Here is a 113941-nt window from a genome sequence, read left to right on the forward strand (position 1 = left end):
GTGCCGGCGTTCGCCTTCACGTGCGACACCAGGTCCTGGAACGTCGCGGGCTCGAAGTTCTGGCGGGCGACGACGGTCATCGGCACCTCGGTCACCAGCCCGACCGTCGCGAAGTCCTCCAGCGGCTGATAATCCAGGTTCTTGTAGAGGGCGGGCGCCGTCGACATGCCGATGTGGTGCATCAGCACGGTGTGGCCGTCCGGCTGGGCCCGCGCGACGTCGCCCGCGCCGACCGTGCCGCCCGCGCCTTCGGCGTTGCGGACGACGACCTTGCCGCCCAGCGCCTTCGCCATCGGGTCGGCGATCATCCGGGTGACGGTGTCGGTTGGGCCGCCGGCGCTGAACGGCACGACGATGGTGATGTTCTGCTCCGGATAGCCGCCGCCGGACGTGCCGTCGTTGCCGGAGCAGGCGGCGACGAGCGACACGGCCCCGATCGCGGCGATCATTCTGCTGAGGGTTCTCATCTCGCGGCCTCCCCGACAGCGCGTTGATCTTCATCGATGCATTCGCCGCTTCAGTGTCGGCCGTGGAGCGCCGGAAGGAAAGGTCACATGCCGAGGCGGGCGGTGACCCAGTCGTGGAACGCCCCGATGTGATGCTCGGAGGGCACCAGGACGCCGCCACGGGCGTACGCGCGGGAGCTCATCGCCGGCTGGCACCGCTCGCAGGCGTCGAAGTCCTGCACGTTGACGCGGTGGAACAGCTCCACCGAGCGGGACACGTCCCGGCCCGAGGCGACCACCTCGTTCGAGTAGAGCCAGTCGCACTCGACGATCGTGCGGTCCACCGCGACCGGGTACATCCGGTGCAGGATGATGTGGTCGGGCACCAGGTTGACGAAGACCTGCGGCTTGATGGTGATCGCGTAGTACCGCCGGTCCTGGTCCTCGGTCACGCCGGGCAGTTTGCCGAGACCCTCGCCGCCGTCGACGGTGAAGCCCTGGATTCCCGCGCCGAACTCCGCGCCGTGGCCCACGTAGTACTGGGCGGCGTACCCGTCGGCGAACTCCGGCAGGACCTCCACCAGTTCGGGGTGGATCGTGGCGCAGTGGTAGCACTCCATGAAGTTCTCGACGATCAGCTTCCAGTTCGCCTTTACGTCGTAGGTGATGCGCCTGCCGACCTGGAGGGTGTCGATCTCGTAGGAGTCGATCGCGGCGAGGGCGCCGAGCCGCTCGGTGACGGCGGCCATGACGTCGTCGCCGAACGACGGCGGCTCGTCGGCCAGGCACACCCAGGCGTAGCCGAGCCACTCCCGCAGGTGGACGCTGACCAGGCCGTACTCGACGCGGTCGACGTCGGGCATCCTGGTCAGGTTGGGCGCGGCGATCAGCTTGCCGTCCAGGCCGTACGTCCAGGCGTGGTACGGGCACCGGAAGGCGCGCTTGACCTCGCCGCTGTCGGCGGTGCAGAGCTTCGCACCCCGGTGGCGGCAGATGTTCAGGAAGGCTCGCAGCACGCCGTCGCGGCCGCGGACGACCAGGACGCTCTCCCGGCCGACCTGCACCGACGTGAAGCCGCCGGGATGGGGCAGGTCAGAGGCTCGCGCCGCGCAGAACCACATGGTCTCGAAGATCCGCGACTGTTCCCGCGCGAAGATCGTGGGGTCGGTGTAGTAGTGGCCGGGCAGGGTCGGAATCAAGCTTGCGGGCACAGCCACCCCTCACGAGCGGATTCGTTCCATCTTCGGGTCGAACAGCGGTTCGGCCGCGACGGTCGCCGGCAGCCGCTCGCCGAAGTACTCGACGGTCACCGGCGTGCCCGGCACGGACAGCGAAGCGGGCAGCCAGGCGTAGGCGACGGTGCGGCCGATCGTGTAGCCGTAGGCGGCGCTGGTGACGTAGCCGGCCGGGACGCCGTCGGCGAACACCGGCTCCTTGCCGAGGACCACGGCGGCGGGGTCGTCCAGGGTGAGGCAGGTGAGCCGCCGCGAGGGCTCCTTCGACGCAGCAAGGGCGGCGCGGCCGATGAAGTCGCCCTTGTCCATGCGTACGGCGAAGCCGAGCCCCGCCGAGGCCGGGTCGTGCTCGGTCGTCATGTCGGCGCCCCAGGCCCGGTAGCCCTTCTCCAGCCGGAGGCTGTTGAAGGCGCTGCGCCCGGCGGCGATGATCCCGTGTTCCCGGCCGGCCTCCCAGAGGATGTCCCACAGCTTGAGCCCGAGGTCGGCCGAGGTGTAGATCTCCCAGCCGAGTTCGCCGACGTAGGACAGCCGCATCGCGGTGACCGGCACCTCGCCGAGGTAGGCCTTCTTCGCCCGGAAGTACCTCATCCCGGCGTTCGAGAAGTCCGACCTGGTCAGCGGCTGCAGAACGTCCCGGGCGAGCGGTCCCCACAGGCCGATGCAGCAGGTGCCGCCGGTGATGTCACGCACTCCGACGGAGCCGGGCAGGTGCCGGCGCATCCAGTCCTCGTCGAGCGGGCCGTTCGCGCCGACCTGGAAGACCTGCTCACCGAGGCGGGCGACGGTCAGGTCGCTGCGGATGCCGCCGTCGAAACCGAGCATCAGCGTGTACGTGACCGAGCCGACCGGCTTGTCCAGGTCGTTGGTGGTGAGGCGCTGCAGGAAGTCGAGCGCGCCGGGGCCGCTGACCTCCAGCCGCTTGAGGGGGGTCATGTCGTACATCGCGACACGCTGCCGGGTGATCGTGGCCTCGGCGGCGGCGATCGGCGACCAGTAGCGGGCCGACCACTCGTCACGGGCCGGCGCCTCCGCGGGGGCGTTGGACTCGTACCAGTGCGGCCGCTCCCACCCGGCACCCTCCAGGAAGACCGCGCCCAGTTCGCATTGCCGCTGATGGAAGGGGCTGGTACGCAGCGGGCGCGGACGTTCCATCGGCTGCAACGGGTGCACGATGTCGTACACCTCGATGAAGTTCTGTCTTCCTCGTTCCTCGATGTAGCCGGGCGCCAGTTGCACCTGCTCGAACCGGTGCAGGTCGGCCTCGTGCAGGTCGATGCGGGGCTGCCCGTCGACCAGCCACTCGGCGAGGGCGCGGGCGACGCCGGCGGAGTGGGTCACCCAGACGGCCTCGGCGACCCAGAACCCGGCGAGGTCGTGGTGCTCGCCGATGAGGGGGCCGCCGTCGGGCGTGAAGGAGAAGACGCCGTTGATGCCCTCCTCCACCTCGGCGCCGGCCAGGTCCGGCAGCAGGGCGACACTCTCCCGCCAGGCGGGCGCGAAGTCGCCGGGGGTGAAGGGCAGGACGCTGGGCATCCCCTCGGTGGGAAGGGAGTCCAGGGCGACCGGCATCGGGCGGTGCCCGTAATAGCCGATGCCGAGGCGGTCGCCGTGCTCGCGGTAGTAGAGATCCTGGTCCTGGTGGCGCAGGATGGGCCTGCGCGCCTCCAGGACCAGGTCGTTCAGGCCGGCCATCGCGGGCACCGGGCCGGTCCGGGCGTACTGGTGGGCCAGCGGCAGCAGCGGCACGGTCAGGCCGACCATCTCGCCGATCCTCGGGCCCCAGAAACCGGCGGCGCACACCACGACGTCGGCGGGGATGAAACCCTGATCGGTCTCGACGCCGGTGACCCGGCCGCCCTTGCGGCCGATGCCGACCACGGTGTGCTCGCCGAGGAAGCGGGCGCCGCGCTCGATGGCGCGGCGGGCCTGCGTCTCGACGGCACGTGTCGCCTGGGCCAGTCCGTCGGTGGGGACGTGGAAGCCGCCGAGGAGCCGCCCGGGGTCGAGCAGCGGATGATGAAGGGCGCACTCCTGGGGGCTGAGCAGGGAGCTGCGCACTCCCCACGAGGTGGCCAGGCCGTGCTTGCGTTCGAGGTCGTGCCAGCGGGCCCCGGTGGTGGCCACCTCCAGACCGCCGACCTGCAGGAAACAGCCCAGGGCGCTGAGTTTGCGCACGGTGTAGGCGGCCAGCTCGGTCATGGTCTTCGAGGGGTTGGTCTGGAAGACCAGGCCGGGAGCGTGCGAGCTGGAGCCGCCGGGGAGGAAGAGCCGGCCCTGGTCGACCACGGTGACGTCGGTCCAGCCGCGCTCGGTCAGCTCGTCCGCGAGGGCGCTGCCGACGACGCCCGCGCCGATGACGACCACCCGGGGGGACTTGGTCATGAGGCTCCTTGCGTTTCACGTAGCGCAACGCCGCCTGGATTACGCAACAGCTTCAACGACTGGCCGAGCCCCGTCAAGATGCGCTGATTTCCACGAAGTGAAGCCTTCTAGGAGACGTGACCCATCCGGCTGCTCACCTCGTCGGCCGCCAGGATCACCAGCTTGGCGACCTCGGGGAACGACGCCCGGTCCATCCGATAGGCCGGGCCCGACACGCTCAGGGCGGCCACCACCGAGCCGTCGGCGCCCCGGATCGGCGCGGCGACGGCGTTGAGACCGACCTCGTACTCCTCCGCGGTGCAGGCCCATCCCGCCACGACGGCTCGGTCCAGTTCGGCGGTCAGCTCGGCCTCGCCGGTGAGGGTGGCCGCGGTGAAACGCTCCAGCGGCCGCAGGTCGCCGAGGACGGCGGCCCGCACCTGTGCCGGAGCGAAGGCCAACAGGATCTTGCCGCTGGAGGTGGCGTGCAGCGGGGTCTGCCGGCCGACCCAGTCGTGGCTGGCGATGGAGGCGGCGCCACGGCTCTGGGTGACGTTGACGGCACGGTCGCTGTCACGGATCGCGATGTTGACCGTCTCGCCCAGCTCGGCGGCGAGCCGTTCGCAGGCCGCGAGACCCTCCCGGCTCACGTCGAGCTGCGCGGCGACCGCCCCGGCCAGGCGCACCACGCCGAGGCCGAGCCGATAGGAGCCGCGGTCCTGCGTCTGCTCGACGAATCCACGGCTCTCCAGCGCGGCGAGCAGCCGGAACGCGGTGGATTTGTGCACCCCGAGCTCCTTGCCGATCTCGGTGACGCCGGCGCCCCGGCGACGGGCCAGGATCTCCAGGATGCTCAGCGCCCGGTCGACGGACTGCACGAGAGGTGGGCCCGCCTCGCGTTCGTTGCTCATAGCGCAACGATAGGTCAGGGATTTCCGGGAGGTTGCAAGACGTGACCGCTCACTGACGGACTCTTGACTATCGATCAACGCCCCGGGCAGTCTGTTGCGGATCTTACGAACTGTTTCGTTTTGCACAACGAATGGCGGGTATCCGCGTGCAGAAAGTCGCGATTGTCGGGGCCTCCCTGGCAGGCCTCGCCGCCGCGCGCGCCCTTCGCCGACAGTCCTTCGCCGGCGAGATCATCGCCATCGGCGCCGAGCGGCACCAGCCGTACGACCGCCCACCGCTCTCGAAGGAATTCCTGACCGGCGCCTACACCGAAGCGGATCTCGCCCTCGGCCACGACGACGATCTCGGGGTCGTCTGGCGGCTGGGCGTCGCGGCGACCCGCCTGGACCCGCGCGGCGGCAGCGTCCATCTCGCCGACGGCGAGGAGATCCGGGCCGACGGGGTGGTCATCGCCACCGGGGCGAGGGCTCGCCCGGTGGAGCATGCCGGGGTGCACACCCTGCGCACGCTGGACGACGCGATCGCCCTGCGCGACGACCTGCGACGGGGCGGCCGGCTGGTGGTCATCGGCGCCGGCTTCATCGGCGCGGAGGTGGCTTCCAGCGCCCGGTCGCTCGGCCTCGACGTCACCGTCGTGGAGTCGCTCCCCACCCCGCTCGCCGGCCCGCTCGGCCCCGAGATGGGTGCGGTCTGCGCCGCGCTGCACGGCGACCACGGCGTACGGCTGCTGACCGGAGTACCCGTGACCACCGTGACCGGTTCAGATCACGTCGAGGCGGTCGAACTCGCCGACGGCACCCGGTTGCCGGCCGACGTGGTGGTCGCCGGGATCGGCGCCGTGCCCAACGTGGAGTGGCTGGCCGGCTCCGGGCTGGAGATCTCCGGCGGGGTGGTGACCGACGCGAACGGCGCGACCGGCCTGCCCGCGGTCGTCGCGACCGGCGACTGCGCGTCCCGCGACGGCGTCCGCTCCGAGCACTGGACCCACGCCGTGGAGCATCCCGCGACCGCTGTGGCGACGCTGCTCGGCACCGGCGCCGGGCGGCCGCCCAAAGCGCCGTATTTCTGGTCCGACCAGTACGGCGTGCGGATCCAGTTCGCCGGCCGGCGCGAGCCGGGCGACACCGTCCGGATCGTCGAGGGCGACCCGGAGCAGCGCAGTTTCCTGGCCGTCTACGAGCGCGGCGGCCTGACGACCGCCGTGCTCGGCATGAGCCGGCCGAAATCGTTCACCCGGTGGCGGCGCCAGCTGCGCGCCGCGCCTCAGGAGGCTTGATGTTGCGGCCGGTCTGCCCGCTCAGCGCGATACCCTCCGGCGAGGCGTACCGGTGGGACACCGACCCGCCCGTGGCGATCTTCCACACCGAGGACGGCGAGATCTTCGCCATCGACGACACCTGCACCCACCAGGACGCCTCACTCGCCGACGGCTGGCTGGAGGGCTGCGAGGTGGAGTGCCCGTTGCACGCCTCCCGTTTCGACCTGCGGACCGGCCGGGCCGACGCTCCCCCGGCGAAGAAGCCGGTCCGCACCCACCGGGTCGAGGTGACCGGCGGCGTCGTGCACGTCGAACTCTCCGAGGACCCCGCCGATCTCCCACCCGGAGCCAAGCCATGACCCAGTACGACTTCGTGATCGTCGGCGGCGGTTCGGCGGGATCCGCGCTCGCCAACCGGTTGTCGGCCGACCCGGCCACCAAGGTCCTGGTGCTGGAGGCGGGCCGCCCCGACTACCCGTGGGACGTCTTCATCCACATGCCGGCGGCGTTGACGTTCCCGATCGGCAGCCGTTTCTACGACTGGAAGTACGAGTCGGAGCCCGAGCCGCACATGTTCGGCCGGCGCATCTACCACGCCCGCGGCAAGGTCCTCGGCGGCTCCAGCAGCATCAACGGCATGATCTTCCAGCGCGGCAACCCCCTCGACTACGAGCGGTGGGCCGCCGACCCCGGCATGGAGCAGTGGGACTACGCGCACTGCCTGCCGTACTTCAACAAGATGGAGTCGTGCCTGGCCGCCGACCCGGACGACCCGTTCCGGGGTCACGACGGGCCGCTGACGCTGGAACGCGGACCGGGCACCAACCCGCTCTTCCAGGCCATGCTGAAGGCGAGCGAGCAGGCCGGCTATCCGCCCACCGACGACGTCAACGGCCACCGACAGGAGGGTTTCGCCCTCTTCGACCGCAACATCCGCCGGGGCCGGCGTCTCTCCGCGGCACGCGCCTACCTGCACCCGGTGAAGACGAGACCCAATCTGACGGTACGGACCAGAGCACTCGTCACCAGGGTCCTCTTCCACGGCGAGCGGGCCGTCGGCGTCGAGTACTCGACCAGCAGGGGCGGTGCTCCCCGGCGGGTCTACGCGGGTGAGGTGGTCCTCTGCGGCGGGGCGATCAACACTCCCCAGGTGCTGCAGCTCTCCGGGGTGGGCAACGCCGCCGAGCTCGCCGCCCTTGGCATCGACCCGGTCCACGATCTGCCCGGCGTGGGCGAGAACCTGCAGGACCATCTGGAGGTGTACGTCCAGTACGCCTGCACCCAGCCGGTGTCGATGCAGCCGTACCTGAAGTGGCGGCACCGGCCGTGGATCGGCGCCCAGTGGCTGTTCCTGCGCAGCGGGCCGGCCGCGACCAACCACTTCGAGGCCGGCGGTTTCGTCCGCAGCAACGACACCGTCGCGTACCCGAACCTGATGTTCCACTTCCTGCCGATCGCGGTCCGCTACGACGGCTCCTCCCCGGCCGGCGGCCACGGGTACCAGGTGCACGTCGGCCCGATGTACTCCGACGCCCGCGGCAGCGTGAAGATCGTCAGCCGGGATCCGCGGGAGCATCCGGCTCTGCGTTTCAACTACCTCTCCACCGAGCAGGACCGCCGTGAGTGGGTCGAGGCCGTCCGGGTCGCGCGCACCATCCTCAACCAGGCGGCGCTGGACCCCTACAACGGCGGGGAGACGTCGCCCGGGGCCTCGGTGGAGACCGACGAGGAGATCCTGGACTGGGTGCGGCGGGAGGGCGAGACGGCGCTGCACCCCTCCTGCACGGCCCGGATGGGCGTCGACCCGATGGCGGTGGTCGACCCGGGCAGCATGCGGGTGCACGGCTTGGAAGGGCTGCGGGTCGTCGACGCCTCGGTCATGCCGTACGTCACCAACGGCAACATCTACGCCCCCGTGATGATGGTCGCCGAGAAGGCCGCCGACCTGATCCTCGGCAACACCCCCCTCGCGCCGGTCTCGGTCCCGTTCTACCGGCAGGGCAGCCGGTGAGCGAGCCCCGTTCGTTCCCCGGCCTCCGGGAGATCCGCTGCCCGGCGGACGGCAGCCTGGTCGCCACGGTGACCGACGCGAGCCGCGCCGACACGCTCGCGGCGATCGCCGTCGCCCGGCAGGCGTTCGACGACGGCCCGTGGCCCCGCACCCCCGCGGTCGAGCGGGGTGCGCTGCTGCACCGCGTCGCCGGCCTGATCGCCCGCGACCGCGCGGACCTGGCCCGCGCGGAATCGCTCGACACCGGCAAACGCCTGGTGGAGAGCGAGTACGACATGGACGACGTCGCCGCCTGCTTCCGCTACTACGCGGGCATCGCGGCCACCGACGCGGGCCGGGTCATCGACACCGGCCGCCCGGACGCCGTCAGCCGGATCGTGCACGAGCCCGTCGGCGTGTGCGGGCTGATCACCCCGTGGAACTACCCGCTGCTCCAGACGTCGTGGAAGGTCGCGCCGGCGTTGGCCGCCGGCAACACGTTCGTGCTGAAGCCCAGCGAGCTGACCCCGTCGACGGCGATGCTACTGATGCGGCTGCTGGCCGAGGCCGGGCTGCCGGAGGGTGTCGCCAACCTGGTGCTCGGCGCCGGGGCCGAGGTGGGCGCGCCGCTGGCCGAGGATCCCCGCGTCGACCTGGTCTCCTTCACCGGCAGTCTGCGGACCGGGCGGTCGCTGATGGCCGCGGCCGCCGCAGGCGTGAAACGGGTGGCGCTGGAGCTGGGTGGCAAGAACCCGAACGTGATCTTCGCCGACGCCGACTTCGCGACCGCGGTCGACTTCGCCCTGACCGCGGTCTTCCTGCACTCCGGGCAGGTGTGCTCGGCCGGGGCCCGGCTCATCGTCGAGGAGTCGCTGCACGACCGGTTCGTCGACGCGGTCGTCGAGCGGGCGTCCCGGATCCGGCTGGGCGGGCCCTTCGACCCGGAGGCGGAGACCGGGCCGCTGATCTCCGCGGAGCACCGGGCCAAGGTGGAGGACTACGTCGCCGCGGGTGTGGCGGAGGGCGCGGTGCTGCGCTGCGGCGGGCGCCGGCCGGACGACCCCGCCCTGGCGGACGGCTTCTACTACCTGCCGACCGTCCTGGACGGGTGCCGTGCGGGCATGACCGTGGTGCGGGACGAGTCGTTCGGGCCGGTGCTCACGGTGGAGACGTTCACCGGCGAGGACGAGGCGGTGCGGATCGCCAACGACACCGAGTACGGGCTGGCCGGGGCGGTCTGGACCGGGGACGCCGGGAAGGCGCAACGGGTCGCGGGGCGGCTGCGGCACGGCACCATCTGGATCAACGACTACCACCCGTACGTGCCGCAGGCGGAGTGGGGCGGCTTCAAACAGTCCGGCATCGGCCGTGAGCTGGGCCCCAGCGGCCTGGACGAGTACCGCGAGACCAAGCACATCTGGCAGAACATCGACCCCCGCCCGCAGCACTGGTTCCGTCCCTAGATCGTGTCCGTCACACCGGCATTGGAGTCGTCAGCGATGACAGGCGAGGCAGTCATCTCGGTCCGGGACCTGTGGAAGGTGTTCGGGCACAAGCCGGAGCGGGTTCCGCGCTCGGCCGAGCTGTCCGCGCTCTCCCGGCGCGAGCTGCTCGACCGCACCGGCTGCACGGCCGCCGTGCGGGAGGTGTCGTTCGACGTCGCGCCCGGCGAGGTCTTCGTGGTCATGGGGTTGTCCGGCTCCGGCAAGTCCACCCTGGTGCGCTGCCTCACCCGGCTGATCGAGCCGACCTCCGGCGAGGTGGTGTTCGAGGGCGAGGACATCCTGGCGGCCGGGCCCAAACGGCTGCGGGAGCTGCGGCGGCGCAAGTTCTCGATGGTCTTCCAGCACTTCGGGCTGCTGCCGTTCCGGCAGGTCGTCGACAACGTCTCGTACGGCCTGGAGATCCGTGGCGCCGGGCGCGCCGAGCGGACCCGCCGGGCCATGGAGGTCATCGACCTGGTCGGCCTGGACGGGTACGAGCACAGCTACCCCGACCAGCTCTCCGGCGGCATGCAGCAGCGGGTCGGGCTGGCCCGCGCCCTGGCCGGCGATCCCGACGTGCTCTTCTTCGACGAGCCGTTCTCGGCCCTGGACCCGCTGATCCGGCGCGACATGCAGCACGAGGTCATCCGCCTGCACCGCGAGGTCGGCAAGACGATGGTCTTCATCACGCACGACCTGTCCGAGGCGCTGAAACTCGGCGACCGGATCCTGATCATGCGCGACGGCAAGCCGGTCCAGTGCGGCACCGGTGACGAGCTGGTCGGCGCGCCGGCCGACGACTACGTGCGCGACTTCGTCCGGGACGTGCCGCGGGCCAACGTGCTCACCCTGCGCTGGATCATGCGGCAGCCCCGCCCGGACGACGTCATGGACGGTCCCGAACTCGGCCCCGACGTGATCGTCCGCGACGCCGCCCGGGCGGTGCTGGCCGCCGGCAAGCCGGTCAAGGTGGTCAAGGACTCCGAACTGCTCGGCGTCGTCACGGACGCGGAGATCCTGGGCGTCGTCACGGAAGCCGGCGCCTGATGGCCGCTCCTTCCCGCCCCCGACGCCGGCCGGGCAGGCCGGTGCTGGTGGCGGCGGTGCTGCTGCTCTGGGTCGCCGTCTGGATTCCGGCGCACGGCGTGCACACGCTCGGGCTCTCGCCCGCCGACCTGACCCCGCTGCACCGGTGGCTGAACGACGTCAACGACACGATCGGCGCCAACCGGAACAGCAGCCCGGTGTTCCTCTATTTCTTCAACGAGATCCGGGCCGCCGTCGACGCCCTGGTCACCTTCATCCAGGACCTGATCTCCCAGCCGTCGTTCGGCCGCCCGGTGCCGGTGCTGGGCTGGCTGGGCGTGGTGGCCGTGGTCGCGTACGTCTCCTGGGCCGTCGCCAACGCGAAGGTGGCGCTGCTGGCCGCGGGCGGGTTCGTGTTCTTCGGGTTGCAGGGTCTGTGGCAGGAGAGCATGGACACGCTCGCGCTCACCCTCGCGGCCGTGGCGATCTCGCTGCTGATCGGTATCCCGCTGGGCGTCTGGGCCGGGCTGTCCGACCGGTTCCACCGGCTGATCACTCCGGTGCTGGACTTCATGCAGACCATGCCGACCTTCGTCTACCTGGCGCCGTTGACGCTGCTGTTCCTGATCGGCCCGGCCTCGGCGACGATCGCGACCCTGATCTACGCCGTGCCGCCGGCGATCCGCCTCACCGCGCACGGCATCCGCTCGGTGCCGCGGCCGGCGGTCGAGGCGACCGAGTCGCTCGGGGCCACCGGCCGGCAGACGCTGACGAAAGTGCTGCTGCCGCTGTCGAAGCGGACCATCGTGCTGGGCGTCAACCAGACCATCATGGCGGCCCTGTCGATGGTCACCATCGCGGCCCTCATCGACGCCCCCGGCCTGGGCAAGACGGTCATCAAGGCGTTGCAGACCCTGGACGTGGGCACGGCGTTCAACGCCGGCCTCGCGATCGTCGTGATGGCCATCGTGCTCGACCGGGTCACCACCGCGGCCAGTGAGCGGGCGCGGCCGTCCGGTCCCGTCCCGCGCTTCCGGCGGCCGCTGGCGGGCGGGCTCGGCGTCGTCACCGCGGTCTGCTGCTACCTGTCCTACACCTACGTCTGGGCGGCCGAGTTCCCGGACGGGCCGGGCCTCGGCGGCGCCCTCTCCCGGGGCGCCGACTCGGTCACCGCCTGGGCCCAGGCCGAGCTGTCCACGGTCACCGAAGGGATCAAGGATCTCATCACCTACGGCCTGCTGAACCCGTTCCAGGCCCTGCTCGTCGAGTCGCCGTGGTGGCTGGTGGGCGCGGTGGCCCTCGCGCTCGCCGGGGTGCTCGGTGGTGTGCGCGCCGCGGTCGTCACCGCCGTCTGCGTCGGCCTGCTGATCGGCACGGGGCTGTGGCAGGACAGCATGACCACGCTGGCCATGACGATCGTCGCGACGATGCTGGTGATGGTGCTCGGGGTGGTCGTCGGGGTGTGGATGGGCCGCAACCGCTACGCCGACCGGATCATCCGCCCGGTGCTCGACGCCGGCCAGACGATGCCGGCGTTCGTCTATCTGGTGCCGTTCCTGGCGCTCTTCTCGGCCACCCGGTTCACCGCGATCGTGGCGGCGGTGGTCTTCGCCGCGCCGGTCGCCATCAAGATCGTCGCCGACGGGGTGCGCGGCGTCTCCGCCACCACGGTCGAGGCCGCGACCGCCGCCGGTTCCAGCACCTGGCAGTTGATCACCAAGGTCCAGCTTCCCATGGCGGGCGCGTCCCTGGCGCTCGCGGCGAACCAGGGCCTCATCTACGTGCTGTCCATGGTCGTGGTCGGCGGCCTGGTCGGAGCCGGCGCGCTCGGCTACGACGTGGTCGCCGGTTTCTCCCAGGGCCAGCTCTACGGCAAGGGCCTCGCGGCCGGGGCGGCGATCGTGCTGCTCGGCATCATGCTCGACCGCATCGCCCGGACATCGTCCCCCTCGAAAACCACGGAAGGTAACTGAGCATGAGACTGAAACGACTGGCGGCGACCGCCACCATCACGGCGCTCGCCCTCACCGGCTGCGGCGGGGAGAAGATCGGCGCGACGCCGGCCCCGGGCGCGTCGGCCGGCACGGCCGCCTGCGGCGCTTTCAACCTGGCCGTCAACCCGTGGGTCGGCTACGAGGCCACCGCCGCCGTCATCGCGCACGTCGCGGAGAAGGACCTCGGCTGCAAGGTGACCAAGAAGGATCTCAAGGAGGAGATCGCCTGGCAGGGCTTCGGCACCGGCGAGGTGGACGCGATCGTCGAGAACTGGGGCCACGACGACCTCAAGAAGAAGTACATCGAGGAGCAGAAGACCGCCGTGGCCGCCGGGTCGACCGGCAACAAAGGCGTCATCGGCTGGTACGTGCCGCCGTGGATGGCCGCCCAGTACCCGGACATCACCGACTACAAGAACCTGAACAAGTACGCGTCGATGTTCAAGACCTCGGAGTCCGGGGACAAGGGTCAGCTCCTCGACGGCGACCCGTCGTTCGTCACCAACGACGAGGCCCTCGTGAAGAACCTGAACCTCGACTACAAGGTCGTCTACGCCGGCAGCGAGACCGCGCTGATCACGGCGTTCCGGCAGGCCGAGGCGAAGAAGACCGCGCTCATCGGCTACTTCTACGAGCCGCAGTGGTTCCTGGCCGAACTCAAGCTGGTCAAGGTCAACCTGCCGCCGTACACCCCGGGCTGTGACGCCGACCCGGCGAAGATCGCCTGCGACTACCCGGAGTACGACCTCGACAAGATCGTCAGCAAGAAGTTCGCCGACGCGGGCGGCCCGGCGTACAAGCTGGTCAAGAACTTCACCTGGACCAACGACGACCAGAACACGGTCGCCAAGTACATCGCCGAGGACAAGATGTCCGCCGCGGACGCCGCCAAGAAGTGGGCCGAGGCGAACCCCGCCAAGGTCAAGGCATGGCTGGGCTGATGCCCGCGCCCGCGCCCGGCGGTGACCTTCCCGAGCACCCCGACCGGCTGTGGCGCACACCCGAGCCCAAGGCCGCCTACGACGTCGTCATCGTCGGAGGCGGCGGGCACGGGCTGGCCACCGCCTACTACCTGGCGAAGAACCACGGCATCACCAACGTGGCGGTGCTGGAGCGGGGCTGGCTCGCGGGCGGCAACATGGCGCGCAACACGACGATCATCCGCTCGAACTACCTGTGGGACGAGAGCGCCGGCATCTACGAGCACGCCCTGAAGCTGTGGGAGGGGCTGGAGGAGGAACTGGACTACCCGATCCTGTTCAGCCAGCGGGGCGTGCTCAATCTGGCGCACAGCCTCCAGGACGTCCGCGACAGCGTGCGCCGGGTGCACGCCAACCGGCTCAACGGGGTCGACGCCGAGTGGCTCGATCCGGGGCAGGTTCGCGAGGTGTGCCCGATCGTCAACATCTCACCGGACGTGCGTTACCCGGTGCACGGCGCGACCTACCAGCCGCGCGCGGGCATCGCCAAGCACGACTACGTGGCCTGGGGTTACGCGCGTGCCGCGGACGCCCTCGGCGTGGACCTCATCCAGCACTGCGAGGTGACCGGCCTGCGGATCAGCGGCGGGCGGGTCACCGGGGTGCACACCACCCGGGGCGCCATCGGTGCCGGCCGGGTCGCGCTCAGCGCGGCCGGCCACACCTCGGTGGTGGCGGCGATGGCCGGCATCGACCTGCCGCTGCAGAGCCACCCGCTGCAGGCGCTCGTCTCCGAGCTGCTGGAACCGGTCCACCCGACGGTCGTCATGTCGAACGCCGTGCACGTCTACGTCAGCCAGGCGCACAAGGGCGAACTGGTGATGGGCGCCGGCATCGACACCTGGAACGGGTACGGCCAGCGCGGCGCGTTCCACATCATCGAACGGCAGATGTCCGCGGCACTGGAGCTGTTCCCGGTCTTCGCCCGCGCCCACGTGCTGCGCACCTGGGGCGGCATCGTGGACGTCACCCCCGACGCCTCCCCGATCGTCGGGCTCTCCGGAGTGGACGGGCTCTACCTCAACTGCGGGTGGGGCACCGGCGGGTTCAAGGCCACCCCCGGCGTGGGCTGGTGTTACGCGCACACGATCGCGCACGGCGAGCCCCATCCGCTGAACGCCCCGTTCAGCCTGGAGCGCTTCGTCACCGGCGCGCTCGTCGACGAACACGGCGCCGCCGCCGTCGCCCACTGAGCACCCGCCGACACCATGCAGTAGCCGACACAGAGCACCAGCCGACACCGTGCAGTAGTCCACACAGTGCGAGGAACCGCGATGATGCTCATCCCCTGCCCCTGGTGCGGGCCACGCGACGAGTCCGAGTTCCACTACGGCGGGCAGGCCGGCGTGGCGTACCCGGACGACCCCGGCGCGCTCACCGACGCCGAGTGGGCGAGGTACCTGTTCTTCCGTGACAACCCCAAGGGCCCGTTCCGGGAGCGGTGGAGCCACACCGCCGGCTGCCGCCGCTGGTTCAGCCTGGTCCGCGACACCGTGACGAACGAGATCGTGGCATGAGCGGGGCATTCCGGACCGCGCGGGGCGGGCTCGTCGACCGCGACCGTCCGCTGCGGTTCCGGTTCGACGGTGTGGAGTACGAGGGTCTTCAGGGCGACACCCTGGCCTCGGCGCTGCTGGCCAACGGCGTCCACCACGTCGCGTCCAGCATCCGGCTGGGCCGGCCACGGGGCGTCTTCGCCGCCGGGGTGGAGGAGCCGAACGCCCTGGTCCAGATCGAGGAGCCGTTCCCCGAGCCGATGCTGCCGGCCACCACCGTCGAGCTCTATGACGGTCTCGTCGCCCGGGGCCTGCGCGGCCGGGGCCGGCTCGCCGACCGCCCCGACCCGGCCCGCTACGACGCGACGCACGCGCACTGCGACGTCCTCGTCGTCGGCGCCGGGCCAGCCGGGCTGGCCGCGGCCGCCGTGGCCGCCTCCTCGGGGGCCCGGGTCATCGTCGTCGACGACCAGCCCCGCCCGGGCGGCAGCCTCCTCGGCGCCGCCGAACACCTCGACTGGGTGGCGTCGGTCGCCGGCGGCCTGCGGGCCGCGCCCGAGGTGCGGCTGCTGACCCGGACCACCGCCTTCGGCTACTACGACGACAACCACGTCGTCGCGGTCGAACGCCGCACCAACCATCTCGGTGCGCAGGCGCCCGCGCACCGGTCGCGGGAGCGCGTCTGGCGCATCCGCGCCCGGCACGTCGTGCTCGCCACCGGCGCGCACGAGCGCTCCCTCGCCTTCGCCGACAACGACCGGCCCGGCGTCATGCTCGCCGGGGCCGCGCAGACTTATCTGCGCCGGTACGGGGTGCGCCCCGGCCGCCGCGCCGTGGTGCTGACCACCAACGACAGCGCCTACGCCGTGGCGCGGGACCTGCACGCCGCGGGTGTCGAGATCGCGGCCGTCGCCGACCTGCGCGACTCCCCCGGCGCCGGCCGGGCGCCGCACGGAGCGGAGCTGCTGCCCGGCTGGGCCGTGGCCGGTGTGACCGGCGCGGACCGGATCTCCGCGGTGACGCTGCGCCGCCTCGCCGGCGGGGCCTTCACCGGCCCGGAGCTGCGACTGGACGCCGACCTGCTCCTGGTCTCCGGCGGCTGGAACCCGGTGGGCGCGCTGTACGGCCAGGCCGGTGGCCGGCTCGCGTACGACGACGGCCTGGGCGCCTTCCGGCCGGACGGCGGCTGCCGGCAGGCGCTGGAGGTCGCGGGTTCGGTCGCGGGCACGTACACGCTGAAAGGTTGTCTCGCCGAGGGCGCGGCGGCGGGCGCGCGCGCCGCGGAGGCCACCGGGTTCCGGCCCGGCGAACCGGATCTGCCGGAGACCGCCGACCCGGAGGTGACGCCGGGCGTCGCGGTCTGGACGCTGCCCGGCGACCCCGCCACGTCCCTGGTGGACCTGCAACGGGACGTGACCGTCGCCGACATCGCGCGGGCCACCGGCACGGGCATGCGCTCGGCCGAGCACGTGAAGCGCTACACCACCGCGGGCACCGCGCACGACCAGGGCCGGACCTCCGGCACGCTGACCAGCGGCATCGTCGCGGAGATGCTCGGCGTGAACGTCGGCGACCTGGGCACCACGACGTTCCGCCCGCCGTACGCCCCGGTCAGTTTCGCCGCTCTCGCCGGCCGCGACCGTGGCATGCGCTTCGACCCGGTGCGGGTGACCGCCCTGCACGCCTGGCACGTGGCGGCCGGGGCACTGTTCGAGAACGTCGGCCAGTGGAAACGTCCCTGGTACTACCCCCGCGACGGCGAGGACATGGCCGCCGCCGTGCTGCGCGAGTGCCGCGCGGCCCGGGAGGGCGTGGCGATGATGGACGCCTCGACCCTCGGCAAGATCGACGTGCGGGGCGCGGACGCGGCGGTGTTCCTGGACCGCCTCTACACGAACATGATCAGCACGCTGAAGCCCGGCGCGATCCGGTACGGCGTGATGTGCCGGCCGGACGGGATGGTCCTCGACGACGGGACCGTCATCCGCCTGGCCGAGGACCGGTTCCTGGTGACCACGACGACCGGCAACGCCGCCGTGATCCTGGACTGGATGGAGGAGTGGCTGCAGACCGAGTGGCCGCAGTTGCGGGTGTACTGCACGTCGGTGACCGAGCAGTGGGCCACGGTCGCGCTGGTCGGGCCGGAGTCCCGGGAGGTGCTCGCGAGCCTCGCCCCCGGCCTCGACGTCAGCCGGGACGGGTTCGGGTTCATGACGTGGCGGGACACCACGGTCGCCGGCCTCGACGCCCGGGTCTGCCGGATCAGCTTCTCCGGCGAGCTGGCCTACGAGATCAACGTGAGCTGGTGGGACGCGCTCGCGCTCTGGGAGGCTCTGGCCGAGCGGGGGATCACGCCCTACGGGACGCAGACCATGCACGTGCTCCGCGCCGAGAAGGGTTACCCGATCATCGGGCAGGACACCGACGGCACGGTCACCCCGCACGATCTGGGTCTGGGCTGGGCGGTCTCGCGGACGAAGGCCGACTTCATCGGCAAGCGATCGTTCACGCGTACGGACACCGCGCGCACCGATCGCAAACAGCTGGTCGGGCTGCTTCCCGACGGCGGGGAACTCCTGCCCGAGGGCGCGCACCTGGTGGCGGCCGCCGAGCCCCCGCTGACGGCCCTCGGCCACGTGACCTCGTCCTATCACAGCGCGGCGCTGGGGCGTACCTTCGCGCTGGCCCTGATCGAGGGGGGCCGGGATCTGGTCGGGCGGACGGTCTGGGCCACCCTCGACGACGGCTTGGCGCCGGTGACGATCACCGGCGCCGTACTCTACGACCCGGAAGGGGCGCGGCGAGATGGCTGACCGGAACTTCCGGCATTCCCCGCTGGAGGGGTTCTCCTCCGGCGGCGCGGTCGCCATGTCCGAGGTGCCGTTCCTCGCCCAGATCAACCTGCGGCTGGACCCGGCGGGCCCGGCCGCCGCCGCGGTCGGCAAGGATCTCGGCGTCGCGCTGCCCCGGCGCGGGGGTACGAGCGCCACCTCCGGCGACGTGAGCGTTCTCTGGCTGGGCCCGGACGAGTGGCTGGTGGTCGGGCCACCCGGCGCCGAGACGCGATTGACGGCGTTGCTGGAATCGGCCGCCGGCGCCGCGCACGCATCCGTCGTGGACGTCTCCGCGCAGCGCACCGCGGTGGCTCTGCGCGGTCCCCGCGTCCGGGAGTTGCTGGCGCTCGGCTGCTCACTCGACCTCCACCCGCGCGTGTTCGGGGTGGGCGACTGCGCGCAGACCATGCTGGCGCACGCGCCGGTGGTGGTGTGGCGCCGTGAATCGGAGTTCTGGATTCTGGTGCGCGCGTCCTTCGCCGGTCATCTGGCCGCCTGGCTGGAGGACGCCGGCATCGAATTCACGGTGCGTGACTGAGAGCGCTCCCATATCGCTTTCGGTGACTGGACCAATGCGCAATGAAGTTGCACCAACGTAAATTTCGGTCCTGAGTGTTGACCATCCAGGGCGAAGAGAAGATCCTGTTGCGGCGATCACGGAAGATCAGCTCCATTTCCCCGTGAGCGCTATTTCGCGCTGCGCCCCCCTTGCTTCATTAAGAAACTTATCGGTTTCACCGTGGTGAATCGACTTTTGTGCCGGCCTGGACCCCCGCCAAGCCGGCAGTCGACAAAGGAGCTGATCGCTTGTCCGTCCATGCTGAGGGCGCCGAGCAGTCCGAGCCGGGCGGCGAGACGACGCCGGCCCCCAGCGCCCGCACCGGCGACGGACGTGCCCGGCCCCACAGGACCGGCGGCACCATCCGCCGGCGGGTCATCCGCACCCTGGCCCTGCCGGTCGTGACCACCCTCGTACTGCTCACCATCGTGGCGGTCGGCGAGGTCGAGAACTACCGCTCGGCCGCCGCCACGACCCGCGCCGTCACCATCGACCTCGCCGTCCAGGAACTGATCCAGGACCTGCAGACCGAACGTGGACTGACCGCCGGACTGCTCGGCGGCAACGACGGTTTCCGCGCCGAGCTCCTCCCGGCCCGCGACCAGGTCAACCTGCGACGCGAAGCGGTGGAACGTCTGGCCGCCGACGGCGGCGAGGTCGAGGACCGGGTCGCCGCCGCGGTGCGGCAACTGGACGGCCTGGCCGGCGTCCGGGCCGGCACCGACACCGGATCCGGTGAGCGTGCGGCCACCTTCGCCTTCTACACCGCGCGGATCGCCGATCTGGGCAACCTCGACTTCGACCTGGACGGCACCGGCGACGAGGAGCTGCGCCGCGGCGCCGCGGTCCTGGAGGCGCTCGGCGACGTGAAGGAGGCCGCCTCGCAGGAACGGGCGTTCCTCAACGGCGTCTTCTCCGCCGGCGGCTTCAAACAGGGCGAGTTCCTCCAGTTCGTCACCATGCGGTCCACCAAGGACGCGGCCCTGGCCGCCTTCGACCGCTACGCCAACAGCACCGAGCGGGCGGCCAAGGAATACACCCTGGACACCGGCGCGGCGCGCGAGGCGGGCTACTTCGAGCAGGTCGCCCTGCAGTCCGGCGACGGCAAATATCTCCAGGTCAACCCGCAGTCGTGGTGGTCCGCGCTGACCACGGTGCTGGACGACACCCTGCAGCTGGAACTCCACGTCGGCTCGGTCATCACGGCCCGCGCCGCGACCCTGGAGGACCGGGCCTCGATCCGGATGGCCGTGCTGCTCAGCGCCGTGCTGCTCTGCCTGGCCGGCTCCGTCTGGCTCGCCACGGTCGCGTCGCGCTCGGTCGCCCGGCCGCTGGCGGTGCTGGCCTCCGAAGCCAACCAGCTGGCGAGCCTCCAGCTGCCCGAGGCGGTGCAGCGGGCGTCGGCCGGCGACAGCACCGCCCCGCCGCCACCGGTGCTCGTGCCCCGCGGCGCCAGCATCGAGGTGCGGCTGGTGGCCGACGCCTTCGACCGGGTGCAGGCGACGGCGTACTCGCTGGCCACCGAGCAGGCGGTGCTCCGGCGCACCACCGCCGAGTCGCTGGCCAACCTCGGCCGCCGCAACCAGAACCTCCTGCGCCGCCAGCTCGGCTTCATCACCAAGCTGGAGCGCGAGGAGTCCAACCCGACCGGCCTCGCGAACCTCTTCGAGCTCGACCATCTCGCCACCCGCATGCGACGGAACGCGGAGAGCCTGCTGGTCCTGGTCGGCGCGGCGAGCCCGCGGCAGCTCTCCGAGCCGCTGCAGGTCTCCGACGTGATCCGGGCCGCCGTCAGCGAGGTCGAGGAGTACCGCCGGGTCACCCTGCGCCGGGTCGACGACGCGCTGGTGACCGGTTCCACGGTCAGCGGCATCGCACACATGCTGGCCGAGCTGATCGAGAACGGCCTGGCCTTCTCCCCGCCGGACATGGATGTGGAGATCCACGGCCGGCGGATCGGCGGCGCCTATCTCATCGCGATCAGCGACCAGGGCATCGGCATGTCGCCGGCCGAGATGGCGCGGGCCAACGAGCGCCTGCGCGGCGAAGGCGACTTCATCACCGCGCCGGCCCGCTTCCTCGGTCACTACGTGGTCGGCCGGCTGGCCCAGCAGATGAACATCGAGGTGCAGCTCACGCCCTCGCCGGTGACCGGCGTGACAGCCCGGATCACGCTGCCCGCCGAGATCCTGGCCGACCAGCAGAAGGTCGGCGGGGCGCCCCGCCCCGGCGGCCCGGCCGCCCGGCAGGTCACCGCGACGATCGAACCCGTGGCACCGCTGCGGTTGCCGCCGGCTGAGGTCGGCCCCGCCGCCCGGCCCGCCCAGCCCGCGCCGGCCGGGGTCGTCACCGCCGACCGGCCGCTGCACTCCACCGCGATCGAATACGTGGTGGTGCAGCAGGACGGCGCGACGGCCACGAACATCTTCGCCGCCCCCGACGACACGGCGGCCACCGCCGTCTTCGCCGCCCCCGACGACACGGCCGCCACCGTCGTCTTCGCGGCCCCCGACGACGGCGTGACCCGGACCGCGAACGGCCTGCGCAAGCGAACCCCCCGCGCGCAGCGCGGCCGGCCACGGGCGGCCGAGCCGGCCCCGGCGCCGGTGGAGAGGCCGGCCCCGGTCAGCGATTCACCCGAGGCCGTGCGGGACCGGCTCAACGCGCTGCGCAGCGGCATACAGCGCGGCAGTTCCGAAACAGCGGGGTCGTCGTGACCGGAATCCCCAAATGGCCCCTTGGCAGCAACCTGGAAAGAAGAATGATGAGCGTTGACACGTCGGCGGATCGGCACCAGTTCAACTGGCTGCTCGGGAACTTCGTTCACCAGACGGACGGCGTACGCGATGCCGTGGCGGTGTCCTCCGACGGGTTGCTGATCGCGAGTTCGGACGGGCTGCAGCGGGCCGAGGCGGACCAGCTGGCCGCCATCGTCTCCAGCCTGGCCAGCCTGGCCCGCAGCGCGTCGCGCCGGTACGACTTCGACGGCCTCAAGCTCATCATGATCGAGATGCACCGGGGCTTCCTGCTGGTCTCGGTCATCACGGGCGGCAGCGTCCTCGGCGTGGTGGCCGGCAGCGAGTGCGATCTCGGGCTGGTCGGCTACGAGATCTCGCTTCTCGCCGAGCGTTTCGGTGGCCTGCTCACTCCGGCCCTGATCGCAGAGTCCCGGCAACACCTGCCGCGATGACCAGCCCGTCGTGGGACGCCTCATCTGCATCGGTTCCGTACGCCGGCTCCCACCGGCCGGCCTCCGGGCTGCGTCCCTCCGAGATGGACGAGGATCCGGTGATCCGCCCGTTCATGCTCACCGGTGGGCGCACCCAGCCGCTGCACGACGGGCTACGGATCGAGACGCTGCTGCGGGCGGCTCCGGCCGCGCTGTCGGCGCCGCTGCGCTTCGAGTCCCGGCGCATCGTCGAGCTCGCGCAGGCCCCGATGTCGGTCGCGGACCTGTCGGTGGCGCTGCGCGCGCCGCTGGGCGTGGTCCGCGTCATCGTGGCCGACCTGATCACTCAGGGCTACCTCGCCGTGGAAGAACAGCCCGAGGAGCTCTCCACCAGTTTGATCGAAAGGATCAGGGACCGTGTTCGGGCGCTCTAGGGAGCCGTCGACAGCGCCCATCGCTGTCAAGATCGTCATCAGCGGCGGTTTCGGCGTCGGCAAGACCACCTTCGTCGGAGCCATCTCCGAGATCGAACCACTGGTCACCGAGGCCGAGATGACCGAGAGGTCGATCGGCATCGACGACACCTCCGCGGTGTCCGGCAAGACCACCACCACCGTCGCCCTCGACTTCGGCCGGATCACTCTCGACGACGCTCTGCTGCTCTACCTGTTCGGCACCCCCGGACAGGACCGGTTCGCCTTCCTCTGGGACGACCTGGTCACCGGCGCGCTGGGCTCGATCGTGCTGGTCGACACGCGGCGGATCGAGGACTCCTTCCCCGCGATCGACTACTTCGAGGAGCACGAGATCCCGTTCATCATCGGCATCAACCGGTTCACCGGCGCCCAGCGGTTCTCCCTGGCGGAGGTGCGTGACGCGCTGGGCATCGGGGACGCCGTACCACTGGTGGAATGCGACGCGAGGAACCGCGAGTCGGTCAAGAGCGTCCTGGTGGCGCTCACCGAGGATGTGCTCGCCAAGCGGGCGAACCGCGAGCGGGCGGGGTCGACGTGGTGAGGCGCGGACTCCCCCGGCGGCTCGCCGCGCTGAGCCTCACCGTGCTGGGTCTGGCGGCTCTGACCGGATGCTCCGGCGCCGCGGCGATCACCCCGCCGCCCGGCGTGCCCGCCCCGCGCGACTGCGGCACCGTGAACATCGCGGTCAACCCCTGGTCCGGGTACACCGCCAACGTCGCCGTCGTGGGACATCTGCTCAAGTCGGAGCTCGGCTGCAACGTGGTGACCAGCGAGCTGAGCGAGACCGCCTCGTGGGCCGGCCTCGACGACGGCACCATCGACGTGATCCTGGAGAACTGGGGCCACGACGACCTGAAGAAGAAGTACATCGACGGAAAGAAGGTCGCCGTCGAACTCGGCCTCACCGGCAACAAGGGCGTCATCGGCTGGTACGTGCCGCCGTGGATGGCCAAGACCTACCCGGACATCACCGACTGGACCAAGCTCAACGGGTACGCCGATCTCTTCAAGACGGCGGGCTCCGGCGACAAGGGGCAGTTCCTCGCCGGTGACCCGTCGTTCGTCACCAACGACGCCACCCTGATCAAGAACCTCAAGCTCGACTACACCGTGGTCTACGCCGGCAGCGAGGACAAGCTGATCGCAGCGTTCCGCAAGGCACAGGCGAACCGGACCCCGCTGCTCGGCTACTTCTACGAGCCGCAGTGGCTGCTGTCGGACGTCAAGCTGGTGCGCATCCCGCTGCCGAACTACACACCCGGCTGCGACGCCGACAAGGACGCGGTGGCCTGCGATTACCAGCCGTACGACCTCGACAAGATCGGACGCAAGCGGTTCGTCGACTCGGGCAACCCGGCCGCCACGTTCATCAAGAACTGGACGTGGAGCAACGCCGACCAGAACGAGGTCGCCAAGGACATGACCCAGAACGGCATGTCCGCTGAGCAGGCCGCCCGGAAATGGGTCGACGCGAACCGCACCACCTGGGAGAAGTGGCTGCGCTAGACGTCGTCCGGCTCGGCCCGCGGTGCCGGCGGCGGGGTGTCGCCACCGGCGCCGTCACCGGGCGGTGAGGCGGAGCAGCAGGACCTCGCCCGAGCGTGCCGCCGGGTAGCCGCCGTACTTCTTGTCGAAGAGGGCGAGCACCTCGGCGGGCCCCAGCTCCTGCCGGCCGTTGAGGCGGATCACGTCGAAGTGGCGGGTCTGCTGCCCGGAGCGGCGGGGCGGCCAGACGGCGAGGGCGCCGAACGCGGCCGTGCCGGCCGGCTGCTCGCCCTGGTCGTGCAGCACCTGCTCGGCGAGCTGGTTGGCGAGATGACCCGTGCCGTCGATGTAGATCCCGTCGGCGGCGCTGACATAGGGCACCGGCACCGCCTGCAGGCGTTTCCCGCCGCGGGCGAGGGTCACCGTGAGCCGCCAGTACCGGTCCAGGGTGCGGATGTGGTCGCCGTGGTCCCACAACTCGCTGAACCGCCGGTCCACGAACTGGCCCCACGGGCTGGCCATGTCGACCTCGAGCTGCGGAACGTCGAACGACACCTTGCCGATCGGGAAGAACGAGATGAGCGCACGCCCGTCCCACTGGTAGAGCTGAATGGACGGCGACGCGTCGTACACGCAGACCTTCAGCCGGGATCTCATGTCGGGGCCGTCGAGCTGCTCCCGGAAGGCGTGCAGGTTGCGCAGGTTGTCCATGATCTGCGCGGTCACATCGATCTGCCGGCGCTCCAGTTCCTCGGCACGCTGCTGGGCGGCGGCGGAGTTCGGGTCGAGCAGCAGGACCCGGATGGTGGCGCCCTGCTCCAGGGCCTCCCGCATCGCGCTGAACGTGCGGGCCCGGGTACGGCCGTCCAGCAGGATCGTCCAGGTGTCCAGGATGCGGATGTTGCGGTCGGTCTCCCGCATCCGGTCGATGAAGGTGGCCTGGTCGAAACGTTCGTGCTCCTGCACCCGTGCCTTGCGGGCCTCGTCGAAGATCGGATCGAAGATCACGTAGGAGACGGCGGCGAGGACCAGGCTGGACCCCAGGTTGAGCAGCAGATCGCTGGTGAAGCCCCGCACCGACCAGGCCACGACCAGCATGCCCACCGAGATGGCGAGCAGCAGACCGCCGATGATCAAGGTGCGGGCGCGCCAACGTGGACGACGACCGAGGCGCCATCGGAACAACCGCCCACCCCCCTGGCGAACAATCATGATCGCCGATTGAAGCAGAGCCCCGCAAGGCGGCGCCCGCGGAACGCATCGGCGCCGGTCAAGCGCGATCCGTGCCAAACGGGTGTCAGCCCTGCGACAGAGAAGTCAGTCAATCTCCACCGAGAGTGAGGATGACGCCAGGGCGGCCCGGGCGCGGCCGCCGAGAAGGAGATGATCGAGATGGCGTTACAGCCATGGCCGAACGTCAGCCGCGGCGACAAGGCGCACCCGGTGCCGAGCCTGCAGTACCACCTACGGGCTCGCGGGCACACCGTGGTCGTGGACGGCGACTTCGGGCCCCAGACGGAGGCCGCGGTACGGGCGTTCCAGAACGACAAGCACCTCGCCGTGGACGGCATCGTCGGCCCGCAGACCTGGCAGGCGCTGGTGACCACCGTGCGCCGTGGCGACCAGGGTGACGCGGTGCGGTCGGTGCAGGAGGAGTTCCAGTTCCGCAACGAGTCCGGCGACCCGGACAACGCCCCGCTCGTGGACGGCGACTTCGGTCCCAAGACCGAGAGAGCGGTCCGGAACTGGCAGCAGTTCCTGCAGGACCACGACGAGCCGGCCATGCTCGTCGACGGCATCGTCGGCCGGATGACATGGCAGTCGCTGATCAGCGGCATGTATGCCGGCTGATCCACGCCGACGTCAGTGCCATGTTCCGTCGTCGCGGACTCGGTGCGTGCGCCGGCCGAGGACGAGAGTCTCCAGCGCCTCCACGTACGAGTCCGCGACGAACCACTCCCCCGCCTGGTCGAGGTCGAAGACCCGGCCCCGCTCGTCGATCGCGAGAACAGACTCGCGACCGACCCGGCCGAGTGGGTAGAGCCGTGCCCCGATGACCTGGCTGAACTCATGAAGCAGGTCGGCGGTGTGCGCGGCGATCTCGGATTCGATCCGGAAGAAGCGGATGCGCTGCTCGAGGCCGGGACCCCGGCGTGTCATGACCAGTGAGCCGGTCTGCCCGAACGCCTCGAACACTGCCGGGAACTCCCGGTGACGGAACTCCCGGCCCTTGATCTTGTTGACGTCCTCCACCATGGGCTCGGCCATCCCCACGTTGATCCGGTACGGATTCCGTGGCCGCCAGCCGCCGTTGAGCAGCTCCGAGGCCAGAACGTCGGAGAACCGGGACGGGTCGGGGTTGGGCTTCTGCGGCGCCGCATTGGGGTAGAGCACTCCGGTCTCCCCCCAGGGCAGGAGCGCCAACCGAGTGAGGACGTAGACGCAGGTCTCACACGGGTCGCTCGGTTCACCGGCGAGCGGGTCACCCGGCGATTGGATCTGGAACGTCTCGAAGGGCGACTCGCTCAGGATCTGCTGAGCTTCGTCCAGCGTCAGCGGAGGAAGCCCTCGCAGGCCTCGTCTGCGGTCCACGTCGTGCAGCGCGTCGGAGCAGGCGATCAGCTCGGCATGCCGCTCGCAACCACGCACGGTCTCCTGCGGCGTCTGCTCGGCCAGCCGCTCCAGCACCAGCGGGTGGTGGTTGAGTTTCTGGTCACCCTTCGCGCCGCGGGCTATGTAGACCCGGCCCTCGACGGTGGCATGAGCGGCCACGCTCGGGGCGACCTTGCGCCGGGCCTCCCGGCGCAACTGAAGTTCGGGATCGGCGGTCTTCGGAGGGTCGACGACCTCCCCCCGCTTCTCGTGGTACTGCCGTCGCAGGGTCTCGAACGGCCAGTTCGGCCACGTCGACACCCGCCCGGTCTCCCGGTCGATCACCCGCACGCCGGTGCCCAGCTCGGACGGCGAGAACAGCCGTCGCACCGTGGCGGTCCGCACGGCGAATCCGAGATCGAACTCCTCGATGGTGGCCCGGTGCTCCCGGCCCTTGGCCAGGGACTCGGCACGCGCCCAGGCCGCCGTGATCGCTTCGGCGTCGGTACGGGTGATCATTGGTTCCTCCTGCCGAGGGTGGGCGTCACCAGGTGCCGTCGTCGCGGATCCGGGCGGCCGGAAGGCCCGTGATCAGCGCGACCAGCGCCTGGTCGAGGGTCTCGGCGATGAACCACTCACCGCCCTGGTCCAGGGAGAAGACGCGGCCCCGCTCGTCGATCGCGAGCACCGCCTCGGTGAACCCCTCCCGGCCCAGCGGGAACATCCGCGCGCCGACGACGGCGCCGAGCTCGTGCAGCGGGTCGGCCAGGTGCATCAGTCCGCCGCTGCCGAGCTGGAACCAGCGCACACGCTGGGCGGCGCCCGGCCCGTTGCGGCTCGGCGTGACCTCGTAGAACTCTGCGAACGCGGCCTCCGCCGCCGGGAACCGCCGCACCGCGAACTCCCCGCCCCGGCTGAGCTCGATCCGCTCCACCGCGCCCGCGCCCCACCGTGCCCGCCGCTCCCGGTCGCTGCCCCAGCCCGCGGCGGCGAGTTCCCACGCCACCTCCGCGGGGAAACGGCCGGGCTGCGGGTCCGTTCCGGAGGACACCCGCTGAACCTTCGGGTGGGCCAGGTCGCGGTCCGTGACGGCCGCGAGATCGAGGAGTACGCCGGAGCAGGTGACGCAGGGCGTGGCCGGCCGGCCGGCGAGCGGGTCACCGCTCTCCCTGATGTGAAAGGTCTCGAACCGGCCCTGGGCCAGGAGGACCCGTGCCTGCTCATCGGTGATCGGAGCGTCGCGCGCCTTGTCGGCCTCGTAGAGCACGTCCGAGACGACCAGCAGCTCCGCGTGCCGCTCGGCGCCGCGGACCGTGTGCTCCGGCGGGATCGCCGCGAGCCGCCGCGCGATCAGCGGATGATGGCGCACCTCCTGGTCGCCCTTGGCGCCGCGGGCCCGGAACAGCCGGCCGCCGAGCGTGAGATGGGCGGCCACCGAAGGGCTCACCCGCCGGTGAGCCTCACGCCGCAGCTCGGCCATCGGGTCGGAGGTCTGATGCGTCCCGACGGCGGTGTCGCGCCGCTCGGTGTAACGCGGGTCGAGCTCGGCGGACGGCGCGGGTGGCCAGTGCGAGAGCCGGCCGGTCTCCCGGTCGATGACGGTGGTCACGTCCGCGCCCGGCTCGGTGCGCACGCCCGGCGGCAGCATCATCGACACCGCGAAACCGAGAGCCAGCTCCTCGACGAACGGCCTGCACGTGTAGCCGCGCCGGATCGACTGACGATGAGCCCAGCCGGTGGCGATGTGCTCCGCCTCGGTCCGCGTGATCATCTTGGCCGCCCCTTCGGTCCCCCGGATGCGAGCTTAGAGCTATCGGGCATCGTCACTCGGCGGCGGGCCTTCATGCCGACCGCCGGCTGGTAGGTTGCTCCGGTCAGATCGCGAGTCCTCGGGGAGACCACCGTGAGCAGACAGGCCGACCGCGACGCGAACCACGCTCTTCGCGGCCGTTTCGACGACGTGGTGTCGCAGTACCAGCGCCTGCGCCTGGGCATGGACGACATCCAGGAGCGTCTGTCCACGATGGCCGTGACGGCCGAGTCGCCGGACGGCCATGTCCGCGCGACCGTCGGCGCCCGCGGTCAGCTGATCGATCTGCGACTCGACCGCGAGATCTACCGGCGCGGCGACCCCGACGAGCTGTCCCGCGTCATCCTGCGCACCGTCGAGCAGGCCGTGGCGAAGACGACCGGTCAGGTGCAGGAGATCGTCGGTGAATACCTTCCGCCGGGAACCGCGGCGGCCGGGTTCATGCGCGACGGAAACCTCGGCAACCTGCTCGCCCGCCAGGACCGGATCATGCGGGAGGCGGGCGACGGCGATGACCGGTGAGCTCTACCTCGACCCACAACGCGCCGCCGCCGCCGGGCAGGACCTCTCCCAGGCCGGTACGCAACTGGTCGGCCTCAGCAACAGCACCGTCGCCGCGATCGCCGCGGCGAGCCAGGACCAGCCGTGGGGCCGGGACGAGATCGGCGCCGCGTTCCAGAAGAACTACGGGCCGATGCTCCAGAAGTTCACCGAGGCGTTCGGCAAGGTCGCCGGCTACGTCGAGGGCCTCGGCGACGCCGCGGTGAAGTCCGTCGAGGACAACACCGCCGCCGACGCCCGCGCGGCCGGGACCGTGACGAAGTCGTACCGGGCCTGATGCATGACCATTCTGCCGAGCCCGATCCCGCACCCCCTCGACTTCTCGCCCTGGGACCTTCCCGGCTGGGTCTACGAAGGCCTCGAATGGGTCGTCGGCTTCGACTGGCCGGAAGGCAACGAGAAGGCGACATGGGATCTCGCTGACCAGTGGTACGACCTGGTCAACGCGATGGCCGCGCCCCGGGAGGACGCCGCCGAGGCAGCGGGGCGGTTCATCACCGCCTACGGCGGCGGCGGCACCACCATCGACGCCTTCATCGCCGCCTGGAAGGCGGTGGCCGACAGTGACGAGGCCCCGCTCAACGCGCTGCTCGACTTCGCCACCGAGATGGGCAAGGTCGTCGAGGAGTGTGGCGCCGACATCGAGGCCGCCAAGCTGGAGGCCTGGATCGAGCTGGGCATCTTCGTCGTCGAGTTGATCGGCCTGTCGATCACCGTCGCGCTCACGCTGGGCGCCGCCTCCCCCGCGGCCGCCGGCATCGTCGCCGCGACGCGGATGGCGATCCAGCAGATCTTCAAGCGGCTCGTCGCGCAGTTGTCCCGGAAGGCCATGAAGGAGGCCCTCAAGGACGCCGGCAAGCGCGTCGCCAGCGACGTCTTCACCAAGAAGGGCCTGGCGAACCTCGGCAAGCAGGCCCTGAAGGAGGGCCGGAGCGAGGCCCGCGAGGAGTTTCTGACCAACCTCGGCATCCAGAGTTACCAGACCGCGGTCGGTCACACCGACGGCATCAACCTCGGTGATCTCGGCATGTCCACCCTCGCCGGGGCGGCCGGCGGCGTCTCCGCGCACGGCGCCAGCATCGGCGCCGGCCAGAAGAGCGGCCTCCTCCGCGGCGCCGCGGCGGAGGTGTTCGGCGAGTTGGGTGGCTCGGCCGTCACCGGCGACCTCCCGGGGTTCGAGGAACTCGCCAAGGCCGGCACCTCCGGCGCCGCCGGAGCGGCGGTCGGCAACACCCGCCAGTCCTTCCAGGACATGGGCGCCGGCCTCGACGGCGACCTCAGTCTCAACGGCCTGCCGTCGGCGTCGTCGTCGTCGTCGAATTCCACCTCATCGGGTACGGACGTCCGGTCCGCTTTCCCTGGCCTCTCCCCCGGCGACGGCTCGTCCGGCGGCGTCGCCACGAGCAACGGTGGGTCTTCCGACGGCGGATCCTCGGGAAACGGGTCCTCGAACGGTTCCTCCGACGGCGGGTCCGCCGGCAGCGGGTTCTCGAACGGCTCGTCCTCGACGTCGTCGCCCGTCGTGACCTCGTCGGTCTCGTCATCGGCGGACTCGTCGTCGCCCGTGTCGTCGTCGCCCGTGTCGTCGTCGCCCGTCTCGTCCACGTTCGTCTCGTCCCCGGCGGCCGACACGTCCGTGACGACCGTGACCCCGTCCCCCGCCGGTCACGTCGCCGACACCGCGTCTGCCGTGACCGGCCAGTCCACCACGCCCACGCCGTCCGAGACGGTCCAGGCGCCGTCCACCGGCACGCGTCCGACGGACGTCACGACGCCGGCTCCCAGCGGCGTCACCCTGTCATCGGTCGCACCGCCGGTCGACGCTCCGGCACACACCGGCGCCAACACCGGCGGACCGGCCTCGTCACCGGTGTCCACCTCGGTCAACCCGTCGCCGGCCGGCAACACGGCAGCCGGCTCGCCGGTGGCCTTCGCCCCGAACACGGGCACCACCGGCCCGGTCGGCACGCCGTCGGTCACCGTGCCGTCGGTCACCGCACCCGCGGTCGGCTCGCCCTCGGTCGGCTCGCCCAGCCCGAACGTGTCGCTCGCCGGAAGCGGCCCGGCGACCATGAGCGCGCCCGGCCTCACCAGCCCGTCCACGAGCGGCGTTTCGCCCACCGGGCCTTCACCGGGTGTCACGTCTCCCCAGAGCCTGGACACCGGCGGCACCCGCGCCAACGGTCCGGCGATCTCCACGACGGCGAGCCCGGCACCCACCGGCCCGGCGCCCACCAGCGCCACCTCGCCCGCCGGCACACCGGCGACAGCCTCGCCCGGGAGACCGGAAGTCACGGTCCCGGCACAGCCGAACCCGGTCACGCCGGGTGGCCAGACCAACCCGCCGGCCTCCGCGCCGTCGCAGCCGGGACCGACGGACCAGCGGCCCGCACCGCCCCATCAGGCCCGAACGGACCCCGGCCGGCCCGATCAGCAGCCGCTGGCCGGCACCGCGCCCATTCCCTTCACGTTGCCGCCACGCTCACCCAAGGACAACGGCGACGAGCTCCAGTACTTCGACCAGTACGGCAAGAACAAGAAGCTGGTACTGGACAGAATCCGCGTCACGACGCTGCAGGACTTGAGCCAGCAGATTTCGGATGCCCGTTTCAAGGAACAACGTGCCAGGCGCAATGTCATCAAGGCCACGCTGACGCTCAACTTCAGCGACCGCGACCTCTTTCGCCGCGAGGTGGCCGATCTCCAGAAGCAGGAGCACGACGCCAGTCAGTATCGCGCGTATCTCCTGGCCGACCCGAGCCACTACCCGCCCGGGCAGCACGCGCTCACGGACCCGCAGGACTTCCTGCGGGCGAACAAAGACGTCGGAGCCCTGTCCGACCTTCCGATCTGGAGCAACGATCAGTCGGCGCTGACCGGCGGCGGCAATCCGCCGAACTCCCGGACCCGGCGGAAGTACCAGCAATGGGGTGGTCTGCGGGAACCGCTCCGGGTGCACCAGGCCGACCTCGAGCGGGCGGTCCCCCGGGATCAGAACCTCGTGCCGGTGCGCACTCCGGACCCCCGTGCGCCCTGGCTGGGGCTCATGAACGACGGCGGGTCGGCCGCGGATCCGACCCGTGGCGTCAACTGCCTCGACTGTTCACTGTCGTTCTACGAGACCTATCTCCACGGCCGGCCGACGGTGGCCGCCCCGCGCACCGTCGACACCTACGGCGTCGGTGAGATCGACCAGCACGTCGGCGAGTTCGACGGTCACTTCCGGGCGGAACTGGCGACCGGCAGCGGTTTCACCGAGGTCACCCCGTCGGTCGCACACAAGTCCCCCGCCGACGCGAAAGCCGACATCGACCAGGCGTTCGTGCGGATCGCCACCACCCTCCTGCAAGGCGGCCACGGTTCGACGGCCATCATCATCAACCAGTGGGAGGGCGGCGGCTGGCACGCGTGGAACGCCGTCAACCACCACGGCACCCTGCTCTTCCTCGATCCGCAGAGCGGCGAGTACTCCGACGCGACGAACTTCACCGGCGGCGGGCCGGGCCAGCACCGGACCCTCTACGGCCACGCCGGAACGCCCCACGGATCCAATGTCGTCACCGTCAACGCGCTCATGGTCGACGGCCAGGGCAATCCGATGGCGGTCCCGAACACCCCGCCCGCGCCGCTGTTCAGCGGGCGGACCAACCCGCCCCCGCCGCCGCTGGCCTACCAGCGACAGCAGGCGATGCTCCAGCAGCAGGCGAACCACCAGACGGCCGTAACCACCCAGCCGAGTCCGGCACCCCCGGTCACCCCGGCACCGCCGCCCGCACCGCCGATCAACCCGGCACCGCCGCCCGCACCGCCGATCAACCCGGCACCGCCGCCCGGGCCACCGGTCAACACTCAGCCGTCGCCGGGACCGCACGTCAATCCTCAGCCTCCGGCTCCTGGGCCGCAGGTCACGCCACTGCAGGCGCAGACGCCGGTGCCACCTGCTCCGCAGCCTCAGACCCCGTCGCCGTCGACGTCGCCGTCGCCGAGTGTTCAGCAGCCGTCGACGGCCGAGCCCACGATTCAGCAGTCGACCGCTGATAACGGGCTCTCGGAGGCCGAGCCCGGGAATGACAGCTCTGCCCGTACACCGGAATCGCAGACCTCGCGCCCGGCGGACCCGGCACCGTCGCGCCCCGCGCTGGATCTTCTGGCCGTGCTGGATCCCGAATCGATGAACGCCCCGCGCGATGGCGACCCGCTCGCGGCGCTGGACCCGGCGAACGACGTCAGCCTCGCGGTGACGACTCAGACGCCCGCGCCTCAACCGGAAGCCTCCCCGGACACCGCGGAGATGCGGGACGCGGCGGAGCAGCGGGCTCGGGAGGACTACCGGTACGAGACCGCCCGCGCCCGGCAGGACTTCGACGACGCCCACCGGCAGCGCCTGGCGCGGGATCTGCGGCAGCAGGCCGACGCCAGACGCGATCAGGTCGACCGCCTGAGCGAGGCTCTGCGGGCCGCCGACGCGCGCGGCGATGAGGCGGCAGCCGACCGGTATGCCGCGGATCGCCGCCAGGCGGAGAGCGAGGCGGAGCACCTCAAGGATCGTGCCGCCGCCGTCGAGCAGGGCGGTTCGACCGGCGACGTCGAGCTGACCGGCGACGACTGGGAGCGGGTCAACGAGAGCAGCAGCGAACTCGCGCCCGGCCCGGTGGAGACCGGTGACCGTTCCGCACTCACCGGAGACGACGGTCCCCGGCCGGTCGACACCAGCCGCCGCTACCACCAGCGCGGTGGCCTGCGGCCGCCGCTGCTGATCCACCAGACCGACCTGGAACGCGCCATGCCGCGTGACCCGGACGGAAACGTGACCCGGCAGGCCGATCCACGTGACGGCCGCTGGTTCGGCCTGATGAACGACGGCGGCCCCGAGGCCGACCCGACCCGGTCGCTCAACTGCGGCGACACGGTGCTGTCCCTCTTCGACACGTACATGCACGGCCGCCCGAGGGTGTCCGCGCCGCGAACGTTCGACGGCTACAGCGACGGCGAGCCGACCCGCCCGACCGGCGCCGAACAGGGCGTCTCCGCGCGCATCGAGTCGACGACCGGCGGCCGGTTCGAGGGCCTCAGCGACGTGAGCGGGCTCGACCCGCAGGACGCGCGTGCCGAGATGCGGCTGGCGGAGAGCCGGATCCGCAACCATCTGCTCGGTCTGGGTCACGGTTCGTTCGCCTTCATCACGACGCAGGACCAGGCCGGGCGCACGCACGCCTTCGCCGCGGTCAACCAGAACGGCACCGTCCTCTACCTGGACCCGCAGACCCGCGCTGTCAGCGCCAACGTGCCTATGCACACCCACTCGGGCACCGGCGCCCCGTCTGATGTGGTCCGGATGGACGCGCTCACCGTCGACGGCCAGGCCCGCCACCGCCCCCTGACCGCCGGTTACACCCCGCTGATCACCGCCGACCCCGCCGGCGATCCGGATCCGGGGACTGGCTACCTGCCTGAGGGATACAGTTCGTCCCCAGCGCTAAAGCATGACCCTTATCACCCGGATACCGTCACCGTTCGGCACGACCGCCATATGGAACTGTATGGCCCGTCGATCCAAGACAGGGCAGCCGCGTTGGGGTACACGACCCGGATTCCCGCCCAGCGTGCGCCGTTCAATTCGCATGGGCAGGTTGTATTCTCGGACGGTAGAAGTTACATCACGCCGGATGTTGACGGTCATAATGTCTCGAGCGGCTGGAAAAAGTTCAACCGTAAAGGCCAGCGGATTGGAACCTACGATGCAGAACTCAACTACATCAAGGAGTGACGGGTTCGCTATTCAGGTCGTCCCAGTCGGATCGTCGGCTGAGCCTCACGCTGTCGCCCGCGAAGCCATTGGCTCGATTACCATCGGCCCCTTCAGCGAGTCCTTTCCCATTAGCCTGAATTTCTGGGCTGTCGAGGATTACGTTGCAAGCTGGAAGCACGCGCTCGCGGCCCTCGAAGAGTCAGCGGACTCCACGGTGTGCCTGGTGGCTTCAATGGTGGATCCACAGGATGGAAATTTCGTCAACTGCTGGCCAGTTTATCGTAGCGGCGATATCGTCCGCGTGCAGAATTCCATCATTTTCTTCGAGGACCTGACTGAGACATTCGACCCAGGTACGCCATGGCTCTCCGTCGCCGCGCATAGCGTCATAGACGAAGACGGGAATAGAATCTCTGAGTGGAGCACCACCATGTCAGAAATTCGACGTTTTCGAGACCATGGCGCGTACTTCGCCGATGCGAGCGGCACTTATTCAGGTTAGTGCCGGACGGCCGTGAGGTGGGCGAGCCGATGACGCCTGCGGGACAGCGCCTCGAGTGGCTCGGTTACGAGGATTGCACGGCCCTGGCAGCTCATGCTTGAGGCTCCGGACGTGCCGGCGTGAATGGGCCCCGCTGCAGGGCTCAGCGGGGGCACAGCGAGCAGGGGTGACGATGCGGGTATGACGTCGTTGACGGAACGTCCCGCGGCTCTGCTCGTCGCGGTGTCGCGGCCCTGGTTCTGGCCGGTCTCGTGGGTGCCGGCCTATCTGGGAACCGTTCTCGCCGGGCACGCCTGGCTGCCGGACCGCGTCGACGCCGGGCGGGCCCTGGTGGCTCTGCTCGTGCTCGGGCCGCTCGTGTGGGGGGCGGTGCTCGCGCAGAACGACCTGCATGACCTGCGCAGTGACCGGGCCAACCCGCGTAAGGCGACAGCTCCGCTGGTGACGGGGGCGGTGTCGGCCGGGCGGCTGCGCCGGTGGTACTGGGCTCTGGCGGGCGCCGCGGTGGGGGCCGCGTTCTTCGTGGGGCCGCTCTTCGTGCCGGGTGTGGCCGGCGTGCTTCTCCTGGGCTGGGCCTACAGCGTGCCGCCGCTGCGGTTGAAGACCCGGCCGGGCTGGGACGTCGCGGTCAACGCGCTCGTGGTGGGGCTGGTGTCGCCGGCGGCGGGGTGGGCGATCACCCGGAGTCCGTGGGACTTCCCGTGGCAGGTGGGGGTGATCGGGGTGCTGTTCGCGGCGGCGCTGTACGTGCCGACGACGGTCACGGATCTGGCGGCGGACACGGGTGCGGGCGACACCACGTTCGCGGTGCGGTTCGGGGCGCGGTTCGCGTACCGGCTCGGGCTTGTGCTCTGGGGTTCGGCGTTGGCGGTGTCGCTGCTCTTCGCCGTGCTGGACGTGGTGATTCCGCGGTCGACGCTGGGGCCGCAACTGGTGATGGCGCCGGTGTTGTTCGCCGCGTACGCGGCGCTCACCCGGCGGCCGACGATCCCGCGGATGGCGGTCGTCTCGGTTCTGTTCGGGATTCCGACGGCCGGCTTCGCGGCCGCCTACATCGGATAGCGGGGGTACGGACGATGCGAGTTCTGATCATCGCGGTCGGCAGCCGGGGCGACGTCGCGCCGTACACCGGTCTGGGTGTGCGGTTGCAGCGGGAGGGGCATCGGGTCACGCTCGCCACCCATGCCCTCTTCGAGGAGTCGGTCGTCAGCCGCGGCCTCGGATTTCACGGTCTGCCGCTCGACACGCGGGAGGAGATGGCCTCCCGGCTCGCGGCGGGCGGCGCCGGGGGCGGCGATGGGCTGCGGGTGACGCTGGCGGTCAACCGGATCGTGGCCGAGCACGCGCGCGCCTTGGGTGAGGCGATCGTCGCGGCGGCACGGCAGGCCGATGTGCTGCTGCTGACTCCGGCCGGCTGGATCGGCGGGCATGTGGCGGAAGGGCTGGGGCTGCCGAGCATGGGCGTCTACCTGCAGCCGATGACCCCGACCCGGGAGTTTGCGCCGGCCACGGTGACCACCCGGTCGCTGGGCGGCTGGGCCAACCGCTGGACTGCCTCGGCGCTGCTGGCCGCGGGCCAGCGGCCGTTCCGTGCGGCCGTCGGTGAGCTGCGGCACGGCCTCGGTCTGCCGCCGGTGAAGCCGGGCGCGTGGCTGGCGGGGCTGCGGGCGACGCGATGGCCGATCTGTTACGGCTACAGCCCGGCGGTGGTGCCGCAGCCCGCGGACTGGCCGGAGTGGAATCACACCGTCGGATACTGGTGGCCGGCGACCGACCAGGATTTCCGGCCCGCGCCGGAGCTGGCCGACTTCATCGCGGCCGGGCCCCCGCCGGTCTATATCGGTTTCGGCAGCATGCCGGCCGCCGACCGGGAGGCGCTCTCCGCGCTGATCGTCGCGGCGGTGCGGCGCAGCGGCTTGCGGGCGGTGGTGAGCAGCGGCTGGGCCGGACTGGCTCCGGCCGGGGACGACGTGCTGACGGTGTCGGAGGTGCCGCACGACTGGCTGTTCCCGCGGATGGCCGCGGTCGTGCACCACGCCGGCGCCGGAACCACCGGGGCGGGGCTGCGGGCCGGGGTGCCGGCGGTTCCGGTGCCGTTCATGGTGGACCAGCCGTTCTGGGCCGGGCGGCTCGAACGGCTCGGTGTCACGCCGGGAGCGATCCCGTTCCGGTCGCTCAGCGGCGACCGGCTGGCCGCCGCGCTCACCGAGGCCACCGGTGATCCGCGTTATCGGGAACGGGCCACGGCCGTCGCCGGGCGGCTCGCCACGGAGGACGGCGCCGCCGGTGTGCTGACCGTGCTGGAGAAGATCGCCCGAGGCTGAGCGACCGCAGGAGCGAACCGGCACGCGCGGGCCGCACGGTGAGGCGGCGGGAACGGACCACACGGCGAGGCGGCACGAGCGGGCCGAACGGCGAGGCCGCACGGGCGCACCGCACCGCCGAGGCGGCACGGCCAGGCACGAGCGGTTTCGCGGCGGCTGTCCGGGCGTCAGGGGGCCGGGCGGCGCGACGCTATCCGCAGGTCGGCCTCGATGGCCGCCGTGGCGGCGAGCAGTGGCGGCAGGAGCCGGTCGCGGATGTCGTCGACGGTGGCCCGGGCGGCGTGCACCGAGACGTTGACGGCGCCGATGACCTCGCCCGCCCGGTTGCGGATGGGGGCGGCGATCGCCCGCAGCCCTTCCTCCAGTTCCTGGTCGACGACGGCGAAACCCTGCAGACGGACCTGGCCGAGTTCGGCGCGGAGCGCGGCGGGGGTGCGGAGGGTCCGCTCGGTGAGCGGTTCGAGCCTCACCCGGGCGAGGTATGCCTCGAGGTCGGCCTCGGGGAGGCCGGCGAGCATCACCCGGCCCATGGACGTGGCGTACGCCGGGAATCGGGTGCCCACGTTGATCGCGACCCGCATGATCCTACTTGTCGGGACACGGGCGACATAGACGATGTCGTCACCGTCGAGAACCGACATGGACGAGGACTCCCGCACCTCGGCCACGAGACGCTCCAGGTGTGCTTCGGCGACCTCGGGCAGCGAGAGGCTCGACAGGTACGAGTAGCCGAGTTCCAGCACTCGCGGGGCCAGCGAGAACAGCCGGCCGTCGGTGTGCACGTACCCGAGATCGGTGAGGGTGAGAAGGAATCGCCGGGCGGCCGCCCGGGGCAGGCCACAGGCGCGGGCCACGTCACTGAGCGTGAGTTGGGGATGCCGGGCATCGAAGGCGCGGATGACCGCGAGCCCCCGCTCCAGAGATTGAACGTAGTACGGTTCGCGCGGCATCAGATGATCGACACGGATCGTTGACGTGACACGGGGCACATCCTAGCGTTCTTGATGAGAACTCACGTTCGCCATGCGCACACTTTTCGAAGGAGTAAATATGCGGCGTCTCCTCGCCGGCCTGACCGCAGCCGTGCTCGCCGGCTCCCTGGCGGCATGCGGCAGCTCCGCCGACTCGGGCGGCGAATCGGCCGACGGCGGTGTCGACAAGGTCAAGGTCGGCGTCATCCCGATCGTCGACGTGGCCCCGATCTACCTCGGCCAGCAGAAGGGATTCTTCTCCCGCCGCAACATCGAGCTCACTCTCGAAGCCGGTCAGGGCGGTGCCGCGATCGTCCCGGGCGTGGTGCAGAACCAGACCCAGTTCGGCTTCAGCAACGTCACCTCGCTGATGATCGCCCAGACCAAGAACGTGCCGATCAAGGTGGTGGCGGCGGGCGTCGCCTCGACCGGTGAGGCCGGCAAGGACTTCGGCGCGGTCGTCGTGAAGGCGGACAGCCCGGTCAAGACCGCCAAGGACCTGGTCGGCAAGAAGGTCTCGGTGAACACGCTGAAGAACATCGGCGACACCGTCACCCGTGAGTCGGTGCGCAAGGACGGCGGCGACCCGGCGGCGCTGAACTTCGTCGAGATGCCGTTCCCGAACATGCCGGCCGCGCTCGCCGACGGCCAGGTCGACGCCGCCTGGGTGGTCGAGCCGCAGCTCTCCACGATCAAGGCCGCCGGTGGCCGGGAGGTCGCCTCGACCTATGTGGACGCCGCGCCGAACCTCACGGTGGCCGCCTACTTCACCTCGCAGAAGCTGATCGCCGACGACCCCGGCCTGGTCAAGCGGTTCACCGAGGCGGTGAACGAGTCGCTGGCCTACGCCGACTCCCACCCGGACGAGGTGCGCGCGATCCTGAGCTCCTACACCAAGATCGACGAGAAGCTGCGCGCGTCGCTGGTCCTGCCGAAGTGGCCGACCCAGATCAACGAGACCTCCGTGCGGACCCTGGCCGAGCTGGGCGCCAAGGACGGCATCTTCACCGGAACCCCGGACCTGGAGAAGCTCCTCCCGTGACAACGGCTCGCCGTGCCGACCCGGCCCGGGCCGGCAACCCCGCACTGCTCGGGGTCGCCGGCCTGGCCGGGTTGCTTCTCGTCATCGAGCTGGCGCCACGCCTCGGGCTGGTCGACGAGCGGCACCTGCCGCCGGCCAGCCGGATCGCGGCCGCCCTGGCCAGGGAGGCGGTCAGCTCCGCGTTCTGGGTGGCGCTGTCCGACACCCTGATCGCCTGGGCGCTCGGGCTGGCCATCGCGGTCGGCGCCGGAGTGCTGGCCGGTCTCGTGATCGGCTCGGTGCCCGTGTTACGAGCCCTGACCGCGTCGACGGTCGAGTTCCTGCGGCCCATCCCGTCGGTGGCGCTGATCCCGCTCGCGGTGCTGCTCTACGGCAGCAGCATCGGCTCCACCCTGCTGCTGGTCTGCTACGCCGCGTTCTGGCAGGTTCTGGTCCAGGTGCTGTACGGCGTCGCGGACGTGGACCCGGTCGCCTTCGAGACCGCGCGCAGCTTCCGGTTCTCCGTGTGGGCACGGATCCGGCACGTGCTCTGGCCGACCGCCCTGCCGTACGTGTTCACCGGCGTCCGGCTCGCCGCGTCGGTGGCCCTGATCCTGGCGATCACGGCCGAACTGGTGATCGGCTCGCCCGGCCTGGGCAACCAGATCGCGGTCGCGCAGGCATCCGCGGCCGTGCCCACCATGTACGCCCTGGTCGTCGTCACCGGCCTGCTCGGCGTGCTGATCAACCTGCTGGCCCGGACCGGCGAGCGCCGCCTGCTCGCCTGGCACCAGTCGGTCCGGGGCGAGGTGGCCCTCTGATGGCCGTACTCAAGAAGACCGTTGTCGCCGTCGCTCTTCCGGCCGTCCTGTTCGCCGGGTGGTATGTGCTCAGCGCGGGCAGCCAGAACTTCTACTCGCCGCCACTGAGGACGATCCTCGTCGCCTTCGGCGACACCTGGAGCGTCGAGCGGCTGACGGCCGACGTGGCGCCCAGCCTGCTGCGGCTGTTCGCCGGTTACCTGCTGGCCGCCGTGATCGGTGTCGCCGCGGGCGTGGCCATCGGCCTGAGCCGGCGGCTGCGCGCCGCGGTGGAGCCGGTCCTGGAGTTCTTCCGGGCCATCCCGCCGCCCGTGCTCGTACCCGTGATCATGCTCTTCGCCGGGATCGGCGACGGCATGAAGGTGATCGTGATCGTGTTCGGATGCGTGTGGCCGATCCTGCTCAACACGGTCGAGGGCGTCCGCGCGGTGGACGCCGTGGTGCTGGAGACCGCCCGCTCCTACGGCGTGACCGGCACGGCCCGGATCACACGCGTGGTGCTGCCGTCGGCGAGCCCGCAGATCGCGGCCGGACTGCGCCAGGCGCTGTCCATTGCGATCATCCTGATGGTGATCAGCGAGATGTTCGCCGCCAGCAACGGCCTCGGCTTCACCATCGTGCAGTTCCAGCGCAGCTTCGCGATCCCCGAGATGTGGAGCGGGATCCTCCTGCTCGGCCTGCTCGGCTTCGTGCTGTCGCTGCTTTTCCGGCTCGCTGAGCGGCGGGCGTTGCGGTGGTACGAGGGCCTGCGCGCGGCGCAGCGGCAGAGCTGAGGAGGAGCGTCGATGCTCGAAGTGAAAGGGCTGCGCAAGGTCTACCGGTCCGGCAGCCGGGAGGTGGAGGCACTGCGCGACCTCACGTTCACTGTGGACAACGGCGAGCTGGTCTGCCTGGTCGGCCCGTCCGGCTGCGGCAAGACGACGCTGCTGCGCTGCGTCGCCGGACTGCTCGACCCGACGTCGGGTGACGTCCGGGTCGACGGGAAAGCGGTCGACGGGCCGCCGCCGGGCATGGCGGTGGTCTTCCAGGAGTACGGGCGCAGCCTGTTCCCCTGGATGAGCGTGCGCGACAACGTGGAGCTGCCGCTCAAGCAGAAGAAGGTGCCGAAGCAGCGCCGCGGCGAGCTGATCGAGCAGGCGCTGGACGCGGTCGGCCTGACCGGGACCGAGTCGGCGTATCCGTGGCAGCTCTCGGGCGGCATGCAGCAGCGGGTGGCGATCGCCCGCGCGGTCGCCTACGAGCCGCGGACGCTGCTCATGGACGAGCCGTTCGCGGCGGTCGACGCGCAGACCCGCGCCGACCTGGAGGATCTGGTCCGGCGGCTCTGGAAACGGCTGAAGGTGACGATCCTGTTCGTGACCCACGACATCGACGAGTCGGTCTACCTCGGACAGCGGGTGGTGATGCTGTCGTCGTCGCCGACCGTGGTGCAGGACGAGCTGGTCATCGACCTGCCGGCCGAACGGGACCAGCTCACCACCCGGGCCGACCCGCGGTTCATCGAGTTGCGGACCCGGGTCTACGAGCAGATCCAGACGGCCAAGAAGAACGCCGGAAAATAGCGGGTTCCGGGCATCCGTACACGATGCCCGGGCTCTTCCATCAGTGAAAGCATCAGCGAAAGTAGGTATCGATTGGTATGAACGCCTGAGGGCTCACCGGTGCGATGCTCGCCACGACGGATCCCCTCAGTAGACGGAGGACCACCCCGTGCGTTTTCTCCCGATCATCGGTGTGGCGGGGCTGATCGCCACCGGCCTCGCCGTCGCCACCCCGGCACAGGCCGCGGCGGCGCCGGACATCCCGGTCGCCAACGTGAAAGCCCACCTCAGCCAGTTCCAGAGCATCGCGACCGCCAACGGCGGCAACCGCGCCCACGGCCGGCCCGGCTATCTGGCCTCGGTCACCTACGTCAAGAACCTGCTGGACGCGGCCGGGTTCACGACCACGCAGCAGTCGTTCACCTACAACGGGGCGACCGGCTACAACCTCATCGCGGACTGGCCGGGCGGCGACACCTCCGACACGCTGATGATCGGCGGGCACCTGGACAGCGTCGCCTCCGGGCCCGGCATCAACGACAACGGCTCCGGCTCGGCGGGCATCCTCGAGGTCGCGCTGCAGGTCTCCCGCTCGAACTTCCAGCCCGACCGGCACCTGCGGTTCGCCTGGTGGGGCGCCGAGGAACTGGGGCTCCGGGGTTCGAGGGCCTACGTCAACTCGCTCTCCGCCGCCCAGAAGGCGGCCATCACCGGCTACCTCAACTTCGACATGATCGGCTCGCCGAACCCGGGGTACTTCCTCTACGACGGCGACGACTCCGACGGCACCGGTTCCGGCCCCGGCCCCACCGGATCGGCGCAGATCGAGTCGACGCTGGCCGCGTACTTCACCTCGATCGGCGTGCCGACTCGCGGGACCGACTTCGACGGCCGCAGCGACTACGGCCCGTTCATCGCCGCCGGCATCCCGGCGGGCGGCATCTTCACCGGCGCCGAGGGCACCAAGACGTCCGCTCAGGTCCAGCTCTGGGGTGGTACGACCAGCCGCTTCGACCCCTGTTACCACGCCTCGTGCGACACCATCACCAACATCAACGACACCGCGCTGGACCGCAACAGCGACGCGATCGCGTACGCGGTGTGGACCCTCGCCGACGGCACCACCACGCCGCCCGGCACCCCGGTCTGGTCCGACGACCTGGAGACCGCGACCGGCTGGACCGCCGGCGCCGCCGACACCGCCACCGCCGGCCGCTTCGAGCGCGGCGACCCGGCCGCCACCAGCAGCTCCGGCGTCACCACCCAGCTCGGCACCGCCGCCGGCGGCACCTACGCCCTGGTGACCGGCGCCACGGCCGGGGCCAGCGCGGGCGCCAACGACCTCGACGGCGGGATCAGCACCATCACCTCCCCGGCGATCACACTGCCCACCGGCACGCTGACGCTGAACCTGTCCTGGTACCTGGCCCACCTCAACAACGCGACCAGCGCCGACTACTTGCGGGTGCGCGTGGTGTCCGGGACCACGCCGGCGACGGTGCTCACCCAGAGCGCGTCGGCCGCCAACAAGGCGGCGGTCTGGACGACCGCGACGGCGAACCTCTCGGCGTACGCCGGGCAGACGATCCGCCTGCAGGTGGAGGCGGCCGACGCCGGGACCGCGTCGCTCGTCGAGGCGGCCGTGGACAACCTGGTGATCACCCGCTCCTGAGCTCCGCCGGCGTTCCTGCCTGGTCTTCCCGCCCGCCGATCAGCCCCGGCGGGCGGGAACCCGCCTCGTCCCGCACCGGGACGAGGCGTCGTGGGTTTCCGGGCGGGCTTCCCAGGCCCTCGGGGAGAAGCTTTCCAGGAGCGGGCTCTCAGGGCCGCGCTCGCCGGGCCGAACTGTTCAGGCGGAACTGCTCAGGCGGAACTCCTCAGGATTGGGCTTCTCCCGCCGATCGTGGACCGTTGCCCTCGACCCGGCCAGAGAAGGAGCATCGCTCATGACGCAGCCCGCCGGATGGTATGCCGATCCGAGCGGATTGCCGGCGCAACGCTGGTGGGACGGCCGGCACTGGACCGACCACATCCAGCCCGGCGGAACGCCGATGCCGCCACCGAACGGCTACTTCCCGCCGATCCCACCGAGCGGTCCCGCGGCGCCCGGCCCGCACACGGTCGCTCCGGACAACCCGGAGACCACGCAGTTGTACGCGACACAGCCGGCCGGCCAGCAGCACGGCGGACTGCCCGTCCTGCCGGAGTCCCCGCCGGCCGCCGCGGCGCCGCACCCCGAGGTGCCGACGGTCCCGTACACGATGCAGCCGGTCGACGCGGTCTCGCGGCAGCTCGGATTCACGGCGGCGCAGATCCCCGCGGCTCCTGCGGAGACGCCACCGCCGGCGGCTCCCGGCTGGCGGCGGACGGCCGGGCCGGCCGCGCTGGCCCTGATCGCCGCGATCGTGCTGGCCTTGGTGGCGATCATCCTGCTCGGATGATCACCACGGTCCAGGCGGCGGCAGTGTTCCGAGAGCGTTTCGATAGCGGCGTCCGCCATCCTGGTGCCACGCCGGACGGGTTCCACGCCCCAAGCCAGGACCCCGTCCGGCCCGAACTCCGTCTCAGTCGCCGGTGAGGTCTTTACGGACCGACCAGAGAGCCACCGGGAGCACCGCCGCCGTCCAGGCGAGCAGGACCAGCAGGCCCTTCATGCTGCCGCCGGCGGCCAGCATGAACGAGGCGAACGGCAGTCCGATCGCGCCCCGGTTGATGATGCCCTCGGCCAGCAGCAGCCACCCGAGCGCGCCGGCGACCAGCCACAGCGGCCGCCGGACGACGGTCGTGCACAGCACGCCGAACACCGACATCACGGGTGCTACCAGCACCGTCGAGCGGTACTGCACCACGTCGCCCTCCAGCAGCACCGCCACGCCGCTGATCGCCACCAGCAGTGTGCCCATGAGCGCCGTCACCAGGCACTGCGCGACGAGCACCCGCCAGCGGTGCGGCTTGGCCAGGAACAGCAGCAGCGAGGTCCGATGCTGATAGTGCTGCGAGATCACCGTCACGGCGATGCCGAAGGCGCCGACCCCCGCGAACAGAGACCAGACGTCCTCGCTGAACCAGCCGAACAGGGCGGCCAGGAAGGAGAAGCCGATCAGGGCCAGCCACGACGACAGGATGGTCACGCCGCGGTACAACTCGCTTCGTACGACGGCGATCATCGGGCCTCCGCCACGCTCATGAAGACGTCCTCCAGGTGCTGGGCCTCGGCCACCAGCTCGTACACCGGAACCTGGATCTCGCACGCGATGTCGCCGGCCTGCTCGGACGTCAGCCCGGAGACGAACATGACGTCGCCGTCCGGCAGGACGGTGGCGCCGGCCTTCTCGTACGCCTCCGCCAGCCGCCCCTGGTCGGCGGCGCGCACCCGCAGCCGCGCCGTGCCCTGCAGCTCGGCCAGCGGCCCGGACGCCAGGATTCGGCCCGCACCGATGATCACCACGTCGTCGACCACCTGCTCCAGTTCGGCGAGCAGGTGACTGGAGATCAGCACGGTCCCGCCGCCCGCGGCGTGGTGCCGTAACAGCTCGCGCAGCCAGGCCATGCCCGGCGGGTCCAGGCCGTTCGCCGGCTCGTCGAGAACCAGCACGGACGGCTCGCCGAGCAACGCGGTCGCCACCGCCAGACGCTGCCGCATGCCGAGCGAGTAGTCGCCGGTCCGCTTGGTCGCGGCGTCCTCCAGGCCGACGAACTCCAGCAGCTCACCGACCCGGTTCTTGCTCAGGCCGCCGAGCAGGGCCTGGGTGGCGAGGTGCGCGTACCCCGATTGGCCCGGATGGCAGAGGCCCTGCTCAAGGACCGCGCCGACGTGCCGCAGCGGCTGGTCCAGGTCGCGGTAACGCTTCCCGTCGACCAGCGCGGAACCGCGGGTCGGCCGGGTGAGCCCGAGCAGGATGCGCAGCGTGGTGCTCTTGCCCGAGCCGTTGAGCCCGAGCAGGCCGGTGACCCGGCCGGGAGCCGCGGTGAACGTCACGTCACGTACGGCATCCACCCTCCCGTAGGTCTTCGTCAGATCCCGGATCTCGATCATGGCGGCGATTCTCCCGGTCGCTGTCAAGCCCCGGATAGGCCAGGTCATACCCCGGAGCCCCTGCGCCGCCCCGCGAACACGCCTGAGCTACGGCTCGCCCACCCAGCCGTACCCCAGAGGTCCTACGCCGCGCCGGGGACACGCCTGAGCTACGGCTCGGGGTGTTCGCACGCCGTTCAGACGACCAGGGACAGGGGTGCCGGATCGGATGCCGCCGAATGGGAGGGCGCCGATCAGTTCGACGGGCGCCGGTCCCGGGTATGTGACCGTCCGAAGTGACCGGTCGAGGTCCGAAGTGACCGGTCGAGGTCCGAAGTGACCGGTCGAGGTCCGAAGTGACCGGTCGAGGTCCGAAGTGACCGGTCGAGGTCCGAAGTGACCGATCACGGATAGAAGGCTGCGCGGCGGCCCGAGAGCCGCTAGCGTGGCGCACCACGCTTTGTCGGCGCTTCACGGCCCTCCTCACGGAAGGACGTCATGTCCGGAAACGGTCCCTCGGCGCACCGCGCCGCCGGTTCGGCGCAGCGCAACCGGCTCATCGCGGTCGGCGCTGGGCTGCTCCTGGCGCTGATCCTGCTCTTCTCGCTGTTGGCGCTCTGCACCAATCGGGGCGGCGACGACACGCCGACCGCGGGGCCCGCGAGCAGCGTGCAGGTGTCGACCGGCGCCGTCTCACCCGGCGTGTCGGGACCCGGCGGGACGTCTCCGCGTGGGGTGGAGCCGGGCACGACCACGTCCGGAGATGCCGGGGCCGGGCCGTCGGGCGGCGGGTCGGCGACCGTCGCTCCGCCTGGGGCGGGCGCCCCGGCCACGACCGAGCCGACCGGCGATGCCGAGGCCACCGCCGATCCGGAACGGTCGCCGACACCGTCCGGCGGCGTCGACACGGGTGGTGGCAGCCTGGTGCCCGGGCGCCGGCTCGCGCTGCTGGTGACGGGCGTGTTCCTGCTGCTGGCGGCAGCGGCCGCGGGGGCGTACGCCCTCCGCCGCCCCCTGCACCACCGCTGACCGCGACATGCCGGAAACCGGTGACCGCCGCCCAGTGGCCCCCGCCCCGGGCCAGGACCGGCCAGCGAACCGCCACCACCCTTTCGCCGCACACCCCGCCAGCCACGACCGGCCAGCTAACCGCGACCACCGGCCCACTGCCGACATCGCCGGCCGCAGCCGGACGGCGAGCCGTGATCGGCCCCTCGCCGCGCACACCGTGGGCCGCGGCCGGGTGGCGGGCCGTGACCGTGTGGCGGTGACCGTGCGGCTTCCCCCGGTCCGGGATCGCCGTGCCGCGGCGCTCGCCGCGGTGCTGGCGGTCCTCGGTGGCCTGACCGTCGTCCTCGGCCTGCGGACCGAGGACGCCGCCCCGCCTCCCCTCGCCCTGGTGGACACCTCTGCGGCGGAGACGCCCGCGCCCCCGGCGACAGCCGCTCCACCACCGAAGACTCCGCCGTCGGCGGACGCGGCGCCGGCAATTTCGGCGCCGGGGAGTCCGGCGCCGACCGGGATGGCGAAGTCGGTGCCGGTGCGGCTGGAGATTCCGGCGATCGGCGTGGACGCCGAAGTCATGTCGCTGGGGCTGCAAGCCGACGGGACCCTGCAGGTGCCGCCGCTGCGCGGCGACGCGCCGGCCGGCTGGTACCGGCATTCGCCGACGCCGGGCGAGGTGGGCGCGTCGGTGCTGGCCGGGCACGTGGATTCGGCGCGGGACGGGCCCGCGGTCTTCTACCGGTTGCGGGAGGTGCGGCCGGGCGACCCCATCGCGGTACGCCGTACCGATGGCACCGTGGCCCGGTTCTTGGTGACCAGGGTCGCGTCCTACCCGAAGCGGGACTTCCCGAGCCAGGAGGTGTACGCCGCGGTGGACCGCCCGGCACTCCGGTTGATCACCTGTGGCGGGGTCTTCGACCGCGGTGAGGGAAGCTACCGAAGCAACGTCGTGGTGTTCGCGGAAGGGGTTACGTAACCGGTTCCGACCGGCTTTTCGGTCAGTTTTGTTCCGGAACCAGGGAGGTTCCTCCCGATCGAAGCGGTATGCCGGATCGGTCTCCTTGACATGGAGGATCGGCGATTGGTTCTGTGACGTACACCATTGCGATCTTGTTACGGAAGGAACCCCTCCGCATGACGAGACCCCGCCCGATCCACCGCGCCGCCGCGGTGGCTGTGACCCTCGGGCTCGCGCTCAGCGTCACCCCGGGAATGCCGGCGTCCGCGACCGGCGCCGTCGCGACCGGCACGCCGAACCTCGGCGCCAACGTCACCGTGTTCGACCCCAGCATGCCCGTCAGCCAGATTCAGGCCACGCTGGACGCGACCTACACCAAGCAGGTCGACAACGAGATGGGTACGGCACGGTACGCGTACCTGTTCAAGCCGGGCACCTACGGTACCGCCGAGCAGCCGCTCCAGATCCGGGTCGGCTACTACACCGAGATCTCCGGCCTCGGGGCGAACCCGGGCGACGTGGTGATCAACGGCAAGGTGGAGGCGTACAACCGCTGCCTGGGCAGTGACCCCGCCAACCCGAACTGCATCGCGCTGGTCAACTTCTGGCGCACCCTGTCCAACCTGACCGTCAACATCAACGGCGCGGGCCAGGACGGCTGCCGACAGACGGCGAACTTCTGGGCCGTGTCGCAGGCGGTCTCGCTGCGCCGCACCCAGTTCAACGGCGGCACCCTGTCGCTGATGGACTACTGCACCGCCGGCCCGCAGTACGCCAGCGGCGGCTTCATCGCCGACTCGAAGCTGCCGGCCACCACCAACGGCTCGCAGCAGCAGTGGCTGACCCGCAACAGCGAGGTCCAGTCCTGGTCCAACGCCGTCTGGAACCAGGTCTTCGCCGGCGTGAAGGGCGCGCCGGACGACGCGGCGTTCCCGAACCCGCCCTACACCACCCTGGACGCCACCCCGGTCAGCCGGGAGAAGCCGTTCCTGTTCGTCGACGCCAAGGGCAAGTACCAGGTCCGGGTGCCGGCCGCGAAGCGCAACACCAGCGGCACCTCGTGGGACGACAAGTCCGGCCGCACCCTGCCGCTGTCGGACTTCTACGTCGCCAAGCCAGGCGACTCGGTCACGAAGATCAACCTGGCTCTGGCGCTGGGCAAGAACCTCCTGCTGACTCCGGGCGTCTACGACGTCGCCCGCAGCATCGAGGTGCGCCGCCCGAACACCGTCGTCCTCGGCCTCGGCCACGCCACGCTGACCGCGGTGAACGGGTCGATCCCGCTCGACGTGGCCGGCGTGCCCGGCGTGATCGTCGCCGGCGTCACCATCGACGCCGGGCTCAAGGAGTCGCCGGTCCTGCTCCGGGTCGGCAAGAAGCACGGCCCGAAGTTCAGCTCGGCGGCCAACCCCACCACGCTGAACGACGTCTACTTCCGGGTCGGCGGCCCGCACATCGGCAAGGCGAACATCGCGCTCGAGGTGAACAGCGACGACGTGCTGATCGACCACACCTGGGTGTGGCGCGGCGACCACGGCGTCGAGGGCTTCACCAACGGCGTGAACGGCGACACCGACCGCTGGCGGACCAACACGGGCCGATACGGCGCGATCGTCAACGGTGACGACGTCACCGCGACCGGCCTCTTCGTCGAGCACTTCCAGAAGTACAACACCGTCTGGAACGGCGAGCGCGGCACCACCGTGCTCTACCAGAACGAACTGCCCTACGACCCGCCGACGCAGGCCGACTGGATGAACGGTTCGGTCGAGGGCTACGCCGGCTACAAGGTGGGACCCAAGGTCAAGACCCATCGGCTGTACGGCGGAGGCGTCTACGTCTTCAACCAGAACAACCCGTCGATCCACACCGAGAACGGGTTCGAGGTGCCGCGGACGCCGGGCGTGAGACTGCACCACATCATGACCGTCAACCTCAGCGCCGGGATCATCGACCACGTGGTCAACGGCGTCGGCGAGGCCGCGGACACCACGAAGGTCGGCCAGCCGGTCTTCGTGACCGACTACCCCGCCGCACCGTGAGACCGCTGGTGGTCACCCGTCCACGGGGCGGGTGACCACCAGCACCGGACGGCCCGCCTTCTCGATCAGGGTCAGCGGCACACTGCCCAGCAGACGCTGCGCCACCGCCGGGCGGACGCTCGAACCGGCGACGATCAGGTCGGCCTTCTGATCCCCGGCGAACCGGATGATCTGCTCAGCGGGGCGGCCCGGCAGGACCGTACGCGTCGCCTCGATGCCGGCCGCGGCCAACCGCACGGCGGCCGCCTCCGCGGCACGCTCGGCACGCTCGGCGTAGACGCTGCGCGGCATCGGCGCGAGATGTTCCGTCTCGAGCTCGTCCACCGCGACCACGGCCACCGTCGCACCGGTCTGCCGAACCAGGTCGATGACCGCGTCGATCACCCACGGCTGCTCTGCCTCGGGGTTTGCGGCAAGCACGATATGCATGTCACCCAAGGTACGGGTAACGTCACTGTTCCGCAGTGGACCGTTTTGGGGGGCACTCATGGCGGACGTGGCGTCGCCGGAGTCTGAGCAGCCAACACTCATCCGGGTCATCGGCCCGGGTCTTCTCCTGCTCTTCGTGGTCGGCGACATTCTGGGCACCGGCGTCTACGCCCTGACCGGGAAAGTCGCCAACGAGGTCGGCGGAGCGGTGTGGCTGCCGTTCCTGCTCGCGTTCGTGGTCGCGTTGCTCACCGCGTTCAGCTATCTGGAACTCGTCACCAAGTACCCACGGGCGGCCGGGGCGGCGCTCTACACGCACAAGGCGTTCGGCATCCACTTCCTGACGTTCATGGTGACGTTCGCGGTGATGTGCTCCGGGCTCACCAGCGCGTCCAGCGCGTCCAAGGCGTTCGCCGGCAACTTCGGCGAGGCGTTCAACCTGTCCCTCGGCGACGGCATCACGCTGACCCTGGTCGCGCTCGGCTTCATCACCCTGGTCGGGCTGGTCAACTTCCGTGGCGTCGGCGAGAGCGTCAAAGCCAACGTGGTGCTCACCTGCGTCGAGCTGACCGGCCTGCTGATCGTCATCGGGATCGGGGCGTGGGCGCTCGGCGGCGGCAACGGCGACCTGTCCCGGCTGACCCAGTTCAACACGCCACCGGGCGACAGCATCGCGCTGTCGGTGACCGCGGGGACGGCGCTCGCGTTCTTCGCCATGGTCGGCTTCGAGGACTCGGTCAACATGGCCGAGGAGACCCGCGACCCGGTGCGGATCTTCCCGAAGGTGATGCTGACCGGTCTCTGCATCACCGGGTTGATCTACGTGCTCGTGGCGATCTCGGCGGTCGCCCTGGTGTCGCCCGCCGAACTCGGGTCCGGTGACACGCCGCTGCTCAAGGTGGTCGAGGCCGGCGCCCCGGCCTTCCCGCTCGGCCTGTTCGCGTTCATCACCATGTTCGCGGTGGCCAACTCCGCGCTCATCAACATGATGATGGCGAGCCGCCTGCTGTACGGGATGGCCAACGAACGGGTCCTGCCCTCCGTACTGGGAAGGGTGCACCGCACCCGGCGTACCCCGTGGGTCGGGATCCTGTTCACCACCGTCGTCGCGTTCGGGCTGATCTGGTTCGCCGACCTCGCCGCGCTCGGCGGCACCACGGCCCTGCTGCTGCTCTGCGTCTTCACCGTGGTCAACGTCGCCGTGCTCGTGCTCCGCCGCGACCCGGTCGAGCACCAGCACTTCCGGGCGCCGACGGTCATCCCGGTGATCGGAGCGCTGGCGTGTGCGTTCCTGGCGAGTCCACTGTCCGGACGGGCCGGAGCCGATTACCGGGTCGCCGGAGTGCTACTGGTCATCGGCGTCGTGCTGTGGGCCATCACCTATGCGACCAACCGGTTCGTACCGGGCGCGATCTCCCGTAACTGAAACGGGTGACCGGCCCTGCGCGGCCGGTCACCACCGCCCGGCGCAACCGGGCGGAAACATCCGGACGTCGCAGGTGGGGCCAGTTCGGCGCTGATCGGCACCCACGTCGTGGCAGCTCAAGGCGATGTGGAAAGCTGCCCGCTACCACATGCACCCTCCTCTCCTGTCCGGAGGCCCGATATGGCGTCATTCCTCTACTTTGTTGCCGGGCTCGTGATCGGCGTAATAGGCGGCTGGTTCGTCTGGGGACGCCGCTCCGGCGCCACGGCTCCGGCCGCCTCGGCCTCGGTCGCTGCGACCCCGGCCGCATTCCCGGCTGCCGCGGCAGCCGCTGCGCCTGCCGCCGTTCAGCCCGCGTTCGGCACACCCGTTTCCGAGTACGCCGCCGCCCAGCCGGCCGCCTCCGAGTACGCCGCCGCTGAGCCGACTGTCTCCGAATACGCCGCCGCCGAGCCGGCCACCTCGAAGCACGCCGTCGCCGAGCCGGTCGTCTCCGAGCACGCCGTCTCCGAGCACGCCGTTGACGAGCCGGTCGCGTCCGGGTCGATCGTCGACGTCGAGAAGCCCGCCGAGGCGGAACCGGCGGTCGAGAAGGCCGCCGAACTCGACGCCCCCACCGAGGACGAGAAGCCGGCCGCTGCCGAGCCGGTCATCGTGGAGCCGGTCGCGGCGACCGAGGAGCCCGCGGACTCCGCCGAGTCCGCCGAGGACGAGCCGACCGTGCGGCTCGACGTTGACGAGAAGCCCGTCGCCGACGCTGAGAAGCCTGCGGCCGACGAGTTCACCGCTGAGCCGGTCACCGCTGTTGAGCCTGCGCCCGCCACGGTCGACGAGCCCGCCCCCGTCGACGAGCCCGCCACCGTCGACGAGCCCGCCACCGTCGACGAGCCGTCTCCGCTGGCCGAGAAGGAGCCGGTCTCGGCCTTCGAATCGGTCTCGGCCCCCGAGCACGTCACCGAGCCGGAGCCACTTGCGGCTGCCGAGCCCGCTCCCGTCGAGCCCGCCGCGGTCGAGCACGTCACCGAGCCTGCCGAGCCCGTCGTGGCTGTCGCCGAGCCGGTCGCCGCTGCGGAGCCCATCTCGGCTCCCGAGCCGGTCGCCGCACCGGAACCCGTCGCCGCCCCCGAGCCCGTCGCCGCGCCGGAACCGGTCGCCGCGCCCGAGCCGGTCATCCCGGCCCAGGCCGTCATCACCGCCGAGCCGGACCTGGTGGGCACGCCCGCCCCGGTCGCCCAGCCCGACGACCTGACGAAGATCCCGGGCATCGGCCCGAAGGTCGCGATCGCGCTGGCCGCGGCCGGGATCACCACCTTCGCGAAGCTGGCCGACAGCGACGTCGTCAGCCTCAAGCAGGCGATCAACGCGGCCGGCATGCGCGGCTCGGCGAGCCTCGCCACCTGGCCGGAGCGTGCCCGCAACCTGGTCGGCGCCAAGAGCTGACCACCGAAGCCGAGCGCGGGAACTGAGCGCGCTGCACTTCGACTGAAGGGCGTGGCCCGGTGCCTATCAGGCACCCGGCCACCCCCCACGCGTTACAACGGCGCTCGCCAGAGCCAGGACCACCCGCGCCCCGGCCCCATCCGCGCGGGGTAGCGGCCGATAGACACGCGGGCCAGCCGGACGGGCACTGCCCGGCGTCCGGACGGGCACTGCCCGGCGGTCAGCCGGAGCGGCGATCAACCGGGTCCGGGGGCCAGTCGGGTGCGGGGGCCATTCGGGAACGCGCCCACCTCGGCCTTGGCCTCGGCGGGGGCGTCCCAGAACACGCCGAGAACCGTGAGCGCCAGGAGAATCCCCCGGTAGAAGGGGGTTCAGGTAGCGCCGCATGGCGTCACCGCAGCAGAGGCGAACATCAATGGATCCGTTCGGCTTCGCCGGGACGGGGAGGGGCCGGTGGCGAGGGTCCCACAGGTTGCGACCGGGTTGTTGCCCAGGTCACTTTGAAAAGTTGCAGGCTGGGAGTGGAGCGGACGATAACTCCGGCTGTCCGGCGAAGATCGCAACCACAGCGCAACGGAGGAGCCTCCCATGTTCGTGAGCCCCGCTTCCCCCTCGGTCTGGAACAGCCACGCCGCCTGGAGCCGGTTGTCGAGCGCCCGCGCCAAGCTCGCCACGGACCTCATGCCCTGCCAGGCCCCGCCCGCCGTCATCACCGCGGACCGGGCCGCGATCGTCGCGGCGGAATCCGAGGTGGGCCGCATCGAGGCGGCGCGTGCGGCGGCCATCGCGAACTTCGAGCGCAGCGGCCGGTTCCTCGACATCACGGTCTGACGCTGGTCACGACACCGGCTCTCGACCACGGCTCGGTGCTGTTCCGCCCTGACACTCGGCCACGGCCAGCCGTCGGGTGCTCGATCGCGGACCCGGCACTCGGGCCGCCGTCTCGGTCACGCCCGTGCTGGCCATCAGTGGCGCCCGGGCCCGGAACCCTGTCCTTCGCGGTGCGCGCTTGCCGCCCGCCCCTTAGGGATCGGCCACCGGCCGGAACTCGTTAGCGGCCACCGGGTCCATTCCGGTTGCGGATACCCGGGGCAGCCCTGACGTAGGCCGCGAGGCAACGCTTCAGCCCGATGGCCGCGCCGCGGCCGCGAGGGCGGGAGGCGTCGCGGGGTGGTCCGGGGCGCGATCGCTGCGGGTGGAGGCGGGCCGGACCCGTACCGGCGAAGGGGTTTTGCAGTGGGCCGAATCGGACAGCGGGCGGTGATTAGCGCGGGTCAAGGGTCTGCGGTGACGCGTATCCGTCACATTGACCGACGCCCACGTCAGGCCACTGGATACGGTGAATTCCGAGAAATTTCCGTGACCGCGGAGGCAGGCTCGGCCCACGATGAATCCGCGCCTTTCCGCAGGCCAGCCCGAGCAACATCATCGCAGGTGGATCGACACCTGCCCGCGCCCCACCACGATCATGAATGCACTGATCGACGCCGAGATCAAAAACGCTCCGCTGTGGAAGAAAAACGGTTCGTAATCTTCTCGGGGTTTCATGAACGGCCTCGGCATCGCACCATGGATGACGGGTGATGCATTCGATGAACGGGCGACGACTCGCAGTAGTGGTTAGCGTCGAGCAGCACGACGACCCCGTGTTGCGCAGGTTCTCGGTGCCGTCGGCCGATGTGCCGGCGTTCGCGGACGTGCTCGGGGATCAGGCGCTCGGTGGTTTCGAGGTGGCGTTCCTGCGTGACCCCGGGGCGCGTGAGGCGTATTCGACGGTCAAGGCCCTGTTCGAAGGCCGTGATCAGGAGGACTGTGTCCTCGTCTACTTCCGGGGCGTGATGCTGACCGGGCCGGGCGGAGGGCTCTACCTGGCTGCCGCCGACACCGTGATGGGCCGTCCGGCGGACACCGCCATCGACGTGGCCCAGATGGCGGCGCTGATGCAGCGCAGCCGCGCCGGGCAGGCCGTGGTGCTGCTCGACGGGCGGACCGGTGGGCCGGTCGACGCCGGCCATCATTTCCGCGCGGCGCGTTCCGCGGAGTGGCAGAGCCGGGTCGTGATCGCCGCCACCGCACGGCCCGAACCGCCCACCTTCGCCGGCCTGATCGCCGACGGCGTCGCGGGCGGCGCCGCCGACCGCGACCAGGACGGCTGGATCGGCATCAGTGAACTCCACGACTACCTGCGTGAGCGTGACCCGAGCGTCCGCCAGTGGGTGTTCGGGTCCGGGCGGCAGCCGTGGCTGGCCCGGGTCCGCCGCGCGGGAAGTGACCAGATGGCAGTGATCGCGCAGCTCGCGGTCGCCGCGGCCGGCAACGACCTGTCGCGTGCGGTCGAGGCTCGGGAGGCGCTGCGGCAGGTCGCCACCGGCGAGGGCCGGGTCGCCGCCGCGGCGACGGCCGCGCTGCGCCGTACATCGGTGCGTCTGGCCGAGCCGTCCGTCGACTTCGGCCGGGTCGCCCCCGGCACGCGACAACTCGCGGCCGAGATCGCGGTGCAGGGCCCGCCGCTGGCCGCCGCCTCGTCGGTGACCAGCTCCGCGGAGGGCCTGCACGCCCGCCTCGAAGGCAACGTGCTGCGGGTCTCGTGGTTCCCGACCGTGGGACGGCTGGACGGTGCGATCATCCTGGACGGCCCAGCGGGGGCGGCGCGGCTCGCGGTGACGGGCGAGATCACGGAAGACTTCGACGTCGTCACCGGCGGGTGGGTGCCGGCCGGCGGAAACGGCGCCCGGCGTCCGGGCACGCCCGGCGCACCGGGAACTCCCGCACCCGGGTCGCCCAGCGGCCTTCCGCCCGGGTCACCGGCCGCCCTTTCACCCGGATCACATGCCGGCCTTCCGCCGGGGCCCCCTGCCGGTCCTCCACCCGGGTCACCGGTCGGCGCGGGACACGCCGGCTGGGATGCGGGATGGGCCGCCACCGATGACGCCGGCCCGGCCTGGCCGGGCGAGACTGCCTGGCCCGGCGAGGACCCGAACGGCGTCAGCGGCGCCTGGCCGGGCGAGATCCCGGGACAGGCCTGGCCCGGTGAGGCGGCGGGCGGCGGCGAGGCGGCATGGCCGGGTGCGGTCCCGGGCGGCGCCGTTGACCCGGTTCGCCCGGCGCCGGGCGAGGCGCCCGCTTCCGCCGGGCCGGGCGGTCGGGTTCCGGCTTCTCACGACTTCTCCGGTACGCCGGAAGCGGTCACACCGCACGCCCCCGTCCCCGGTTCCTGGACTGCGGGAGCGGACGCCGACCCGCGGACGCCGGCCGGCGGGCCACCGTCGGGTGGTGTGGTCACGGGCAGATCTCCGTGGGCTCCCACCAGCGGACCACCACACCGGCCCGCCGCCTCCCCAGCCGGCGACAGCGCCGCCGGGTTTGACGCTGATCAGGTGCGCACGCCCACCGGCGGACTGCGGCCCGGGGAATCGTCGCGGTCGACGGCCGACCCAACGACGCCTTCCCCGGGGCACTCCCCGGAGTCGAGCGGTGATGGCCCCGCTGCAGGTGGTGACTCCGGCTCGCCGGGGAGAACTTCCGCGGACGGGCCGCTCACCGCACCGAGGGCGACGGTCCGGGCGTCCTTCCCGGTAACGATGCCGCCCGAGGCGCCTACCGTGCTTCGCGACCAGTTCACCGCCGGTGCTCCTGGCACCGGCGCCGCGTCGGGAGACTCCGGTTCAGCAGAGGCTGCGCCGACGGGTCCCGGTTCCGCGCAGGTTCCGCTCATCGGTCCTGATCGCACGGACGCTGCGGCCTCGGGTTCTGATGCGGCGCCGGCAGGTCCTGATTCCGGACCGGCTTCGATCGTGAGTTCTGGTCGCGCTGACGTTGCGCCGGCAGATCCCGGTTCCGGTTCTGCGGAGGCTGCGCCTGCTGCTGTCGGGCCGGCGGAGATGATGCCGGGGTCCGGCCCGGATCACGCGGCGGCAAGTCCCCCATCGGCTGAGCCGAAGGCACATTCCGCATCGGCTGAGGCGGACGCACATACCGCATCGTCCGAGGCAGATGCCCGTTCTGAATCGGCGGGAACCGCGGCGACGCCGGAATCGGCTGAAACCGCGGCGCGGTCCGGCCCGTACAACACCGCGGGAAGTTTCGAGTCGGCTGCGGCGGTCATCGGTTCCGACTCGGCGGACGATGCCGCGCGTGCGCGGTCGGCGGACGGAGTCGGGGCGACGGTGGACCGGGAATCCGATCAGGGCTCGGCCGGCTCGCAACCCGGCGCCGCTGAGCCGGTGCGTTCACGACCTGCCTCGGAGGATGTCAACGCTCCCGCGGCGTGGCCTGGCGGAGGGCCGGGTAACTGGGGACGGTCCGACCCCGACGGTGTGTGGCCGCCCGCCGGCCGGAAGCCGGGGCCGGGCCCCGAGACGGGAGAACAGGGCCCAGCCACGACAGGGCAAGGGCCGGCCGCAGCGACACCGGGCCACAGCGCGGGAGGATCAGTTTTCGGCTCGGGATCGGCTACGGCTGGAGCGGCCGCGACCCTGGCGGGGACGTCGGAAGCGGGCGATCGAGGGCAACCGAAGGCCGGGGAATCGGTGACCGGACGGCCGGCGGACCAGGCAGGCGAAACACCGGCCGGCGACCCCGTTGGCGAAACTGGTCCCGGTGACGGCACGGCGGACCACCTGGTGGCCGGCGAGCCGGGACAACATGGCCCCGCGGAGCGAGACTCCCGGGACAACAGCGCTGCCGGGTCCGCGGCGCCGGACGAGAGCGCGGGTGTGGGCCCGGCAGGTCCGTGGCCTGGGAGAGGTCCGGGGAACGGATTCGCCATTCCGTCGCCCCGGCAGCCGGTCGATGAGGCCGCGCACTGGCCGAACGAACAGACCACGCCCGCGACGCAGGAGCCGGTGTCCCCTGTGGCACAGGGGCCGACTGTCTCCGCGGGGCAGAGACCGGCCGAACCCTCAACGCACGGCCCGGCCAATCCGTGGATGACGTCGCCGGCCGGTGCTGACGGCCGGACGGGAAGGCGGTCCGATCCGGATATGCCGACTGCGGCCTGGCCCGGCGCCCCGGACGCGGCACCCACGTCCGGCGTGCCCTGGCCGGCCTCTCCCCCGGCACCGACCGGCACGGCACGCGAAGTGCCGTGGCCGCGTACGCCCGGATCCAGCGGCCGCGGACCGGGCGCGACAGGACCAGGCGGGCACACGGCGGGCGAACCCGCACCCGGCGGAAACCGGTTCGGCGCCCAGGCCGGAACGCCGACTGGCGCGGGCGCGGGCGCGGGCGCGGGCGCGGCGGAATCGTGGCCGACGTCGCCGGCTACCGGATGGCCCACGTCTCCGGCGGCGGCGTGGCCCGGGACGGATCCCTGGCCCACGGCTCAGGCGGGAACGACCTATGGCCCCGGGACCACCCCTCCAGGACAGCCGGGTCCCGGGCACCCGCGGACCGGCTATCCCGGCGGCTACCAGGGCACGTATCAGGGCAGCCCGGCCGGTGGCCACCCGGGCGCGACCTCAGCAGCGGGCTATGCCGGCGGCGTCTCCGGAGCCGGCTATCCCGGCGGCTCGGGGGCCGGCTATCCGGGTGGGCCTGGCGGGGCGGGCTACCCGCCGGGGCCGGGCGGGCCGGACCGTCCGCCGGGGGCGGGCGGTTCCCCGTACCCCGATGGTGGAGGGAAACCGCGACGCAAGACGGCGATGGTGGTCGCGGGGGTCCTGGTGGCGCTGGTCCTGCTGGGTGGTGGGACGTATGCGGGGGTGAGGTTCGCCCTGGCCGATGGGGATCAGCAGGCGGCGCCGCAGCAGACGGTTCCGGCGGCTCCGAAGCAGACCGGTGGTGGGGCGCCGAGCGTGCCCGCGACCGAGCCGGCGGGCACGGCCGCTCCGGCGCCGGCGAGTCTGGCGACGCCGGTGGTGCTGGAGCAGATCAGGCTGGGCCGGGAGCCGGAGGGTGTGACGGTCTCGCCGGACAACAGAACGCTCTACATCGCCGACCAGGATTCCAAGGATGTCCACTTCGTCGATGTGCAGAGCAAGCAGATCAGTGTGGTGACGGTGCCGAACACGCCGCGGTTCCTGGCGCTGTCGGCGGACGGCAGCCGGTTGTACGTGTCGCTGTTCGAGAACAACTTCACCGGCAACGGGCTCGCGGTGATCGACACGGCGAACCGGACGCTGGTGAAGACGATCCGGACCGGGCCCCGGCCGTTCGAGCCGGCGGTGGCGCCGGACGGGCGGATCTGGGTGCCGATTCACAATGGGGCGCGGGTGGAGGTCTACGACGATGAGTCGCTGACCGAGGCGGCGCGGATCTCGGTGCCGCCGAACCCGCACTGGATCGCGTTCACACCGGACGGGACCACGGCGTTCACGGCGAACCACGAGTCGAGTCAGATCTCGGTGGTGAACGTGGCGGACGGCGTCGTGCGGAAGAACTTCAAGGTGGGCAAGTCGCCGCACGCGCTGGCGGTGAGCCCGGACGGCAGGCAGTTGGTGGCCACCAACTACGACCTGGACACGGTGGAGGTGTACGACACCGGCGACCAGCGGCTCATCCACAAGATCAATGTGGGTAGCGAGCCACAGGCGGTGACGATCTCGACGGACGGCAGGCACGCCTACGTGGTGAACGAGGGTTCGGACAACCTGTCGGTCATCGCCCTCGCGGAGGGGAGGGTGGTGTCGACGGTCGCGGTCGGTGACAGTCCGCGGGTGAACGCGATCTCACCGGACGGTCTGCGACTGTATGTGACGGACGGCCGGGGAAAGACGGTTACCGTTCTGAGGACCACCGAGAACTGATGATTCACTGGTAGGTTCGCGCCATGCCGACGGATTCCGGGATCGATCGTGCCCGCCTCCAGATTCTCGCCGACCGTGAGCGCGCCACCTTCGCCGACCGTCACCCGGGGTCGAGAGCGGCGTACGGTCGAGCGGATCACCTGTTCGGCCGGGTCCCGATGACGTGGATGAACAAGACGGCGGCCGGTTTCCCGATCTACCTGGCGACGGCGCGCGGCAACCGGATCACCGACGTCGACGGCAACGAGTTCGTCGACTTCGCTCTGGGTGACACCGGCGCGATGGCCGGCCACTCCCCCGCGCCGGTGGTGGCCGCGGTCACCGAGCAGGTCGCCAGGGGTCTGGCCACGATGCTGCCGACCGAGGACGCGGCGGTGGCCGGCGCCGAACTGGCCCGCCGTTTCGGGCTGCCGGCGTGGAGTTTCGCGCTGACCGCGACGGACGCCAACCGCTGGGCGATCCGGCTGCTGCGCGCGGTCACCGGGCGGTCGAAGATCCTGGTGAACAGCTACTGCTACCACGGTTCGGTGGACGAGTCGCTGATCGTGGTCGGGCCGGACGGCCGCGGGCGCAGCCGTGACGGCAATGTGGGCGCGCCGGTGGACGTGACGGCGACGAGCCGGGTGGCGGAGTTCAACGACCTGGCCGGCCTGGAGCGGGAGCTGGCGAACGGCGACGTGGCGGCGGTGCTGATGGAGCCGGCGCTGACGAACATCGGGATCGTGCTGCCGGAGGACGGTTACCTGGCCGGGGTGCGGGAGCTGACCCGAAGGCACGGCACCTACCTGATCAACGACGAGACGCACACCTTCTCGGCCGGGCCGGGCGGGGCGACCGCCTTCTGGGGGCTGCGGCCGGACGTGGTGACGATCGGCAAGGCCATCGGTGGCGGGGTGCCGGTCGGGGCGTACGGCCTCAGCGCCGAGCTCGCGGACGCGCTGACCGGCCGCGGCGACCTGGATCTGATCGACATGGGCGGGGTCGGCGGCACGCTCGCCGGCAACCCGGTGTCGATGGCCGCGACCCGCGCCACCCTGCGGGAGGTGCTCACCGAGGCCGCGTTCGCCGGCATGATCGAGACGGCCTCGGCGTTCGCCGACGGCATTTCCCAGATCATCGAGGGGTACGGGCTTCCGTGGTCCGTGAGCCGCCTGGGCGCCCGGGTGGAGTACCGGTTCGCGAATCCGGCGCCACGCAACGGCACCGAGTCGGCCGCGAGCGCCGACGCCGAGCTGGAGGACTTCCTGCACGTCTATCTGGCGAACCGGGGCGTGCTGCTGACCCCGTTCCACAACATGGCGCTGATGTGCCCGCAGACGACTCTCGCCGACGTGGCCCGCCACCACGAGATCTTCGACGCCGCCCTGGCCGAGCTGACGTAGCCGGCCTGTTCTCCGGCGGCGTGCGACCGACCTTCCCGGAGGCCGCCGGTCAGATGGCGTCCGGCCGGATCAGCCCCGGATGTCTCTGGCCCGCCGCGGCGTGCCAGGCCGGCCCGTCCGGACCGAGCGCGGTCTCGATCCGCAGTTTGGACCACTCGTCCAGTTCGGGCAGGGCGTCCGGGGCGAACCAGGCCACCTCCAGGGACTCGTCGTCGGTGACGCCGGCCTCGCCGCCGACGGCCCGGCAGCGGAACCACACGTTCAGGTACTCGCAGGTGTCGCCGTTGGGATAGACCACCGGGTGGGTCGCCACCCCGGCGAGCCGCACGATCTCGGCACGCACCCCGGTCTCCTCGAAGAGCTCACGCAGGGCGGTGTCGGCCGGCTGCTCCCCCGGGTCGATCATCCCGGCCGGCACCGACCAGCGGCCGTTGTCCGAGCGGCGGGCCAGCAGCACCCGGCCCTCGTCGTCGGTGACCACGGCGCTGACGCCGGGCAGCAGCAGGAGGTCGTGGCCGATGGCGGCCCGCATGCGGGCGATGTATTCGGAGACAGGCACCCCTGCACCCTACGAGGCACGGCGACATCGATGACGCCGGGAGATCGCGCGGACCGGCCCGGCCGTCGGTCGATGGCCCCGCGCGGGTGTGCGAGGGTGAGGCATGGATGCGATGCGGAAGCGCTTTCGGGAGTTGCACTCGGCGGGGACGTTCGTGATGCCGAACGCGTGGGACGTGGGTTCGGCCCGGGTTCTGCGGCAGGCCGGGTTCGAGGCGCTGGCCACCACCTCCTCGGGGCTGGCGGCGAGCCTGGGCAAGCAGGACCAGCAGGTGACCCGGGACGAGTTGGTCGCGCACGTGACGGCGGTGACCGCCGCGATCGCGGTGCCGCTGAGTGTGGATTCGGAGCGGCTGTTCGCGGAGACGGCCGACGGGATCGCCGAGACGGTGGACCTGCTGGCCGCCGCCGGCGCGGCGGGCCTGTCGATCGAGGACTACGACCCGGCCACCGGCAGCGTCGAGCCACTGGACGTCAGCGCCGGTCGGGTGGCCGCGGCCGCCGGGGCGGCACGGCGGCACGGGCTGGTGCTGACCGCGCGCGCCGAGAACCTGCTGTACGGCCACGACGACCTGGAGGACACGATCACCCGGCTGGTCGCCTACCGCGACGCGGGGGCGGACGTGCTGTTCGCGCCCGGGTTGAAAGCGCCGGAGGACATCGCGCGGGTGATCGCGGCGGTGCGGGCGCCGGTCAACGTGCTGGCGCTGCGGGGCGCTCCGAGCGTGCCGGAGCTGGCGAAGCTCGGGGTGCGGCGGGTCTCCACCGGCGGGTCGCTGGCCTGGGCGGCCTACGGGGCGCTGCGCGACGCCGCCGCCGAACTGCTCACGGCCGGCACCACCGGCTACCGTGCCCGCGCTCTGACGCCCGCCGAGATCGAGGCGACCTTCGGTTAGAGACGTTCGACGGTGCGGGCGTCGAGGAAGTCGATGTCGGGTTCCCAGCCGAGGCCGGGCGTCTCCGGCACGTCGACGAAGCCGTCGGCACAGACGACCGGCTCGGTGGTGACGTCGCGGGCGTAGTACTTGTCCGAGCCGGACACGTCGGACGGCAGGCTGAAGCCGGGCAGCGAGCTGAGCGCCACGTTGGCGGCCCGCCCGATACCGAACTCGTGCATGCCGCCGCACCACACCGGCAGACCGTGCTCGCGGGCCAGGTCGTGGGCGCGGATCGCGGGGGTGAGGCCGCCCATCCGGGACACCTTGATGTTGAGGATCCGCCCGGCCCCCAGCCGCACGGCGGTGACCAGGTCGTCCACTTCCTCGATCGACTCGTCGAGGCAGATCGGCGTGCGGAGGGCGGTCTGCAGTTCGGCGTGCGCGACCAGAGCCCGCGGGGCGTAGGGCTGTTCGATCATCAGGAGGCCGAGCTCGTCGAGTTCCTGGAAGACGCCGGCGCCGGTCACCGGGTAGGCGCCGTTGGCGTCGACGTGCACCGGAACCTCCGGGAAGGCGGCGCGCACCGCCCGGACCGGCGCCACGTCCCAGCCGGGAGCGATCTTGAGCTTGACCCGCCGGTATCCCTCGGCGACCCGCCGGCCCACCTGTTCGAGAAGGTCGTCGATGGTGGGTTCGATGCCCAGCGACACTCCGGCCTCGACCCGGGCCCGCTCACCCCCGAGAGCCTTCGCGAGGGGTACGCCCCGCGCGCGCGACCAGAGCGCCCAGGCTGCCATGTCGAACCCGGCGCGGGCGAAGTGGTTCCCGCGCACCGTGGCCATGGCCGCCGCCAGCTCGGACGGGTGTTCCCACCGGGTCCGCCGCACGATCGGCGCGAGATGGTCGCGGGCGACCGCCCAGCAGCTCTGGACGGTCTCGGCCGAGTAGAACGGGCCGCTCGGTGAGGCGATCTCGCCCCACCCCACCTCACCGCCGGCCCCGGTCAGGGTGACGATGATGTGCTCGAGTTCGCGTTTGGCGTGCGAACTGGTCTGGAAACGGCGCACGAGCGGCAGCCGCACCCGGCGCAGCTCGACGTGCTCGATCTCGATCATTCTTCGTCCGTGTAGAGGCCGAGGCCGGCGGCGAGGGCGTCGCGGTCGCGCAGGCGGCGGCCGGCGCCCTTCGAGCTGGCGATGGTCAGGGTGGCGAGCAGGTGCAGGGCGAGCACGACCGGGGTGGGCGAGTTCGCGTAGGAGGCGCTGTCGGCGCCGATCACGATGCTCGTGGTGGCGGCGGCCACGAGCGGGGCGTCGTCGGCGTCGGTGATCAGCACCAGGTCGCCGCCGTGGCGCGCGTAGGCCGCGGCGACGTCGACGGTCTCGCGGCGGTACCGGGACATCGAGACGGCCACGAGGAGGTCGTCCTGGCGGATGTCGCTGAGAACGTCGAGGGCCCGCAGGGAGCCGTCACCGACCAGGTGCACCCCGGACAGGCCGGCGCTGAGGTCGGTGGCCAGCATCGACGCGTACGCCAGCGACTTGCCGTAGCCGAGCAGGTACCGGCGCCGGGCCGAGACGATCAGGGCGGCGGCACGCTCGATCGCGTCGTGTTCGGCGGCCCAGGCCAGGGCCTTGTCGAACTCGGCGCGCTGCTGCTCCAGGACCCGTTGTTTGAGCACCTGCGCGGAGCGGCGCTGCACGTTGCGGTCGAACCGCTCGGAGGGGGTGGATCGCCTGGCCGTCACCGCCGGCCGCCCTCGAAGGTGTAGGCCACCCGGCCGGCGCCGGTCCGGGCCACGCCGGTCAGGCGGGCGCCGCCGGCGAAGCACTCCTGGAGGCGGGCGCGCAGCCGGGCACGGTCCGGCGGGGCGGGCGCGGCGAAACAGGCCTCGGCGGGCGCCTCGACGGACCGGGCCGGGACGCCGGCTCTGCGGGCGTGCCACAGGTCCCAGCTGGCCAGGACGCGGTCGGTGTCACCGCCGTAGTAGTCGGGCAGGAACCGCACTCCGGTGGCGCCGAGGACCGTCAGGTTGAAGTGGGCGTTGCGGAGCGCGTACGGATCGAAGGTCCATCGCATGGTGCGTGCGCCGGTCCCCCGGGCGACCTCGGCCTGAGCCTGTTTCAGCAGGCGCCCGACACCCTGGCCCTGCGCTGCGGGCGCGACCACCGCGGCCTGCGAGTAGTGGTAGAGCTCGCCGTCGTCGACCGCGGAGAACCCGAAGCAGAAGCCGATCACCTCACCGGCCGGGGCGAGTGCGCCGATCACCGAGCCGGAGTTCTCCTTCAGCGCGGCGAGCAGGCGGGGACTGACGCCGTACTCCGGCTGGTCGTAGCCGAAGACGGAGCGGTAGAGGCGTGCCGCCGCGGTCCACTCGGCCGGGCCGTCCAGCTCACGCACCAGCACCTCCATGGCGACCTCCGCGACAAGGATACGAAACGTATGAGGGCCATCCTGGCAACAGTCTCCCTCGTTGACAACGCCTCTGCTCCAACTTAGCGTTCGCATATGTCGTCCGACGCGCTCGAAACACTGCACCGGCACACGGTGTGCGAGTCACCCACCGGGGACGCCCGCCTGCTGGACGCCCTGGCCGAGGTGCTGGAGGCGGACGCCGCCGAGGCCGGCTTCCACACCGCCCGCGAGGCGCACCCGACCGGGGACCACCTCGTCTGGACCCTGCCCGGCGACGGGATCTCCGGCGAGCCGATCCTGCTGCTCAGCCACTACGACACGGTGTGGCCGGCAGGCACGCTCGCGGAGATGCCGTGGGCCGTCGACGGCGATGTGATCCGCGGGCCGGGCGTCTATGACACCAAAGCCGGCATCGCCGCCCTGCTGGCGGCGGTCCCGCTGCTCGCGGGCAGGGCGCATCCGGAGGTCCGGGTGATCGTCGTCGCCGACGAGGAGATCGGCTCCCCCACCGCCGGCGGCCTGGTGCGGGCCGAGGCCGAGCGGGCCCGGGCGGTGCTCGGGCTGGAGCCGCCACACCCCGGCGGGGATCTCAAGACCGGCCGGCGGGGCAGCACCCGGGCCCGGATCGAGGTGACCGGGGTGGAAGCGCACGCGGCGCTCGACCCGGACGCCGGGGTGAACGCGATCGACGAGCTGGTGGACCAGCTGATCCGAGTGCGGTCGCTGGCGGCGTCACGGCCGGTGCTGCTGAACACCGGGACGATTCTCGGCGGCGGGCGGACCAACGTGGTGGCCGGCCGGGCCCACGCGGACCTGGGGCTGCGGTTCGTGGACCCGGACGACGAGCGGGCCGTGCTCGGCTCGCTGGCGCAGCTGCGGCCGGTGCGGGAGAAGGCGCGGGTCACGTCCCGGCAGCTGTCGCACCGGCCGACGTGGCGGCCCGACCACGCCGGCGCGGTGCTGCTGGAGCGGATCCGGGCCGTCGCGGACGGGATCGGGCAGAGTCTCGGCGGGCGGCCCGCCGACGGGGCCGCGGACACCAACACGACCGGGTCGCTGGGGCGGCCGACCGTGGACGGGCTGGCCCCCCGGGGTGGGGGCGCGCATGCCCGTACCGAGTGGGTGTCGGTCGCCGGCATCGCCGAACGGACCGCGCTGCTCGCCGCCTTGCTGGGGCCGGACGGGCTCGCCGGGTAGAAGGGTCACCGGCGCTCGCGTGGGGCGGCTCCTTCGGCGGTGTCGAGGTCGGCGTCGGGCGGCACGAGCTCCCGGTCGGCCTCGGCCCGGGGACGTGCCGCCGGGTGGCGTGGCAGGTTCGGCGGCGGGGGCTGTTCCGGTTCGGCAGGCTCTTTCGTCATGGCCACCGGATTCCCTGGATCGGGCCGTTTAGGCCCGCGATCCCCGGGGTACGGCGATCGGCACGGACTCTCCGGCGGGAGGATCGATGCTGAGCGATGACGACCGGCGGGTTCTGGCCGACCTGGAACAACGTGTGCATCGGAGCGACCCCGACTTCGCCGCGCGGATGGCCGGCGCCCACGCCGAGGTCCGCTTCCCCGCCCTGGTGGCGCTCGGCGCCGGCCTGTTCGTCCTGGTCCCACCGGTGATGCTGCTGTTCGGCCGGTCCGGTCTGATCGTCACCGTCTACCTGTTCCTCGGCGCCGTCGCGGTCGTACTGGTCCGCCGGCGCCGCCGCTGACGGCTCAGCCCGCGGTGACGGCGGTCGCCGTGATGATCCCCTCGGCGTCGGCGACGCCTTCGACCGTCACCGCCAGGCCCGAGGTGACGCTCTCCAGAGTCGCGGCCTGGCTGACCTTCACGATGGTGTCACCGCCGGTCCGGACGGTGACCGTCTCACCGTCCGCGGTCTGGACGTAGAGGGTGGTCCCGTCGACCCGTTTCACCGTGCCGGAGGTTCCGGTCGCGCCCTCCGCCATGGCGCCCTGCGCGCCGCCGCCCGGTCCCCCGCCGGGCTCCGGGGAGGCGGCGACGGCGCCGCCGCTGGGCTCGACCGCCTCGCCACCGGCGGGGCCGCCGCCGGTGGCCTGGGTGCTCTCGATGCCCCAGCGCTCGTGCGCCTGGACACCGCCGAGGAACCCGCCGATCAGCATGGCCACCCCGAGCAGGGCCAGCGTGGTGCGGTTCCACCAGCGGCGCGGGGCCGCCGCGGCGAGTGCCTCGTTGAGTTCGGCGGTGCTGTCGACGGGGAGGGGCAGTACCTCGGTGTCATGGTTGCGGGAAGTCACCAGATTCCTCACTCGTAGCGGAGGGCGTCGATCGGACGCAGCCGGGCGGCGCGGGCCGCGGGAAGCCCGCCGAAGAAGAGCCCGATCAGCACGGACACGCCCAGGGCGAGCGCGACCGAACTGGGCACGATCACCGGCTGCACGCCGACGATCGGGAAACGGCTGCCGAGCACGGCGGCCGCGACGCCCAGACCTCCACCGATAACACTGAGCAGGGTGGCCTCGATGAGGAACTGGGTGAGGATCACCCGGCGGGGCGCGCCCAGGGCCTTGCGGATGCCGATCTCCCGGGTCCGTTCGGTGACCGTCACCAGCATGATGTTGGTGATGCCGATCCCGCCGACGAGCAGGCTGATCGCGGCCACCGCCCCGAGCACCGTGGTGAAGGCGCCGGCGCTCTCGGTCTGCGTCTCCAGCAGCTGGGCGGCGTTCTGGACGCGGTAGGCGCCGGGCTCCAGCCGCCGGTCGAGGATCGTGCTGATCTCGGACTGGACGGCGCCGACCGTCGACGGGCCGGCGGTCTCGACCAGGATCGAGCTGAGCGGGCCGTACCCGGCGAGCACCTGCCGGACCGCGCTGATCGGCGCGACCGCGATGTCGTTCGAGCCCTGGGCGCCGGACGAGCTCTTCTCCCGCAGCACCCCGGTCACGGTGAACAGGGCCCCGCCGGCGGTGACCTGCCGGCCGACCGGGTCGGCGCCGGAGAACAGCTCCTCGGCGACGGTCTGCCCGATCACCACCACCCGGCGGGCCTGGGCCTCGTCGTCGGCGGTGAAGGCCGCGCCGCTCTCAACCGGGAAGTTCGACGCGGCGAACCAGCTCGGGGTGGTCCCGACGAACGAGGCGATCCGGTGCTCGGCGCCCTCGTGGGTGAGGGTCGCCGGGGTGCTGACCACGGGCGAGACCGAGCGGACGCCGGGGGCGACGGCCGGGTCGTCGAGGGCTTCGGCGACCTTCATGGTGAGGCCGCCGGCCCCGTGGCGGGTGCTCATCACGGTCAGGGTGTCGGCGCCCAGCGCCTCGATGCGGGCGGCGACCGTCCGGGCCGAGCCGTTGCCGACCGCGACGAGCAGGGTCACCGCGGCGACACCGATCAGGATGCCCAGCATGGTCAGGGTCGAGCGCAGCTTGTTCGCGCCGATCCCCCGCAGGGCGAACCGGGCGATCTCGGTGAGGTTCACTTCAGCGCTCCGGAGGCCGCGTGCCGGCCGGCCGGCTCCTGCCGGGAGTCGCTGATGACCCGGCCGTCGAAGAGTTTGACCAGCCGGTCGGCGCGGGCGCCCACCTCGTCCTCATGCGTGATGATCACGATGGTGTGGCCGGCCGCGTTGAGGTCGTCGAACACGGAGAGCACCTCCTCTCCCGCGTGGCTGTCCAGGTTGCCGGTCGGCTCGTCGGCCAGCAGCACCGCCGGCTCGGTGACCAGTGCGCGTGCCACCGCGACCCGCTGCTGCTGGCCACCGGAGAGCTGGTCCGGCTCGTGCTCGGCGCGGTCGGCGAGCCCGACCAGGTCGAGGGAGAACATGGCCCGGCGGCGGCGTTCGGCGGCCTTCATCCCGGAGTACGCCAGCGGCAGTTCCACGTTCGCGACGGCGCTGGTCCGCGGGATCAGGTTGAACGCCTGGAAGACGAACCCGATCAGACGGTTCCGGGCCAGGGTCAGTTGTTCGTCGCTGAGCGAGCCGACGTCCACGCCATCCAGCAGGTACGTCCCGGTGGTCGGCAGGTCGAGGCAGCCCAGGATGTTCATCAGGGTGGACTTGCCGGAACCGGACGGGCCCATCACGGCCAGGTACTCGCCCCTGGCCACCTCCAGGGACACGCCGTCGAGGGCGCGAACCCCGGTGTCGCCGTGCCCGTACACCTTGGTGACGTCCCGGACGTCGAGGACCGTCCTCATGATCAGCGCCCGCCTGTCCCGCCGGACGCCGCGCCGGGTGGCACACCGCTCCCGTCACGCGTGTCCGTCGTGGCGGTGCTCGTGGTCGGCACCACCACCCGCTCGCCGGAGGTCAGGCCGGAGGTGATCTGGTACGCGTCCTCGCCCTCGAGGCCGACCTGCACCTGGCGGGTCTCCTGGCGGCCGGCGCTGTCCAGGACGGTCACCGACCTGCGGTTGCCGGTGGCGACGACGGCGGCCGAGTTCACCATGACCGCGTTCTCCACGCTGCCGGTGACCACCGAGACGGTGACGGTCTGGCCCGGCTTGGCGCCCTCGGGCGGGTTCGGCAGGCTGACCGTCACGCCGTAGGTCACCACGTCGCCCTCGCCGGTGGCGGTCGGGTCGACGGCCACCACCTCGCCGGTGGTCTCGGCGTTCTGCAGCGCGTTCCAGACGATCGTGGCGCTCTGGCCGGCCTTCAGCTCGGTCGCGTCCGACTCGGAGAACGCCGCCGTGATCTGCAGCTTCGTGAGATCGGCGAGGTCGACGAAACCGGCGGCCTTGTCCCGGCCGGTGACGCTGGACGAACCGCCGAGCGTTCCGTTGACCGCCACCACGGTCGCGGCCATCGGGGCGGTCAGCCGGGTGCCTGCGACCGCCGCCTCCGCCTCGTCGACCGCCAGTTCGGCCTCGGTCACCGCGTGGGAGGCGATGCCGGTGTCGGTCCCGGCGTTCTCGGCCCGGGCCAGGGCCTCCTTGGCGGCCGTCAGGTTCGCGCCCGCCAGCGCCAGGTCGCGTTTGGCGTCGGCGTCGTCGACCCGGGCCAGCAGGGCGCCCGCGGCGACCTCCTGGCCGACCTTCACCCCGATCTCGGTGACCGTGCCGGAGGTGCCGAACGTGGCGGTGGCGGTGGCGGCGCTGACCACGGCGCCGTCGGCGGAGACGGTCCGGGTGACGGTGCCCTGGGTGGCGGTGACCGTGCGGATCCCGGACGCGCTCGCGCCACTGGACTCCGAGGGGTCGCGCAGCAGGGTCCAACCCCAGAGACCGGCGCCGACGATCAGCAGGGCCAGCAGGGCGTTCACCGCCGTGCTGGGACGACGAAACGCTTTCACACCGTCATCATGGCCTTCCGGCCCGTTCGTGGTCCGGTGTTCGCCGGTATTCCCCCTCCTACCAGGAACGTACGACCTGGTCGCCCTGGGCCAGTCCGTCGGTTATCTCGGTGTATTGGTCCCCGCGGAGCCCGACGGCCACGGTGCGCTCGACCGACTGGTTTCCGTCGCGCACCAGCACGGTGCCCGCCCCGCCGGCGATGTCGTGCACCGCCGTCGACGGCACCCGGACCACGTCCGTCACCTCGCCGGTGCGCACCTTGACCTGCGCGCGCTGGCCGGCGAGCAGGTCGGCCGGGGAGTCGGCGAAGGCCACCACCACGCCGAAGCGGACCAGCGTCCCGTCCGAGGTGCCAGCCGGGTCGACCTGGAGCACCTGGGCGTCGTACACGCTGTCGGAGCCGGCCAGGGTGACCGTGGCGGTCTGCCCGGCGGTGAGCGAGCCCGCGTCCGCCTCCGGGAAGTCGGCCCGCACCTGCATCGTGTGGGTGTCGGCCAGACTGATGAACGCCGACCCGCCCTCGACCTGGTCGCCGACCTCGCCCTCGACGGCGACGACGGTCCCGGCGATCGGGGCGGTGAGGGTGGTGCCGCCGAGGGCCTTCTCCGCCTTCTCGACCGCGCGGGCAGCCCGGTAGACCTCCTGCTCCGCGGTCAACACCCGGTCGGCGCCGGTGTCGGGAAAGCCCATGGTCGGACACGCGCTCGCCGCCGCCACCACCACCTGGGCACAGGTCGTGGCGCTCGCGGTGGTGCGGGCCGCGACCGTCCTCGCCTCGCCGAGTCGCGCCTGGGCCTCGGCGAGGCCCGCCTCGGCGTCCCGGACGTCGTCGGTGGCCTCGGCGTCGTCGAGGACCGCGAGGGTCTGGCCCTTGGTCACCCGGTTGCCGGCGCGGACCCCCACCGACTCCACGGTGCCCGCCACGGTGAAGGAGAGGGCGCGAGTGATGGCCGGTTCCACGGTGCCGACGGTGGCCACGTCGAGGGTCACCGCGCCCCGGTCGGCGATCGCGACGACGAGGGCGGCCGGGGTGTCCCCACCGCCCCGGTTCAGGGCGGCCAGCGCGCCCCCGGTCACGGCTCCGATCGCGACGATCGCGGCGCCGATCAGCCGAATACGACGCTTGCTTCGTTTTTCGCCCGATTTTTCGCTCACGATCCTAGATTGTGGCTGTTCGGCTGGCCCCGTCCGTACCAAATGATCAAGAAGCGCGGGTGAGCTGGCGGGAGATCGTCTCCATCGTCTCGCCCACCTCGCGGGCGCGTTCGTGCAGGTCACGAAGCACCTCAGGGGAGGCTTCGGGCGCATGGCGGGCGCGGTCCTCGAGGTCGGCGCAGCGGGCGGCGAAACGGTTCGCGCCGAGGGTGGCCGAGGAGGCTTTCAGGCTGTGGGCGAGACGCGCCAGGTTGCGGGTGTCGCCGCTCGCGGCGGCGGAGTCCATCCGGTCCAGCAGGCCCGGCAGGCGGTCGGCGAAGTTGTGCAGGATCTCGGCGAGACGGCGGCGGTCCGCGGCCTCGGCGTCCGGTCCGGCCATCACGTCGACGCAGGCCCGGATGGTGGCGGACTCGCCGTCACCGGGCCCGGGCAGCGGCCCGAGTCCGGCCAGGCGCACGTCGGCGTACGCGGCGGCGGCCAGCACCCTCTCCAGTTCTCCGGCGTCGACCGGTCCGGTCAGGATCCCGTCCACGCCCGCTCTGACGAAATCCTCATGGTCCTCAGGTCCCGGGCACACCGCGACGATGCGCGGCGCCCCGTGCCGCGGCGGCTCGGCGTGGATCAGTCCCGTCGCGCTCGGGCCGTCCAGAACCGGCAGGCCGGAGCCCATCAGCACCAGGTCGTACCGGTCTCGCTGCACCGCCTCCACGGCCGCCTCCCCGTCGGTGACCGTCACCACCCGGTGGCCGCGGCGCTCCAGCAGACGCCGGGTCAGCCGCCGGCCGACCAGGTCGGCCTCGGCGATCAGCACCAACAGCGACTTCTCCCGGCCGGCCGGCGCCGAGCGGCCGGGCCGCTCCGGCTGCCGCGCCGTCTCCAGCCGCAGCGCCACGGTGACCGTGGTGCCCTTCCCGGGACGGCAGTCGGTGGTGATGGCTCCGCCCATCGACGCGGCCAGCCGCCACGCCAGCAGCGCACCCGAGTCGGGTCGCCGTTCGGAGGCCACTCCCAGGCCGGTGTCGCGGACCGCGAAACGAACCAGGAGACGGTCGCCGTCCTCCTGCGCCGACACGGTGACCGTGACGGCGCCGTGCTCGGTGTTCGCCACCGCCTGCCGCAGCACCGCGGTCAGGATCCGCCGCACCCGCTGCTCGTCGCCGCGGGCACGTTCCGGGCAGCCCGCCGCCAGGTGCCCGGCCAGGTGCAGCCCGTTGGCCTCGGCCTGCGCCGTCACCGGCTCCATGGCCCGCCGCATGCAGCCGCGCAGCGCGAACGGCCGCCGCTCCAGTCGCAGCTCACCAGTCTCGATCAAGGCCAGTTCCAGCAGGTCGTCGACGACCGCGAGCAGTGCGGTCCCACTGGCGTGGACGGTCTCGGTCAGCTCCCGCTGCCGCTCGTCGAGGTCCGTCTCCAGGAGCATTCCGGTCATCGCGGTGACCGCGGTCATCGGCGTGCGGATCTCGTGGCTCATCGCGTTCAGGAACGCCGATCCGGCCGCGGTGACCGTCTTCGCCTCGTCCCGTGCCCGCGCGTGCGCGGCCGCCGAGGCGTTGCACACCGCGGCCAGTTCGGCCAGCTCACGCGGCGACCGCACCGTCACGGGCAGCGCCGGTTCCCCGCGCCGGGCCCGGCCGGCCGCCGCCGTGATCTCTGCCGCCGCCCGGGTGAACCGCCGCACCAGCATCTGGCCGCCGATCAGCACCAGCAGCCCGCACAGCACCGCCACCCAGCTGATCATCCAGCGGCTGTTGCGGGCGACGGCCGAGGCCTCGCCGATCCGCCGGTCCAGCCGGATCTGCTCGTGGCGGCGCATCTCGTCGACGGCGGCCCGCAGCCCGGCGACGTCACCGGCCGGGTCGATCCGTCGCAGGAGTTCATGGTGCACCGGGTCCGGGCCGGCCAGGGCGGCGAGTTCGGCCACCCGCGGCCGCACCACGTCGGCGGCCGCCGGGCCGCCGGATCCCCGCGCGTCGACAGCCGTCCGCAGCTCACCGATGCGCTCCAGCAGCACGCTCGACTGCCGCACCGCGTCCTGCGCCCGCAGACTCTCGCCGTTGCGCAGCAGCCCGGTGACCGCCACCGCCGTGACGGCGGCCAGCGTCAGCAGCATCCCGGCCCGCAGCAGACGCCCGGTGCTCCACCCGTTCCGGTCCCCCATCCGCGGCACGGCAATTACTCTATGGAGTGATCAAGGGCGTTGTGATCGCTTCGGTGATCGTGGTCGCGCCGGTCGGAGGAGTGATGATGGCTTCGGTTCTCGTGGTCGACGACGATCCGACCCTGCTGCGCATCATCGAGACGGTGCTGCGCTCCGCCGGGCTCGACGTCTCGGCCCGCGACACCGGTCAGGCCGCCCTTCGCGCGGCCCACGCCCGCCGCCCCGACTGCGCCGTCCTGGACGCCTCCCTCGACGCGCTCGGCCACGACATGACCGCCCCCGCCGTCTGCCACGCCCTGCGCACCGCCGGCGACACCGCCGACGTCCCCATCCTGCTGCTCACCGAGCGTGGCCGCTGGCTGGAGGTGGCCGCCGCCTTCGACGCCGGCGCCGACGACTACCTGCCGAAACCCTTCAGCGCCCAGGACCTCCTGCACCGCGTGGAGGCATTGACCCTCTGAAACCCCCTTCGCGTACGGCCACCCCGCTCCGCCGATTCAGGGCCGCACCGTTCCCCACCACCGGCCCGGTCGCCCATGGCGTCTACAGTCCACGGATGTCGATCACTGACGGGGAGCTGGCAATCGCGGCGGCTCAGGCCGGTGCTGCGGTCGTCCGCGGGCATTACGGGTCATCGCTGGAACGCTATGCCAAGGGGGCGGGCGACTTCGCCACGATCGCGGACGTCGAGGCCGAGAAGGCGATCCTCGGCGTGTTGCGGGCCGCGCGCCCGGACGACGTCGTGCTCGGTGAGGAGAGCGGGCGCACCGGCGCGGAGGGCGGCGAGCGCCTGTGGCTGGTGGATCCGCTGTGCGGAACGCTGAACTACGCCGTACGCAACATGCTCGTCTCGGTCAACGTCGCCCTGCGCACCGGCGCCGGGGTGAGCGTCGCGGCGTCCGCGGACCCGTTCAACGACGAGGTGTTCTGGACCGGCGGCGACGGCGCGTACGTCCGTCGCGGCGGCGCCGACCAGCCGCTCGTCCCGTCGGCCGAGTCGAACCTGGTCGACCTCAACCTCGATCCGCCGTTTCCGAACCGGGCGGATTTCCTCGCCGCCCGGATGCTCGCCGACGACGGTTTCATCGGGCGGTTCCGGCCGCGGGTGGTCTCCACGACGCTGGCCGTGGCCTGGGTCGCCGCCGGCCGCCGGGCCGGTTACGTCACCGACGGCCACCTGCGCGACAGCGTCCACTTCGCGGCCGGGATCGCCCTCTGCCAGGCGGCCGGCTGCGTGGTGACCGACCTCGACGGCCGGCCACCGCACACCGGCCGCGGCGGTCTCGTGGTGGCGGCCGACGAGCCGGCGCACACCGCCCTGCTGGCGCTCGTCGCGAGTCAGCAGGGCGGCGGCGCCTGAGCCGTCAGACTCCGGCTTTGCGCCAGCGCTGGGCGGCGGAGCCGTCGCAGTCGCGGATCTGCGGCAGCACGTTGTCGGCGACGTTGCCGCCGGGGATGTCGACGCATCGGCCCGACTTCGGGTTGAGCAGGCTGCCAGCGCTGGTGAACTGGAACCGCTGAGCGGCGCCGCCGTTGCAGGTCCACAGTTGCACCACGGCGCCGTTGGCGGTGGCGCCGCCCTTGACGTCGAGGCACAGGTTGTTCTTGGTGAGGACGCGTTCGTCGGAGTGGATCCACTGCTGGGCGGACGTGCCGTTGCAGGGGTACATCTGCGGGCGGGCGCCGCTGGCGAAGGTGGCCGACGGCACGTCGAGGCACTTGCCGTTGAGGGCGCTGATCAGCGACACCGTGTAGGTGGCGGTGTCCCAGACGGCGGTGTTGTCGCTGTCGCGGTAGAGGACGAGGTTGCCGTCGTTCTGCAGGCGCAGCGTGGAGGCGCCCTTGCCGGCGGTGCCGGAGGCCCAAATCGCCGGGTTCGCGAACGTGTCGCCCGGCTTGACCGTGTGGTCTCTGGTGTGGTCGTAGAGGACCAGGTCGCCGTCGTCCTGACCGGTCAGGCGGTAGGCCTTCTGCCCGCCCCGGGCCCACAGGACCCGGTTGCCGGCGGCGGTGACCTCGTAGAGGACCAGGTTGCCGTCGCCCTGCATCCAGAGCGTGTACCTGCCGTTGCCGGAGCGCAGCGCGGAGCCGCGGAACAGGGAGCGGCCCGAAACCAGCGCCGACGGCCAGGAGTCGCCGCGCAGGGCGGCGCCGACGTCGGAGTACATCGGCTCCTTCGGGTTCCCGGCGGCGTCCCGCAGGCCGAAGTGGCATTCGCCCGGCCGTTCCGCGCAGATCGGGTGAGCCGGGCTCGGCTGCTGGAAGGAGTAGACGAACAGCGGGCCCGCGTAGGGCCGCATCCGCCAGGAGCGCACACCCTCTTCCAGGGCGTCGCGGACGTACCGGGCGGCCAGGGGTTCGCGCGGGCCGAGCATGGAGAAGCCGAACTCGGTGGCCCAGATCTTCTTGTGCCCATCGCCGTTGCGGACCATCACGTCGTGGAGCGCGGCGAGGCCGCCGCAGTCGACGTCACCGTCCGGGCCGAAGCCGGACCAGAACCGGTACCAGACGCCGTTGGCGCAGGACGTCCTGGCGTACGACGGCAGGTGGCCCCCGCCCATGTCCGGGTAGGGGTGGACGGTGACCGCGTCGAAGAAGGCGCCCTTGTTGTTCCGGTACGCGATCTCCAGCCAGTCGGCGGGCTCGTTGTCGTTGCGGATCGGGGTGGCGGTGGCGTCGACGTCCCCGCCCGCGGAGCCGCCGGCCAGCACGAGGCAGGCGGCGCACCGGGCCTTGACCGCCTTGGACGCGATCTCCACCAGGTCCCAGTAGCGTCCGGCCCGCACCGCGGGACTGTTGTCGCCGTGGTTGCCGAACGTGGTGATGTTCGGTTCGTTCCACACCTCGTACGCCTGCACCTTGGGCCCGAAGTGGTCGACCGTGGCGGCCACGATCCTCTCCCACGCCGCGTTGTCGGACGGCAGGTGTTCGGTGCGGCCCGCGGCGTTGGCCCAGGCGGCCGAGTAGTCGAGAATGAGCAGCACCCGGATGCCCTGCTCGTAGGCGGCGTCGACCTGCTCGTCGAGACGGTTCACGGTCCAGTCCATCGGGCCGCCCTCGACCGGCTGGACGTCGTTCCAGAACAGGTCGAGACGCAGGATCGGCTTCTTGGCGCCGAGATAGGCGTCCATCTCCGGGATCCGGCCGACCGCCCCGGCCCGGTCTCCGCCGTCGATGAGTCCGACATCGTCGGCGGTGAACACATACGGGTTCGATATCGGCACCGGTTCGGCCGCGGCGGCTGCCACCGGCAGCGCGGCGGCCACCAGCGAGGCGACCGCCGCGGCGCTCAGCAATCTCTTCAACACCTGTAGATGTATAGATCAGTTCGGGCGGAGATGTCGCCCTATCCGTCGGTGAGGAGAAGAACGTGCAGGTGACGAGGGCCGTGCACGCCCTCGACCCGGTTGAGTTCGATGTCGCTGGTCGCGGACGGGCCGCTGATCCACGTCAGTGGACGCCGCCCGTCGAGGCGGGCGATCGCGTCCGGGACCGACGCGACCACCTGGTCGGGGCGCAGCACGATGACGTGCACGTCCGGGAGCAGGGAGATGACGCGCCGGCCCTGGTCGGGTGAGGCGTCCAGGACGATGGTGCCGGTCTCGGCGACCGCGACGGCGGCGGCGGTGAGGACGGCGTCGGCGGCGGCGATCCGGTCCGGCGCGAGGCCGTCGTCGGCGAAGGCGCCCTCCGGACGCCACATCTCGGGCAGACCAGGGGGTACGAGCACCGCGCCCCCCTCTGCGACGAGCCCGGCGACGGTCGCCGCCACCTCGGCCGAGGCCACCCGGTGGACCTCGGCCTTGTAGTCGACCAGCCGGTCGACCAGCACGTCCAGGTCGGGCGGGGCGGCTCCGGCGGGCCGGTAGTCGCGGGGCGCCTCGGCGACCACGGGGGCGTCCCGCAACGCGGCCCGCACCCGGTCCAGGATCAGTTCGCGGGAACTCATCACGTCTCCTCAGCTCGCTCGGGGTGCGAAGCGGGCTCGGGGTGCGAAGCGGGCTCGGGGTGCGAAGCGCGCTCGGCCCACCAGTCGCGGAAGGTCTGCTTCGGGAACTCGGGCAGGTCACGGCCGGCGGTCCAGCCGGACAGCGGCGGAGGCAGGCCGCGCCCACGGCGGCCGGCGATGCGGGCCAGCTTGGCGGCCCGCTGCGCGGACGCGTACAGCTTCGGGCGGTCCATCGTGTAGGCCGCGGCGGCCATCGCGGCCCGCTCGGCGGCCGGGTGCCGCACCCGGTTGCGCAGATGCACCAGCAGCGACGGAATGTCGATCTTCACGGGGCAGGCGTCGAAGCAGGCCCCGCACAGCGACGACGCGTAGGGCAGTGAGGCGTTGTCGGCGACCCCGGTGAGCTGCGGGGACAGCACCGCCCCGATCGGGCCCGGATAGACCGACCCGTAGGAGTGCCCCCCGGTGCGCTCATAGACCGGGCAGACGTTGAGGCAGGCCGAGCACCGGATGCAGTGCAGCGCCTGCCGCCCGGCCGGGTCCGACAGGACGGCGGTGCGCCCGTTGTCGAGCAGCACGAGGTGGAACTTCTGCGGCCCGTCGCCGGGCGTGACCCCGGTCCACATCGTCGTGTACGGGTTCATCCGCTCACCGGTCGACGACCGCGGCAGAAGCTGCAGGAAGACTTCCAGGTCACGCCAGGTGGGCAGCACCTTCTCGATGCCCATCACGGTGATCAGGGTGTCCGGCAGGGTGAGGCACATCCGGCCGTTGCCCTCGGACTCGACCACCCCGAGCGTGCCGGTGTCGGCGATCGCGAAGTTGGCCCCGCTGACCGCGACCGTCGTCGACAGGAACGTCTCGCGCAGGTACCGCCGGGCGGCCGCCGCCAGTACCGGCGGGTCGTCGGTCAGCGCCGGATCGACGCCGGGCATGGCGCGCAGGAAGATGTCCCGGATCTCGGAGCGGTTCCGGTGGATGGCGGGGACCAGGATGTGGCTGGGTTTGTCGTGGCCGAGCTGCACGATCAGCTCGGCGAGGTCGGTCTCGACGGGGGTGATCCCGGCTGCTTCGAGAGCCTCGTTGAGGCCGATCTCCTGGGTGGCCATCGACTTGACCTTGATGACCCGGTCCGAGCCGGTCTGCCGGACGAGGCCGGTGACGATGGCGTTGGCCTCGTTGGCGTCGGCGGCCCAGTGCACCACGCCACCGGCCTCGGTGACCCGGGCCTCCAGTTGTTCCAGCAGCTCCGGGAGCTGGGCCAGCACGCCTGCTTTGATCGCCGACCCGGCGTCACGCAGGCTCTGCCAGTCCGGCAGCTCCGCGATGACCTTTCCGGACTTGCCGCGAATCGTCGTCGTCGCGTGTCGCAGGTTGCGCCGTAGCTGATCGTTCTTCAGCGCGTCCCGGGCCGCCTCCGGGAACGTCCGGTCGCCGCGCAGATGCCCCACCCCGCGCGGCGCCGTGGTGGGCATGCCCAGGAAAGTGCTCATGACGACTCCGTCGAAGCCAGGATTTCGGCCAGGTGGACCGTCCGCACACCGGCGCGCAGGCGGGACAGGCCACCGCCGATGTGCATCAGGCAGGAGGTGTCGCCCGCGGTGCACACGTCAGCGCCGGTGGAGACGATGTCGGTGATCTTGTCGGCGAGCATCGCCGTCGAGGTCTCCGGGTTCTTCAGCGCGAACGTCCCGCCGAACCCGCAGCACTGCTCGGCCGCCGGCAGCTCCACGAGATCGATCCCCCGCACCTGCCGCAGCAGCCGCAGCGGCTTGTCGCCGACCCGTGTCATCCGCAGGCTGTGACAGGTCGGGTGGTAGGTGACCCGATGCGGGTAGTACGCCCCCACGTCCTCGACCTTCAGCACGTCGATGAGCAGTTCGGACAGTTCGTAGGTGCGTGCGGCCACGTCGGCGGCGCGGGACGCGAGGCCGGCGTCGCCGTAGGCCGAGGCGACCATGGCGTGCTGGTGCCGGATCGACCCGGCGCAGGATCCCGACGGCACCACGGTCACGTCGTATCGGTCGAACGTGGACGCGTACCGCCTGACCAGCGGTAACGCCTCCTTCTGGTAGCCGGTGTTGATGTGCATCTGCCCGCAGCACGTCTGCTGGTTCGGGAACACGACCTCGTGGCCGAGCCGCTCCAGCAGCCGCACGGTGGCCTTGGCCGCCTCCGGGAACAGAGTGTCGGCCAGGCAGGTGGCGAAGAACGCGATCCGCACGGTCACCTCCCCACGCGTGCGGCGGCCGCGGCCCAAGCTTCGTCGGAGACGCCGGGCTCGTAGCGCACGATCCGTTGAGTCTCGCGCACCAGCGCCCGCAGCGCACCCAGGCCGCCGTCCACCACGCCCACGGCGCGGGCCTGCACGAGCAGATTGCCGATCGCGGTGGCCTCGACCGGGCCGGCCAGCACCGGCAGCCCGCAGGCGTCGGCGGTCAACTGGCAGAGCAACTCGTTGCGCGCTCCCCCGCCGACCAGGTGCACGACGCTCACCGTACGCCCGGCGAGTTCCCGGGCCTGGCGCACCGCACGCCGTTGAGCGAGCGCCAGGCTGTCCAGGATGCAGCGCACGAGCGTCGCCCGGCCCGCGTCGGCGGGCAGGCCGGCCAGCTTGCGCAGCCGCCCCTCCATGCTCGTCGAGCCGGCTCCGGTGCCGGGCGGCATGAACACAGGGTCGTCCAGATCGACCACGAACGCCAGACCGGGCTCAGACGCCGCAGCTTCGAGCAATTGCGGCAGGTCGGGCGAACCCCATTCGCGCAGGCACTCCTGAAGCGGCCACAGCCCCATGACGTTGCGCAGGTAGCGGATCGTCGAATCGACGCCGCCCTCGTTGGTGAAGTTCGCCGCCCGCGACGCGGCGCTCAGCACCGGCCGGTCCAGTTCCAGGCCGACCAGCGACCAGGTGCCGCAGGAGATGTACGCGAAATCGCGTCCCGTCGCCGGAACGGCCACCACGGCGCTGGCCGTGTCATGCGACCCGACCGCGATCACCGGCGTCCCCCGGTAGGTCCCGATCACCGACCCCGGATGCCGCACCGGAGGCAGCAGGTCACCGCGCAGACCCAGTTCGTCGATCAAGGACGACGACCATTCCCGGGTACGGACGTCGAGCAGCCCCGTGGTCGACGCGTTGGTGTACTCCGCGCCGATCTCCCCGGTCAGCCAGTAGGCCAGCAGATCGGGGATCATCAGGAGGCGGGCGGCCACCTCGTACTGCGGCGTCTCCCGTGCCGCCAGCAGCTGGTACACCGTGTTGAACGGCAGCGTCTGCAGCCCGCAGACCTCGTAGAGATCCTTGACCCGGCCGGCGATCCCGTCGGTGCGCGCGTCCCGGTAGTGCACCGGGTTCCCGAGCAGCGCCCCGCTGGAGTCGATCAGCCCGTAGTCGACCGCCCACGAGTCGATGCCGATGCTCCGCACCGGCCCGGCCTTGCGCAGCCCCTCGACCACGCCGCGGTAGAGCGACAGGATGTCCCAGTGCAGGGTGCCCTCGCTGTTCCGGGTCACTCCCACGCGCACCGGCTCGTTCGGGAACCGGTGCACCACGTCGAGGGTCAGCTCTCCCCCGCCGAGCCGGCCGGTCACGACGCGCCCGCTGGACGCCCCGAGATCGACGGCCGCGAAAACGCCGGTCATCGGAGGAACGCCGCGGCCACGCCCGCGTCGACGGGAACGTGCAGGCCGGTGGTGTGGGTCAGGTCACCACCGGTGACGGCGAAGACCGCGTTGGCGATGTGCTCCGGCAGCACCTCACGCTTGAGCAGCGTGCGCTGGGCGTAGAACTCGCCGAGCTTCTCCTCCGGCACCCCGTAGACGGCGGCCCGGTCGGCGCCCCAGCCGCCCGCGAAGATCCCGGAGCCGCGGACCACGCCGTCGGGGTTGATGCCGTTGACCCGGATGCCGTGCGGGCCGAGCTCGGCCGCCAGCAGGCGGACCTGGTGCGCCTGGTCGGCCTTGGCCGCGCCGTACGCCACGTTGTTGGGCCCGGCGAAGATCGAGTTCTTGCTGGAGATGTAGATGATGTCGCCGCCCATGCCCTGCGCGATCAGCACCCGGGCGGTCTCGCGGGACACCAGGAAGGAGCCCTTGGCCATCACGTCGTGCTGCAGGTCCCAGTCGCGGGCGGTGGTGTCCAGCAGCGACTTCGACAAGGACAGGCCGGCGTTGTTGACGACCAGGTCGACACCCCCGAACGCCAGCACCGTCTCGCGGACGGCGGCGGCCACCGCGTCCTCATCGGTGACGTCGAGCGCGACGGCGACGGCCACGTCGGTCCCACCGATCTCGGCCGCGACCGCGGCGGCGGCCCCGGTGTCGCGGTCGCTGACCACGACGCAGGCGCCCTCGGCGGCCAGGCGCAGCGCGATCGCCCGGCCGATGCCGGAGCCGGCGCCGGTCACCAGCGCGACCCTGGCCGCCAGGGCCTTCGGCTTCGGCATCCGCTGGAGCTTGGCCTCTTCCAGCGCCCAGTACTCGATCCGGAACTTCTCGGACTCGTCGATCGGGGCGTAACGGGAGATCGCCTCGGCGCCGCGCATCACGTTGATCGCGTTGACGTAGAACTCGCCGGCCACCCGGGCGGTCTGCTTGTTCGTCCCGAAGGAGAACATGCCCACGCCGGGGACCAGCACGATCGCCGGGTCGGCGCCACGGATCGCCGGGCTGTCCGCTGTCGCGTGCCGCTCGTAGTAGCCGCGGTAGTCCGCCCGGTACGCCTCGTGCAGCTCCGTCAGCCGGGCCACCACGTCGTCGAGCGGCGCGTCCGGGGCGGTGTCGACGACCAGCGGCTTGACCTTGGTGCGCAGGAAGTGGTCGGGACAGGAGGTGCCCAGGGCGGCCAGCTCGGCCAGGCGCTCACTCGCCACGAACTCCAGCACCACGTCGCTGTCGGTGTAGTGCCCGACCTGGGGGCGGTCGGTGGAGGCGAGGCCCCGGATCACCGGGAAGAGGGCGGCGGCGCGCTCACGGCGTACCCCCGGCTCCAGGGCCCGGTGGATCGTCGCGCCGAAAGGCGCGCCGCGGCCGTGCTCCGCGATGTAGCTCGCGGCGGTGTTGATGATCTCCTGGGAGTTGGCCTCGCACTCGTCACTGGTCGCGCCCCACGCGGTGATCCCGTGACCGCCCAGGATGACGCCGATGGCCTGCGGGTTCGCCCGGTGCGCGGCGGCGATGTCGAGGCCGAGCTGGAAGCCCGGGCGGCGCCAGTCGACCCAGAGGACCCGGTCGCCGAAGATCTCCTTGGTCAGGGCCGGGCCGTCGGCGGCGGTGGCGATCGCGATGCCGGCGTCCGGGTGCAGGTGGTCGACGTGCGGGGCGTCGACGAGGCCGTGCATCGCGGTGTCGATGCTGGGCGCCGCCCCGCCGCGGCCGTGCAGGCAGTAGTCGAAGGCGGCGACCATCTCGTCCTCGCGCTCGACGCCCGGGTAGACGCCCGTCAGCGCGCGCAGCCGGTCGAGGCGCAGCACGGCCAGACCCTTCTCCGTCAGCGTGCCGAGGTCGCCGCCGGAGCCCTTAACCCACACCAGCTCCACCGCGTCACCGGTGACCGGGTCGGTGTCGGCGCCCTTGGCCGAGGTGTTGCCGCCGGCGTAGTTGGTGGTCCGCGGATCCGCGCCGAGGCGGTTCGAGCGGGCGATGAGCTCGGAGACTACGGGGTTGGTCATGGGGGTCCGCTTCTCTTCGGCGTCGTGTTCTTCTGTGGTCGCGTCCATCCGCGGTCGTTTCTCTCGCGGTGTTCCGCTCGCGGTGCCGTTTCATCAGCAGGGTCGTGAAACGTTTCAGAGACACCGGTAGATTACGCACGCCCGCTCGCCCGGGTCAAGGCCCCGCCCCGGCCGGCTGCCCACACCCGAGCGGCCACCTTCCTTCACGCCAGCACGGACGTAGGTCACGCCCAGCACGGACGTCACGTCACGGCCGACATGGACGTCACGTCACGGCCGACACGGACGTCACGTCACGGCCGACACGGACGTCACGTCACGGCCGACACGACGTCACGTCACGGCCGACACGGACGTCACGAGAGACTGGAAGCGCTGTTTCAACGCCCTTGAGGCAGCTCTCCCGGAATCTTGGGAGTTGGTGTCTACGCGCAACGGCACTCACCGCGTTGAATAGGGCGTGACGTTCGAGGAGTACGCCTACGCGCGGGGACCGGCGCTGGTCCGGCTGGCACGTCTGCTGACCGGCGACGAGCATCGCGCCGAGGATCTGGTGCAGGACGTGCTGGCCCGCGCCTACGCCCGCTGGCGGCGCATCGCTCGGACCGAGCAACCCGACCAGTACGTCCGCCGAATGCTGGTGAACGCCCATCACTCCTGGTGGCGCCGGCGCAGTAGTCACGAGATAGCGGTGCCGGTGTTCCCCGACCGGGCCGGTGGCGCCGACGAGGCGACCGCGCTCGCCGAGCGCGACGCGATGTGGCGCCTCGTCGCATCCCTCCCGCTCCGGCAGCGGACGGTGATCGTGCTGCGCTACTACGAGGATCTCGGCGACACGGCGATCGCGGAGCTCATGGGATGTTCGGCGGGGACGGTCCGCACCCACGCCATGCGCGCCCTGGCCTCGTTACGTTCCGCTCATCCACCGACGCCCGCCGCTACCACCACTCCTGCCACCACTCCTGCCACCACTCCTGCCACCACTCCTGCCACCACTCCTACCGCCGCCACTTCTCCTACTGCCGCCGCCCCTCTTGCCGCTGCCTCTCCTTCTGGCTCTGCCTCTGCCTCGACGGGAGTGCTCTGATGTCGCATGACCTCGACGAGCGGATCGCTGCCGCGCTCCAGGCCCGCGCCTGTTCCGGCGGCGGGATCGACCCGGAGCCTCTGGTACGGCACGCGCGCCGGCACGGTGGCCGGATCAAGCGGCGGCGCCGGGCACTGGCCGCTTTCGGCACGGCGACGGCGGCCGCCGTCATGGCCGTCACGGTGCTGGTCACGCCGGACCTCGATCTACCCGGCCCGCCGCCCGCGGCCGCGCCGTCGCTGCCGGGCTCGCCCGGCAGCCCGGGAGCGGTCGCCCGGCCGGACCTCGTCGGTGCCGACCCGGGCACCCTGCACTTCACCGCCCGGGACCTGGTGGCCGGAGCCGACCATGTGACCTGGTCGTCCGGTGCGGGCTCCGAAAGCGTCGAGGCACGCGGCGGCAGCACCTCGGCGCTGTTCCAGCTGGCCGGGTCCGAGAAGAGCCTGAACGAGGCCGGAAAGACGCTGGGCTCCAGCGGCAAGCCGGTCACGAAGGTCGAGGTGGCCGTCGGCGGCCAGCCGGGCCGGGCCTGGGTGGACAGCCAGGCCGTGGAGGCCGCGACCGGCGAGTCCGGCAGGTCCGGCGAGTCCAGCGAGTCCGGCGAGTCCGGCGAGTCGGGCAACTGGACGGTCCGATGGCAACCCGCCGAGGGCCTCTGGGCCAGCCTGCAGATCCTCGGAACCGACCAGGCGGGGCTGCTGGCCGCGGCGGGAGGGATCCGGTTCGACAGCGCCCAGCGATGTGTGGTGCCGTTCCGGCTGACGGACCTGCCAGCCGGCATGCGCACCCTGTCGTGCAGCGTGAAACTAGGTGCGCGCGGCTTCGAGGAGGGGTCGCTCCTGGCGGGCGACGCGCAACGGTGGTTCAACGTCCGCGTGGAACGCTCGAGCCCCGAGTGGCGCCCCACCGAAACCGAGGGCGACCTGACCGCCGGACCGTACCAGGTGGAACGCGAAGGGAACCGGGCCCTGAAGATGATCGTCCACTCGTGCTTCGTGGGCTTGATCCGCGACGGCTGGGGTTCGTGGGGCAACGGCGTCACCGAGCCGGAAGCCGTGCGGGTGCTGGCTGGCTACCGCCCGGCCGCCGACCTGGGCGACGTGGCCACCTGGTGACGGCAGCCGGCGGGCGTCGCGTTCACCGCACCTCGCCGATCTCATCCCGGCACCGCAGGCCTCCAGATCTCGCCCCAGCACCACATGCGTCCTGGAACCTGACACCCGTTGTGGGTGTGGGCTACACCCACAACGGGTGTCGACATTCAGCGGGACACCATCGCCGGCCGGGCGAGTCTCTGCCGGAGGCAGCCGATCTTCGCTGAGGGAGCCGAGCATCGGTGGTCGCCCTCCATGGGAAACACACCCGAGAAGCAAGAACTCACTCACGAAGCAGAAGCTCGCCGAGCTGGGCGGGTCCACGGGGGCCCTCCTGCCGTCCGATACGCCACCGGACGGCGTGGCCCCGCGGGAGGACCCGGTCTCGCAGCCCGTCGATGCGGTCGGTCCCCGTCGATCCGGTCGGTCCCCGTCGATCCGGTCGGTCCCCGTCGATCCGGTCGATCCCCGTCGATCCGGTCGGTCCCCGTCGATGCGGTCGGTCATCGGCGCACCCCGACGCTGTCGCCGCCGTGCCAGGAGTTCCACAGGGCCGCGTAGGGGCCGCCGGCCGCGACCAGCTCGTCGTGGGTGCCGAGTTCGATGATGCGGCCGTCGTCCATCACGGCGACCCGGTCGGCGTCGTGGGCGGTCTGCAGACGGTGGGCGATCGCGATGACGGTGCGGGAGTGCAGCACCGCCGCGAGCGCCCGCTCCGCCGTCCGCGCCGCCGTCGGGTCGAGCAGCGCCGTCGCCTCGTCGAGGATGACCGTGTGCGGGTCGGCGAGGACCACCCGGGCCAGCGCCAGCTGCTGCGCCTGCGCTCCGTCGAGCGGGTTCTCGCCGAGGTCACGGTCGAGGTCGTCGGCCCAGTCGGCGCCGACCGTGCGTAGCGCCTCCCGCAACTCGCCGTCGGGCGCCGCGACCATCAGATTGCCGCGCAGCGTCTCCCGGAAGACGTGGTGTTCCTGGGTGACCAGGACGACGTGGCGGCGCAGCTCGTCCGGCGGCAGGTCGGCGATCGGCACGCCGCCGACGGTGACGCTGCCCGCGGTGGGCCGGTCGACGCCGGCGATCAGGCGGCCCAGGGTGGACTTGCCGGCGCCGGACAGGCCGACCACGGCGAGCCGCTCCCCGGGCCGGACGGTCAGTTCGACGTCGTGCAGCACGTCACGGCCCTGGTCGTAGGCGTAACGGACGCCACGCACCTCGATCCGCTCGTCAGCCGGCCGGCGGGTCTCGGTGGTCGGCGCGGCTCCCACCGCGCTGATGCCCTCGACCCGGGCGAAGGAGGCGTTGCCGGCCTGCAGCTGCTCGATGAAGATCAGGATGCTGTCCAGGGGGCCGACGAGCTGCCGCAGGTAGAGCACAGCCGCGGCGACCGTGCCGACGCTGACCCGGCCGTCGATGTGCAGCAGCCCGCCGAGCACCAGGACGAGGACGGCGGGCACCGCGTACGACGTCTCGGCGAGTGGGAAGAAGACGCTACGCAGCGCGAGCGTGGCGAGCCGGGTGCGCCGGGTCTCGGCGAGCGCGGCGTGCCCGGCGGCGAACCGGCGCTCGTGCAGGCCGAACGCCTCGATGGTGCGGGCTCCCTCGGTGGTGGCGGCGAGTTCGTCGGCGAGCCGGGAGGTGGCCTCACCCTCCAGCAGATAGGCGTCCCGGGCGCGGCGCAGGTACCACCGGGTGACGAACCAGATGCCGGAGAAACCGATCACCCCGAGGATCCCGAGCAGCGGATCGAGGAGGACGACCGCGGCGATCAGGAACAGCATCTGCATGACGCCGACGAAGATCGGCGGCATCAGCTCGCGCAGGGCGTTGGCGATGGTGTCGACGTCGGTGCTGCCGCGGGCCGCGAGGTCGCCGGCGGGGACCCGCTCGACCACGGCGGCGGGCAGGTCGAGGATCCGGCGCAGGAACGTCTCCCGGATGCGGGCCGCGGTCCGTTCGCCGAACCGGTAGGCGGCGGCCAGCGCGTACCGCGACAGCCATGTCTGCGCGACCGCGCAGAGCAGCACGGCCAGGGCGAGCCGGTCGACGTCGGCGACGCCGCCGCCCGCGGCGACGGTGTCGATGACCCGGCCGAGCAGCCAGGGGCCGCCGAGGCCGGCGAGAGCGGCCAGCGAGGTGACGGCGAGCATGCCGATGACGGGACGGCGGTCGGCCGCGATCAGCCGGCGGGCGGCCCGCGCGACCTCGCGCCGGCCGGCGATGGGAAGGAGTGTGCTCATGCGTCGTCCTCTTCGGTGCCGAAGGCGCGGGCGACCAGTGCCCGGTAGCCGGGTTCGGCGACGAGCAGCTCGCGGTGGGTGCCGGTGGCCGTGACCCGGCCGCCGACCAGGTAGTGGACGGTGTCGGCGCGGTCCAGGAGCACCGGTGAGGTGGTGGCGAGGACGGTGCCGCGGCCGGCGCGGGCGTGGCTGAGCCGGTCGGCGATGGCGGCCTCGGTGTGCGCGTCGACGGCCGACGTGGGCTCGGCGGCGAGCAGCATCTCCGGGTCGGCGTAGACCGCGCGGGCCAGACGGACCCGCTGCCGCTGGCCGCCGGACAGATTGCGCCCGCCCCACGCGACGGTCCGGTCCAGGTCGGCGCCGACGTCGTGGGCGACGGCCGTGTCCAGAGCCAGGCGGACCCGGTCGTCGTCGGGGTCCTCCCGCCCGGCGACGACCTCGCGCAGCGGCCCGGCGAACAGGTCCGCGTCGTGGTCGGCGACCAGGATGCGGGACCGGATCTCGGGCTGGGCGATCCCGGCGAGCGGGCGGCCACCCCAGGTGGCGTCGCTCGGCAGATAGCGGCCGAGGCGGTCGAGAACCCGGGCCGTGTCGGCGGGCCGGTCGCCGGCGAGCGCGGTCAGCCGGCCGGGTTCGGCGCGCACCCCGGACTCGGGGTCGTGCAGAACGGACGGCCCGTCGGGCGCCGGGCCGCCGCCGGGGTCGTCCTCGGGCAGCCGCAGGAAGTCGGTGATCCGGCGGGCGGCGACCACCCCCCGGGTGACGTCGAACCCCACGAAGATCATCACGTTCACCGGGATGACCAGCATGGCGGTGTAGCCGTACACCGCGACCAGTTGCCCGGCGGTCAGGCCGCCGGTCACCGCGAGGCGCGCCGCCAGCCAGATCACCACGGCCAGGAAGACCACCGGCAGGCCGTCGCCGAGCGCGCCGATCCAACTGGACGGGCCGCCCACCCGGTAACCCTGGTCGCGCAGGCGGGCGGACTCCTTCTCGTACCGTGCGAGGTGGGTCTGTTTGCCGCCGAGGCCGTTGAGCACCCGCAGGCCGCCGACGACGTCGACGAGCCGGGCGTTCAGCACGCCCTGGTGCTCGCGGTACCGCGCGCCGGCCCGCTGGGTGCGGCGCAGCAGCGGCGCGATGATCAGTGCCAGCACCGGCACCCCGGTCAGGACCACCGCGGCGAGCATGCCGGAGATCTGGTGGAGCAGGACCGCGATCACTCCGAACGCGACCACCGATGCCGTTCCGACGCCGCCGACGTTCATCGCCCGGCCGACGGTCCACACGTCGGAGATGCCGATGGTGACCACCTCACCGGCGGTGACCCGGCGGGGCAGGGCCGCCCCCAGCCGGGTGGCGTGGGTCATCACCACGTCGGCGGTGCGCAGCGCGGCGGCCAGCCGCAGGCGGGTCATGTTGCGGTGCCGCATGATGCCGAGCCAGGCGCTGGCCACGCCGACGATCAGGATCACCCCGGCCCAGGTGAGCAGCACGTCGGTGCGGCGAGGCGTGAGACCGCGGTCGATGGCCTGCGAGATGAGCCACGGTGTGGCGGCCATGCTGGCGAACCACAGTGACCCGAAGACCGCGCCGAGCGCCACATGACCTTTCAGTTGCCGTAACAGCCACCACAGGAATCGGACCGGTCCGCGCGCATCCACCACGACGGCCATGCTGCCCCATCGCGGCACCGTGATGTCACCCGGTTTTCACCGGCCGAGCCGTCCCCTGCCGGGCCGCCACGGCCACGACCACGGCCCCGGCCAGGGCGAACGCGGCGGCCAGCGCGGTCGCGTCACTCAGCCCATCGGCGTACGCCTTCTGCTCCGGGAAGACTGTGCCGAAGATCGCAACCCCGAACGCGAATCCGAGCTGCCGGAACGTGTTCAGTGCCCCGCCGGCCATGCCGCTGCGCTCGGGCGGCGCCTCGGCCAGCACCGCCGACGACAGCACCGGCAGCACCACTCCGGCGCCGAGCCCGACCAGGATCAGCCCGGGGATCAGCACTGCCGCCCCGCTGCCGGAGTCCACCACGGACTGGGCCAGGGCGCCGGCGGCGATCAGCAGCAGCCCGGCGGTGACGGCGGTCCGCGGCGGGGCCTTCTGCAGCGCGTGCCCGGCGAACGCGCCGACCAGCAGGGCGGCCCCGCTCAGCGGCAGCGCGCCGAGCAGCCCGGCGTCGACCGGCCCGTGCCCGAGGACCCGTTGCAGCCAGATGGTCGTGTAGGGCAGGTAGGCGAACGCGGCGGCGTGGCACAGGAACGCGGCGATGATCATGGAGGTGAACGGCGCCCGCCGGAACAGCGTGAGGTCCAGCATCGGCTCCGTGGACCGGAGCTCCACCAGCACGAACAGCGCGATCCCGGCGAGTCCGGCGGCGAGCGGGCCGAGCACCGTCGCCGCGGTCCAGCCGTCGTCGGCGGCCCGGATCAGACCGTAGGTGATCGCCGTCGCGGCCAGGGTGAACGTGATCGTGCCGGAAACGTCGAACCGGCCCGCGCGCGGAGTCCGGGACTCGGCGACGGCACGCAGCGTGAACCACACGGCGGCCACGCAGACCGGCAGGTTGACCAGGAAGATCCAGCGCCAGCCGAAGTGTTCGGTGAGCAGGCCTCCGGCGAGTGGGCCGGCGGCGGTGGCGGCGCCGCTGACGGCGCCCCACACTCCGAACGCGACGCCACGGTCGCGGCCACGATAGGTGACGTTGAGGATGGCCACGGTGGTGGCGAACATCGCGGCGCCGCCGATGCCCTGCAGCACGCGGGCGGCGATCAGTGCGGGCATGCTCGGGGCCACCGCGCAGAGCAGCGACGACACGGCGAAGATCAGCAGACCGATGAGGTACGTGACACGGCGCCCGTACCGGTCGGCGAGCGCTCCGGCGCCGAGCACCAGGGCCGCGAGCGCCAGGGCGTAGCCGTCGAGGATCCAGGCCAGGTCGTGCGGGCCGGCGTTCAGGTGGCCGGCGATGCTGGGCAGCGCGACCACCACGATGGTGACATCGACGAGCAGCAGGAAGGTGCCGAGCAGGACGGCGACCAGCGGTATCCATTTTCGCATGCGACGCACGTTGCTGCCGGCGATACCGAGGAGGCTACGATATCGGCGGCATATGGCGGATCTCGACGTCACGATAGGCTTCGTTGGTGGAAATCGACGGCCTGGACCGGCAGATCGTGCACGCGTTGCGGATCGACGGCCGGGCCGGCTACCGCGAGATCGGCGCGCTGCTCGGCGTCTCCGACCAGACCGTGGCCCGCCGCTACCGGCGGTTGCGCGAGGGTGCCGGGGTCCGCGTCGTCGGTCTGCCCAATCCGATCCGGCTCGGCTACGAGTCGTGGATGCTGCGCCTGCACTCCCGGCCGGACATGGCCGCCACCCTGGCCGAGGCCCTGGCCCGCCGTGGCGACACCGGCTGGGTGAGCCTGTTCTCCGGCGGCACCGAGATCTCCTGCCTGGTCCAGGTGCCCGCGCACGCCGACCGGGAGACCCTGCTGCTGCAGAAGCTGCCGCGCACACCGGGGCTGATCTCGGTGAGCGCGCACTGCCTGATCCACCACTACGTGGGCGGCGCGGTCGGTCCCGACCGCCGGGACGACTACCTGACGCCCGAGCAGACGGCCGCCCTCAGCGCCGACGTCCCGGCGCCGGGGTCCCCGGCGCCGCCGGAGAGGCTGGCCGACGGTGACGCCGCGCTGATGGAGGCGCTGGCCCGCGACGGCCGGGCCGGGTTCGCCGAGCTGGCCGCCGCGACCGGCTGGCCGGAGTCGACGGTCCGTCGCCGCATGCGCGACCTGCGCCGCTCCGGCATCCTCTACTACGACGTCGAGGTGCGGCCGCAGACCTTCGGTTTCCGGGCCCCGGTGCTGCTGTGGGTGACCGTCGCCCCGGCCCGGCTGGCGACTGTCGGCGCCGCCCTGGCCGGGCACGACGAGGTGGTGTTCGCGGCCGCCACCACCGGGGCGACCAACCTGGTGGCGACCGTCGTCTGCCGCGACATGGCCGCGTTCTACCGCTACCTGACGGAGCGGATCAGCGGCCTGGACGGCGTCGACCGCGTCGAGTCCGCGCCGCTGTTGCGGCACGTCAAGCAACTCGGCGCGGTCGCCACCCAGAGGTGAACCTCGTGTTACGGCCGCTCGGTCCGCGCCGGGTCGCCGCGCACCAGCTCGTCGTGGATCCGCCAGCGGGCGGTCTCGACGGCCCGGCCCGCCGCCGCGTCGCCGGCTTGCAGGCGTTCCCGCAGCAGCCGCAGCGCGGTGCTCCGGTTCAGGCTGAACTGCCGCTCGGTGTCGACCACCACCACGATGCCGGACGGCCGGTGGGTGGCCCGGACCGCGGTGCTGGCCTTGTTGCGGTGCTGCCCGCCGGGCCCACCGGTGCGGGTGGGCACGATCTCGACGTCGCCCTCGTCGAAGACGGTCCGCGGCGTCTCCACCTGACAGGGCTGGGCGGTCACATACCAGTTCTTGCGCCCCGGGCCGGTCCGGTAGGGGCTCGGCGCCTGCCAGCACAGCGTCCCCGACCACGAGCCGGCGAACTGCTCGGCGCCGGCGCCGTCGATCGCCAGCAGCACCGACCGGAACGTGCCGGGCCGTTCCCCGGGCACCGTCTCCACCCGCCGGGTGGCGACCTTCCGCTTCGCGGCGTCGGCTTCCAGCCGCCGCACCAGCTTCGCCAGGGCCCAGCAGCACTCTTGCGGCCCACGTCCGGCGGACAACATCAGATGTACGGTCATCACGCCCACCTCCGGAACGGAGCGATCCGGCCCGTCCCCGGCGGACGGGATCCGCCGGCGCGGTATCCCGTCTCGGCGAAGCCCGCGTCGATGGAGCCGGGCCCGGTCCGGGGCGGCGGCCCGCCGGGTATCGGGCGGCGCCGGCTCCGGGCTGCGGGCGCCGGAGCGGACGCGCGTTTCCACCATCCGATCACGACTTCTCACCGCCCCGGCGCGACGGACGGGTGGAGGAGACCGGCCGCGGCGGACGGCCGGACAGCCGTGGTCGCAGCACCGCGACGCAGCCGCTGACCGGGCGGCGACCCGCGCTCATCGCCGGCCGCCGCGACGCGGCGCGACATCGGCCGTCTTGTAGGTTACTAGCGGCAACGTGCTCACCACCGGGGTGGCGAGCCGGTGCGCGACCAGATCGCCGATCACCTGCTCGATCCGTTTGTAGGCGGTCGGCGCCTCCTCGAAGAGCAACTGCCGGTCGCCGCAGACGACGAGGGACCCGACGGTCGTACGCCGCAGCTCCTCGACCGTGTGTTTGACCTTGCCGCGCCGCAGCGCGTCGGCCCGGGACATCTTGCGCCCGGCCCCGTGCGCCACGGAGTGCCCGGCCTCGGCGCCGGCGTGGCCGGCCACCAGGAACGAGTGGGTGCCGCGGGTGCCGGCGATGAGCACGTCACGCCCGTCACCCGGCGCCGCGCCCTTGCGGTGCAGGTAGGAGCCGTCGCGCACCCGCACCGAGTTGTGGCACTCGTCGGTGACCGGGTCGCCGAGTTCGGCGCCGAGCGCGGCGGCGACCCGCTCGGCCATCAGCCGTCGGTTGAGGTGCCCCCAGCGGACCGCGTCGTCGTGCGCGGCCAGATAGGCGTCCGCGTCGGCGGCCGGCCCGGCGCCGTGCACCTCGGTGTGGGCGCGCAGGATCCGCTCGCCCAGGCCGCGGGAGCCGCTGTGCACGATGAGCACGGTGTCACCGGCGGCCAGACCGAGCCGGGCGGCGTGGCGATCGTCGAGGACGGCGTCGACCCGCGCGAGTTCGACGAAGTGGTTGCCACGGCCGACGGTGCCGAGTTGGTCGGTGTAGGCGGCCGGGATCTCCACATCGCCCAGATCGGCGGGGTCCAGGGGCGCGTCCAGGTCGGGGAACCGGGTGGCCAGCCGCTCCGGCACGACGCGCTTGAGCCGGAACGGGAACACCGCGATGCCGCAGCCGATGTCGGAGCCGACGAGGAACGGGTAGAGCACGGACGACGTCATGGCGGCGCCGATCGGGGCGCCCTTGCCGGGGTGCAGGTCGGGCATCCCGGCGACGTGGATCATGCCGTCGAGGGCGGCGACCTGGTGGCACTGGTCGACGGCGCTCGACTCGATCCAGCTACCGGGCGAGGCGAAGACCTGGACGGTGGCGGACGTCGTGGAGACAGGGTTCTGCTGAGACAAGAGGTACTTCTTCCCATGGCGAAGGCGTGCCTCACAGAGGGCACGGCTCACTGATCGTTTGCGCTTGGGGAGTTCCTCAGTACGTCATGCGGACCACCCTGGCGGACCGCCGTCGCGGCCGCAATCGAATTTCCGCCGCAGAGTGTCCGCTGTCCGCTCGGCCGCATTTGACATACCACGGAAACAGGTACGGGCTGGGATTACCAAAATGTTACTGGCCAGTTAAGTTATCCACATCCATCTATATCTGGAGCCCCACGTCCCAGGGAGTTCCCATGCCCGTTCCCGCCCGCCGGAAGGCATCCCTCCTGACCGTCGTCTGCGCGGCGGCCGCCGCCTTCCTCGCAGCGCCCGTCGCCCCGGCCATCGCGGCCAACCCGTACGAGCGCGGCCCCGCCCCCACGAACGCCAGCATCGAGGCCAGCCGTGGCACCTTCGCGACCGCACAGGTCACGGTGTCGCGCACCAGCGGCTTCGGCGGCGGCACCATCTACTACCCGACCGACACCAGCGCCGGGACGTTCGGAGCGGTCGCCATCGCGCCCGGCTTCACGTCCACGCAGTCGAGCGTCGCCTGGCTCGGCCCGCGGCTCGCCTCGCAGGGCTTCGTGGTGTTCACCATCAACACCCTGAGCACCCTCGACCAGCCGGACAGCCGCGGCACCCAACTGCTGGCCGCGCTCGACTACCTGACCCGGACCAGCACGGTGCGCACCCGCATCGACGCGAACCGCCTCGGCGTGATGGGTCACTCGATGGGCGGCGGCGGCAGCCTGGCCGCGGCCCGCACCCGCCCCGCACTCCAGGCAGCGATCCCGATGACCCCGTGGCACGGCACGAAGGGCTGGTCCACGGTCCGCGTCCCCACCATGATCATCGGCGCGGAGAACGACACCGTGGCCCCGGTCTCCTCACACGCGGAGCCGTTCTACACGAGCATGACCACGGCCCCGGAGAAGGCTTACCTGGAAGTGAACAACGCCAGCCACTCCGCGCCCACCTCCGGCGGCAACGTCACCGTCGCCAAGTACAGCCTGTCCTGGCTCAAGCGGTTCATCGACGACGACACCCGTTACGACCAGTTCCTCTGCCCGCCCCCGTCCGGATCCACCATCCAGGAGTACCGCGCCACCTGCCCGCACTCCTGACCGCTCCCGGCGACCGACCTGTACCGGCAACCGGGATCCGGCTCGACCGGGTCCCGGTTGCCGGCCGCTCACCGGCAGGTCCACTCACACGCAGGTCCACTCACAGCCAGGTCCAGCAGTACAGGTGCTCACCCGCGTCGCGTGCCTCGCCGGCCAGAGTGACCAGTTCGGTGAGGCACGGCACCAGGACGTCGTCCGGGGCGCCCGGCCAGCGCAACTCCTCGATCCGCGCCCAGCGTGCGGCCAGTTCCGGGATCCGGGCGTCACCGAGGCCGGCCAGAGCGTCGCGGGCGCGGTCGCCGAGCTCCTCCACCCAGGGGCCCTCGTGTGCGGTGAGCAGGTCCGGGTCCTGCTCGGCCGGCCAGATCAGGCGTCCGCCGACCAGGCCGGCGGTCCACGGCTCGTCGAGAATGAAGCCGATCAGCTGACCGAGAGCCACGCCCGCGTCGATGCCCTTGGCCTCGACCACCCCGGTCGGCCAGCCCTCGACGGTTGCCGGCGAGTCCGCGTCGTGCCGGTCCATCAGATCGACGACGGCGGCGGCGTCCGGCGCCCGGAAGTAGTCGTGCAGCACACCCATGCGGCAGGACTCTAGTGAACCTCTTCCCGGCCCGGGAGCCCGGCGGTGCGAGGCCGCCGGGCAGCGACACGGAGTTCAGTCGGCGAGCCAGACGGAGAACTTGTCGCCGTACTCGGTGAAAGCGACCGCGACCACCAGCAGCCAGGCGGCGATGAAGAGGACCGCCCGGGCAATCCGGCGCCGGTCGCGCTCGCGGGCGGCGGCCGACAGGGCGAGCCCGCCGAGGATCACGCCGAGAGCCGCCGCCGGGATGATCAGCATCGCGACCACCCGGGCGGTGCCGATGATCCAGGCGAACGGGTTCGCGACCGAGTCCCAGCCGAACGGGATCGCGTCCTTGGGATCGCCGAGACGCTCCAGTCCCGGGTCGGCCAGGGCGCCCCAGTCGCCGGTGCGGACCACGGCCAGCAGCAGCACGCCGACACTGCCGAGCAGGTACATCCCGAGCAGCGCCCACTGCGCCGCGTCCAGCAGACGGCCGCGACGGCGGGTCGTGTTCATGGACGGCAACCTATCGCATCTAGAACAGCGTCGGAGGACCCTCGGCCTCCGGCAGCGAGGACGGATCCGGCGATACGGGCAGCGGCTCCAGCTCCGGCACCAGGGCCCGCACCTCGTCGTGGAAACGGCGGCACAGTGCCGGGGCGTCCGCGTTGTCCGGAGTGTGGACGAAGACGGTCGGCGAACGGCCCTCCCGCAACCACCCGGCGACCACCGGCACCCACCGCTGCCAGCCGCCGACGGTCCGGTCGACGGCGTCGCGGCCCAGGTAACGGACGATCGGCTGATCGGTGAGGGCCACGGTGCGCAACGGCATGCGGGGCTTCTTCATCCACGCGTCCCGCTCGGCGTCACTGGTCGGCGGCGTCCGGAAGAACTCGGTGGTGTCGAACGGCACCCACTCCGCCCCGACGCCGGCGAGCACCTCCTCCAGCCGGTGCGGGTCGTGGAAGAACGCGGGATCGCGCACTTCCACGGCGTACCGCAGATGGCCCGGAAGGCCCCGCAGGAACCGGGAGAGAACCGGAAGGTCACCGGGTCCGAAGGACCCCGGCAACTGCACCCACAGAGCATGGGTACGGTCGCCGAGCGGCTCGATCGCCCGCAGGAACTCCGGCAGGCCGGACACGTCGGCGAGCCGATGCGAGTGGGTGATCTCGCGCGGCAGTTTGAGGACGAAGCGGAAGTCCGCCGGAGTCTGCTCCGCCCACGTGGCGACGGTCTCCCGGGACGGGGTCGCGTAGAACGTGGTGTTCCCCTCGACCGCGTTGCACCAGCCGGCATATGACCGGAGACGATCAGAGCCGGAGTGCGGCAGGAACCGGCCCTGCCACGACTTGAGGCTCCACATCGCGCACCCGACGTGCAGGCGCGTCACTGGCCCCACCGGTCGCCGTGGATCGCGGCGCTGAGCGGGCGGCGCTGCCGCCAGCCGTGCCGTTCCAGGTCGGGCACCTCCTCCAGGTGGGTGACCGGGCCCAGGCAGAGCCAGGCGACCGGCCGGATCCCGGACGGGATGCCGAGCAGCTCGCGCAGGAACTCCTCGCGGTAGAACGACACCCAGCCGACCCCGAGCCGTTCCGCGGTCGCGGCCAGCCACAGGTTCTGGATCGCCAGACAGACCGAATAGAGGCCGGCGTCGGCGATGGCGTGCCGGCCGAGCACCGCGGGCCCGCCGCGTTCCGGGTCGTAGGTGACCACGACCGACAGGCTCGACTCCAGCACGCCGTCGATCTTGATGCGGGCGAACCGGTCCGCGGCCTCACCGTCGAGGGTGGCGGCGAAGATCTCCCGCTCGGTGTGCACGTGCCGGTGGAAGGCCTCGCGCACCGGGTCCGAACGGACGACGACGAAGTCCCACGGCTGGGAGAGGCCGACGCTCGGGGCGGCGTGCGCGGCGGACAGGATGCGTTCGAGGCTCTCGGGGGCCACGGGCTCCCCGGTGAACTCGCCACGGACGTCGCGGCGGCGGTGGATGACCTCGTACAGGTCGTTCATCACCGCCGGACGGTACCAGTGGATGCGCGGGCGACCAGCGCCGGGACGAAGGTCGCCTGCTCATGCACGTGAGCCGGGTTGGTGGCCTCGTCCAGGACGAGACGCGCCGCCGTACGCCCCAACTCCTGCCGTGGCTGGCGCACCGAGGTCAGCGGGACCGCCGCGGCCGCCGCGAAGTCGATGTCGTCGAACCCGACGATCGCCAGATCGTCCGGCACCCGCAGCCCGGCGGTGACCGCGTGCTGGAGCAGGCCGAGCGCCAGCAGATCGTTGGCGCAGAACGCCGCGGTGGGCCGGCGGCGGCTCGGCAGCCCGGCCAGCCGCTCCCCCGCCGAGCGCCCCTCGTTGACGGTGAGCGCCTCGGTCGGCAGGTGGATCAGGTCCTCCTCGGGCATGCCGAACTCGGCCCACACCGCCCGCGCGCCCTGCAGCCGCTCCCGGACCTGCCCGATGCTTTCCGGCCCGCCGACGAACGCGACCCGCCGGTGACCGCGATCGATCAGATGCTCCACCGCGATCCGCCCGCCCAGCACGTCGTCGACGGCGACCGAGCAGTGCCCGCCGGCCCGGCTGAACCGGTCGACCATGACGAACGGGACACCGCGCTGGGCGATGTCGGCGAGATGCGCCGCGTCCGGATCGACCGGGGTGATCAGGATGCCCTGGACCCGCTGCTGCAGAAGCCGGTCGAGGTGCTTGGCCTCCCGCTCGGAGCGGCCGCTGCTGTTGCAGACGAACAGCGACAGGTCGGCGTCCTCGGCGGCGGTCTCGATGCCCTCGGCGACATCGTGGAAGAACGGGTTGCCGCCGTCGAGCATCACGTAGGCCAGGGCGCGGCTGGTGCCGGCGCGCAGCTGGCGGGCCGACTCGTTGCGCACGAAGCCGAGGTCGGCCATCGCCCGCTCGACCCGCTCCCGGGTGGTGGAGCTGACCACGGCGGGCCGGTTGAGCACGTTGGAGACCGTGCCCAGCGAGACGCCCGCGGCGGCGGCGACATCCTTGACCGAGGGGGCACGCCCGTTGCGCGGTTGCTGAGTCAACCTGGGCCTTCCTAACCGAGGCGGGGTGGGCGCCATGATGGTACGCATGACGCTTGAAACATTTCAATCCCACCCGGAGGCCACGTAGGTGTACCAACGTGTATACCAAGCGTGTTCATGACCGCGTCGCCGCCCCACACCCACACCCACACCCACACCCACACCCACACCCACGCCGACGCCGACGCCGACGAGCGGATGCGTGCGGCCATCCTCTCCACCGAGTCGCGTCCCGGCCACCACCTCCCGGGCGAAGGCCATCGCCGGGCGGCTCGAGGTCTGCCGCGCTTTCACCCGGGAAGCGCTGTTCCGCCTGGTCCGGGAGGGTGTCGACGTCCAGCGTAAAGGCCGGACGATCCATGATCACACCCTGGCCAAGATCCACGCTGCCCGCGAGACCCACGAAGAAGAACCGTCGAGCGCGGCGGCGAACCTGGCACTGGCCGGGCACGAGCGCCGAGCCGGGCGCAGTCCGGGCCGGCGCAGACCCCGAACGCGGGCGCAGACCGAGCCGGGCACGGGCGCAGACCGAGCCGGGCTGGGCTGGGCTGGGCTCAGGAAAGCGCAACGCGCGATCCGCAGGAAACTCAGAGCAACAGCACCATCGCTATGGTCTCGGCCAGCAAGGCGACGGCCAGGGCCAGGCCTAATATCTGGGCCGGCGGGAGTGCGGCGGTGGCGGTGACTCGGCGGATGACGGGGCCGTCCAGGGCCGCGAGCACCTCAACAGCGCGCACCGAACCGCCGCGACCGGTGGCGGCCCTGGCCAGGGAACCGGAGCGGGACGGGGTCAGCCGCACCAGGTCGCCGGAGCGGAGGGAGTCGCGTGGGGCGTCGGTCCGCAAGACGACGTGGACGGTCGACCCGCTCGCGGCGCGGACGGTGAACTCCCAGACGGCGTTGGAGCCGGCACCGGCCGGGACCCAGCGCTGGGCGGCGACCACTGCGGCGACAACGAGTAGCGGGACGAGCAGGCCGACCAGCAGCAGGCCGGTGCCCACACCGCCGGAGAGCGATCGGCCCACTATGGCGGCGATGCTGATCAGGGCCGCGGCCGAGACCGCGAGGAGGCCGGGCACGGAGCGGCTGGGCAGGGCTGCGGCGGTGATACGGACGGAGCCGGTGATCATCCCGACGCGCGGATCTGAATCTGGCGTCGAGCCCGAATCCGGCATCGAGGAATCGGCCGCACCGGACCGGTTCACCGCGGGCGGCAAGGCCTGTGGGCGCCGGCCTTGCCGCGAGTCGCCCCGCGATGAAGCGCCGTGTGACGGACCGCCGTGCGATGAGGTGCCGAACAGCGGGCTTCCATCCGATGAAGTCCTGTGCGGCGGGGTCCCTCGCGAGGTGTCTCCCTCCGGTGAAGGCCTACGCGGCGCAGTCCCCCACGACGCGCCCTCATCCGGTGGAGTTCGTCGCGACGGGTTCCCCCGCGGCGGCGTGCCATGTGGGGGCGTTCGCTGTGACACGCCGGACGGGTCACCGCGGGGTGGAGTGGAGGATGGACGGCGGCTCGGTGAAGTCGCACCCGGTGGCGTGCCGTTCACCTGCGTGGCACCGCTGCTGAAATCACGCTCGGTGCGCGAGGTTCCCGCTGAGTCCTGGCCGGCCCACGGACGGACGGCCGGATGGCCACGGAACAGTCGGTCGTCGTCATGGCCGAACAGCGAGTCCGGCCGGACCGTCGCCTCGGCGGCGGGCCGCTCGGAAGCGGGCCGCTCGGAAGCGGGCCGCTCGGAAGCGGGCCGCTCGGAAGCAGACCCTTCAGAAGCCGGCCACTCAACGGCCGACCGCTTGGAGCCGAGCGGGTTCGGCGGGTCGAGCGGGTCCACCGGATCCGGCGGGTCGAGCGGATCGTCCTCGGGACGCGGGGTGGCCCACGAGGGCGGGTCGGCGGTCATGCGGGCGGCCGCAGATTCCGGGAGTCGCACTGGTTCTTGAACTCGTCGGCGGACAGGTGCCCGAAGTGTTCGGCACACCAGTCGAGCACGGCCTGCTTGTCCGGAAAGTCGCCGATCGCGAACGTGACCCACAGGAACTGTCCCCCGGCGGTCCGCTGCCGCTTGCCGTAGTCGGTGCTCTTCACCAGGATCACCGGGTGCTCGGCGGAGCCGTGCTCGTCTCGCAGACGCTGGTGTTCGGCGAGGATGTCGGTGGTCTGGAAGGTGTGCGTGCCGTCGGCGGCGACCTGGAACCGGTCGAAGACGCCGGGATACTTGGAGGCGATCTGGGCGGCGAGCCGGCCGTCGAACGTGACGGCCGCCAGACCCTCCGCCCGCAACGCCTCCAATTGAGCCAGCGCTTCGGCCTGCGGATCAGCGCCTTCGCTCACGGGAGGGGTCTCGGTGGGAGAGGTCTCCGCGGGAGGGGTCTCGGTGGGAGTGGCCTCGGTGGGAGTGGCCTCGGTGGGCACCGCCTTCGTCGCCACGGTCTCGGTCGCCGGGAGCTGCTGGAGCGAGCCGTTCGAGCCGTCGCCGGCGCCGGTGTCCGCGCGGTTGCCGGAGCGCAGCAGGACGACACCGCTGACGGCGCCCACCAGCAGCAGGACGGCGAGGGCCGCGACGATCAGCGGCAGCCTGCCGTAGCCGGTGGGGCGCGGAACCGGCTGGAGCCGATCGGGCGTCGCGCCCCCGTACACCGCAGGGTCGTGGGGGTTGAAGGTGTTGGCGGCGCCGGTCATCGGAATGGTCATCGGGTCGAACGGCATGGTGGGGTCGGCCGGTGAGTCGGGCTGCCCGCCGGCGGTGAACGGCGCCGGCGGGTCCCAGGCGCCTCGCTGCGGTTCGCGGTCGGTCATCGCCGTTCAGTCCTCGAACACCACGAATTCTTGATCTTTTCCCGAGTCACCGGACGAAGGGCGTAACGCGATTCCACCCGGCGCTCGCATTCGATTTCCATGACGCCCCCGAGGATGATTCCGCCCTGTCCTCCCGGCCCGGACACCGCGAGCGTAACAGCGCATTTGTCTCCCGCACCAGACGCCGCTCACCACGTCGGACACCAATGGTCGAACCGTCGTCCAGCAGCGATGATCGTCAGCTAGGACCGACCGGACATCCGGTTTGCGAGGTGGACGATCACATTCCGCTCCCTGCCGGAATCCGCCCGCGGCGGCATGACCGATTCCATTCCTTCCCACCGGGATTCTCGTCCATCCGCAAGACGGTCATGCCACCGCCGGATTCACCGAACCGGATTCCACCGCTAGGGTGAACGTTGTTTCGGCGTCCGCGACAGGTCGATCCGGCCCAGACGGTCACATCGCCGAGCCGAGCCGAACCGAGCCGCTGCAGAGCCGCCGGGTCCAGAGACATCGTGGCGGGCGCGACCCGGTCCGAGCACGTCCCCGAGGACGTCCGCCGAGAGAATGCGGTGGGCGGGCACGAAGGGCGCCGCTATGGTCGGCCGTTGTGAGACTGCCTGTCGCGAACAGCGTGGAGGCCTTCGGCGCCCTCGACGAGGTCGCGTTGCGGCCCGGCGCCGAGGCTCTGCTGCATGACCTGGGCGTCGACGCCGCCACCGCCGAGCGGTTCACGACCGGATCGCTTCCCGTCTACCGGGCCGGCGACCTGGTGCTGAAACTGTTCCCGCAGGTGCACGTCGACGAGCACCCGGTGGAGACCGCGGTCCTCCAGGCCGTGCACGGGCGGCTGCCGATCCCGACGCCCCGAGTCGTGGGCTCCGGCGAGCGCGACGGCTGGGGATACGTGCTGATGAGCCGCATGCCGGGTGTGCCGCTCACCGAGGCCTGGAACGACATCCCGGCCGCCGGACGGGACCGGCTCGCCGACGATCTGGGGCAGGCCGTCGCCGCGCTGCACGCCCTGCCACCACCGGCGATCGACGACTGGTGGCCGCGGGACTGGGACGCGTTCGTCGCCGGGCAGCGGACCGGCTGCGTGGAGCGGCAGCGCGACCGCGGGCTGGCTCCGGAGTGGCTGGAGCAGATCCCGGCCGCGCTGGACGTGGACCTGACCGACAGCCGGCGGGTACTGCTGCACACCGAGATCATGCGCGACCACCTGCTCGTGTCTCCTGAAGGCGGATGGCACTTCAGCGGGCTGATCGACTTCGAACCGGCGATGCGGGGCGCCGCCGAGTACGAGTTCGTCGGCGTCGGCTGTTTCGTCGCCGAGGGGGACGCCCGCTTCCTCGGCCGGTTCCTGCGCGCCTACGGCCATCCGGCCGACACCGGATTTCCGCGCCGGATGATGGCGTGGTCCCTGCTGCACTACTACAGCAACCTGCCGGCCTGGATGAGACGCCTGCCCGGCCCGGCGCGGCCGACCTTCGACGACCTGGCCGACCGCTGGTTCGGCACCGCATGACACGGGCGACGTGCCGGCGGCTCTCACAGGCGGCGAACTCCGCGCACGTCACGGCGGTCGTTCCCGGCGGATGACGCCACGTGCACGACGTCCGGCCGGCCGGGCCGCACCGGAATCCGCACCGTGCGGACCGGCCCGACCAGCCTGGTCAAGGTGTCCGCGAACCCGGGCTCCGGCGACGCGCTCCACACGCCGAGGACCCCGCCGGGCAGCAGGTGCTCGCGCAACATCGCCAGCCCCGACCTCCGGTACAACCCCGTGGCGTGATCGACGACGGTCCAGCCGGGCCCGTTGTCGACGTCCAGGCAGATCGCGTCGAACCGGTCGCTGGTGCCGGTCAGCCAGACCGCCAGGTCCCCTGTCACCAGCCGCACCCGCGGATCGTCGAGCGCACCCTCACTGAACGGGCGCAGCACCCCGCGATGCCAGTTCACGACAGCCGGCTCGACCTCCACCACGATGATCTCGGAAGCCGCCGTGCGCACCGCCTCGGCCAGCGAGAACCCCAGCCCGAGACCAGCGATCAGCAGCCGTGGCCGCGGCTTCGCGACGGCCAGAGCGGCGCGGACCAGCATCCGCCCCGACAGTCCCGAGCGCGTGTCCATCAGGAAGACCCCGTTGCTGAACAGCTCGAAATGCCCGTCCCGGCTCCGCAGGACCAGCTCACCCCGATCGGTGAAGACCCGCTCCTCCATGGGCGGCAGCCTACGCACCCGATGGACCGTCGTCGATAAGTTACGGTGACTCCTCGTGAGCTTCGACGGCGACACGACGGTTCCTGATCACTGCACCGAGTCCCTGGCACGGGCCCGCCGCCACAGCATCGACACCGCCGGAGCCCTCGCCGTCGCCGCTGTGGGCAGCGGCAGCGCCCCCCTCTACCTGCTCGTCTACCCCGACCGGCTGGAACTGGCCAGCGCCGGCGGAATGCTCGGCACAGGAGCCGGCCGGGAACGGATCGAGTACACCGCCATCGACGACGTGACCGCCCGTGATCGGCTGATCCGATCATCGCTGGAGATCAGCACGGGCGGGCGCACGGTGTCCTTCAGCACCGGGACCCTCGGCCGCGGCCGGGAGGCCGCGACCTACCTCGCCGCGCTCATCCGGCAGCGGCTGGGCGCGACGCCCGACAACACGGCCCTGCTGCACCAACTGGCCGCCCTGCACACCGCGGGCTTGCTGACCGACGAGGAGTACGCCGCGAAACGGGCCACGCTCCTCAGCTAGAGAGCGGGCGGTGACGAGGTCTGCTCCGCCAAGCCGGCCCGGTCACCGGCTGGACAGGGCGGCGATGAGCTCGTCCGCCCCGGTAGTGCGCGGCCGGTCGCTCACCTGGCCGTCGCCGATCTCCACGACACGCCACCGGCCGTCCGCATGCCGGGTGAGGTCGGCGGTCACGAACGGCAGGCCCAGGGCGCCGATCGCGTCACCCACCCCGGGCAGGTCGACGCCGTCGGACGGCAGGTCATCCGGCGTGTCGGGATGAGCCGTGGCCAGGCGACACGAGCCCCCGACCCACCAGGTCCGCACCTCGGCGCCGGTGAACGACTCGAACCGGCGCAGGACGAACCCACCGGTGAACCCGTCACCCCGCAACTCCCGGAAACGACTGGCGACCGCCCACGCCGCCACACCGTCGGTGACATCGGGGAGGTACGCCGCCTCATGCCAGTAATGCTTCATCGACTTCGTGTAGTCCCGCAGCACCGCCGGACCCGCGCCCAGCGCCGCACAGGCCCGGACGAAACCCTCCCGGCCGTCACCGTCGGTCCACACCGTCTCCGGGGTCGCGCTCCCGACAGCCGCGTACCAGCCGGGCAGCTCGTGGGCACGCCGGTACTGCTCCGGACTCGTCCGCAAGGTCACCCCGCGGGCGGCCAGGGCACCCGCCAGGGCCGCGTACCGTTCGCTGCTCAGCATCCAGCCCCGGTAGACGGCGTCGGCACCCGCCGGCACCCGCGAGACCGCCGCCGCCGCGCTGTCCCCCACCCCGGACGCACCGGTTCCGGCCGCGCCGGCCGGTTCGCCGCTGGACAAGGCGTCGTGGTCGATCAGCGCGACCTCGATCCCGGCATCGCGGGCGGCTCGGGCCTCCTCGGCGAAATGCTCGTCGGGGCGGCGCGGACGAAGGACATCAGAGGGAACCAGCAGCATCACGCCGAAATGATCCGCCGTTCCCCACGCGCACGCCTCCCATTTTCCGTCGCCACGAGGGTGCCGGCGGAGCCCTCGCGGGCGGGCCGGGCCAACGGCGAGAGGGCGGCGAGCAGGATCAGCGCCGCCGGCGGCAGGAAGTCGATATCGATGATGATCGCCGCGACCCCGGCACCCAACAGCAGCGGGCTCCAGACCGGGACGCGCCGAGCTGCCACCAGCAGGCCGAGCAGGGCCAGCAAGCCGAGCGAGAAGAGCAGCGGGCCGGCGATCCACAACGGTTCGGGCAGGGGCGCCGCCTCTCGGAAGGCCACCGAGAGGTCGCCGGCGATCACCCAGAGAAAGCAGGCCACTCCGGCGACGACAGCGCCCGCGGCCACCGTGGCGACCGTGCGGGCGCCGGCGGGAACAAGCGGGCGGACGGCCGCGGCCAGCACACCGAACAGGACCATGGCGGCGAAGAACATCATGTGGGCGAGAGTCCAGACGAGCCCTGGGCCGCGGGCGCCGTCAAGGCCGTCGATCAGGCGAAGCAGACCGTAGGCCAAGAGCAGGACCGGCGCCTCCATCGCGAGGTGGCGAACCGTAGCGCTGTTCGATGGCATGGCCTGAACGTACGTCCGGGCGGCGACGTGACGCGTCCGGCGCTTTCCCTGCCACTACCCCGATTTCAACCCCCGGGTGCCTCGCCACAACCCCTAAGGCATCCTAGGAACCTGTCCCGCTTGGTCTCCCGCCTGACCCGTCGCGACGAAGCATCTCGGCGAGGCCTGGATCGCGGCGCGAGGTAGACGAGACAGGCCGTGCGGGGAGACGAGACAGGGACGGATACGCAGAAGTCATCGCCTCGGCAGCGCGGCGGCACGCCTTTCCTATTAGGCAGATAGGAATGCTATGCTCGCCGCCCCGGGCGAGACCGGGCCGGACGTGGCGAGGGAAGCCGGGAATGAGGCTGGCGTGGGCACCCTGAACGAGCAGGCGGCCGAGGAGTACATCGCAGCGCGGGCGTTCACGCCGGGCGTGCCCGGCTTCGTAGGGATAGCGGTGGACCTGCTGGTCGATCCGGCCTGCGCGCCGTCGGGGCGGCGACCGCTCCGGCACGGATTCCTGGACACACGGTCGCCGCGGATCCTGGTGGTCAGCGGGCCACCGTCCCCCGGCCTCGAGGTGGCTCTTCGCCGGATGGGCGACGACCTGGACGCTTCGGCGCGCATCGTCGACCGGCACCGGCTGACCGTGGTGCCGCAGGCCACCGGCACGCTTCATCCGGAGAGTCCGGCGCACGCCATCGTCACCGCGACCGCCGGCATCCGGGTCGGGCTGGAGGCGGGGCTGGACGGAGGCGGACCGCTGGGGCTGCACCGGCGCTGGGGGCTGGCGCACATGCTCGCGCCGGTGCTGGCGGCCGCGTTCGCGAACGCTCCGCTGCGGCACGGGCGGCCGACGGGCTGGCGCAGTGTGCGTCAGGCTCTTCGCCGCGACCTGCCGCTCGGCCCAGTCCGGGGTGAGCCGCAGGCCGCGTGGGCGGCGTACGTGATGGACACGCCCGCCGGCACCGGCAGCACGCCGCGGCAGACACTGCGCGCCGGAGGCCGGCTGACGCCCGCCGAACTGAACCGGCACCTGGCCGGATTGCGTCCGCCGGTGGCCGCGCGCGGCCATCTGGAACTCGACGTCGCCGACCGGCAGGCCGGCAACGGCTGGCGGGTTCCGGCAGCCGTCACGGCGGTGCTGCTCGATGATCCGCGCGCCGCCGAGGAGGCCACCGAGGCCACCGCCCGGCTTGCCGGCGAGCCGGCGCTGTGGGAGCGCGCGGCCCGCGACGCGCTCACCGACCCGGCGCTGGCCGCGGCCGCCCGGGACTGCTTCATGGCCGCCTACGCGGCTCTCTCCCGGCAGGGCGTCTCCCGCGAGTTGCGCGACGCGGTGGCAGATTTCATCGAGCGGTACGTGTGCCGCAACCGCTGCCCGGCCGACGACGTCCTCGACGGCGCCACCGCCAGCCCCTGACACTCCAGGGCCCCGGATCGCGCGACCGGCGTGGATGGCGAGCCGGCGACCGACACGGCCTCCACGGATCACCGGCAGCCCTTCGAACTGCACTTTCAACCCCTTGGTTGACAACACTCATCGGGCGGCCTAGCTTAGGTTTCAACCAAACGGTTCAACCTAAGCACCACGTTCAGACCGGGCACTCGAGCCGGGCAGCGGAGATGAGGACTGATGTCGACGGACACGATGGCACGGGTCTTCGGCGCGCTCGCCGACCCGACACGCATCGACATGGTGACGCGTCTGGCCGGTGGCGACGCGACCGTCAATCAGCTGGCCGAGCCGTACCGGATGTCGCTCCAGGCGGTCTACAAGCACCTGCGCGTCCTGGAGGACGCCGGGCTGGTGAGCCGCCCGGCCGGCCCGCAGCCCCGCGTGGTGCGCCTGGAGACGGAGGTGTTCGACCGGATGGACGAGTGGATCGAGCGTTACCGCCGGCAGGCCGAGGAGCGCTACAGCAGGCTCGACTCGGTGCTGGCGTCGCTGGAAACGGACAACGAAGAGACCGAGGACGGAAAGGAACAGTCATGACCAAGATCGCCCAGACCGCCATCGAGGCCGACCCGAAGCTGCCGATCATCCGGCTGACCAGGGATTTCGCCGCCACCCCGGCGCAGTTGTTCCGGGCGCACACCGATCCGGAGCTGTTCGTGCTCTGGAACGGGCCGGACTCGCTCACCAACAAGATCGACTACTGGGACGCGCGCACCGGCGGCAGCTGGCGGTACGTGTCGAGCCGTGCGGGCGAGCACGGCGACGAGGAATACGCGTTCCACGGCTCGTTCCACGAGGTCGGGCCGGACCGGATCGTGCAGACGTTCACCTTCGAGGGCGAGCCGTCGGGCGTGGCCCTGGAGACGCTGTGGTTCGAGGATCTGGGTGACGGCCGCACCCGGCTGCACGCGCAGTCGCTGGTGGACAGCTTCGAGGGCCGCGACGCCTGGCTGCGCAGCGGCATGGAGGTCGGCGTGAACGAGGGTTACGCACGCCTGGAGAAGCTGGCGGCGGAAGGCCGCCTCTGACGGGGGAACGGCGAGACCAGGACGTCGCGCACGTCGAGCAACCGGTCGGCCCGCACCCGGGTCGCGTCGTCACGCCGCCAGCCGGGCGCCGAGGTCAGCACGGCGAGCTGGGCGTCGACGTCGCTGACCGTGACCCGGAGCGGGTTCGGCGCCGGGCTCACGGGCCGGTTCAGGTAGTCACGGATCCGGTTGAACATACCGGGAAAATTTCCCCGGAACGCGGCCGGGGAAACACGGTACGGGCAGACAGCCGCGGGGCCGTCCGCCCGTGCCGTCACCGGGCCTTGACCGCGAAGAGCTGGTCGAAGACCGTGGCGCGCTCGAAGGTCATGGCGTGCGCCCGCGCCCGGACCTCCAGCTCCCGCCGAAGTCCCGCGGACATGTCCAGCACCACCCGGTCGACCGCGTCGGCGAGCCCGGCGACGTCGCCCGCCTCGACGATCACCGCGGTGTCGCCGACCGCCTCGCCGACGCCGCCGGTGGTGGTCGTGATGATCGGCCCGCCTCCGGCCAGGGCCTTCTCGGCCAGGGCGATGCCGAACGTCTCGACGAAGTCCGGTTCCGGCTTGGTGGGCAGCGCGTACGCCGCACACCCTGCCATCAGCAGCGGCTTCTCGTCGTCGTCCACATCGGTGAGGAAGACGATCCGGTCGTCCCGGCTGGCCATCGCCCGCGCGTGCTCCAGTGCGGGCCCGGTGCCGGCGACGACGAGTTTGACGTCGTCGCGGCAGCGCATCCGGCCGTACGCCATGATCAGGTCGTAGATGCCCTTGGCCCGGGCCACCCGGGACAGGAAGAGGATGTATCCGTCGCGTCGCAGGCCGCGGCGCGCGAGCGCCGCGTCGACGGCCGCCGGGTCGAGGTCGAGGAAAGCGGACGCGTCGATCGGGGGATAGCTGACCGTGACGCGTTCACGGCACTGGACCGCGAAGGTGGTGCCGCAGTGCGCGTCCACCTCCTCGGCCGAGGCGATGATCTCGTCCCGGGTGTATTCGGAGACCGCCACCACCTCGTCGCTGGCGAGGAAGGTGGTGAGCAGGACGGTGGCCGCGCCGAACCGGCCCTCCCGCAGGCAGGAGCGGATGACGTTGGTGACGTCGGAGCCGACCGCCTTGGCGATGGTGCGCACGTCCGGCTGAAAGCCGGCGGCCCGGGCCGCGGTGACCGCGTCGTTGATCACCTGGGTGTGCGGCACCAGGTACATCGAGAGGCAGACGGTGGGCACCGGTTCGGAGAGCAGCTCGACCAGGCGGCCGGTGAGGCCGGCCAGGTGGCGGCCGTCCGGCACCCGGTAGTCGCCGACCGCCTCGGGGCGTTCGACGGTGATGCCGGGACTGTACGGCAGGAGCCGGTCGAAGGGCTTGAGGGGAAGGCCGGCCGCCTGAAGGGTGGCGATCGGCCACGTGAGCAGCCGCACGTCGTCGAAACCCCGGGTGAGCGCGACCTCGGCGAGGTTGCGGGCCTCGCCGGAGTGTCCGCAGATGACCGGGTCGGCTCGGACCGCGATGACGAGGCGGCGGGTCGGTCGGCTCATCGTTGTTCCTTCAGGAAGAGGGGTGGGGGTCGGAGAGGGACGGCGGCCGGATCCCATGCCCCCAGGTGGAGGGCTCGGGCCCGAGCCGCAGGTGCAGCCGTCCGCCCTGATGGACGTCGGCGGCGTTCAGGTGGGTGGCACGCAGCGCCTTTCCATTGAGGGTCGCCGATTGGACGTACTGGGGCGGCGGGTCACGGTCGATGCCGTCGACGCCGATCGGGCTCTCGCGGTGCCCCGAGGTCTCGATGACGAACTCGCCGCCCTCCACCTGGATCGCGGAGCGGGCGAACGCGGGCGTGTTGACCAGGAACAGGTTCTGGCCGGCGACCGGGAACAGGCCGAGGGACGCCCACACGTACCAGGCGCTCAGGCCGCCGGAGTCGTCGTTGCCCGGCAGGCCGCCGGGGCCGCTGCCGAACTGCCAGGTCAGAGCCGAGTTGACCACCTCGGCGGTGCGGTCCGGGCGGCCCGCGTAGTGGTAGGCCCAGGGCGCTTCCATGTCGGGCTCGTTGTTGAGGCCCTCGAAACGGTTCAGGGCGTAGCCGGCGGCCATCTCGGCCGCGTCGGGGCCGCGGCCGGGCTGCCGGACCGGCTCGGCGCCGTACCCGAAGAAGCGGTCCAGCATGCTCACGAACGCCCGGCCGCCGCCGGCCAGCCCGATCCGGCCGGCCATGTCGTGCAGCAGCCGGAACGAGTAGTTCCACTTGCCGCCCTCGTAGAACTCGGAGTCCTTGAGCAGGCCGGTGGCCGGGTCGAAGGCGTTGATCCAGCCGCCGCTGCGCCGTTCCAGGTCGGCGGCCAGCCGGTGGTCGTTGAGGGCGCGGGCCACCTGCGCGGTGCAGTGGTGGGCGTACGCGAGATCGAGGGTGTGCGTGATCGGGTGCACCACGCCGTGTTCCCAGAAGTCCTCGCCGTAGAGCCGCCGCAGGTCGTCGACCATGTGCACGAGCGCCCAGGTCCAGTCGATGCCCGGCCGTCTCAGGGCGTGCACGTCCGCGAGCCCGGTGTGCGCCAGGGCGCTCGCCTGCCGGAAGAACCGGTCGGCGCCGCGGGCCATCCGGTAGCCGATCGGGAAGTTGCCCTCCTCCTCGCACACCCGGATCAGAGAATCGAGCAGGTCGCCGTAGCGGTCCGGGGCGATCGCGGACAGCAGCGGCATCTGCGTCTTGTAGATGTCCCACATGGTGCAGATGTCGAAGGCGTACGGGCCGGGGTCGGGCCAGTTCGGGCTCTCGTCGTCGGCGATGCAGGGCTTGATCAGCGAGTGGTACAGAGCGGTGGCCATGACCGTGCGCCGCGCCGGGCTGCCGCCGTCGACCTGGATCCGGCCGAGGTGGTCGCGCCAGCGCGCCCTGGTCCGGGCGCGGACCGTCTCGAACGCCGGCTGGCCGGTGCCGCACTCGCGCAGCAGGTTCTCCCGCGCCTGCTCGCGGCCGCGCAGGGAGAAACCCATCCGGACCTCGATGGTCTGCCCGGCCCGGGTGGGGCCCATGAAGAGCATGCCGAACGGGCGCAGCGTGGTGTGCCGGATGCTGTCGAAGTCGAGGCGGGTGCCACCGGGGATGAGGCGCCGGTCGTACCAGAGCATCTGCCGCCAGCCGGGGCTGTCCACCTCGATGTAGACCGACAGGGGGATACCCTCCATCACCACGGTGCCCTGGGCCTGGCCGTGGCCCATGCTCTCGGCCTGGGCGCGCAGCGGGACGGTCCGGCCGAGGTCGATGGCGAGGCCGCCGCAGGACAGGTCGATGACGACGCGGGCGCTGTGGTGGTCGGGGAAGGTGTAGCGGTGGACCGCGACCTTCTCCCCCACGGTGATCTCGCAGCGCACCCCGGTGTCCAGGTTGGCGGCGTAGTAGCCGGCCTCGGCCCGCTCGTCCTCCAGCGGCCACGACTGGCCGAGGTCGTCGAGCGGCTGCACCATCGGGGTGACCCGCACATAGTTGTAGTACTTGCGGATCGCCCCGGTGCCGGACTGCTGGAAATGCGTGAACCCGGACGCCTCCAGCCGGTCGAACATCTGCTCCGGCACGCCCTCGGTGTTCTTGGCGTACACGCCGTAACCGGTCGGGTACGCCCCCGAGTACGCGCAGGCCGAGACCATGCCGAGGGGGGAGGTGGCGCCCGGGTGGGTGTTGCCCACCTGCGGTTTCGGCCACCACCAGGTAGCGGCGAGACCATGTGCGCGAGGCAGGTCGGTGGCCGCTGTGCCGATGAAAGGATCTACGTTGTCGAGGATGGCCGGACTCTAACCGGCGACAGCGACCCCCATGGTTTCGTCCAGGTGAACTCCCCTGACGGAGGCGGCCCGCAGCATCTGGTCGAACTCGGCGGCCGGCAGCGGCTTGCTGAACAGGTAGCCCTGCACGGCCGGGCATCCGGCGGCCCGCAGCGCCTCCCAGTCGGCGATCTCCTCCACGCCCTCGGCGATGGAGGACATGCTCAGCGAGCGGGCCAGCCACAGCACCGCCTGGATGATCGAGGCCTTGCGCGGGTCGTCGGCCAGTCCGGCCACGAACGAGCGGTCCAGCTTGACGATGTCGGCCGGCAGCGACTTGAGCCAGGTCAGCGAGCTGTACCCGGTGCCGAAGTCGTCCAGGGCGATGCGCACACCGAGTTGCTTGAGCGAGGTCAGCCGCTCGCTGACGTCGACGGTGGAGGACAGCAGCGCCGTCTCGGTGACCTCCAGGACGATCCGGGACGGGTCGAGACCGGGCAGGCTGGAGAGCACCCCGGCGACCATCGGCACGAAGTCGGGTTCGGCGAGCTGACGGGGGCTGACGTTGACCGACACGTAGCCGAGACGGTCGGACCAGTGCAGCAGGTGGTCGATGGCGGAGCGCAGCACGTGCTCGCCGAGCGGCACGATCAGGCCGGTCTCCTCGGCGGCGGCGACGAAGTGGTACGGGCTGAGGATCTCCCCCTCCGGGGTGCGCATCCGGACCAGGGCCTCGGCGCCGACGATCTGGCCGGTCGCGGTCGAGACCACCGGCTGGAACCAGAGCGGCAGCGTGAGCCTCGGGTCGCCGGCCAGGGCACGGCGGACCCGCGCCTCGGCCTCGATCTTCTCCTGTACGGGCACGCGCAGCTCGTCGGTGAACACCTGCATCCGGTTGCCACCGGCACGCTTGGCCGCGTACATCGCGGTGTCGGCGGCCAGCACCACCTCGTCGGTGGGGATCGCCCCGAACACCGTGGTGACGCCGATGCTGCAGGACACCGGAAGGCCGGTGCCGCGGACGGGAAGGGGCTCGGCGAGCGCGGCGAGGATGCCGTTGCCGACCCGCAAACCGGTGCCGGTCGGGCCGGGCAGCGCGACGATGAACTCGTCGCCGCCGAGCCGGGCCACCAGGGCGCCGGACGGGACGACCTGCGTCAGGCGTGCGGCCAGGGCGCGCAGCACGTCGTCGCCGCAGGCGTGGCCGGACCCGTCGTTGATCGACTTGAAGCGGTCGATGTCCAGGTAGATGACGCTGATCGGTTCGGCGCTCTGCGCGAGGAGCAGCTCCAGGTCGTGCTCGAACGCCTTGCGGGAGAGCAGCCCGGTGAGCGAGTCGTGCCGCACCTGGTAACGCAGTTCGGCCTCGTGGTCCCGGACCGCGGTGACGTCGAGGCAGTGCACCACGATGAGCCGCAGCCGGCCCTGCCGGTCGTAGAGGCCGGTGCTGTGGGTCTGCACCCACATCAGCGAACCGTCGTCGGTGCGCCGGTACTGCCGGGTGACGGTCATCGGCTCGTGCGAGTCGGCGAACGCGCGCAGCAGGTTCGGCTCGTCCCGGGCGACCGGGACGAGCGGCAGGTCGGCCATGCCGAAGCCGTCCGGCAGTTCGGCGGGCAGGCGCAGCCACTCCCGGTAGGCCGGGTTGGTGCGCATGATCCTGCCGTCCGGGGCGAACATCGCCATCGCCACCGGAGTCTCGTCGAAGGCGACGCTGAGCTGGGCCTGGCTCTCGTCCAGGTTCTCCTGCGCGCGGCGCTCCTCGACCTCGGTGAACCGCCACGCCACCAGCTGGAAGGCGGCGGCCGCGAGCACCGCCCCGCCGTGCAGCAGGGCCCACACCAGCGGATGCTCCTGCGCCGCCGCATGACCGAAGGTGTGGTCGCTCTGCGTCAGGCCGAATCCGGCGTGGTGCAGCGTGGTGGCGACCAGGAACCCGCCGAACGGCGCCCAGTCCCGGTAGAGGGCGAGCGCCGCGATCCCGATGAAGAACGAGAAGTGCGCCTCGGTGAGGCCGTGGCAGACCGCCACGAGTCCGGCGCACGCCACGGCGAAGCCGAACGCCACGCACACCGAGCGCAGCCGCCGGTTGCTCAGCCGCGTCGCCGCGACCAGGCTGGGCAGCACCAGCGCGTTGGTGATCAGCAGTTCGGCCGCGTGCACCCCGTGCGGCAGGGCGAACACGGTGAGAAGCACCATGAAGACGGCAAG

Annotated in this window: 100 protein-coding genes and 1 pseudogene (2 of these 101 running past the window's edge); 52 read left to right on the top strand and 49 right to left on the bottom strand. The window is 71.8% G+C overall.

What is annotated here, in order from left to right:
- The 4 genes from QLQ12_RS00290 to QLQ12_RS00305 form a co-directional block, all read right to left on the bottom strand.
- A protein-coding gene (locus QLQ12_RS00290; RefSeq protein ID WP_282756212.1) for a tripartite tricarboxylate transporter substrate-binding protein crosses the window boundary here: on the bottom strand, positions 1-449 show its 5' portion. It extends 526 nt beyond the left edge of the window; the window shows 449 of its 975 coding nt (coding positions 1-449); its start codon is at positions 447-449; the stop codon falls past the left edge of the window.
- Positions 450-550: 101 nt separating this feature from the next.
- A complete protein-coding gene (locus tag QLQ12_RS00295) occupies positions 551-1657 on the bottom strand; it encodes an aromatic ring-hydroxylating oxygenase subunit alpha (RefSeq protein ID WP_282756214.1) in 1107 nt (368 codons plus the stop codon).
- A 9-nt stretch (positions 1658-1666) separates the two neighbouring features.
- Positions 1667-4066 carry a GcvT family protein gene (locus tag QLQ12_RS00300; protein ID WP_282756216.1) on the bottom strand — a complete coding sequence of 800 codons (2400 nt, stop codon included), beginning with the start codon at positions 4064-4066 and terminating at the stop codon, positions 1667-1669.
- A 107-nt stretch (positions 4067-4173) separates the two neighbouring features.
- Positions 4174-4956 carry an IclR family transcriptional regulator gene (locus tag QLQ12_RS00305; protein WP_282756218.1) on the bottom strand — a complete coding sequence of 261 codons (783 nt, stop codon included), beginning with the start codon at positions 4954-4956 and terminating at the stop codon, positions 4174-4176.
- A gap of 146 nt (positions 4957-5102) precedes the next feature.
- On the opposite strand from QLQ12_RS00305, the gene QLQ12_RS00310 reads away from it, so the two are divergent.
- The 16 genes from QLQ12_RS00310 to QLQ12_RS00385 all read left to right on the top strand — a co-directional run bounded on the left by QLQ12_RS00310 (position 5103) and on the right by QLQ12_RS00385 (position 23729).
- Positions 5103-6233, top strand: a complete 1131-nt coding sequence (locus QLQ12_RS00310; protein ID WP_282756220.1) for an NAD(P)/FAD-dependent oxidoreductase — start codon at positions 5103-5105, stop codon at positions 6231-6233.
- Positions 6233-6574 (top strand): bifunctional 3-phenylpropionate/cinnamic acid dioxygenase ferredoxin subunit, encoded by a 342-nt coding sequence (locus tag QLQ12_RS00315; protein WP_282756222.1) that lies wholly within the window; start codon positions 6233-6235, stop codon positions 6572-6574. Before QLQ12_RS00310 ends, QLQ12_RS00315 begins: the two co-directional genes overlap by 1 nt.
- Complete coding sequence (gene betA / locus QLQ12_RS00320; protein WP_282756224.1) at positions 6571-8226, top strand: choline dehydrogenase; 1656 nt, start codon at positions 6571-6573, stop codon at positions 8224-8226. The genes QLQ12_RS00315 and betA overlap by 4 nt, the downstream gene beginning before the upstream one ends.
- Positions 8223-9668, top strand: coding sequence for an aldehyde dehydrogenase family protein (locus QLQ12_RS00325; RefSeq protein WP_282756226.1), 1446 nt, complete (start codon positions 8223-8225; stop codon positions 9666-9668). Before betA ends, QLQ12_RS00325 begins: the two co-directional genes overlap by 4 nt.
- Before the next feature lie 36 nt (positions 9669-9704).
- Positions 9705-10736 carry a quaternary amine ABC transporter ATP-binding protein gene (locus QLQ12_RS00330; protein ID WP_282756228.1) on the top strand — a complete coding sequence of 344 codons (1032 nt, stop codon included), beginning with the start codon at positions 9705-9707 and terminating at the stop codon, positions 10734-10736.
- Positions 10736-12688, top strand: a complete 1953-nt coding sequence (locus QLQ12_RS00335; RefSeq protein WP_282756230.1) for an ABC transporter permease subunit — start codon at positions 10736-10738, stop codon at positions 12686-12688. The genes QLQ12_RS00330 and QLQ12_RS00335 overlap by 1 nt, the downstream gene beginning before the upstream one ends.
- Before the next feature lie 2 nt (positions 12689-12690).
- Positions 12691-13650, top strand: coding sequence for an ABC transporter substrate-binding protein (locus QLQ12_RS00340; RefSeq protein WP_282756232.1), 960 nt, complete (start codon positions 12691-12693; stop codon positions 13648-13650).
- Positions 13638-14882: a sarcosine oxidase subunit beta family protein gene (locus QLQ12_RS00345; protein WP_282756234.1), complete on the top strand. Its 1245-nt coding sequence runs from the start codon at positions 13638-13640 to the stop codon at positions 14880-14882. The genes QLQ12_RS00340 and QLQ12_RS00345 overlap by 13 nt, the downstream gene beginning before the upstream one ends.
- A gap of 81 nt (positions 14883-14963) precedes the next feature.
- Positions 14964-15206 carry a sarcosine oxidase subunit delta gene (locus QLQ12_RS00350; protein WP_282756236.1) on the top strand — a complete coding sequence of 81 codons (243 nt, stop codon included), beginning with the start codon at positions 14964-14966 and terminating at the stop codon, positions 15204-15206.
- Complete coding sequence (locus QLQ12_RS00355; protein WP_282756238.1) at positions 15203-17998, top strand: 2Fe-2S iron-sulfur cluster-binding protein; 2796 nt, start codon at positions 15203-15205, stop codon at positions 17996-17998. Before QLQ12_RS00350 ends, QLQ12_RS00355 begins: the two co-directional genes overlap by 4 nt.
- Positions 17991-18557: a sarcosine oxidase subunit gamma gene (locus tag QLQ12_RS00360; protein ID WP_282756239.1), complete on the top strand. Its 567-nt coding sequence runs from the start codon at positions 17991-17993 to the stop codon at positions 18555-18557. The genes QLQ12_RS00355 and QLQ12_RS00360 overlap by 8 nt, the downstream gene beginning before the upstream one ends.
- A 383-nt stretch (positions 18558-18940) precedes the next feature.
- Entirely contained in the window at positions 18941-21295 is a 2355-nt protein-coding gene (locus tag QLQ12_RS00365) for a sensor histidine kinase (RefSeq protein ID WP_407651391.1), read from the top strand.
- 47 nt (positions 21296-21342) lie between these two features.
- Complete coding sequence (locus QLQ12_RS00370) at positions 21343-21768, top strand: roadblock/LC7 domain-containing protein (RefSeq protein ID WP_282756243.1); 426 nt, start codon at positions 21343-21345, stop codon at positions 21766-21768.
- Positions 21765-22181, top strand: coding sequence for a DUF742 domain-containing protein (locus QLQ12_RS00375; RefSeq protein ID WP_282756244.1), 417 nt, complete (start codon positions 21765-21767; stop codon positions 22179-22181). The genes QLQ12_RS00370 and QLQ12_RS00375 overlap by 4 nt, the downstream gene beginning before the upstream one ends.
- Positions 22165-22764, top strand: coding sequence for a GTP-binding protein (locus QLQ12_RS00380; RefSeq protein WP_282756245.1), 600 nt, complete (start codon positions 22165-22167; stop codon positions 22762-22764). Before QLQ12_RS00375 ends, QLQ12_RS00380 begins: the two co-directional genes overlap by 17 nt.
- Entirely contained in the window at positions 22761-23729 is a 969-nt protein-coding gene (locus tag QLQ12_RS00385; RefSeq protein ID WP_282756247.1) for an ABC transporter substrate-binding protein, read from the top strand. The genes QLQ12_RS00380 and QLQ12_RS00385 overlap by 4 nt, the downstream gene beginning before the upstream one ends.
- Positions 23730-23783: 54 nt before the next feature.
- On the opposite strand, the gene QLQ12_RS00390 is transcribed toward QLQ12_RS00385, so the two are convergent.
- Positions 23784-24845, bottom strand: a complete 1062-nt coding sequence (locus tag QLQ12_RS00390) for a hypothetical protein (RefSeq protein ID WP_282756248.1) — start codon at positions 24843-24845, stop codon at positions 23784-23786.
- A gap of 255 nt (positions 24846-25100) precedes the next feature.
- On the opposite strand from QLQ12_RS00390, the gene QLQ12_RS00395 reads away from it, so the two are divergent.
- Positions 25101-25559 (top strand): peptidoglycan-binding domain-containing protein, encoded by a 459-nt coding sequence (locus QLQ12_RS00395; RefSeq protein ID WP_282756250.1) that lies wholly within the window; start codon positions 25101-25103, stop codon positions 25557-25559.
- Positions 25560-25571: 12 nt separating this feature from the next.
- Here QLQ12_RS00395 and QLQ12_RS00400 read toward each other — a convergent pair whose 3' ends face one another.
- The gene (locus QLQ12_RS00400) at positions 25572-26819 is read right to left on the bottom strand and encodes an SUKH-3 domain-containing protein (protein ID WP_282756252.1); all 1248 of its coding nucleotides are present in this window, start codon (positions 26817-26819) and stop codon (positions 25572-25574) included.
- Positions 26820-26844: 25 nt separating this feature from the next.
- Positions 26845-28071 carry an SUKH-3 domain-containing protein gene (locus tag QLQ12_RS00405; RefSeq protein WP_282756254.1) on the bottom strand — a complete coding sequence of 409 codons (1227 nt, stop codon included), beginning with the start codon at positions 28069-28071 and terminating at the stop codon, positions 26845-26847.
- 132 nt (positions 28072-28203) lie between these two features.
- Here QLQ12_RS00405 and QLQ12_RS00410 point away from each other — a divergent pair, with 132 nt between their 5' ends.
- From QLQ12_RS00410 to QLQ12_RS00435, 6 genes are all read left to right on the top strand, one after another.
- Positions 28204-28632, top strand: coding sequence for a YbaB/EbfC family nucleoid-associated protein (locus tag QLQ12_RS00410; protein WP_282756256.1), 429 nt, complete (start codon positions 28204-28206; stop codon positions 28630-28632).
- Complete coding sequence (locus QLQ12_RS00415; protein ID WP_282756258.1) at positions 28622-28948, top strand: hypothetical protein; 327 nt, start codon at positions 28622-28624, stop codon at positions 28946-28948. Before QLQ12_RS00410 ends, QLQ12_RS00415 begins: the two co-directional genes overlap by 11 nt.
- Positions 28949-28951: 3 nt before the next feature.
- Positions 28952-34438, top strand: coding sequence for a toxin glutamine deamidase domain-containing protein (locus QLQ12_RS00420; protein ID WP_282756260.1), 5487 nt, complete (start codon positions 28952-28954; stop codon positions 34436-34438).
- Positions 34410-34922 carry a hypothetical protein gene (locus QLQ12_RS00425; protein ID WP_282756262.1) on the top strand — a complete coding sequence of 171 codons (513 nt, stop codon included), beginning with the start codon at positions 34410-34412 and terminating at the stop codon, positions 34920-34922. Before QLQ12_RS00420 ends, QLQ12_RS00425 begins: the two co-directional genes overlap by 29 nt.
- Before the next feature lie 180 nt (positions 34923-35102).
- Positions 35103-35984 (top strand): UbiA prenyltransferase family protein, encoded by an 882-nt coding sequence (locus QLQ12_RS00430; RefSeq protein WP_282756264.1) that lies wholly within the window; start codon positions 35103-35105, stop codon positions 35982-35984.
- Between the two features lie 14 nt (positions 35985-35998).
- On the top strand, positions 35999-37246 hold the full coding sequence (locus tag QLQ12_RS00435) for a glycosyltransferase (RefSeq protein WP_282756265.1): 1248 nt from the start codon (positions 35999-36001) through the stop codon (positions 37244-37246).
- Positions 37247-37413: 167 nt separating this feature from the next.
- On the opposite strand, the gene QLQ12_RS00440 is transcribed toward QLQ12_RS00435, so the two are convergent.
- A complete protein-coding gene (locus QLQ12_RS00440; protein WP_282756266.1) occupies positions 37414-38196 on the bottom strand; it encodes an IclR family transcriptional regulator domain-containing protein in 783 nt (260 codons plus the stop codon).
- A gap of 100 nt (positions 38197-38296) precedes the next feature.
- Here QLQ12_RS00440 and QLQ12_RS00445 point away from each other — a divergent pair, with 100 nt between their 5' ends.
- From QLQ12_RS00445 to QLQ12_RS00470, 6 genes are all read left to right on the top strand, one after another.
- Positions 38297-39259: an ABC transporter substrate-binding protein gene (locus tag QLQ12_RS00445; RefSeq protein WP_282756268.1), complete on the top strand. Its 963-nt coding sequence runs from the start codon at positions 38297-38299 to the stop codon at positions 39257-39259.
- Positions 39256-40059, top strand: coding sequence for an ABC transporter permease (locus QLQ12_RS00450; RefSeq protein WP_282756270.1), 804 nt, complete (start codon positions 39256-39258; stop codon positions 40057-40059). Before QLQ12_RS00445 ends, QLQ12_RS00450 begins: the two co-directional genes overlap by 4 nt.
- Positions 40059-40832, top strand: coding sequence for an ABC transporter permease (locus tag QLQ12_RS00455; RefSeq protein ID WP_282756272.1), 774 nt, complete (start codon positions 40059-40061; stop codon positions 40830-40832). Before QLQ12_RS00450 ends, QLQ12_RS00455 begins: the two co-directional genes overlap by 1 nt.
- A gap of 12 nt (positions 40833-40844) precedes the next feature.
- Positions 40845-41621 (top strand): ABC transporter ATP-binding protein, encoded by a 777-nt coding sequence (locus QLQ12_RS00460; protein WP_282756274.1) that lies wholly within the window; start codon positions 40845-40847, stop codon positions 41619-41621.
- Between the two features lie 148 nt (positions 41622-41769).
- Entirely contained in the window at positions 41770-43272 is a 1503-nt protein-coding gene (locus QLQ12_RS00465; protein ID WP_407651384.1) for a M20/M25/M40 family metallo-hydrolase, read from the top strand.
- 274 nt (positions 43273-43546) lie between these two features.
- Positions 43547-44041, top strand: a complete 495-nt coding sequence (locus QLQ12_RS00470; protein WP_282756276.1) for a DUF2510 domain-containing protein — start codon at positions 43547-43549, stop codon at positions 44039-44041.
- Positions 44042-44164: 123 nt separating this feature from the next.
- Here QLQ12_RS00470 and QLQ12_RS00475 read toward each other — a convergent pair whose 3' ends face one another.
- Both QLQ12_RS00475 and QLQ12_RS00480 read right to left on the bottom strand, forming a co-directional pair.
- Entirely contained in the window at positions 44165-44767 is a 603-nt protein-coding gene (locus tag QLQ12_RS00475; protein WP_282756277.1) for a hypothetical protein, read from the bottom strand.
- Positions 44764-45636, bottom strand: a complete 873-nt coding sequence (locus QLQ12_RS00480; RefSeq protein ID WP_282756279.1) for an ABC transporter ATP-binding protein — start codon at positions 45634-45636, stop codon at positions 44764-44766. The genes QLQ12_RS00475 and QLQ12_RS00480 overlap by 4 nt, the downstream gene beginning before the upstream one ends.
- A gap of 477 nt (positions 45637-46113) precedes the next feature.
- Here QLQ12_RS00480 and QLQ12_RS00485 point away from each other — a divergent pair, with 477 nt between their 5' ends.
- The 3 genes from QLQ12_RS00485 (at position 46114) to QLQ12_RS00495 (ending at position 49620) form a co-directional block, all read left to right on the top strand.
- Positions 46114-46644, top strand: coding sequence for a hypothetical protein (locus tag QLQ12_RS00485; protein ID WP_282756280.1), 531 nt, complete (start codon positions 46114-46116; stop codon positions 46642-46644).
- A 238-nt stretch (positions 46645-46882) separates the two neighbouring features.
- On the top strand, positions 46883-47596 hold the full coding sequence (locus QLQ12_RS00490; RefSeq protein ID WP_282756282.1) for a class F sortase: 714 nt from the start codon (positions 46883-46885) through the stop codon (positions 47594-47596).
- Positions 47597-47754: 158 nt separating this feature from the next.
- The gene (locus QLQ12_RS00495) at positions 47755-49620 is read left to right on the top strand and encodes a glycosyl hydrolase family 28-related protein (RefSeq protein ID WP_282756283.1); all 1866 of its coding nucleotides are present in this window, start codon (positions 47755-47757) and stop codon (positions 49618-49620) included.
- A gap of 12 nt (positions 49621-49632) precedes the next feature.
- Here QLQ12_RS00495 and QLQ12_RS00500 read toward each other — a convergent pair whose 3' ends face one another.
- Positions 49633-50049, bottom strand: a complete 417-nt coding sequence (locus tag QLQ12_RS00500; RefSeq protein WP_282756284.1) for a universal stress protein — start codon at positions 50047-50049, stop codon at positions 49633-49635.
- A gap of 58 nt (positions 50050-50107) precedes the next feature.
- Here QLQ12_RS00500 and QLQ12_RS00505 point away from each other — a divergent pair, with 58 nt between their 5' ends.
- From QLQ12_RS00505 to QLQ12_RS00520, 4 genes are all read left to right on the top strand, one after another.
- Positions 50108-51475, top strand: coding sequence for an APC family permease (locus QLQ12_RS00505; protein WP_282756285.1), 1368 nt, complete (start codon positions 50108-50110; stop codon positions 51473-51475).
- 180 nt (positions 51476-51655) lie between these two features.
- On the top strand, positions 51656-52915 hold the full coding sequence (locus tag QLQ12_RS00510; RefSeq protein WP_282756286.1) for a helix-hairpin-helix domain-containing protein: 1260 nt from the start codon (positions 51656-51658) through the stop codon (positions 52913-52915).
- A 588-nt stretch (positions 52916-53503) separates the two neighbouring features.
- Positions 53504-53746 carry a hypothetical protein gene (locus tag QLQ12_RS00515; protein WP_282756287.1) on the top strand — a complete coding sequence of 81 codons (243 nt, stop codon included), beginning with the start codon at positions 53504-53506 and terminating at the stop codon, positions 53744-53746.
- 556 nt (positions 53747-54302) lie between these two features.
- On the top strand, positions 54303-54446 hold the full coding sequence (locus tag QLQ12_RS00520) for a hypothetical protein (RefSeq protein ID WP_282756288.1): 144 nt from the start codon (positions 54303-54305) through the stop codon (positions 54444-54446).
- A 13-nt stretch (positions 54447-54459) separates the two neighbouring features.
- Here the strand turns inward: QLQ12_RS00520 and QLQ12_RS00525 are convergent, their stop codons facing one another.
- Together QLQ12_RS00525 and QLQ12_RS00530 are read right to left on the bottom strand one after the other, a co-directional pair.
- Entirely contained in the window at positions 54460-55470 is a 1011-nt protein-coding gene (locus QLQ12_RS00525) for a hypothetical protein (protein ID WP_282756289.1), read from the bottom strand.
- A 318-nt stretch (positions 55471-55788) separates the two neighbouring features.
- A complete protein-coding gene (locus QLQ12_RS00530; RefSeq protein WP_282756291.1) occupies positions 55789-56076 on the bottom strand; it encodes a hypothetical protein in 288 nt (95 codons plus the stop codon).
- A gap of 2481 nt (positions 56077-58557) precedes the next feature.
- Between QLQ12_RS00530 and QLQ12_RS00535 the strand changes: the two genes are divergently transcribed.
- Positions 58558-59661, top strand: a complete 1104-nt coding sequence (locus QLQ12_RS00535) for a YncE family protein (protein ID WP_282756293.1) — start codon at positions 58558-58560, stop codon at positions 59659-59661.
- Positions 59662-59684: 23 nt separating this feature from the next.
- A complete protein-coding gene (locus QLQ12_RS00540; protein WP_282756295.1) occupies positions 59685-61043 on the top strand; it encodes a transaminase in 1359 nt (452 codons plus the stop codon).
- 49 nt (positions 61044-61092) lie between these two features.
- Here QLQ12_RS00540 and QLQ12_RS00545 read toward each other — a convergent pair whose 3' ends face one another.
- Positions 61093-61602 (bottom strand): NUDIX hydrolase, encoded by a 510-nt coding sequence (locus tag QLQ12_RS00545; protein ID WP_282756296.1) that lies wholly within the window; start codon positions 61600-61602, stop codon positions 61093-61095.
- 112 nt (positions 61603-61714) lie between these two features.
- Between QLQ12_RS00545 and QLQ12_RS00550 the strand changes: the two genes are divergently transcribed.
- Positions 61715-62497 (top strand): isocitrate lyase/PEP mutase family protein, encoded by a 783-nt coding sequence (locus tag QLQ12_RS00550; protein ID WP_282756297.1) that lies wholly within the window; start codon positions 61715-61717, stop codon positions 62495-62497.
- On the opposite strand, the gene menC is transcribed toward QLQ12_RS00550, so the two are convergent.
- Genes menC through QLQ12_RS00565 form a run of 3 tightly spaced genes read right to left on the bottom strand, consistent with a single transcriptional unit; the run spans position 62494 to position 64891 of the window.
- Positions 62494-63594, bottom strand: a complete 1101-nt coding sequence (menC, locus tag QLQ12_RS00555; protein WP_282756298.1) for an o-succinylbenzoate synthase — start codon at positions 63592-63594, stop codon at positions 62494-62496. The two genes, QLQ12_RS00550 and menC, sit on opposite strands and share 4 nt — an antisense overlap.
- Positions 63591-64226 carry a MurR/RpiR family transcriptional regulator gene (locus tag QLQ12_RS00560; protein ID WP_282756299.1) on the bottom strand — a complete coding sequence of 212 codons (636 nt, stop codon included), beginning with the start codon at positions 64224-64226 and terminating at the stop codon, positions 63591-63593. The genes menC and QLQ12_RS00560 overlap by 4 nt, the downstream gene beginning before the upstream one ends.
- Positions 64223-64891 carry a GNAT family N-acetyltransferase gene (locus QLQ12_RS00565; protein ID WP_282756300.1) on the bottom strand — a complete coding sequence of 223 codons (669 nt, stop codon included), beginning with the start codon at positions 64889-64891 and terminating at the stop codon, positions 64223-64225. Before QLQ12_RS00565 ends, QLQ12_RS00560 begins: the two co-directional genes overlap by 4 nt.
- 96 nt (positions 64892-64987) lie before the next feature.
- On the opposite strand from QLQ12_RS00565, the gene QLQ12_RS00570 reads away from it, so the two are divergent.
- Positions 64988-66091: a M20/M25/M40 family metallo-hydrolase gene (locus tag QLQ12_RS00570; RefSeq protein WP_282756302.1), complete on the top strand. Its 1104-nt coding sequence runs from the start codon at positions 64988-64990 to the stop codon at positions 66089-66091.
- A 5-nt stretch (positions 66092-66096) separates the two neighbouring features.
- On the opposite strand, the gene QLQ12_RS00575 is transcribed toward QLQ12_RS00570, so the two are convergent.
- Positions 66097-66252 (bottom strand): hypothetical protein, encoded by a 156-nt coding sequence (locus tag QLQ12_RS00575; protein ID WP_282756304.1) that lies wholly within the window; start codon positions 66250-66252, stop codon positions 66097-66099.
- Between the two features lie 86 nt (positions 66253-66338).
- On the opposite strand from QLQ12_RS00575, the gene QLQ12_RS00580 reads away from it, so the two are divergent.
- On the top strand, positions 66339-66593 hold the full coding sequence (locus QLQ12_RS00580; protein WP_282756305.1) for a DUF3040 domain-containing protein: 255 nt from the start codon (positions 66339-66341) through the stop codon (positions 66591-66593).
- Between the two features lie 4 nt (positions 66594-66597).
- Here QLQ12_RS00580 and QLQ12_RS00585 read toward each other — a convergent pair whose 3' ends face one another.
- Genes QLQ12_RS00585 through QLQ12_RS00610 form a run of 6 tightly spaced genes read right to left on the bottom strand, consistent with a single transcriptional unit; the run spans position 66598 to position 73451 of the window.
- Positions 66598-67140 (bottom strand): hypothetical protein, encoded by a 543-nt coding sequence (locus tag QLQ12_RS00585; RefSeq protein ID WP_282756307.1) that lies wholly within the window; start codon positions 67138-67140, stop codon positions 66598-66600.
- Between the two features lie 8 nt (positions 67141-67148).
- Entirely contained in the window at positions 67149-68321 is a 1173-nt protein-coding gene (locus QLQ12_RS00590) for an ABC transporter permease (protein ID WP_282756309.1), read from the bottom strand.
- On the bottom strand, positions 68318-69040 hold the full coding sequence (locus QLQ12_RS00595) for an ABC transporter ATP-binding protein (RefSeq protein ID WP_282756310.1): 723 nt from the start codon (positions 69038-69040) through the stop codon (positions 68318-68320). The genes QLQ12_RS00590 and QLQ12_RS00595 overlap by 4 nt, the downstream gene beginning before the upstream one ends.
- Before the next feature lie 2 nt (positions 69041-69042).
- Positions 69043-70137, bottom strand: coding sequence for an efflux RND transporter periplasmic adaptor subunit (locus tag QLQ12_RS00600; RefSeq protein ID WP_282756311.1), 1095 nt, complete (start codon positions 70135-70137; stop codon positions 69043-69045).
- A 58-nt stretch (positions 70138-70195) separates the two neighbouring features.
- Positions 70196-71293, bottom strand: coding sequence for an efflux RND transporter periplasmic adaptor subunit (locus QLQ12_RS00605; protein ID WP_282756312.1), 1098 nt, complete (start codon positions 71291-71293; stop codon positions 70196-70198).
- Between the two features lie 46 nt (positions 71294-71339).
- Positions 71340-73451, bottom strand: coding sequence for a histidine kinase dimerization/phospho-acceptor domain-containing protein (locus QLQ12_RS00610; RefSeq protein WP_282756896.1), 2112 nt, complete (start codon positions 73449-73451; stop codon positions 71340-71342).
- 86 nt (positions 73452-73537) lie between these two features.
- Between QLQ12_RS00610 and QLQ12_RS00615 the strand changes: the two genes are divergently transcribed.
- Both QLQ12_RS00615 and QLQ12_RS00620 read left to right on the top strand, forming a co-directional pair.
- Positions 73538-73912 carry a response regulator transcription factor gene (locus QLQ12_RS00615; RefSeq protein ID WP_282756314.1) on the top strand — a complete coding sequence of 125 codons (375 nt, stop codon included), beginning with the start codon at positions 73538-73540 and terminating at the stop codon, positions 73910-73912.
- A 95-nt stretch (positions 73913-74007) separates the two neighbouring features.
- Positions 74008-74811: an inositol monophosphatase family protein gene (locus tag QLQ12_RS00620; protein WP_282756316.1), complete on the top strand. Its 804-nt coding sequence runs from the start codon at positions 74008-74010 to the stop codon at positions 74809-74811.
- Between the two features lie 4 nt (positions 74812-74815).
- On the opposite strand, the gene QLQ12_RS00625 is transcribed toward QLQ12_RS00620, so the two are convergent.
- From QLQ12_RS00625 to QLQ12_RS00650, 6 genes are read right to left on the bottom strand one after another with little or no spacing between them, the layout of a single operon-like run.
- Entirely contained in the window at positions 74816-76759 is a 1944-nt protein-coding gene (locus QLQ12_RS00625; RefSeq protein WP_282756317.1) for a ricin-type beta-trefoil lectin domain protein, read from the bottom strand.
- Positions 76760-76797: 38 nt separating this feature from the next.
- Entirely contained in the window at positions 76798-77400 is a 603-nt protein-coding gene (locus tag QLQ12_RS00630) for a LutC/YkgG family protein (protein ID WP_282756319.1), read from the bottom strand.
- A complete protein-coding gene (locus QLQ12_RS00635) occupies positions 77400-78893 on the bottom strand; it encodes a lactate utilization protein B (protein ID WP_282756321.1) in 1494 nt (497 codons plus the stop codon). The genes QLQ12_RS00630 and QLQ12_RS00635 overlap by 1 nt, the downstream gene beginning before the upstream one ends.
- Positions 78890-79624, bottom strand: coding sequence for a (Fe-S)-binding protein (locus QLQ12_RS00640; RefSeq protein WP_282756323.1), 735 nt, complete (start codon positions 79622-79624; stop codon positions 78890-78892). The genes QLQ12_RS00635 and QLQ12_RS00640 overlap by 4 nt, the downstream gene beginning before the upstream one ends.
- Before the next feature lie 2 nt (positions 79625-79626).
- A complete protein-coding gene (locus QLQ12_RS00645; protein ID WP_282756325.1) occupies positions 79627-81042 on the bottom strand; it encodes a rhamnulokinase in 1416 nt (471 codons plus the stop codon).
- A complete protein-coding gene (locus QLQ12_RS00650; RefSeq protein WP_282756327.1) occupies positions 81039-83069 on the bottom strand; it encodes a bifunctional aldolase/short-chain dehydrogenase in 2031 nt (676 codons plus the stop codon). Before QLQ12_RS00650 ends, QLQ12_RS00645 begins: the two co-directional genes overlap by 4 nt.
- Positions 83070-83529: 460 nt before the next feature.
- Between QLQ12_RS00650 and QLQ12_RS00655 the strand changes: the two are divergent.
- Both QLQ12_RS00655 and QLQ12_RS00660 read left to right on the top strand, forming a co-directional pair.
- Positions 83530-84012 (top strand): annotated as a pseudogene (locus tag QLQ12_RS00655) (SigE family RNA polymerase sigma factor); the annotation flags it as partial.
- A 143-nt stretch (positions 84013-84155) separates the two neighbouring features.
- Positions 84156-85271 (top strand): hypothetical protein, encoded by a 1116-nt coding sequence (locus QLQ12_RS00660; protein ID WP_282756329.1) that lies wholly within the window; start codon positions 84156-84158, stop codon positions 85269-85271.
- A gap of 482 nt (positions 85272-85753) precedes the next feature.
- Here QLQ12_RS00660 and QLQ12_RS00665 read toward each other — a convergent pair whose 3' ends face one another.
- The 3 genes from QLQ12_RS00665 to QLQ12_RS00675 all read right to left on the bottom strand — a co-directional run bounded on the left by QLQ12_RS00665 (position 85754) and on the right by QLQ12_RS00675 (position 90547).
- Complete coding sequence (locus tag QLQ12_RS00665; RefSeq protein ID WP_282756331.1) at positions 85754-87484, bottom strand: ABC transporter ATP-binding protein; 1731 nt, start codon at positions 87482-87484, stop codon at positions 85754-85756.
- Complete coding sequence (locus QLQ12_RS00670) at positions 87481-89088, bottom strand: ABC transporter transmembrane domain-containing protein (RefSeq protein ID WP_282756897.1); 1608 nt, start codon at positions 89086-89088, stop codon at positions 87481-87483. The genes QLQ12_RS00665 and QLQ12_RS00670 overlap by 4 nt, the downstream gene beginning before the upstream one ends.
- Before the next feature lie 97 nt (positions 89089-89185).
- Positions 89186-90547: an MFS transporter gene (locus QLQ12_RS00675; protein WP_282756333.1), complete on the bottom strand. Its 1362-nt coding sequence runs from the start codon at positions 90545-90547 to the stop codon at positions 89186-89188.
- An 86-nt stretch (positions 90548-90633) separates the two neighbouring features.
- On the opposite strand from QLQ12_RS00675, the gene QLQ12_RS00680 reads away from it, so the two are divergent.
- Positions 90634-91608, top strand: a complete 975-nt coding sequence (locus QLQ12_RS00680; protein WP_282756335.1) for an Lrp/AsnC family transcriptional regulator — start codon at positions 90634-90636, stop codon at positions 91606-91608.
- An 8-nt stretch (positions 91609-91616) separates the two neighbouring features.
- On the opposite strand, the gene prfH is transcribed toward QLQ12_RS00680, so the two are convergent.
- Together prfH and QLQ12_RS00690 are read right to left on the bottom strand one after the other, a co-directional pair.
- A complete protein-coding gene (prfH, locus tag QLQ12_RS00685; protein WP_282756337.1) occupies positions 91617-92225 on the bottom strand; it encodes a peptide chain release factor H in 609 nt (202 codons plus the stop codon).
- A 309-nt stretch (positions 92226-92534) separates the two neighbouring features.
- Positions 92535-93653 carry an RNA ligase RtcB family protein gene (locus tag QLQ12_RS00690; protein ID WP_282756339.1) on the bottom strand — a complete coding sequence of 373 codons (1119 nt, stop codon included), beginning with the start codon at positions 93651-93653 and terminating at the stop codon, positions 92535-92537.
- A 275-nt stretch (positions 93654-93928) separates the two neighbouring features.
- Between QLQ12_RS00690 and QLQ12_RS00695 the strand changes: the two genes are divergently transcribed.
- Positions 93929-94801 carry a poly(ethylene terephthalate) hydrolase family protein gene (locus tag QLQ12_RS00695; RefSeq protein WP_282756341.1) on the top strand — a complete coding sequence of 291 codons (873 nt, stop codon included), beginning with the start codon at positions 93929-93931 and terminating at the stop codon, positions 94799-94801.
- Positions 94802-94901: 100 nt separating this feature from the next.
- Here the strand turns inward: QLQ12_RS00695 and QLQ12_RS00700 are convergent, their stop codons facing one another.
- From QLQ12_RS00700 to QLQ12_RS00730, 7 genes are all read right to left on the bottom strand, one after another.
- Entirely contained in the window at positions 94902-95381 is a 480-nt protein-coding gene (locus QLQ12_RS00700) for a hypothetical protein (protein ID WP_282756343.1), read from the bottom strand.
- A 75-nt stretch (positions 95382-95456) separates the two neighbouring features.
- A complete protein-coding gene (locus QLQ12_RS00705) occupies positions 95457-95882 on the bottom strand; it encodes a hypothetical protein (protein WP_282756345.1) in 426 nt (141 codons plus the stop codon).
- 19 nt (positions 95883-95901) lie between these two features.
- Positions 95902-96732, bottom strand: a complete 831-nt coding sequence (locus tag QLQ12_RS00710) for a DUF72 domain-containing protein (protein WP_282756898.1) — start codon at positions 96730-96732, stop codon at positions 95902-95904.
- A 23-nt stretch (positions 96733-96755) separates the two neighbouring features.
- Positions 96756-97379: a 5,6-dimethylbenzimidazole synthase gene (gene bluB / locus QLQ12_RS00715; RefSeq protein ID WP_282756899.1), complete on the bottom strand. Its 624-nt coding sequence runs from the start codon at positions 97377-97379 to the stop codon at positions 96756-96758.
- The gene (locus QLQ12_RS00720; RefSeq protein ID WP_282756347.1) at positions 97379-98419 is read right to left on the bottom strand and encodes a LacI family DNA-binding transcriptional regulator; all 1041 of its coding nucleotides are present in this window, start codon (positions 98417-98419) and stop codon (positions 97379-97381) included. The genes bluB and QLQ12_RS00720 overlap by 1 nt, the downstream gene beginning before the upstream one ends.
- Before the next feature lie 587 nt (positions 98420-99006).
- Positions 99007-99549, bottom strand: a complete 543-nt coding sequence (locus tag QLQ12_RS00725) for a hypothetical protein (RefSeq protein WP_282756349.1) — start codon at positions 99547-99549, stop codon at positions 99007-99009.
- 767 nt (positions 99550-100316) lie between these two features.
- Positions 100317-101216, bottom strand: a complete 900-nt coding sequence (locus tag QLQ12_RS00730; protein WP_282756351.1) for a hypothetical protein — start codon at positions 101214-101216, stop codon at positions 100317-100319.
- Positions 101217-101829: 613 nt separating this feature from the next.
- Between QLQ12_RS00730 and QLQ12_RS00735 the strand changes: the two genes are divergently transcribed.
- Positions 101830-102747, top strand: a complete 918-nt coding sequence (locus QLQ12_RS00735; RefSeq protein WP_282756353.1) for a phosphotransferase family protein — start codon at positions 101830-101832, stop codon at positions 102745-102747.
- Positions 102748-102770: 23 nt separating this feature from the next.
- Here the strand turns inward: QLQ12_RS00735 and QLQ12_RS00740 are convergent, their stop codons facing one another.
- On the bottom strand, positions 102771-103442 hold the full coding sequence (locus QLQ12_RS00740; protein WP_282756355.1) for a spermidine synthase: 672 nt from the start codon (positions 103440-103442) through the stop codon (positions 102771-102773).
- A gap of 55 nt (positions 103443-103497) precedes the next feature.
- On the opposite strand from QLQ12_RS00740, the gene QLQ12_RS00745 reads away from it, so the two are divergent.
- Positions 103498-103977, top strand: coding sequence for an SHOCT domain-containing protein (locus QLQ12_RS00745; RefSeq protein WP_282756357.1), 480 nt, complete (start codon positions 103498-103500; stop codon positions 103975-103977).
- Between the two features lie 42 nt (positions 103978-104019).
- Here the strand turns inward: QLQ12_RS00745 and QLQ12_RS00750 are convergent, their stop codons facing one another.
- Both QLQ12_RS00750 and QLQ12_RS00755 read right to left on the bottom strand, forming a co-directional pair.
- A complete protein-coding gene (locus QLQ12_RS00750; RefSeq protein ID WP_282756900.1) occupies positions 104020-104904 on the bottom strand; it encodes an ATP-grasp domain-containing protein in 885 nt (294 codons plus the stop codon).
- Positions 104904-105509 carry a hypothetical protein gene (locus tag QLQ12_RS00755; RefSeq protein WP_282756359.1) on the bottom strand — a complete coding sequence of 202 codons (606 nt, stop codon included), beginning with the start codon at positions 105507-105509 and terminating at the stop codon, positions 104904-104906. The genes QLQ12_RS00750 and QLQ12_RS00755 overlap by 1 nt, the downstream gene beginning before the upstream one ends.
- A 352-nt stretch (positions 105510-105861) precedes the next feature.
- Between QLQ12_RS00755 and QLQ12_RS00760 the strand changes: the two genes are divergently transcribed.
- The 3 genes from QLQ12_RS00760 to QLQ12_RS00770 all read left to right on the top strand — a co-directional run bounded on the left by QLQ12_RS00760 (position 105862) and on the right by QLQ12_RS00770 (position 107978).
- A complete protein-coding gene (locus QLQ12_RS00760) occupies positions 105862-106914 on the top strand; it encodes a glutamate-cysteine ligase family protein (protein WP_282756361.1) in 1053 nt (350 codons plus the stop codon).
- Between the two features lie 213 nt (positions 106915-107127).
- Positions 107128-107487, top strand: a complete 360-nt coding sequence (locus tag QLQ12_RS00765; RefSeq protein WP_282756363.1) for an ArsR/SmtB family transcription factor — start codon at positions 107128-107130, stop codon at positions 107485-107487.
- Positions 107484-107978: an SRPBCC family protein gene (locus QLQ12_RS00770; RefSeq protein ID WP_282756365.1), complete on the top strand. Its 495-nt coding sequence runs from the start codon at positions 107484-107486 to the stop codon at positions 107976-107978. The genes QLQ12_RS00765 and QLQ12_RS00770 overlap by 4 nt, the downstream gene beginning before the upstream one ends.
- On the opposite strand, the gene QLQ12_RS00775 is transcribed toward QLQ12_RS00770, so the two are convergent.
- The 4 genes from QLQ12_RS00775 to QLQ12_RS00790 form a co-directional block, all read right to left on the bottom strand.
- Complete coding sequence (locus tag QLQ12_RS00775) at positions 107936-108175, bottom strand: hypothetical protein (protein ID WP_282756367.1); 240 nt, start codon at positions 108173-108175, stop codon at positions 107936-107938. The two genes, QLQ12_RS00770 and QLQ12_RS00775, sit on opposite strands and share 43 nt — an antisense overlap.
- 77 nt (positions 108176-108252) lie before the next feature.
- On the bottom strand, positions 108253-109512 hold the full coding sequence (locus QLQ12_RS00780; RefSeq protein WP_282756369.1) for a glycosyltransferase: 1260 nt from the start codon (positions 109510-109512) through the stop codon (positions 108253-108255).
- A gap of 10 nt (positions 109513-109522) precedes the next feature.
- Positions 109523-111751 carry a glycoside hydrolase domain-containing protein gene (locus tag QLQ12_RS00785; protein ID WP_328518252.1) on the bottom strand — a complete coding sequence of 743 codons (2229 nt, stop codon included), beginning with the start codon at positions 111749-111751 and terminating at the stop codon, positions 109523-109525.
- A 9-nt stretch (positions 111752-111760) separates the two neighbouring features.
- Positions 111761-113941 carry the 3' portion of a putative bifunctional diguanylate cyclase/phosphodiesterase gene (locus QLQ12_RS00790; RefSeq protein WP_282756371.1) on the bottom strand. The gene runs 99 nt beyond the window's last position, so the window shows 2181 of its 2280 coding nt (coding positions 100-2280); the start codon falls outside the window, past its right edge; its stop codon occupies positions 111761-111763.

Origin of the sequence: Actinoplanes sandaracinus, from assembly GCF_030009775.1 — a bacterium.
In the GTDB taxonomy this organism is placed as follows: domain Bacteria; phylum Actinomycetota; class Actinomycetes; order Mycobacteriales; family Micromonosporaceae; genus Actinoplanes; species Actinoplanes sandaracinus.

What these genes read in the sequence shown, in the direction of transcription:
- QLQ12_RS00570 (WP_282756302.1), top strand. Translation starts at nt 64,988, where the DNA reads ATGTCGTCCGACGCGCTCGAAACACTGCACCGGCACACGGTGTGCGAG.
- QLQ12_RS00400 (WP_282756252.1), bottom strand. Translation starts at nt 26,819, where the DNA reads ATGATCACCCGTACCGACGCCGAAGCGATCACGGCGGCCTGGGCGCGT.
- QLQ12_RS00370 (WP_282756243.1), top strand. Translation starts at nt 21,343, where the DNA reads ATGAGCGTTGACACGTCGGCGGATCGGCACCAGTTCAACTGGCTGCTC.
- prfH (WP_282756337.1), bottom strand. Translation starts at nt 92,225, where the DNA reads ATGACCGTACATCTGATGTTGTCCGCCGGACGTGGGCCGCAAGAGTGC.
- QLQ12_RS00355 (WP_282756238.1), top strand. Translation starts at nt 15,203, where the DNA reads ATGAGCGGGGCATTCCGGACCGCGCGGGGCGGGCTCGTCGACCGCGAC.
- QLQ12_RS00395 (WP_282756250.1), top strand. Translation starts at nt 25,101, where the DNA reads ATGGCGTTACAGCCATGGCCGAACGTCAGCCGCGGCGACAAGGCGCAC.
- QLQ12_RS00495 (WP_282756283.1), top strand. Translation starts at nt 47,755, where the DNA reads ATGACGAGACCCCGCCCGATCCACCGCGCCGCCGCGGTGGCTGTGACC.
- QLQ12_RS00630 (WP_282756319.1), bottom strand. Translation starts at nt 77,400, where the DNA reads ATGAGTTCCCGCGAACTGATCCTGGACCGGGTGCGGGCCGCGTTGCGG.
- QLQ12_RS00515 (WP_282756287.1), top strand. Translation starts at nt 53,504, where the DNA reads ATGTTCGTGAGCCCCGCTTCCCCCTCGGTCTGGAACAGCCACGCCGCC.
- QLQ12_RS00775 (WP_282756367.1), bottom strand. Translation starts at nt 108,175, where the DNA reads ATGTTCAACCGGATCCGTGACTACCTGAACCGGCCCGTGAGCCCGGCG.
- menC (WP_282756298.1), bottom strand. Translation starts at nt 63,594, where the DNA reads ATGATCGAGATCGAGCACGTCGAGCTGCGCCGGGTGCGGCTGCCGCTC.
- QLQ12_RS00445 (WP_282756268.1), top strand. Translation starts at nt 38,297, where the DNA reads ATGCGGCGTCTCCTCGCCGGCCTGACCGCAGCCGTGCTCGCCGGCTCC.
- QLQ12_RS00460 (WP_282756274.1), top strand. Translation starts at nt 40,845, where the DNA reads ATGCTCGAAGTGAAAGGGCTGCGCAAGGTCTACCGGTCCGGCAGCCGG.
- QLQ12_RS00535 (WP_282756293.1), top strand. Translation starts at nt 58,558, where the DNA reads ATGGTGGTCGCGGGGGTCCTGGTGGCGCTGGTCCTGCTGGGTGGTGGG.
- QLQ12_RS00710 (WP_282756898.1), bottom strand. Translation starts at nt 96,732, where the DNA reads ATGTGGAGCCTCAAGTCGTGGCAGGGCCGGTTCCTGCCGCACTCCGGC.
- QLQ12_RS00550 (WP_282756297.1), top strand. Translation starts at nt 61,715, where the DNA reads ATGCGGAAGCGCTTTCGGGAGTTGCACTCGGCGGGGACGTTCGTGATG.
- QLQ12_RS00330 (WP_282756228.1), top strand. Translation starts at nt 9,705, where the DNA reads ATGACAGGCGAGGCAGTCATCTCGGTCCGGGACCTGTGGAAGGTGTTC.
- QLQ12_RS00425 (WP_282756262.1), top strand. Translation starts at nt 34,410, where the DNA reads ATGCAGAACTCAACTACATCAAGGAGTGACGGGTTCGCTATTCAGGTC.
- QLQ12_RS00565 (WP_282756300.1), bottom strand. Translation starts at nt 64,891, where the DNA reads ATGGAGGTGCTGGTGCGTGAGCTGGACGGCCCGGCCGAGTGGACCGCG.
- QLQ12_RS00510 (WP_282756286.1), top strand. Translation starts at nt 51,656, where the DNA reads ATGGCGTCATTCCTCTACTTTGTTGCCGGGCTCGTGATCGGCGTAATA.
- QLQ12_RS00770 (WP_282756365.1), top strand. Translation starts at nt 107,484, where the DNA reads ATGACCAAGATCGCCCAGACCGCCATCGAGGCCGACCCGAAGCTGCCG.
- QLQ12_RS00440 (WP_282756266.1), bottom strand. Translation starts at nt 38,196, where the DNA reads ATGCCGCGCGAACCGTACTACGTTCAATCTCTGGAGCGGGGGCTCGCG.
- QLQ12_RS00635 (WP_282756321.1), bottom strand. Translation starts at nt 78,893, where the DNA reads ATGAGCACTTTCCTGGGCATGCCCACCACGGCGCCGCGCGGGGTGGGG.
- QLQ12_RS00725 (WP_282756349.1), bottom strand. Translation starts at nt 99,549, where the DNA reads ATGATCACCGGCTCCGTCCGTATCACCGCCGCAGCCCTGCCCAGCCGC.
- QLQ12_RS00620 (WP_282756316.1), top strand. Translation starts at nt 74,008, where the DNA reads ATGTCGATCACTGACGGGGAGCTGGCAATCGCGGCGGCTCAGGCCGGT.
- QLQ12_RS00335 (WP_282756230.1), top strand. Translation starts at nt 10,736, where the DNA reads ATGGCCGCTCCTTCCCGCCCCCGACGCCGGCCGGGCAGGCCGGTGCTG.
- QLQ12_RS00660 (WP_282756329.1), top strand. Translation starts at nt 84,156, where the DNA reads ATGTCGCATGACCTCGACGAGCGGATCGCTGCCGCGCTCCAGGCCCGC.
- QLQ12_RS00765 (WP_282756363.1), top strand. Translation starts at nt 107,128, where the DNA reads ATGTCGACGGACACGATGGCACGGGTCTTCGGCGCGCTCGCCGACCCG.
- QLQ12_RS00675 (WP_282756333.1), bottom strand. Translation starts at nt 90,547, where the DNA reads ATGCGAAAATGGATACCGCTGGTCGCCGTCCTGCTCGGCACCTTCCTG.
- QLQ12_RS00435 (WP_282756265.1), top strand. Translation starts at nt 35,999, where the DNA reads ATGCGAGTTCTGATCATCGCGGTCGGCAGCCGGGGCGACGTCGCGCCG.
- QLQ12_RS00300 (WP_282756216.1), bottom strand. Translation starts at nt 4,066, where the DNA reads ATGACCAAGTCCCCCCGGGTGGTCGTCATCGGCGCGGGCGTCGTCGGC.
- QLQ12_RS00695 (WP_282756341.1), top strand. Translation starts at nt 93,929, where the DNA reads ATGCCCGTTCCCGCCCGCCGGAAGGCATCCCTCCTGACCGTCGTCTGC.
- QLQ12_RS00405 (WP_282756254.1), bottom strand. Translation starts at nt 28,071, where the DNA reads ATGATCACGCGGACCGAGGCGGAGCACATCGCCACCGGCTGGGCTCAT.
- QLQ12_RS00350 (WP_282756236.1), top strand. Translation starts at nt 14,964, where the DNA reads ATGATGCTCATCCCCTGCCCCTGGTGCGGGCCACGCGACGAGTCCGAG.
- QLQ12_RS00505 (WP_282756285.1), top strand. Translation starts at nt 50,108, where the DNA reads ATGGCGGACGTGGCGTCGCCGGAGTCTGAGCAGCCAACACTCATCCGG.
- QLQ12_RS00420 (WP_282756260.1), top strand. Translation starts at nt 28,952, where the DNA reads ATGACCATTCTGCCGAGCCCGATCCCGCACCCCCTCGACTTCTCGCCC.
- QLQ12_RS00360 (WP_282756239.1), top strand. Translation starts at nt 17,991, where the DNA reads ATGGCTGACCGGAACTTCCGGCATTCCCCGCTGGAGGGGTTCTCCTCC.
- QLQ12_RS00705 (WP_282756345.1), bottom strand. Translation starts at nt 95,882, where the DNA reads ATGAACACGACCCGCCGTCGCGGCCGTCTGCTGGACGCGGCGCAGTGG.
- QLQ12_RS00480 (WP_282756279.1), bottom strand. Translation starts at nt 45,636, where the DNA reads ATGATCGAGATCCGGGATCTGACGAAGACCTACGGGAGGGTGGATGCC.
- QLQ12_RS00700 (WP_282756343.1), bottom strand. Translation starts at nt 95,381, where the DNA reads ATGGGTGTGCTGCACGACTACTTCCGGGCGCCGGACGCCGCCGCCGTC.
- betA (WP_282756224.1), top strand. Translation starts at nt 6,571, where the DNA reads ATGACCCAGTACGACTTCGTGATCGTCGGCGGCGGTTCGGCGGGATCC.
- QLQ12_RS00665 (WP_282756331.1), bottom strand. Translation starts at nt 87,484, where the DNA reads ATGAGCACACTCCTTCCCATCGCCGGCCGGCGCGAGGTCGCGCGGGCC.
- QLQ12_RS00780 (WP_282756369.1), bottom strand. Translation starts at nt 109,512, where the DNA reads ATGAGCCGACCGACCCGCCGCCTCGTCATCGCGGTCCGAGCCGACCCG.
- QLQ12_RS00755 (WP_282756359.1), bottom strand. Translation starts at nt 105,509, where the DNA reads ATGCCATCGAACAGCGCTACGGTTCGCCACCTCGCGATGGAGGCGCCG.
- QLQ12_RS00485 (WP_282756280.1), top strand. Translation starts at nt 46,114, where the DNA reads ATGTCCGGAAACGGTCCCTCGGCGCACCGCGCCGCCGGTTCGGCGCAG.
- QLQ12_RS00610 (WP_282756896.1), bottom strand. Translation starts at nt 73,451, where the DNA reads ATGGGGGACCGGAACGGGTGGAGCACCGGGCGTCTGCTGCGGGCCGGG.
- QLQ12_RS00340 (WP_282756232.1), top strand. Translation starts at nt 12,691, where the DNA reads ATGAGACTGAAACGACTGGCGGCGACCGCCACCATCACGGCGCTCGCC.
- QLQ12_RS00345 (WP_282756234.1), top strand. Translation starts at nt 13,638, where the DNA reads ATGGCTGGGCTGATGCCCGCGCCCGCGCCCGGCGGTGACCTTCCCGAG.
- QLQ12_RS00740 (WP_282756355.1), bottom strand. Translation starts at nt 103,442, where the DNA reads ATGGAGGAGCGGGTCTTCACCGATCGGGGTGAGCTGGTCCTGCGGAGC.
- QLQ12_RS00540 (WP_282756295.1), top strand. Translation starts at nt 59,685, where the DNA reads ATGCCGACGGATTCCGGGATCGATCGTGCCCGCCTCCAGATTCTCGCC.
- QLQ12_RS00455 (WP_282756272.1), top strand. Translation starts at nt 40,059, where the DNA reads ATGGCCGTACTCAAGAAGACCGTTGTCGCCGTCGCTCTTCCGGCCGTC.
- QLQ12_RS00650 (WP_282756327.1), bottom strand. Translation starts at nt 83,069, where the DNA reads ATGACCAACCCCGTAGTCTCCGAGCTCATCGCCCGCTCGAACCGCCTC.
- QLQ12_RS00615 (WP_282756314.1), top strand. Translation starts at nt 73,538, where the DNA reads ATGGCTTCGGTTCTCGTGGTCGACGACGATCCGACCCTGCTGCGCATC.
- bluB (WP_282756899.1), bottom strand. Translation starts at nt 97,379, where the DNA reads ATGAACGACCTGTACGAGGTCATCCACCGCCGCCGCGACGTCCGTGGC.
- QLQ12_RS00315 (WP_282756222.1), top strand. Translation starts at nt 6,233, where the DNA reads ATGTTGCGGCCGGTCTGCCCGCTCAGCGCGATACCCTCCGGCGAGGCG.
- QLQ12_RS00750 (WP_282756900.1), bottom strand. Translation starts at nt 104,904, where the DNA reads ATGCTGCTGGTTCCCTCTGATGTCCTTCGTCCGCGCCGCCCCGACGAG.
- QLQ12_RS00595 (WP_282756310.1), bottom strand. Translation starts at nt 69,040, where the DNA reads ATGAGGACGGTCCTCGACGTCCGGGACGTCACCAAGGTGTACGGGCAC.
- QLQ12_RS00730 (WP_282756351.1), bottom strand. Translation starts at nt 101,216, where the DNA reads ATGACCGACCGCGAACCGCAGCGAGGCGCCTGGGACCCGCCGGCGCCG.
- QLQ12_RS00475 (WP_282756277.1), bottom strand. Translation starts at nt 44,767, where the DNA reads ATGATCGCCGTCGTACGAAGCGAGTTGTACCGCGGCGTGACCATCCTG.
- QLQ12_RS00470 (WP_282756276.1), top strand. Translation starts at nt 43,547, where the DNA reads ATGACGCAGCCCGCCGGATGGTATGCCGATCCGAGCGGATTGCCGGCG.
- QLQ12_RS00520 (WP_282756288.1), top strand. Translation starts at nt 54,303, where the DNA reads ATGAATCCGCGCCTTTCCGCAGGCCAGCCCGAGCAACATCATCGCAGG.
- QLQ12_RS00375 (WP_282756244.1), top strand. Translation starts at nt 21,765, where the DNA reads ATGACCAGCCCGTCGTGGGACGCCTCATCTGCATCGGTTCCGTACGCC.
- QLQ12_RS00305 (WP_282756218.1), bottom strand. Translation starts at nt 4,956, where the DNA reads ATGAGCAACGAACGCGAGGCGGGCCCACCTCTCGTGCAGTCCGTCGAC.
- QLQ12_RS00645 (WP_282756325.1), bottom strand. Translation starts at nt 81,042, where the DNA reads ATGACCGGCGTTTTCGCGGCCGTCGATCTCGGGGCGTCCAGCGGGCGC.
- QLQ12_RS00580 (WP_282756305.1), top strand. Translation starts at nt 66,339, where the DNA reads ATGCTGAGCGATGACGACCGGCGGGTTCTGGCCGACCTGGAACAACGT.
- QLQ12_RS00415 (WP_282756258.1), top strand. Translation starts at nt 28,622, where the DNA reads ATGACCGGTGAGCTCTACCTCGACCCACAACGCGCCGCCGCCGCCGGG.
- QLQ12_RS00500 (WP_282756284.1), bottom strand. Translation starts at nt 50,049, where the DNA reads ATGCATATCGTGCTTGCCGCAAACCCCGAGGCAGAGCAGCCGTGGGTG.
- QLQ12_RS00575 (WP_282756304.1), bottom strand. Translation starts at nt 66,252, where the DNA reads ATGACGAAAGAGCCTGCCGAACCGGAACAGCCCCCGCCGCCGAACCTG.
- QLQ12_RS00430 (WP_282756264.1), top strand. Translation starts at nt 35,103, where the DNA reads ATGACGTCGTTGACGGAACGTCCCGCGGCTCTGCTCGTCGCGGTGTCG.